This is a genomic window from Halalkalibacter alkalisediminis, from assembly GCF_028610705.1.
GTDB lineage: Bacteria > Bacillota > Bacilli > Bacillales > Bacillaceae_D > Halalkalibacter > Halalkalibacter alkalisediminis.
This window is the reverse complement of record NZ_JAQQWT010000001.1, coordinates 57672-173014: the sequence shown is the minus strand read 5'-3', so window position 1 is coordinate 173014 and position 115343 is coordinate 57672. Positions and strand designations below refer to the sequence as shown.

Below are 115343 nucleotides of genomic sequence, written 5' to 3'. Positions count from 1 at the left end.
TCCATTCGAGGAATCTGCAGGTAGGATTATTGCTGAATTCATTATGGTCTACCCTCCAGGCATTCCTATATTAATTCCAGGAGAGATTGTATCGGAAGATAACCTTTCATATATACAAGAAAACTTAAAAAGTGGTCTACCTGTACAGGGTCCTGAAGATGAAACATTTCAATCTCTTCGTGTCATTAAAGAGCATCGAGCTATTAGATAAAAAGTAGGACTGCTATACAAAAAAGAAGGACTCCAAAAGAGTCCTTTCACGCTGCCGAATTAGGCAGCTTTTTTTATTTTATTTTTTTGCTTGAGTGGTTTTACAATGTTCACAACTTGATCCCTTAGCATAAAGCGTTGTGACTTTTTCACCTTCAAACACATCGATAGTCTTATTACATGATTGGCAAATGATAGTTCCCATTTGAGTCATCCCCTTATGCTTTTTTGTAAGCGATTAATCTTTTCTTGTTTTTATAATAATACATACTAATTCAGACGTCAACAGTTAATTAGTATGTTACATTTAAAAATAATGTTTAAATAAAAAAAGGATAACCCTTAACTCGTATAACCTAATAAGGTATACGAGTAAGAGTCATCCTCTAAGAAATAGTTGGAAAAAAGGTATCATGCTGTACTTCAATAAATCTACCCACTTCTTTAATGAACACTAAATCGTCTTCTGTAATTGTATAACTTTCTTTTGGTATATGTCCCACAACAATCCCTAATAAATGATGGTTCTTATAAAAAGGTAAAAAGACCTTTTGCAAATGAACATCCTCTTCAATAATGATTTTTCCTCTAATAGCTACTGAACTAAGAATACTCTCTCCAAATGGGACTTTTCTTTCTATATAACATGGGCCAGCACAAACTTTCATAATAAAAGCATGTTCAGTTGTTTCATAAATCGCAATTGACGATAAGTTATTTTGCATTAAGTTTGCAAATTTACTCGTTATCCCTACATAAAAACTAGATAATGTTTGTACTTGATCACGCACTCGTCCAATCTCAAGGCGTAATTCATCAAGTAATTTCGATTTATCCATTGAAGCGACCTCCATCACCACAAAATCCTGAAAAAACCTTATATCTAGTTTAACATAAATCAGTGTGTCAAAAGTTGTATAGTTCCGACAAGTATTGTCGGAACACAGTGTGGATTAATCCCAAATACGAGTTAGTACTTCGAGTACTTCCTCTTGGCTCAGATATTTCCAGAATAATTCACCATATATTAAGAGATCTTGGTGAAGATGCAAGCCTGCCTCATAATCCTGAACGACCCCATCGCTCGTTCCAGAATTGCCAACAAATCCAATTATCGTATTGGCATCTACTCGATCCCCTACTTGAATGTCCGAGGGGATATCATGCAAATGAGCAAATCGATTCATTACGCCTCCTTGATATTGGACCCATACTTGTCTACCTCTTAAACGATCGAAAATATATTCTGGAGTCTCTCCAAATTCAGCTGTATAAGCTAAATCCTTACTTCTTTCTTCGACTGATTGATACTCTACATAGTCATGATCTACTCTAACAACGACCCCCTCTCCCATCGCATAGATTGGTGTGTCCGTAGAGATATCGCCACCTGAAGCAAAAGCATACCAATCTATTCCTTCATGATAGCCATTTCGGTATGTCCGAGGTGCACCAGGAAGATGACTAGGAATTTTACTTACCTCAGCTCCTCTTATAGGTTTTTCTAGAAAAGATAAGTATTGCACCATTTGCTCAACATCCCATTGTTCCATGTTAAAAGACTCAGAAGGCCCACCTACTCTTTGCGTTGGTTCCATTAGAAGAAATGAGATTTGTTCGTCCTCATATGCAACACTAGTGCCTAGAGCCAGTTCTATAAAATCTACAGGTAAAAAGAGTTCTTCTTGCCCCTGCTTTCCATGAACAATCAAATAAATATCTTCTGTTGCCAAATATTCTCCATTTCTCTCTAAAACAGGTACTCCATCAACTAGATAAAATTGATCTTCATTTACCGAGAACTGAAGAGTCCGATGGATGGGATCAAAATGATAATCTCCACCAACAAGCTCCATTAACTCGTCTAATTTAATCCTAGCCTCTTTCTCCGTTATCTCAATAGCTAGTTTGGCATAATTCGTATCCGGTTTATTTACCTCATCTAATGCTTGTCCCTGACAACCACTTATTACAACAAATAAAATTAGCATTAACATTACTCTCTTTTTTTGATTCATTTTCTGCAACCTTTCTTTCAATCCTATATCTTAACATCATACAAGCGAATTACGATCTCGTTAAGGTCTTTCACAAAAAAGACAACAATTTACCTAGAAGTAATTGTTGTCATTTAACATATTTTTTACACCTTTACCAATTATTTAGTCTTAATTTTTAAAGGATTGACTGGTTCATATCCCTTATCTCGAAGTCCTGTTACTATTTCATCTATAGCCTCCACTGTCCATTTACGATCATGCATAAGCAAATTTGCTCCATTTATTAATAATGGGGTATTTACCATTATTTCTGCTAGCGCTTCCGCGTTTTGATACTCTGTTTCCCAATCATAACCATATGTCCAATTCATTGATATCATACCTTCTTGTTCGACAATGGCTTTAGACTCTTCTGTGTTAACGCCAAAAGGAGCACGATAGAACTTCGGCCGTTCTCCAATGATTTCTTCAATTAAGTTATTTAACTCAATAATTTCTTTTTCTTGTTCTTCTTTTGAAAGATGACTCATATTTGGATGGTTCATCGTGTGATTGCCGATAACAAACCCAAGTTCATGAATATTTCTTAACTTATTCCGATCTTCCTCTGATTTTAGAAAATGCCCATTCACAAAAAATATAGCTCCTGCATCGAGTTTCTTTAATTTTTCTGCCAGTTCCACACTATATTGATCCGGAGCATCATCAATCGTTATAAGAACGATTTGCTCATTACTTTCCTTGAGATGTTTTACTCTCCAGCTAACTGAATCAATTTCATACTTTTTTTCTACATCCGTCTCTTCCTCTATGACAACTGTAACTTGATCAGATTCAACATCCTCTTGTAAATCTAGCTCTTTTTCACCGTCTTCTTTTAATTCGTCCATATTCTCAGCGAGCTCTTGTCTATCATTGGTTTCTGTCAGTACATCTAGTAGTTTTTCTTCTGTTTGGCAACCAACTAACAGTAGTAATGCGATCGCTATTGTAACTATTCGTTTCAAAAAGAACACCTCTTCCCATTTCATTCAAATGTCCATTGTATACGAAGTTTATTTTTACCCAATAATAAAAATGAATATATATAAAACCATTTTAACCTACAAGGAGTTTACATTATGAAGAGCTGGATTGGCAGACGAGTAATAAAAACAGGTGTTGCCGTTTTTATCACAGCACTTATTTGTCACTTGATTGGCCTGCCTCCAACATTTGCTGTTATTACCGCTATCGTGACAACTGAACCCACTGCTGCTGACTCTTTAAAAAAAGGGATGATTCGACTTCCAGCAGCAGCACTAGGAGCTAGCTTTGCCATAGCAGTCGATTTTTTGTTTGGTCAAAATGCCCTTACATATGCATTAGTAGCCATGTTAACTATCATAGTCTGTTCTAAATTGAAATTTGACACAGGTACACTTGTTGCTACATTAACTGCTGTTGCAATGATACCAGGAACAACGGATCATGCTATTTTTGATTTTAGCACTAGAATATCTGGAACGTCGATTGGGATCATTGTATCAACATTTGTTAATTTTCTTATTTTACCTCCTAGATTCGGTCCTATTCTCGTGAAAAAAGTAGATGAGCTTTTCAATAAATCGGCAACAAACTTCTCCCTCATTATGCGTTCGCATTTCTTAGATGATTCGATGGATCGAACTCAATACTACCGCCATTTGCATGAAGAGTTAACAACAGCTTATCAATTAACTCAATTTCAGCACGACGAATGGCAATATCGACGTTCAACCGAATTTGAACGTCGGTCATTTGGTTATCTACAAAAGAAATTAAGTTATTTACACCTAATTCTTTTTCACATAGGTAAGATTTGTCACTTAAGGCTAAATCAAACAATTAGTGAGCAGGATCAAAAAGTCATTCAGCAAGCAATTGAATCCTTTAATACCATTTATCAAGACCATTTTCACCAAATGACTACTAATCATTACATTAACATAGAAAAGATAAAGCAACTGCGTAACAAACAAACGAAGCAAGACACCTTTATATCTCAGATTTGTCATGAGCTCATTTCTCTTCATGACGTCACGGCAGAATTATCAGAAATAACAACAGATGAAAGAAGATTCTCTATGGAAGAAAACGACTATCCAACTTATATATTCAAAAAACAACTTATCTATGATTAGACTTGTTCCTAGATAGCAAACCATTTGCTCTTTATAAGTTAGTTATGATACGGTTAAATATGTTTTTACAAGAAAGGTAGTTGATTATGAGAAAAGTTACATCTGTTTTCACCATTTCCGTGGCAATTGCAGTTGCCTTTATTTTATGGGGTCTTATTGCACCTGCTAATCTAGAAACGGTTACAAATTCGATCCAAAGCTTTATTACAAATGAACTTGGTTGGTTTTATTTATTAGCAGCCACGGGCTTTCTAATTTTTTGTTTATATCTTATTATTAGTCCTTATGGAAAGATTAAATTAGGTAAACCCGAGGACGAACCTGAGTATACCTATTTAACTTGGTTTTCCTTTTTATTCACTGCGGGTATGGGAATTGGTCTCGTCTTTTGGGGAGTTGCCGAACCCCTTTATCACTTTTTCGATCCACCGACAGCCGAATCTGGTTCAAATCAAGCCGCTGGAGAAGCCATGCGTTATGCCTTTTTCCACTGGGGCTTACATCCATGGGCTATCTATTCTATCGTTGCTCTTGCTTTAGCTTATTTCAGATTTAGAAAGGGTTCACCAGCAGTCATGAGTGCCGTTTTACAACCTCTACTTGGAGAGAGATCCAATGGTGGACTAGGAATAACCATTAATGTCCTCGTTGTTTTTGCAACAATCTTTGGGGTTGCAACCTCTCTAGGCTTCGGTGCTGCTCAAATTTCAGCAGGATTAGCTTATTTAATCCCTGGTTTACAATCAATGAATGCGAGACTCCTTCAATTTCTTGTTATTATTATTGTGACGGTTTTATTTATGATATCAGCGCAAACAGGATTAGATAAAGGTATTCGTATTTTAAGTAAGACAAATGTTTACTTAGCTATTTTTCTTATGTTATTTGTTTTATTTCTTGGACCAACTAGCTATATTATGGGTGTATTCACACAGGGTGTAGGGAGTTATCTTCAAAATTTAGCCGGTATGAGTTTTCGATTGGATGTTTATAACCCCGAAACAACTTGGGTAGAAGGTTGGACAATCTTTTACTGGGCTTGGTGGATTTCCTGGGCTCCATTTGTCGGTACTTTTATCGCTCGTGTTTCTAAAGGGCGTACAATTCGGGAATTTATTATTGGGGTCCTTGCGGTTCCTTCACTTTTCGGTGCTTTTTGGTTTGCCGTTTTCGGAGGGACAGGAATCCAAATGCAACGTACAGGAGTTTCGGACATTATGGCAACCATGTCCGAAGCTGGAATGGAAGTGGCTCTATTTGCTGTACTTGAACAATATCCATTAGGGCTTTTGTTATCCATCTTAGCCGTATTTTTAATTTCTTCTTTCTTTGTCACTTCAGCTGATTCAGCCACTGTTGTATTAGGGATGCAGACAACAAATGGGAACCTAAACCCTCCTAACTCTGTTAAATTTGCCTGGGGATTAATTATTTCACTAACGGCTATTGTTTTATTAGTATTAACAGAGCAAGGACTTGGCTCGCTGCAAACAGCAGCTATTATTGCAGCTTTGCCATTTACTGTCATTATGATCGCAATGATTTTCTCTTTAATGAAGTCATTACAATCCGAGAAACCTACTTTAATTTCTGAAAAAGAAAGAATCATGCTCGAACGCTATGAACTTAAAAAGGAACGAGAAAAGTTAAAAGAAGAAAAAATAGCTTTCAAAAAAGAAAAAGCTGATCTGAGAAAGAAAGAATAGCAGAAAGGGATGTCCATTCAAGAACTGGACATCCTTTCTTTTATAAAACTCCTAAATATTTCTATTTCATTACATTTCGATTTCAAACATTCCATGTTGAAAAATGCATGTTAAAATGAAGTATCATTATGTAAAACAAGGAAGTGAAATCGTAATGGACAAGTATATCGAACTGATGATTGTAAGTTCCATTTTTCTATTAAGTTCTTGTTTTTCGACAACAGCATCGTCGATAGAAAATCCTTTGCTGCAACATGAAGAGGAAACCATTACAGTTCTTTTTTCCGATTCCTCCAAAATGCAAGATGAAAAAACATATTATGATGCTTTATTAGAACTAAAGCAAGATTACCCAAGTAATATACCGTCACTGTTAATCGTCGATGCTAATGAGCGCGATTTAATACGTTATTTTAATATTGAGCAATTTCCAACTATGTTAGTCCTAACAGGAGAACAAGAAGATTTAAGAATGGAAGGCACTTTTTCAAAAGACGAAATATTAGCACATTTAGTAGAAATCTTTCATCTTGAAAAAGAAACAAAGCTTTCGACCTCTCTTCTTTCCCATACCTTCTTGCAATTTTATACATACAGAGCACCAGCCTCTTATTAAAGGCTGGTGCTCTCATTAAAAATACAAAAACCTATGCACCCTTAATGCGTAGGTTGGATCCCAAATGGATACACTCGTAATAAATTTCTTCAGCCTTATCTTTCATTTCTAACCAGGAAGAAAACCCCGTTAATTCTCTAACCTCTTTTTGTGTCTCAAATAAATATTCAAATTTTTCTTCTGAAGCACTTTGAACTTGCAGTACATCTAAGAACATCTCCCAATTATCTAATCGAGTAAACGTTTGCATAAAATACTCAGAAAACAAGAATGGATATGGTATATCGTTCTAAGCTATAAAAATTTTCTTTAAAAACTTTACCATATTGTTTTACCACCCTTCAAAAGTGCTCATTTCAATTCCGACAATTCTTATATGTTATAATAATATTATCCTTATTATTCCTAATTGTCAACTGCGTTTTGATACTAACAAAAAAAGACACCCTTACGGATGTCTTTATTCTTATTTATTTTACAATATGAATCGGTGTTCCTAGAGCTACTTCCGCAGCTTCCATTGTAATCTCACCAAGAGATGGATGGGCGTGAATCGTTAAAGCGATATCTTCCGCCGTCATTCCTGTTTCAATAGCAAGACCAAGCTCAGCAATCATATCAGATGCGTTTGGACCAGCAATTTGAGCACCAACTACAAGACCATCATCTTTACGAGTAACAAGCTTCATAAAGCCGTCAGTCTCATTAAGAGATAATGCACGTCCATTTGCTGCAAATGGGAATTTAGAAGCAATTACATCAAAACCAGCTTCTTTAGCTTCTGCCTCTGTATAACCCACACTTGCAAGTTCTGGATCAGAGAATACAACTGCTGGAATCGCAAGATAATCTACTTCTGACTTTTCCCCAGCAATCGCTTCTGCAGCAATCTTACCTTCATAAGATGCTTTATGAGCGAGTGGAGGTCCTTCAACAACATCACCAATTGCATAGATGTTAGAGATATTTGTACGACATTGTTTATCAATTTTCACAACGCCACGTTCAGTAAGTTCAACACCGATTTGCTCAAGACCAAGCTCATCTGTATTTGGTTTACGGCCTACTGTTACTAGACAATAGTCAGCTTCAAAAACTTCTTCCTTGCCTTTCACTTCAGCAGTAACTTTTACACCTGTTTCCGACTCTTCTACACCTTTAGCAAGTGCTTCCATCTTGAATTCAACACCGTTTTTCTTTAAACGACGTTCAACAACCTTAGCCATTTGCTTTTCGAAACCACCAAGAATTTGCTTGCTTCCTTCAAGAACAACTACTTCTGCACCCATGTTAGCATAAGCACCAGCTAATTCAATTCCAATGTAACCACCACCGATGACAACTAGCTTTTTAGGAACTTCTTTAAGAGCTAGTGCACCAGTAGAGTTAATGACGCGATTTGTGTACTTGAAACCAGGGATTTCAATTGGACGTGATCCAGTGGCAATTATACAATTTTTGAAGTTGTATGTTTGAGCACTCTTTTCATCCATAATACGAACAGAATTCTCAGAAGCAAAATAAGCTTCACCACGAACGATCTCAACCTTATTTCCTTTAAGAAGTCCTTCAACTCCGCCTGTTAACTTTTTAACAACAGAGCCTTTCCATTCTTGAACTTTTTCAAAGTTAATCGAAACCTTTTCAGCTATGATTCCCATATCTTCAGAATGCTTAGCATTATGAAAACGGTGACCAGCAGCGATTAATGCTTTAGAAGGAATACATCCAACGTTTAAACAAACGCCACCCATTTCTCCTTTTTCAACAATTGTTACTTTTTGTCCTAGTTGTGCTGCACGAATTGCTGCAACATATCCTCCAGGACCTGAACCGATAACAAGCGTATCTACTTCATTTGCGAAATCTCCTACAACCATGTACTACCCCTCCATTAATAATAATTGCGGATCATTTAATAGACGTTTCACGTGGTTAAGTGCATTCTGAGCTGTAACGCCATCTATTAGACGGTGATCATAACTTAAAGATAAAGCCAATACAGGAGCAGCAACGATCTCACCATTCTTTACAACTGGCTTCTCTTCAATACGACCAATACCTAAAATAGCAACTTCTGGGTGATTAATAACTGGTGTAAACCAAAGTCCACGAGCAGAACCAACATTAGAAATGGTGGCTGACCCGCCCTTCATTTCTGCACCACTAAGTTTACCATCACGAGCTTTTGCTGCCAACTCATTAATTTCATCAGCAAGTACAAAGATCGATTTACGATCAGCATCTTTAACAACTGGTACAAAAAGACCATGCTCCGTATCAGCAGCAATTCCAATGTTAAAGTATTTTTTATATACAATCTCTTCATTCGCATCATCAATAGATGCATTTAGAGTAGGATATTTACGTAACGCTGCAGTAAGAGCTTTTACTACATACGGTAAGTACGTTAATTTTGTACCTTGCTCAGCAGCAATAGCCTTGTATTCTTTACGGTGTGCCACTAAGTTAGAAACTTCAATCTCATCCATGTGTGTAACGTGAGGTGCAGTATGCTTGGAATTAACCATCGCTTTTGCAATTGCCTTACGTACCCCTTTAAGTGGTACACGTTCCTCAAGATCACCAACAGGAATAGATACTGGTTCAACTTTTTTAGGAGCTGCAGCAGCTGTCGTTTCCTCTTTTGCTTCAGCTGGTACTGTAGTATCTGTTGTTGTAGCACCACCGCTTAAGAATGTATCTACATCTACTCTAAGCACTCGGCCATTCTTACCAGTAGCTGTTACTTTTTGAATAGCAACGCCTTTTTCACGTGCATACTTACGAACTGAAGGCATTGCAATTACACGAGCATCACTATCAATATCGTCATTCGCTGTGTCTGCAGCAGGTTCAGAAGACTTTGCTACTTCTTCGTTTTTAGGTTCTGCTTCTGCAACTGGTTCTGGAGCACTTTCCTCTTCAGCTGGGTTCGCATCACCTGCATCAATCGTTAAAAGAACATCACCAACAATACTAACTGTTCCTTCTTCTACTTTAATTTCAAGAACTTTTCCATCAACTGGAGAAGGAATTTCAACAACTGCTTTGTCATTTTGTACTTCAAGAAGGATATCATCTTCCTTGATCTCGTCACCTGGCTTAACAAACCATTTTACAATCTCACCTTCATGAATACCTTCACCAATATCAGGCAGTTTAAACTCATATGCCACTTGGAGTGCCTCCTTTTATTAAACAAATTTAATTCGTTAAGAAAAACGGCAAAAGCCGTCTTTCTTATCTTTTTAAAAAAGGAAAGACTAACATCTTTCCTTTCAATGCGCTTGTCTATAAATTAAAAATTAATCACTTTCTTTGCTGTTTCAATGATTCCTTTATAATCAGGTAACCATGCATCTTCTGCTGCTGCAAATGGATAGATCGTATCCGGAGATGCAACTCGAAGAACTGGTGCTTCAAGACTTAAAATCGCACGTTCTGTAATTTCTGCCACTACATTTGCAGCGATACCTGCTTGTTTTTGAGCTTCTTGAACAACAATTGCACGGTTAGTCTTTTCAACAGATGCAATAATTGTATCGATATCAAGTGGGCTGATGGTCATAAGGTCAATAACTTCTACATCAATGCCCTCTTTCTCTAACTCTTCAGCAGCCTTTAGGGAAGAGTGTACCATTGCTCCGTATGTAACAATAGTTAAATCTTTACCTTCACGTTTAATATCTGCTTTTCCTAATGGAATTGTATACTCTTCTTCTGGCACTTCTGCACGGAAAGAACGGTATAATTTCATGTGCTCAAGGAAAACAACCGGATCGTTATCACGAATAGACGAAATTAGAAGTCCTTTTGCATCATATGGAGTAGAAGGAATGACGACTTTCAAACCAGGAGTTTGTGCAACAAGACCTTCTAAACTATCTGCATGCATTTCAGGCGTTTTTACACCACCACCAAAAGGAGAACGCACTGTGATTGGAGATGTTAACTTTCCACCTGTACGATAACGCATACGGTTCATTTGACCCGCTAAAGAGTCAAATACTTCAAATAAAAATCCAAAGAATTGAATTTCCATAACTGGACGAAAACCAGTAAGTCCTAAACCAATCGCTAGACCACCAATACCCGACTCTGCAAGTGGTGTGTCAAATACACGATCTTCGCCAAATTCTTTTTGTAAGCCTTCAGTCGCACGGAATACTCCACCGTTTTGACCAACGTCTTCACCAAACACAAGAACATCTTCATTATTCTTAAGCTCATTACGCATAGCATCCGTAATTGCTTGAATCATAGTCATTTGTGCCATCGGTTACTTCGACTCCTTTGCTGTATATTCTTTCATTTGTTCTTGAAGATTGTATGGTAAATCTTCGAACATGAAACTGATTAAGTCCGTTACTTTTTGTTTAGGAGCCGCATCAGCTTTCTTCATTGCTTCTTTTATATCTTCTTTCGCTTGGTCTACAATTCCGTTCTCTTTTTCTTCTGTCCATAGACCTTTTTTCTCTAAGAACTTTCTGAAACGAACAAGTGGATCTTTTTTCGTCCACTCATCATCAAGATCAGAAGAACGGTAACGAGTTGGATCATCTCCTGCCATTGTATGAGGGCCATAACGATACGTCATCGTTTCGATCAATGTAGGACCTTCTCCAGCTAGCGCACGTTCACGAGCTTGCTTCGTTGCTGCATAAACAGCTAAGATGTCCATCCCATCAACTTGAACTCCTTCAATACCTGCAGCAACTGCTTTTTGAGCAATTGTTTTCGCTGCTGATTGCTTCTCAACCGGAACTGAAATCGCAAAGCGGTTATTTTGAACAATGAAAACAGCAGGAGCATTATAAGCACCAGCGAAGTTCATTCCTTCATAGAAATCACCTTGTGACGCACCGCCATCACCAGTGTACGTAATAGCAATGTTATTTTTCTTTTTACGCTTAAGACCAACAGCAACACCAGCTGCTTGGATAATCTGTGCACCAATAATAATTTGTGGATAAAGAATGTTTAACCCATCAGGAAATTGACTTCCAGCAAAGTGTCCACGTGACCATAAAAATGCTTGATGTAATGGTAATCCATGAAATACAATTTGAGGAATATCACGATATCCAGGCAAAATCCAATCTTCTTTATCTAAAGCAAAATGACTCCCTAACATTGAAGCTTCTTGACCAGCTACCGGTGCATAGAAACCAAGGCGTCCTTGACGGTTTAATGAAATAGCTCGTTGATCCCAAATACGTGTATAGACCATACGTCTCATCATTTCTTGTAAATCTTCATCACTCAATTCAGGCATTGCAGCTTCGTTAACGATTTCGCCTTCTTCGTTAAGAATTTGAAACGTTTCAAATTGCTCTTCAACTTGTGCTAACGTTTTTGTACTCACTACCTTCACCTCTTCCTTTCGAATAAAAAATACTTAATCGTCTTGTTTACCATAATCTCAAATGACTATGAGAATTTAGTTATTTGACAAATCTCACACATAGGATACCCAAACTATACTCATCCATAACCTCTCCACATTAAATTCAACGCTTATATTATTAAGAGAATGTTTGAGATTCACCCCACTAAGACAAAAAAAACATCTGTATTAGTCATCTTACCAACATAGTAATACAACAATGCTTACGAAATTAAGTCTACTCTATTTACACAAACTCCGTCAATCCTTTTGCTTAAGGTTTTTATCAAAAAAATTAGGTTATCAACATTCTTCTTTAAAACAATGTGTTATATTACAATTGCACACAATATTAGTACAGAGGTTCACTTTGCAGAAAAAAAAAAAAAGAGCTTAACGTACTATTCAAACTGTACGTTAAGCCCTGCAGCTTCATAAAATTCTCTTTTCAATTGATTGTAGTCGTCTGTCGAGCGATTGAATGCTTCTTTTCGTTTCTCTACTTCTACATATAAATCATTGACGACATCTATTTGAGCTTGAAGCTCTTCTAATTCCAACTCCTCCGACTTCAACATCTCAAAAAGAACTCGGTCCTCAACAGCCGTCTTCACATAAACTTCATGTAAATGATTATAATTTTCATAACGCGTTTTCATACTAGCTGCTAATGTGTTAACCATCGAAACTAATGCTTCGTCCTTAATATTTTCAATTTCTGTTTCAATTTTATTAAAAGTCATAAAACTTTCTTCAAGACTAGTCTTTTCTTTAGCTACCATGGCCTCACGTGCTTCGACTGAAACAATCGCCTCATTTGCAAGACGTGTTAGTTCATCTAAATCTCCGAGCCCTAAAGCAATCATTTCTTCAAATATTTCATTCTCTCTTAATTCCGCATTTTGCAATGGTTCTTGTTGCTGTCCGAATGGCTCTTCACGTTCAACAGCAGCCTCTAAATACTGATATATTGTCTCTGCCGGCTGTTCCCCGCACCCCGCAAGCGCTCCTATCATGAATAATAACATTGCCCATTTTTTAAAGATCAACATTTAATCCTCCTATCCCAGTTTCACTGTACCCCTAAACTCACATCACTACAGTAATCCAATAAGTTCCAAATGACAACTAATTTTTATTACTCTACCCTCTGATAGTATATGAGCCCAACAATTCTAATATGAGCCTGTCCACTAAATTATTTGAATTAAATAGATAAAAATGGGCATTCGTCCAACCACACCTTCTAAAAATGCATAATGTAATAGTGAATCGCAATCATTGCGGTGCAAAGACAAAGGAGGAATGCAAAATGTTTGGATATGGATACGGTGCAGGATATGGTGCAGGATACGGATGTACTGACCCTTGCGGATACGGTTACGGCGCCCCACAAGTAGCTGGCGCGTACGCTCCAGGTGCTGGAAGAGGATTCGCTTTAATCGTAGTACTTTTCATTCTGCTTATCATCGTTGGCGCTTCTAAATTTGGCCACTGCTAAGAGAATTGCAGAAGAAGTAAGGGGTTTCCCTTGCTTCTTCTTTTTACTTATTTCACGTAATTGTTCATGATTGGAATTAATACTACTTGATATTTTAAGTATTTCTTCATAAAGTAAACGTAAGTGCAAAAGGAGTGAATACATATGTTAACAATGAAGGATATAGTTAGAGAAGGTAACCCTGTACTTCGAGAAGTAGCAGAAGAAGTCTCTTTACCAGCAAGTGCTGAAGATAAAAAAATTCTCCAAGATATGCTAGACTTTGTCATCAATAGTCAAGATCCAGAACTTGCTGAAAAATATGAACTGCGAGCTGGAGTCGGTGTTGCCGCTCCACAAATCGGCATTTCTAAGCGAATGTTCGCAGTCCATGTAACAGATGAACAAGATCAACTTTATAGTATGGGGCTTTTTAATCCAAGAATCGTAAGTCATTCAATTGAAGAAACACACCTTGAAGGAGGAGAAGGTTGCCTTTCTGTTGACAGGGATGTACCTGGCTTAGTGCCTAGATATTCTCGGATTACTGTAAAAGGTACGACATTAGAAGGGGAAGAAGTCTCTTTAAGATTACGCGGCTTAGTAGCCATCGTTTTTCAACATGAATTAGATCACCTTAATGGTATTATGTTTTATGACCGAATTGAAGGCTTTAAAGATAAACTTAAAAAAGAACTTCCCCATTTGAAAGGTTGATTTGTAACCCAACTTAGATACTGATCCTTTACCTCCCTGGTCTCAACAATAAGTCTAGGCCCAGTATAGGTGTGGATCACTATACTAATTTGGTTTTTTTTATCCATTTATTACCTTGAACAGGAGAATCATATCCAACACATACTATACATATCAAACCTCCACCACCATTCATATATGTATAAGTACACCAAAAGGATGTGAAACCAATGTTACGTAAATGGAGAAAAAGAATCGTAAAAGGTTGTAAAAATTTACTTCCAAAAAACCGTTTGATTGAAGTTTAAATAGAATCGAAAACGTCAATAATTGGCGTTTAGAAATAGAAAATAACCACCTCATCTCCTGTGCGGAAAATAAAAACATGAAATACGGAGACATTTGCTTTATAATGAAAATATAACCAATGGTAAGGAGAGGTACAAAATGATTTTTAAAGTTTATTTTCAAAAGAATTTCAACCAGGTTCCTGTTCGTGAATTTACGGAATCGATTTACGTGGAAGGCGAAAGCGAAGCTGATGTGCGGAAAAAGCTAGCTCCTCGTAATTACAATATTGAATTTGTTACACCGATCTCTGGAGAACATCTCGAATATGAACAAGCAAAAGAATCCTATTCTGTGGAGACTTTATAATTTATGAAACAAGTAAAAAATAATCAAACCGCTGTTTTCGCATTAGGCGGCCTTGGTGAGATTGGAAAAAACACATATGCTGTTCAATTCCAAGATGAAATTATTTTAATTGATGCCGGAATTAAGTTTCCAGAGGACGAGCTTCTAGGTATTGATTATGTGATACCAGACTATACGTATTTAGTTAAAAACGAAGATAAAATTAAAGGTCTTTTTATCACTCATGGCCACGAAGATCATATCGGTGGTATTCCCTATTTATTAAGAGCTGTAAATGTTCCTATTTATGGCGGAAAACTTGCTCTAGGTTTACTTAAAGGTAAATTAGAAGAGCATGGTCTATTACGTAAGACAAAACTACATGAAATTCAGGAAGATCAAGTGGTTAAATTCACAAAAACATCTGTGACATTTTACCGTACAACTCACAGTATTCCTGATGCATATGGAATTGTAGTAAAGACGCCTCCTGGCAATATCGTGCATACCGGAGATTTTAAATTTGATTTTACCCCCGTCGGTGAACCTGCCAACTTAACTAAAATGGCAAAAATTGGGGATGAAGGGGTTTTATGTCTATTATCAGATAGTACAAATAGTGAGATTCCTGAATTTACAACGTCAGAGCGCAAGGTTGGAGAAAGCATCACAAGTATTTTCCGCAAAGTAGATGGACGGATTATTTTTGCGACCTTCGCTTCTAATATTCATCGCCTTCAGCAAGTTGTTGAAGCCGCGGTCCAAAACGGAAGAAAAGTTGCTGTTTTTGGACGAAGCATGGAAAATGCTTTAAATATCGGACAAGAACTCGGCTATATTACTGCTCCTAAAGGCACTTTTATTGAACCATCTCAAATTAACAAGTTGCCTGATAATCAGGTAACGATTTTATGCACGGGTAGTCAAGGTGAACCAATGGCAGCTCTATCTCGCATTGCGAATGGTACTCACCGCCAAATTCAGATTATTCCTGGAGATACAGTTGTTTTCTCTTCTTCACCAATCCCAGGGAATACATTAAGTGTTAGTAAAACCATTAACCAGTTGTACCGTGCTGGTGCTGACGTCATTCATGGGCCTTTGAGTGATATTCATACATCAGGACATGGTGGACAAGAAGAACAAAAACTAATGCTTCGTTTAATGAAACCCCAATATTTCATGCCAATTCATGGTGAATACCGCATGCTAAATATGCATGTTAAATTAGCTGAAGATTGCGGTGTTCCTAAAGGGAATAGCTTCATTATGGATAACGGAGACGTGTTAGCTCTTCATACGGATGAAGCTGGCGTTGTTGGGAAAGTCCCTTCTGGATCTGTTTATGTTGACGGAAATGGAATTGGGGACATTGGAAATATCGTCCTGAGAGATCGTCGCATACTATCTGAAGAAGGCCTTGTAGTTGTTGTGGTAAGTTTAAATATGAAAGAATTTAAAGTAACCGCCGGACCAGATTTAATTTCTCGTGGATTTGTGTATATGAGAGAATCAAGTGATTTAATTCACGAAGCACAAAGATTACTTGCTGGCCATTTAAATGAAGTAATGGAGCGCAAGACCACTCAATGGTCGGAGATTAAAAATGAAATTACAGATTTACTCGGTCCGTTCTTATATGAAAAGACAAAACGTAAACCTATGATCTTACCGATCATCATGGAAGTATAAAATGAAGGAATCACTGGTTTTTTAACCTTGTGGTTCCTTTTTTATGGACGTTAGGTTTTACCATACACTGATTTAATAAAAGAGACTAAATCTGCGATTCAGTCTCTAACGTAATGAAAGTTACTACTTTTCCTGCTCTTTCATTTCCTTTTCCAAATCAATTGAAAGCAAGTATTTTATTAAAGCGTCTTGCTCTTCTTGAGAATAACCATTTCTATCATCAACCCAAAATTCATGGCCTTCCCCTGTATTATGCGAGGCTTGCAATTTTTCTGAAGTTTGGTTAGCAGCTATCACTTCTGCTCTTAAATAACTGTCGATTAACGCTTTTAAACTATTATAAGGATCAGGATTCATTCCACTTTCCAGTGTCCCCACTAATCCAAGTTGCGATGTTTCATCAGGCCCAACTGCTACTCCTCCATCATGGAGATAGGGAGCCGAAAACTTTAAGCCAACTAATCCCTTTACTTTGTAACCACCATTAGAGTCATGAGCTAAAGCAAGATTCACTTGCTCTTTATCAAGGTGATTCGTTGGTATTTTAATTCTTTCTACACTTTCTGGGATTGGAATTGGTGTATCCAAAGGATAAAACCAAGGTTCCATCGTTAATTCCTGTGCATCTTCAAATGCTTTTGCTCTTGAAGGCTCTGTCCTTAATTCTTCAACAGGAATAATCCGATTGTTAGTTCTCGCTTTTCCTGCATGACAGCTTATACAACCAGCTCGATCAAACACTTCTCTTCCAACTAATTCAGTTTCTGTATAGGAAACAAATTCAGAAGGTGGTTTCAATGCATTTTGATAAGCGGATATTGCATTTAACTGCTCTAATACTGTATGCCCTTCTGTCCCAATAACGGTTCCATTCGGGGTAAATAGAGATACCTTGGGATAGGTAGGTGGACGATACATATCATTAAATCCAGGTACAGTCTCGTTATCATCTACCCTCGCTAGTAAATCTGAAGGTTTCTCTCCCGTAAGTGGCTCATATCGAAATTCAGGATTAGGTGCATTCTGTAAAATGGTTCCAATATATCTTTCTTTATCAATATCAAATAATGCTTCACTTTGATCTGCTTGAGCCAACAAATCTGAATTTTGAGCATGTACATTATTATTTAAGGCTGTTAACCCTTTAAATGGACCAACTGATGCAAATCCATCGTTGAATCGAAATTCCCTTTTGGCCACTGTAACAAGTTTCGATCAACAGCATCCTCTAGAGCTTGAACATTAGGTAAGGCCACATAGCCATTTCTTTCCTTTTCCTTCACCCACTCTTGTTCACTGATAAAAGACTTTAACTTTTCAGCATCAACGTCAGTATTGGTGAAGTACGCCGTTGAGTTAGATGCTAATGCAAGTATTAAACCAGCATCAAAATCTGCATTAGGCGCTCCTTCTATCACTTTTCCAGTTTCACGATCCACCGTAGCATGGCACGCAGCGCAAGTCACACCAGCTTTCAACCGACCTTCTTTAAATTTAATTGGCATTCCAAGCGGACCAAAAGCTCCTTTTGGCACATCAAGTCCCGTCTCCATCACTTCTCCTTTTTTAAATTCACGCCCCCCCTCTATCGCATCTTCAGCTAACTCTACTTTAAGATTATCAGTACCTTCCTTTCTAGCTTGAAGTACAGCCTTCCCAATATTCATAATTGATAAAGGTCCATCTAATACACCAAGAACGTCTGTAATATATACTTCATTATTAAACGTTTTCTCGTAAAATAAGTCTCTTCCTTTTTCAACAAATGCTGCATCTATTTTTACAGCACCATTATGTAACGAGAGCATACTTGGATCCATCTCTCCCTTCGCCTCTTTCTCAGAGACAGACAAACCCCATATATCATATCCCAATACATCGTTCATCTCATGTTCAATTGGATGATTAAAAGAAAGCTCAGCAGGAGGCTTAACAGCATATCCAGGTTCAAGTAAATTCAAACCAACATACAAAACAATGACTGCAACAAAAATATTAATTCCAATCCAATAACGACGTTTCATACAAAATCCTCCTTCTCACTTATGTGATTAGGATGAAGCAATTCATAGTACCCTATCCATAAAAATGTTCAATCTTAAAAATGCTTGTTAATGGCAAAACCTTTAAAACTACCTTTAGTTTCACACCATTTATTTTCAACTTTGAACAGACAGGTATGATCGCTTTCACAATCTAATAGAATCAAAAAATATAGAGAACTCAGCACCAACTGAATTCTCTATTTTGAAAATTATTCATTAAACAATCGTCTCCACGTTTGAGGACCAACGATTCCATCTACTGTAATAGCTTCACTTCTTTGGAAGTTACGGACAGCCCTTTCCGTTTGCGGTCCATATATCCCATCACCTGTTAGGTTTAGTGCTCTTTGAACCCTCTGAACATCTTGGCCCCTTAAATAAGGAGTTTGAACCGACAATAACCGCTGGTAACCTACACCCGTACTTCGTGCTCTATCTAACGCTCTCCACGTTTGCGGTCCAACAATTCCATCAACTGATATTCCTTCTCTTCTTTGAAATTCACGTACTCTCTCTTGAGTTTCAGGACCAAATATCCCATCTGTTGCCGCACCTACTTTTTGTTGCACTTCTTGCACATCCGCGCCTCTCATCATTGGAGAAATCAACCGTAACATTCGTCTCGTTTCACTTCGATACATTTCTTCGCGATGATCTGGCTCATCTGTTGGAGACCCATGTTCAGGTTGCTCCCCCGTCGGCTCAAAATCTCTGAGTGCTGCTCTCGTTTGCGGTCCCACGATCCCATCTACAGTTATAGACGCTGCTCTTTGGAAACGCATGACCGCATCCGCCGTTTGTGGTCCATAAATGCCATCAATTGGCCCAGGGAGAAATCCTAACTCATCCAGTCTCTCTTGTAGAGCACGTATGTCATCACCTTGATCGCCACGGTTAAGAATGTTTCTCTGTCTGGCTCCAGCAACATACGTAGCCGTCGGTGCCGGACGTCCAGTCAGTTCAGCGCCATCCTCTCTTAACCAATTCCTGAAACTTTGCATACTAATTGATGGACATGGTTTCCATGAGTATCCCGGAAATTCAATATGGCCCCAGACATTATCAACTGGAATATTTAAATCTCTCATTAAACTTCTTGTTAAATTGATCACTGATTGTCTTTGAGCATCAGGTAAAGACTGTGTTCTGAAATCACCAACCATGCAGATTCCAACTACAAAACTATTGCTATTACCCACATGGTAACTGACGACTTCTAAATCATGACACAAACTAATGGACCCATCTCTATCAACGACATAATGGTAACCAATTCCCGGCCACCCTAATTGATTAACATGATAGCGGGCAAAAGCTTCAGCACTTCCAGATGTTGTGGCACTATGATGAATAGCAATGTTTCTTATTGCACTCCTAGATCTTCTTCGATATGACCTAGAAGAACTTGAAGCAAGAGAATTTCGTTTATCAATAATGTTCACAATTCATCACCTCAAGATATATATATATGCAGAAGTTGTTATTGTTGATGTTTGGCCCAGAAAAATAAAAAAGGAACTGAGATTCTCAGTTCCTCTATAAACTATTCTTTAATTCCTAAAACGCGATTGACACGCTTAGTTAACATTTTCATTCCGCCGCCACCAGCTTGAAAATGTCGTAATTGTCCCTCTTCATCAAATACATAATAAGCAGGAACATACTCGTTTTCAAAAGCATCTGTAAGCTTATGATGATCATCAACAAAAATAGGTTGAGTGATCTCATGCTCTTCAGCTACTTTTTTAATTTCCTCCAAATTTAGATCTTTTTCCGATCTAGGCATATGAACAGCAATTACATTTAACTTGTCTTTGTACTGATCACGAAACTCATTTACATTTGGCATAGCTTCTTTACATAAGCCACAACTAATGGACCAGAAATGAATTAATGTTGGCTTATCGCCTACAAGATCCTTTTTTGCTACCTCTTTGTTTAACCAACTAGAAGCACCTTCTAATTCAGGCATCTGTGATCTTAATTTTAATGCCATATCAACCATCCTCTCTTTTCCATTATATCGGATGAAAAAAAGTCTAACATTGCTGCTAGACCTTTTTCCTATATCGCTCATCTATACATTAAAGTGTAGCTTGACCTGGCTTCCAGTTCGCTGGGCAAAGACCACCAGTTTGAAGAGCTTGAAGCACACGAAGTGTTTCCTCTACATCTCGGCCGATGTTGTTGTGGTTCACAACTGAATACATTAATTCCCCTTCAGGACTAATAATGAAAAGACCTCGAAGTGCAACACCTTCTTCTTCAATAAGAACACCATACTCACGAGATACAACATGGTTAGTATCAGCTGCAAGTGGGTACTTTAATTCGCCAAGACCATTGTCGTCACGAGAAGTGTTGATCCATGCTTTATGAGTGTGAACAGTATCAGTTGATACACCGATCACTTCAGCATCTAGGTCCTCAAACTCGTCATAACGATCACTTAAAGATGTGATTTCAGTTGGACATACGAAAGTGAAGTCCATTGGATAGAAATAAAGAACTGTCCATTTATCGTTCTTCATATTTTCCTCTAAGCTCACCTTTGCAAATTCTTTGTTTGGCATTACTGCATCCATTTCGAAACGTGGTGCTTGCTTCGCTACCATACGCTTGTCTGTCATATGTACAACCTCCTAATAAAATTTAAATCATATACGCCGTCATTATAAAGAAAGATTTATTACTAGTCAATATTAAATAAGAATTAAACTAAATAAAATATGAACTTCCTTCACATAAAGTATTATATCCACACTTTACCCTTCTAAACGGCTTATATAATTAAATTATAGCAATGTTTAAAAGGTAATGCGACAAATATGCTCAGCATTCTCCCTAAAAAGACAAGGTATCGAGAAAACCGTGAGAAAACAAACTACCTTTATATTTGAGCACCCGTTTTATTTATGCTAGGATAGATGTTTATACAGGGTCCTGCTGATTCAATGGTCAAAGAATATTATGTAAATTGATCGTAGGAAAAAGGATTTATATATTTAGGAGTGATTGGATGGAACAATGGTTGAATCAATATTCGGGAGGAGATTTTCTCATTGCAATCGCAACGAGTATTGGACAAATTGTACTGGCAATATTAGCCTTTTTAATTGCACGGTCAGTTGGGAAAAGACTTATTTCTGGTAGCTTCTCAAAAATGGAATCACAAAGAGGCATGTCGCCTGGAAGAGTAAAAACACTTGAGAAATTAACCATTAACGCTTTTTCTTATGTATTAATATTTGTTTTTATCACGATTATTATCAGCATTTTCGGATTGGATGCAACAGGCCTCATCGCTGGTGCTGGTGTAGTTGGTTTAGCGATTGGTTTTGGAGCACAGGGTTTAGTTAGTGATGTAGTAACGGGATTTTTTTTGTTACTCGAAAAACAAATCGATGTTGATGACTATGTTACAGCTGGTGGTGTAGACGGCATCGTAGAGCAAGTTGGACTTCGCAATACACAAATTCGGGGGTTCGATGGGACTCTCCACTTCATACCTAACCGAGCAATTGGTAATGTAAGTAACCATTCTCGCGGAAACATGCGAGCTCTTGTGGATATGAGCATTTCATACGATGATAACATTGATGACGCAATTGCTATACTTCAAGCAGCCTGCGACCGAATTGCAGCAGAAGATGAAACAATTAAAGAGGGTCCGAATGTAGTTGGAGTCCAAGGTTTAGGAGATTCTGATGTGATCATTCGAGTGATTGCCAAAACGGAAAATATGCAACAATGGGCAGTTGAGCGTAAACTTCGTAAAGTATTAAAAGAAGCACTTGATGCAAACAACATTGAAATTCCTTTTCCACATCAAGTCTATATTGAGAAGAAAGAACAATAAACAATAAGGAGGCTATAAATAGCCTCCTTCTCTATTTTACTGCCCTACTTTTTGTTCAACTTGCTTGCAAACCTCTTGCGCTGTCATCCCATGGGCATTAATAACAGATCCTCTAATGGCCGCATCTTGAACACCCATCACATTCTGATCTTGACCTGTAATGACGCAGCAGTCACACCCTTGAGCATCTTGCTCTTGTTTCAACTGAACGACTTCATACCCCATAGATTGTAACTCTTGTTGTACGTCTGACAATGATTGTTCAACACCGATTCTTGGCATGTTTGTACCTCCGCTAGAAAAAGTTAGTGTATTTCATTCCTTAAATTTCCCAAGTTAGTGGGATTTATTCATTGTGATTTAAAAATAGCCCATACCTCTTTTGCTTTCCTAACGAAGGTAAACGTTTATCTCATGGATAACTTAACATACACAAAAGAGAAAAAACCATCCGCAAAAAGCTGATGGCTACAAATCGTACAAATGATCATTTTAAATAGTCAACAAGGGTTTCTACCGCAAAGGAAATGGCTTCTTCATTTGGTTCCAAACGGGCATCATGTAATCCATACTTGCTATCCACACCAAGCCAGAACATAAAACCAGGAATTTCTTCTAGAAAATAACCGAAATCTTCCCCTGTCATTGCTTCCTCACAAATCAGCAGATTAACAGACTTTTTCGCTTCCGAAAAAGCAATAAAATCTGTTGTTACCGCTTCATGATTGTAGACTTGACAATAATTAGCTCCATAATCAATTGATAGAGTACAATCAAAACCAAATTCAATTCCTTTAACTAGAGCTTCAATTCGTTCTTTTATTTTTTTCATTGTTTCAATCGATCTTGTTCTAATGGTGCCTTCAATAACTGCTTTATCAGCAATAATGTTCTGTTTTGTCCCACCTCTAATAACACCAATGGTTACAACCCCTGCATCTAGAGGATTGACATTACGTGATACAATCGTTTGAAGTTGTGTTACGAGATGACTAGCTGCAACGACCATATCATTGGCAGTATGCGGGTACGCTGCATGTCCACCTTTTCCTTTTAACGTAATGAACAACTCCGATGTATTAGCGAACAGTAATCCCACTTTGGTCGCAATCGTTCCAACTGGGTGTTCTGGGGCAATGTGAAGGGCTATAATTTTATCAATCTTCCATTGTTTAAATTGAATTGATTCAAGAATAGGTTTCGCTCCTCCAGGACCCTCCTCAGCAGGTTGGAAGATAAATAAGCGATTGCTTGTAGGTTGATTATGTGCGAAATATGCTAAAACCCCTAAAGCAATAGTCATATGAAGGTCATGGCCACACGCATGCATATTTCCTTCGTGAACCGATCTGAATTCAGTATACGATGTCTCTTCCTCGATTGGTAAACCGTCCATGTCAGCACGATAAGCAATCGTTTCAGATACATTTATTCCTTTAACATGAACAAATATTCCTGTTTTCCATGTTTCAATAGTCAAAAATCTCTGAGGTAAACTTTCAATTATATCTAATAAATAACGTTGTGTTTTTATTTCTTGATAGCCAAGTTCAGGAATCTGGTGCAAATCACGCCTAATTTTAATTAGTTCATCTACTGTTAACATTCACAATCACCACGATTTATTATTCTTTCATTCAAAATCTAAGGAAAGAGCTTTGCTGATAGGAGAAAATCCCATACAACAAAGCTACTTGTCCAATTATAATTTAGTTATCTTCGTTTAAACGTCTAAGTTCATGCTTAATTTCTGTTTTTCCTTTTGTCTTTTCGTCAATTTCTTTAATGACGCGAGCTGGCGTACCAGCAACTACAGTATTAGGAGGAACGTCTTCAATCACAACTGCTCCAGCAGCAACAACTGAACCTTTACCAACTGTTACACCTTCTAATACTACACAATTTGCTCCGATCACAACATCATCTTCAACGACTACAGGTTTTGCAGAAGGAGGCTCAATTACGCCAGCTAATACCGAACCCGCTCCGATATGACAATTCTTCCCTACAGTGGCACGACCACCTAAAACAACATTCATATCAATCATTGTTCCTTCGCCGATTACTGCTCCAATGTTAATGCTAGCACCCATCATGATTACAGCATTATCACCAATTTCCACTTGATCACGAATGATTGCACCCGGCTCAATGCGAGCTTTGATGTTCTTCATGTCTAAAAGAGGAATAGCTGAGTTACGACGATCGTTTTCCACAACTACATCTTCAATTTTCGCTTCGTTTTCGTTTAAGATCGGCTCAATTACACTCCACTCACCAAAAAGTACTCCAACAGAACCTGTGATAAAAGCTTTTGTTCCAGCTCCGAAGTCTAATCCTTCTAAATCACCTTTAATATGTACTTTTACCGGTGTTTTCTTTTCACTCTTTGAGATAAATTGAATAATTTCATTTGCATCCATCATTTTCATTATTAAGTCCTCCTACTTTTTAAAACAATCTCTTCATTATGATAAAGATTTCAAAACAAAAATGCAATCAGAAAGAATAATTCTTTTAAATACCTAATGGACTTTAGCCAAGAATAATTAAAAGGCCCGTAATGGTAAAAATGCTAATGACGGTCGTAATTAACGTTGTGCTTGAAACTAACCTTGGTTGCGAGTCAAACTGAACAGCATACATCACTATAGTGGCAGCTGATGGCATCGCAGCAGACACAATTAAAACTTTGGCCATTAAAGGATCCATAGGTAACATAGTAATAATAACAACGGCTATAAGTGGAGAAACAAAAAGTCTGACAATGGTTCCATATATTACTTTTCCCCATTCGAAGTTGTCCCACTCGATTTTCGCTAATTGCATACCTAGTATAATCATTACTGTAGGGATAGCAGCCTCTGCAATGATATCAATGGTTAACATTACATTACTAGGTACAGGTAGTTGAAACAACTTCATGAAGAGTCCTATTAAAACGGCATACGTTGCCGGCATTTTACCGACCTCTTTAAGAGCAACACCAATTCCAGCTTTCCCTCTAGCAGCATAATAGACTCCAAAACAATTCATAATGATAGATTGCAAGACAAGAAACATGATTGAGTAAGCAAAAGCTTTCTCACCATAAGCAAATAATATGATAGGCGCTCCATAATTGCCTGCATTCATAAATGCTGTCGATAAAATAAGTCCACTCTCAGTTGATTGGTCAAATTTCATTATTATTGCGTACAGCTTATTAATTAGAATTAGACTCGTTAATAACCCCCCTGCGAAAACGACCATATAAAACGATTGAACGGTTAACTCCGTATGATAAAAGGTACGAAAAACTAAACAAGGTGTCATAATGTACACAGCTACCGTAGATATGGCTTTCACATCAACCCTTTTCCATTTCTGTACAACAAATCCAATCAAAAAGACAAATAAAACGGGTAAAACAACTTGTATAAAGATTTCCATATGTATCCTCTCCAACTCTAAAAAAACACAGACACGCATCTGTACATCCAGTATCTCTATAATTCTATTATAGACGTTACATAAAAGAGTGGGATAAAAAATCTTTCAAGTCCGAAATTTTAGCAGGTGATAAATCGATCACATACAATTGTTATACAGTAACCGACATATACACACGTGTAATATAACAACCTCTGCAAAAAAATATGCAGAGGCCGTCGATCCTTCTTATTGTTTTTGGAATTGAGCTTCTTCCGTTGAACCTTTTAAAGCGGTTGTAGATGAAGTTCCTCCTGATACTACTTGAGAAATCTCATCAAAGTAGCCTGTTCCCACTTCACGTTGATGACGAGTAGCTGTATAGCCTTTTGTTTCACTAGCAAATTCAGCTTGCTGTAATTCAGAATATGCTCCCATTCCTCTAGTTTTATAGCCATGAGCAAGTTCAAACATACTATGATTCAAAGCATGGAAACCTGCAAGTGTAACGAACTGGAACTTATAACCCATTTTCCCAAGTTCAACTTGGTACGTTTCAATCGTATCTTTATCAAGATTTGCTTCCCAGTTGAATGAAGGAGAACAATTATAAGCAAGCATCTTGCCAGGGAATTTCGCATGAATAGCATCCGCAAATTGTTGTGCTTCTTCAAGTGACGGCTTTGAAGTTTCGCACCATATTAGATCTGCATAAGGTGCATATGCAAGCCCTCTTGCGATTGCTTGATCAAGACCAGGATTCGTTCTATAGAAACCTTCGGGCGTACGCTCACCTGTAATAAATGGACGGTCTGCTGGGTCAATGTCACTCGTAATTAAATCTGCTGCATCCGCATCTGTACGAGCAATAATAAGAGTCGGAACTCCACTAACATCCGCTGCTAGTCTAGCTGCCGTAAGATTACGAACCGCTGTTTGTGTTGGAATAAGTACCTTTCCACCTAAATGTCCACACTTTTTCTCTGAAGCAAGTTGATCTTCAAAGTGTACACCTGATGCACCAGATTCAATCATTCCCTTCATCAACTCAAATACATTTAATTGACCACCGAAGCCAGCTTCTGCATCCGCTACAATTGGAGCAAAGTAATCGATATCTCCTTCCCCTTCCATATGTTGAATTTGATCCGCACGTTGAAGAGCTTGGTTAATTCTTTTTACAACACTTGGTACACTATTTGCCGGGTACAAGCTTTGGTCTGGATACATCTGTCCTGCTAGGTTTGCATCTGCGGCTACTTGCCATCCACTTAAATAAATCGCTTTCAAACCCGCCTTCACTTGTTGAACTGCTTGGTTACCAGTTAATGCGCCTAAAGCGTTAACAAAATCTTCTTCATTTATTAGGTTCCAAAGCTTTTCAGCACCGCGGCGAGCAAGTGTATGTTCAACTTGAAGTGACCCTCTTAGACGAACAACATCTTCTCCAGAATAGGGTCTTTCAATCCCACTCCATCTAGATTCATTAGCCCATTGTTCCTCTAATTGTCTTGCTTCTCTTTGTCTTGATTCGTTTATCATGTTCATCTCTCCTCAATAATTTTTTAGTTTACTAGTCTTGTAACCTTCCATTTCAAACAAAGAATAAAGCTGTAAAACAAAATAACGATGAGTGCCATTTGTCAGCAAGTACGACCTCATACACCTACCCTTCGAACCCCTACGATCATTTCTTACACTGTATTAATACAGTTTGTATCTTACGTTTTTATAATATAACAGAGTTGACCTTGTTGCAACCATAATTTTCATATTTTTTAATTTTTTTTTAGGTGGCTTGCATTCAATTATTTTATTGAGTTTATTTCTTCCATGAACACGAATCGACTAAAGCAAAAAAAGGCGACTTAACTCGCCTGTCTTTAATAATCACTATTTTATTTTTTCTCTTAACCAAGCGTGTGAAAGAACAGCATGTTCAGCTGGCGCTTCAAACATGAGTTCATATTCATCTAGTTCATAGACATACATCCAGAGCCCATCCATCTCATTAAACTCACTTTGATCGGGCGTACCTAATGTTCTTTTCAAATCTACTTCTGTAAGTTTTTTACTATTAATATCTAATGCAATGGCTACATTTCGTTTTGTTTTTGGATTAATAAAATAGGTCACATTTTCATACTGCAGAAAGAAACCACCCTCGTACTTCCCCTCACTAACTGGTTTCCCAACTACTTCTTTTATTTCTCTTTCAGTTTGTCCAAGTTTTTGATTGACAGGGACAAAGACCCCATTATAACCTTTCTCGATCCAAGAAAATGAAAGATATGCATTTTCTTGTGAAAGAACAGTGACAGCACCTTTTTCTGACTCTTTCTCTCTTTCTTCACTTTGTGTTTGACCACACCCAGCTAACATGATTAAAAGAATAAAGAGAACTAATCTTTTGATTTCCATCGATTCACCCACTCTCCATTCACCTTACTTTATAAAGACTTGACGATTTAACTAAGGTTTATTCAATTAAGTATATGATGTTTGTCCAAATTCATATCAAAAATAAAAAAACAAAAAAACGCTCGAACTATTTCGAACGTTTTACATTATTACCTATTCCTTTTTGTCTTAGCTACCTTAACTTCGCTTTTAAAGACTTTCACAATGGCTATACTCATAATAAGCAAAACAATCGTAAGTGGAAATGCACTAACAATAATAGCTGTTTGAAGTGCTTGTAAACCACCAGAAGCCATTAACACAATAGCCGAAGCTGATAAGATAAGCCCCCATGTGATTTTAATGAAATTAGAAGGGTTCATACTTCCTTCAGTGGTTTGCATACCTAAAACAAAGGTTGCTGAATCTGCTGATGTAATAAAAAACGTCGTAATAAGTAATACCGTTACAATAGAGAGAAGACCACCTAAAGGTAAATGTTCATAAACAAAAAACAACCCTGTTTCTAAACTCTGTCCGGCAACATCAACACCTTGCAATAGATCTAAGTGAATGCCTGTCCCTCCAAAAACACAAAACCAAAATGCGCATACCAAAGTAGGAACGACGAGAACAGCAATGGTAAATTCACGAACAGTTCTTCCTTTAGATACCCGTGCAATAAACATTCCAACAAAAGGAGACCAAGAAATCCACCACGCCCAATAAAAAATGGTCCACCCCTGGGTCCACTCTGCCCTTTTTTCATCAAATGGGAAAATTCTCAAACCCATTTGTGGGAGGTTTTGAACATATTCACCTAACGTGTGAGTAAATAGGTTTAATAAAAACAACGTAGGCCCAAGAATTAACATCGCTATAAGCAATATTGTAGCTAGGATCATATTCGTATTACTAAGATATTTAATTCCACGCTGTATTCCCGTACTTGCCGATAAAATAAATAGGACAGTTATGATTAAGATAATGGTAACTTGTACGGTAAAATTAACCGGTAGCCCTACTAAATAACTTAAACCTGCATTAATTTGTTGCGATCCTAATCCAAGAGAGGCACAGACGCCAAATACAGTGGCAAATACGGCTACAATATCAATTGTATAGCCTATAGGCCCGTTGACACGATCTCCTAATATTGGAGATAAAGTCGAACTAATTAAACCAGGTGCACCCTTTCGAAATTTAAAATAAGCTAGAGCCAGAGCTACGACCGCATATATGGCCCAAGCATGAAACCCCCAATGTAAATAAGTATAACGGAGTGCCAGTAGCGCAGATTCACGACTCCCTCCCTCACCTACAGGCGGTGCTGCATAGTGTGAAACTGGTTCAGATACGCCATAAAATAAAAGACCTATCCCCATTCCAGCACTAAAAAGCATGGCAAACCAAGTAGCACGACTAAATTCAGGCTTGTCCGTATCTTTTCCTAACTTGATCTTCCCAAATTTACTAAAAATCAGAAAAAGAGAAAAGAGTAAAAAGAAAGATGCGGCTAAATTATAGAACCAACCAAATGTATTTAAGAAGAAAGCCTGTGCGATTGACATGATGTTTCCTAAATACTCTGGAAAAAAAGCACCCCACAATACGAAAATTAGGGCGATTATCACTGAGATCTTAAACGTGATCGTTAAATTTCTCATCAGTTGACCATCTCCTCTTTCCTATAGATTGCAACAAAGAGGTCCTGAATATTTATTGAAAGTGAATTTTCTCATTGCCATCTAGATAGTCCTACTATATATGAGGGGTAAACTTTCAATAAGAATAAGACCAAATCAACTACGATTTGGCCTAAATAAAAAATTAGTTTTCCTGTACTAGTAGGTCATCTTTCTCTTTTCCTTCTAGCTTTTCCATATAAATACTTCGCGAAGGGAACGCAATTGAAACATTTTCTTCCTCAAGTATTTTCATGATTTCAAAATTAACATGTTCCTTAATTCTAAACCACTCTGTCCATGCAATTGTTTTAGTAAAAAAGTAGATGTATATATCAAGACTTGAATTATTAAATTCATTAAAACGAACCATAATCAATTCCTGATCTACCTCTTCATGTCCCCGTAATACTTCTTCAATCCTTCTTGCACAGCTTTCCACTTTCTCTTGTGGAGTGGAGTACGTTAGACCAATAGTAAACGAAACGCGACGTTTCCCCATCTCTGACCAATTCGTAATCGGTTCATTTGCTAATGTTGAATTCGGAATCGTAACAATAGAATCAGCAAATGTTCGAATTTGAGTACTTCTAAAGCTAATATCTTGAACGGTTCCTTCAACAGAAGGTGTCTGAATCCAATCTCCTTTTGAAAATGGTTTTTCCGTAATAATAATTATGCCACCAAAAAAATTTCCGATCGTATCTTGGGCAGCTAATGCAAAAGCCAAACCTCCAAGCCCCAGTCCTGCAATAAAACCACTTATTTCATACCCCCACTCACTCGCTATCACGACGACTGTAAGGGCAACAACGGCAAATCGTAACACTTTAGAGACAAATGGCACGAGCATACTCTCTTCACCTATGTCGCTATTGCGAGCAAAACGAAAAAAAGCCATCGAATGCTCAGATGTATAGTTGTATAAACCCCATCCAATTAAAATGATGATAATTGACCGATATATATGGTCGACAAATTCAATCGTAGTAAAATGAAAAGGAAGATATACAAGAGCCAGGTAAGTTCCTAAAACAATCCAAAATGCTCTCAGCGGTCGTTCAAATGATAACAAGATATTTGTAAACAATTCTGTAGGAGTTTTTCGGAGTGTAGCTAATATTATTTTGAAGATATATCTTGTAAAGATTTTTCTGAATAATAAAAACACCGAAAAGATAGCAATAGCTATCCCAATATGAGTCCATTCTAAGCGATTCAATGAGTGAACGAATGCATCCCATTTCCAAGTATTTAATTCCATCTTAATCCCACCTTTATCCTTATCCATTTTAACATAGGGTGGACAATCATGAATAGAAAAACGATCAGAATAATGACGCGCATTACATCATTCTGATCGTTTATATAGACAAACACTTAAAATGCTTCTGTCAAAGTAACGGTATTGTATATTCATGTCCTCAAATTTTTAGTAGAACGAGTTTTCACCTTGACCACATCACCAAATTCTGCCCAATCTTTACTTGTTTCACTTAGTGCATTTACAACACTTGCGCCATCAATTTGGTTGATTTTATAGACGAGTTCTTTTCTCCATTTTTTACCTTGTTCAGTTGTCACCATGAGCACTCCTGCTGCTCCTAAAACTCCGCCAAAAAGTGTACTCCACACATAACCATTTTTAACCACCATACTCACCTCATTTCAATTGAATGACAGATTTTTAATTGAATTATGTATGAAAAAGTGATTGAGATTTAATACATAACATGAAAAGTTATATGATAAACTATACCTAAAACGCAAGGGGACGCGAAGTGTCATGAGTTTAAAGTCGATCATCTATAAATTGGTAAGAATCTGGAATGATGTAGATGCTGTTCGTAAGGGACGCATAGGAAAAAGAATAGGTCGTCGTGTTGCCGGACGAGCATCTGGAAAAGCCATAAGAAAACTATTTAAATAACTGTAATGACAAAAAGCTGTTACTCTTCTTCAGCCTTTTGTCTAACTTAGCTAGTGTTTGTGCCTTCGCTTTCCATCCCATTTCGCTATGAAATTATTCTCTTCTAACTTTTGATAATGTTTATCAAACATTGCATTAATTTTTTCTGCTTTTTCAGGACTAAAATCACCAAACTCTACATATTTTGCTACAACTTCTCTCTTTTTTTCAAGAACTTCCATATGTAGCTTAGCCATTTCATTTTTCTGTCCCTCTGTTAACTCAGCTATAACTTCATCATTTCCTTCTTCAGCTTGGATATAGTTTGGCATCATCCCTTCTCACATTTATTCACTCTCCTTTTTCTATCCTGTAGTTTTAACGTAGTCTTTTAATTTATTCATATAATTACTGACAAATGGAAATATATATATAAATATAAGAGAGGATAGCTTAATGAGCTACCCTCTCTTTCGAATCAATGTTTTCAACTTTCTCCATCCGCTTTTCTATCAATCGTGCCATCTTCGTACATTTCGTTCACTTGTTCGTGCGTAGTAGCAAGCCCCTGCTCAACTTCATTGGAACTGCGACCATCCTCTGGCTGATAATTGTGCTCCGCCAACTCTTCCGTTTTCGGAAGTTTTTCATTTTTGTTATTTGTCATTTTACCCCTCCTTCACTGGAATTATTATTTTACTTTTCCAATGAATTTATGAGTGTTATTTTTATAGAACCTTAATGAATTTTCCGATTATCGACTGCATTCTCCGCCTTTTTCGATCTCTGAATTAACCATTTAATAAATAATCTTTCATTTTCATTTGTTTTTCGTGTTAAAATCTTCTCAAAAGAGCGCCGTAATCTCGGATAATTGATTTCTCCATTCATTGATACGTCCCCCTAAATGTTGTCGTTATTACCCTATTCCCGCTCAACATACATTTAAACATATTTCCCCTTATTTTTTTGGAAGGTACTCTCTAATTAAAGTCTAGCACTTACTTCTAATACTTTATTCGTTTGTTGAAAGTAGATTAAAAATGAAGTTCCCTTTTTACTTGTATGAATTTTTATATGAGCAGAGTGTCTTGCTGCAATGCTGTAACAAATCGCCAATCCTAAGCCTGTGCCTTTTTCTTTCGTCGTAAAAAAAGGAGTTCCTATATTTTCTAAGATTTCTTTCTTGATTCCAGGACCCTCATCCTTAATTTCTAATACAACCTGTTCATCTTCCATAAACGTTTTTATCACTAACATTCCACTCGAATGCATAGCTTCCAAACCATTCAAACCAATATTTAAAATTAATTGTCTGATTTCTTTCTCATCAAGAAAAAGGTAGGGACAATTAGATAATTCTAATTTAACTTCTTTATTGCTAAGTAGGGCTTCTGCTCTTAGTAAAGGATGCAATGTTTTAATAATTGAGTTAAGGTCCTTTTGCCTTCTATCATTTGCTTTATCTTTTGCTAACGTCAGAAACTCTGTGATAATCCCATTTGCTCGATTTAACTCATCAATCATTAGGTCTATATACTCCTTTGGTTGAGGTTCATTTTGATTTTTCGCTAACTGTAAAAATCCATGAACGGTTGTCATCGGGTTCCTAATTTCATGAGCAATACCTGCTGCCATTTCTCCAACCAAATTTAATCGATCTAAGCGTGAGATTTCCTTTTCAAATTGAACACGTTCCGTTACATCCGTAATCGTACTTATGATACAAGGTTCACCATTTAGCTGAGCCGTCTCGGTCGAAATTAGACCATTTCTGAGTTCTTTCTCTTTAGTGAGATATGTAATTTCTACATTAAACAAACCTACTCTTAAATCAATTAGTGTCTGATTCTGTACACAGATTGACTGATCGACTTCTTTTATCAGTATGAAGTCTCCATGACACCCTTTGACTTCCTTATTTTCATAACCTGTAAAATGAACCCAACTCTCGTTTACATCCAAATATTGTTTAGTTTTTAAAGAGCGAATCGCCATTAAGTTAGGACTATAACGAAAGATCTTTTTAAACCTTTCTTCAGAGACTTTTAATTCTTTATTTTTTTCAAGTAGTTCCATCGTTTTTTCGTTAATGATTGCCTCAAGGTTATCCTTCTTTTCCTTTAATTGTTCCGATTGAACTTCTAATTGTTGGTTTTTTAATTTTATTTCAATTTGTTTTTTATGTATTTGTACAAAAGCCTCTACCTTACTCCTTAAAATAAGTGGATTAAAAGGTTTGAAAATATAATCAACAGCACCTGTTAAATAACCTGCTGAAACATGCTCGTTGGCTTTACTCAAGGCGGTAACAAAAATAATTGGGATATGCCTTGATTGAACTCGTTGCTTTATGATTTCAGCTGTTTCAAAGCCATTTAAACCTGGCATTTGTACGTCTAATAGTATGACAGCAAAGTCATATTTCAAAACACATTTTAAGGCTTCTTCTCCTGACCTTGCTTCTACTAAATGATAATCATTTGAGTTTAGAACCGCCTCTAACGCCAGCAAATTTTCTGGTCGATCATCAACAATTAAAATGTTTACCTTATCCTCAGTTAACATGAAATCCCCTCTATCTCTTTCTTTATTGTTGTTGAAGCAATTGAGAATAAAGTCAGGTTGCTTATTTAACCTTCTTATAGAGTCTCTCAACCGTATCTATTTCTTCATATGTACTAGAAGATTTGTACATGTTAATGGATTCTTTACTACCTAACCCTAAAAACCCACCATCACTTAGACTATCATAAAAAAGGTCATATACCCGATTTGTTAGTTGTTTATTAAAGTATATAAGGACATTTCGACAAACAATCATGTGAAACTCGTTAAAAGAGTGATCGGTGACTAAGTTATGATGAGCAAAAATAAGATTCTTTTTTAAAAAAGGTTTTAACGTTACATAGTTATCTGTAACAGAATAGTATTCTGAAAATTCCTTCGTTCCACCAGCCTTTTGGTAATTTTTCGTATAAAGCTTCATATGATCCAGAGTTATCTTACCTTGTTTCGCTCTTTCAATAATTTTTTCATCCATATCTGTTGCGTAAATCTGGGCTTTCTCATAAAGTCCTTCTTCATGTAATACAATAGCCATTGAATATGCTTCTTCTCCTGATGAACAGCCCGCGTGCCATATTCTAATGTAAGGTAGCTCTCTTAAAATAGGAACGACCTTTAATCTAAACACCTTAAAAAAACCTGGGTCACGGAACATTTCCGTAACATTAATAGAAAAGTCACTTAAAAGTTTTCTCATTAAATCTGAATCATAAAGGACTTTAGCTTGAAATTCTGAGATAGAATGTACCTCTTCAATTTGAGCCCGATACCAAATTCTCCTTCTAATAGATGAAAAAGCATAATTCCTAAAATCATACCCATATCTCTGGTAGATTCCTTCTAACAATAACTTAATCTCAATTTTTTCAATCTCTTCTGCTAAGTGGTTAGGCTGATCTAGCAATATTACTCACCTACTATCTCCTTACTTGTGAAGCCATACCTTAATTAATGAAAGTAATTGCTCCATATTTACAGGCTTACTTATATAATCAGATGCTCCTGCTTTAATACACTTCTCTTTGTCACTTTTCATCGCCTTAGCAGTAAGAGCTATTATCGGTAAATCTTCCCATTTTTCATTTTTTCTTATTGCTTCCATTGCTTCGTATCCGTTCATTTCTGGCATCATGATATCCATTAGAACGAGATCAATGACCGGCTCTTTTTCTAATAGAGTAAGAGATTCTTTGCCGTTTTCAGCAAATACTACTTTCACCTTTTGCATTTCTAACGCCGTTGTAAGTGCAAAGACGTTTCTCATATCATCATCAACAACTAAAATACATTTATCTTGCAATTCGCTGTTAGATACATATTTAGGACAAACCACCTCATCCTTTACCTCATGATGTTGCTGTTCAAGTTTTATATGTTCTTCTTCTAAGGTAACTGCTACCTCATCGGTCAATTTTTGAACAACCGACATGCTATTTAAGTCTGGTAAATGTAACGTGAATTGACTACCTTGGTTCTCAATACTTTCAACCTCGATATACCCTCCAAGTAGTTCTGAAAGCTCTCTACTAATTGACAAACCTAACCCTGTGCCCCCAAATTTCCTTGTGATCGTTCCATCTTCCTGATAGAATGCCTCAAAAATCTGTTGCTGTTTTTCTTTTGTAATCCCAATACCTGTATCAACAACAGAGAAAGAAACCTTCATTCCCTCACTTTCTGGACCTTTTTTTACTTGTAGTTCAACGCTTCCTTTACTTGTGAACTTAAAAGCATTAGATAAGAGATTTTTTAAAATCTGTTTTAATCGTTGATCATCTGAAAAGATTATGGTTGGCGCTGATTCATCAATATTGATTTTAAAGTTTAGGTCTTTTTGATTCGAAACAGGCATGAATTGTCTTTCTACAAACGCCCTCACATCTGAAATAGGCACTTCTTCTGGGTAGACTTCCATCTTACCTGATTCAATTTTAGATAAATCCAAAATATCGTTGATAAGATTAAGTAAATCTGTTCCAGAAGTAAAAATCGTATTTGCATGCTCCACTTGAACATTCGTTAGATTTCCATTTTGGTTCTCTGCTAATAATTGCGATAATATAAGCATACTATTTAAAGGTGTACGTAATTCATGAGACATATTCGCAAGAAACTCAGACTTATATCTCGAGACCAGTTTAATACTTCTATTCTTATCCTCTAAATCCTCTTTGATCATTTCTAACTCTTTTTTACGACCATCTGATTGCTTATACTGTTCGTGTAGTTGTTCATTTATTAACCTTAATTCTTCTTGTTGCTGCTGAAGTTCTTCTGCTTGTGTTTGTAATTCCTCTGCCTGCGTTTGAGATTCTGCTAACAGCTCTTCAATTCTCACGTGATGTAAAATCCGTTTAATGCTTGATCCAGATGCTTGACAAACTTGTCTTAAAATACTGATTTCTGATTCTGTAAAGGATTCAAATTTAGCTAACTCAACAACTCCGAGTACATCACCTTCAAATACAATCGGGAGAAGAATTAATGAAGTAGGCGTTGATTCTCCTAATCCCGACTTAGTAGTAATATATCCCTTAGGCAGCGGGTCAATTTGCATTACTCTATTATCTGCCGCACATTGTCCAACTAAACCTTTACCAAGGTCAATAGATTCAACCATCTCACTTTCACGTTCTTCTGTGCCTGCATAAGAAGCTAACTTTTTTAATTTAGTCGATTCGTCTTTTATATAAATCACACCATGCGTTGCTCTTACAAACTGAGCTACATTCGTCATAAAGGTTTCTCCGAATTCATTTAACTCTTGTATTCCCTGTATTTTCATGGCGATTTCTGCATAACGAGATTTAATCCAATTTTCCTCTTTTAGCGTATGAGCCACTTGTTTTTCTTGCTTTGAAACCTTTTCAAGGGCTGCAGCCATTTCATTATAGGCATTTGAAATGTCTCCTATTTCATCAGTGGAGATGTTGTTAATCCTTGGTAAATTGTCAAGCGCGTGTGAAGGTACACTTGTGATGATTTTTCGAACATGGTTAATGCCTGTAGAGATATTTTTAATTATGATGTATGTAATAAAAACGACAATCCCAATAGAAGCCACAATGAAAATAGCTAGTATAGTCATTGCTCTTTCATACGCCTGATCAGATTCAACAAGAGCACTAAGTAATGTTTGTTCTTCGAGCTCGACTAAGGCGTCTATCTCTTTAAGCATTTCGAACCTAATGTTTTGTTCGAATAAGTAATTCCTTGCTAGCTCAGTACTTTCTGTTGTTGCCAGCATTATGACATTCTGTACCATTTCAGAATAAGCAAGATGTAAATCTTGAATAGAAACAATTCTGACGTTTTTCTCCCTATCGTTTGAGGAAACTTCATCTAAAGTGTTATACATACGAGTGATAGAATGAAGCGATTGATTAATAGTTGTGACTTTTTTACTTTGCTCAGATTCTGTGTCGATCAATAGCAACTCCCGTACTTCTCTCGCAACGATATTCATTTCATTTTTTAATTCTTGCGACAGCATGACTCTTGTATAATTGTCTAAAACGACTTCTCGCAACGACTCATTCTGACGATCTAATGTATTATAAACTGTCACACTTAGCAAGATAATAATCAAAATAATGGTACCTAAACCTAAAATAAGTTTTGTTTTCAGTTTCATTTTATTAAAACCCTCTTTTACTAATCATTTATTTCTAAGATCTAAATATTACTGTTCTATTACTAGTTTACTATATTAACTAGTATGTTGACATAGAGAATCTAGCAATTAAAGCTAGAAAACTTACCATACAAAAAAAGGTAATAAAAGGGTTATTCGTCCCTTTTTATTACCCTCTATTTAATGCCAGTTCAGCTAGTTCATTATGCTATGCCTTCTTTCGCGCACTTGCTTTTTCTGTCTTTTTTTCTGTTGTCGGTTGCGAAACATTTTTAGTTGCAACCGGTTTTCGTTTTCTTGTAGCAGGCTTTTTCGTTTTTGTCTTGTCGAGTGATGCCTGTAGTGCAGACATTAAATCCGTGACATTTGAAGGTGCAGCTGGTTGCTTTTCGGTTGCTGTCACTGTATCTTTTCCTGATTTCTTTTCTTCGATAAGTTCCATTAAAGCCGTTCGGTATTCATCACTATACTTTTCTGGATCAAAGGTAGTCGTTAATTGATCAACGAGCATTAACGCTGTATCCAGTTCTTTTTGAACAACTAATTGCTCAGAAGGAACATTTGGAACTTCCTCAACATTCCGAACCTCATCAGGAAAGTGAATCGTCTCCATTACTAGCGTTTCTTTATAGACACGTACAATTGCTAATTGCTCTTTGGAACGAATAATGATTTTTGCAACTCCAATTTTTCCCGATTCTAACAGGGCTTTTCTTAACAACGAATAAGCTTTCCCTCCGCCATTATCCGGAGCAATGAAGTAACTTTTTTCAAAGTAAATAGGGTCAATTTCTTCTAGCTTAACAAAGTCAATAATCTCAACTGCCTTATCTTCATTTTCTTTTTTTAGCTTCTCAAGCTCTTCTTCATCTAACACAACAAATTTATTTTTTGCATATTCATATGCTTTTACAATATCTTCGTTCTTCACTTCTTTCTCACAACCTGGACAGACCTTTTGATAACTAATTGGTGTGTGACACTCTTTGTGTAATTGCCTTAACTTGATATCCTTATTCTCCGTTGCGGTATGAAGCTTTATTGGAATATTTACAAGACCAAAGCTTATGCTGCCTTTCCAAACTGTATGCATCACAGATCACCTACTTTTTTTCTTAATGTGCAAAGTTTTAATGATAAATATGTATCGTTCATTAAAAAGTGTAAAAGGCTAATGACAAACACACCAGAAAGTAGGTAGAAATAGTGAAACCAATGCTGTTGTCACCTGCCATTGACATTCCGAAAGAAAAAGGATGGATGTACGAAACCAAGTTTGACGGGTTTCGCTGTCTTCTTCATTGGACGGAGGAAACTCCCCAACTAATTAGTCGGAATGGTAAATCGTTAAATGAGCAGTTCCCAGAAATTATTTCATTCTGCCGTTCTCTCTATTCCCAAATAAAAGAATTATTGCCGTTAATTCTTGATGGAGAAATTGTTTTTCTACTTAATAACTTTAAAAGTGAATTTAAACATGTGCAATTACGTGGGAGAATGAAAACAAAGAGTGTAATAAACAAGCATGCTAATAATTTCCCATGTCATCTTGTAGTTTTTGATTTGATCAGTATTAAAGGTGAAAATCTAAGTGACCAATCTCTTCCAAGAAGAAAAAAAACATTACAAACATTTTTTAAGCAGTATTCGTTACCTACGTGCGTTATGTATAAAAACTCGAAACGTCTACAAGCGGTTGACTCTTATGACAACAGTGAACATTTATGGAATAAAATCGTACTTTATAATGGAGAAGGTCTAGTTGCCAAGAGAAAAAAAAGTTTATGGGAAGCAGGTAAACGGACATCTAACTGGTTAAAAATTAAAAATTATCGTTTTATTTCTGTCTGTTTAACGAAATATGATAAAGCAAATGGGTATTTTCATGGGGCTGTTTATAAAGATGATCAGCTTTTAGAAATTGTTGTTTTCCGACATGGCTTATCAGAAGAAGAAGAGGATACATTATTCACTTTTTTTCAACAAAATGGTCAAAAAACTTCGACGAGTGTATGGGAAATTGAACCCTCTATTTGTGTAGAAATTGCCTGTATTGATTTTGATGGGAAACAATTGAGGGAACCGCGATTCCATGCTTTTAATTTTCAATTAGAACCAAGTGAATGCACTTGGAAATTAGTATTACGCCAACTCCATCCATTACCACCAAGCTTTAATGTGACAAGTCTTGAGAAACCACTCTGGCCGCAAATACATGTTGATAAGGATGATTACCTTCTGTACTTACAAAAAGTAGCTCCTTATCTTCTACCGTTCTTACAAGAACGGCTATTAACCGTCATTCGCTATCCTCATGGGTCCGCTGCAGAGCATTTTTATCAAAAACACTGTCCAGACTACGCTCCTAGTTTTGTTGAGACGGAACTTGTAGAGGACATTAACTACATTCTATGCAACAACCTTGAAACCCTGTTATGGCTAGGTAATCAACTTGCCTTAGAGTTTCATATTCCTTTTCAAACACGAGATACAAATAAGCCAACTGAGATTGTTTTTGATTTGGACCCACCATCAGTTGAAGAATTTTCATTAGCGATAGAAGCAACTTTACAAATGAAAGCCATTTTTGATCAATTTAAGCTAGAATCCTTTGTTAAGACGTCTGGTGGAAAGGGAATACAACTTTACATTCCTTTACCCGAACAACAATATTCTTACGAACAGACTCGAATATTCACGGAGTTCGTTTGTCAATTTTTGTGTGAACAACAACCAAAGTGGTTTACAACAGAACGTCTTAAGAAAAATAGAGGCAATAAATTATACCTTGATTACATTCAGCACGATCAAGGAAAAACAATTGTTGCCCCATACTCACCACGTGGAAGCGTATTTGGACAAGCGGCAACCCCTTTACTATGGCAAGAGGTAAACGCAGCGTTAAAACCATCTATGTTTACTCTTCCTGCTGTTATTGAACGCCTAGAGAAACAAGGAGATCCTTTTCTGCACTTACGACAAGTCAACGAACAACCTTCGTTTGGAAATGTGTTAAAACAACTAAATGAACTTATTAGATAAAGGAAAGGAGTCACCAAGGAAAAATCGTTCCTTGGTGACTCCTATATTTCTAGTTAATCCACTTAACAATATCACCCATCGGTTTCCTCGTTTTCGAACGTGGTTCAACTGCTCGATAACCAAATGCAACCATAACCGATATATCAAATGAACCATCTTCTAGCAGTCCCTTTTCTTTTAGAAAGGTATGAACAAGATTGTAGTTGAACCCTTCAATTGGACAGGAATCGACACCAATTTGAGCAGCTGCCGTCATCATATTTGCTAATGCAATATAGGTTTGTTTTGAGGACCAATCAAAAATGGTTCGCTCACTCTGCAATAAGCCAAATTTTTCTTGAAAATTTTTATATCTTTCCGGAATCTCCTTTAGAACATCTGCGGGGTACTTCTTTACTGTCCTTAAGTGCCGAGCGATATATTCCGAATCAAATTTTACATCTTTGATCGTTCGTGCAAGTATTATAACAAAATGACTAGCTGTTGGGAGCTGTCCTCCTGCTCCCCAAGCAATGTCTCTTAGCTTTTCTCTCCATTCCGTATTCTGAACAATAATAAACTTCCAAGGCTCTATCCCTATAGAGCTAGGTGATAAGCGTCCAGTCTCTAAAATAAACTTAAAATCTTCTTCGGAAATTTTCTTATCCGGATCAAATGTTTTTGTCGCATGTCTATAATGAAGCGCGTCTAGTACTTGTTTTTTTACATTTTCTTTATTCATCTTTCCCTCTCCATTTCTTATTTTAGGAAGGATGGTACCATACCTTAGAAAAGAAAACAAATGAGTTGTATTCCTTTACCCTTCACGGCTCATCACTGCCTGCGCTAACAACACTGCTGTAATTCCAGCGGTTAATTTGCCTACAATCATTGCAAAGACCATCTCTTTTTTCATTCCTGCTACAAACCCTAAGTGACCACCTAAAACAAATGCTCCACTAACGGCAAACGCAACGTTAATTACCTTCCCTTTTGGCTCCATATCTTTATATATAGCTAACATTGGAATAACGTGAGCCACGGAAGCAATTAAACCAGTAGTTGACATCTCATTTATTCCTAATCTTGAACCCATTTTCAGTAAATTTTTCTTAAATACGCTACTAATAAAAGTCACCATTGGAAAGGCGCCTGCAAGGATAATTACGATCATACCGACAATTTGAATTCCTTCATTGAGTGGGGTCATATTGGGAATAAGAACGAAACCTGTTAGAGTTTCAACAATGATGGCAGTTAAACCGATAATGGCTATAATTTCGATTGCCTTTCCAAGAATTTCAAACCCTCTTATCATTTTAACCGTTGCCTTCCATAGTCCAAGAGCAATAAATAAAGATAGCGCCATTGTTGGAATTAGATTGGCCATTACGACTTGCATATCAAGCTTGGCTACAAAACCACCTATTAAACAACCTATTGGAACGGTGATTATTCCAAGTAGTACACCTTTTGCAAAATAACCGTGATCTTTTTTATCAATTATTCCCAATGCGACTGGTATTGTAAAGACGATAGTAGGTCCCATCATGGTTCCTAAAAATACCCAAGAAAAAATTTCAGCATCAGGACTCCTAGCCATTTCAACAGCTAAGGCATACCCTCCCATATCTAATGCTAAAATCGTATTAGCAAATGCTGCAGGGTCCGCTCCCACCAGACCGTAAATAGGAGCAATAAAAGGCGTTACTAGCTTGGCAATCACAGGTGCTAAAGAAACGATTCCAACCATTGCCAGTGTTAATGGCCCCATTGCCATAAAACCATTTGTAAAACTTTCTCCTAACCCCCATCTATTTCCCAAACATTTATCGATCGCACCTAAAACTAAAAAGAAGACCATTATGTAAACAATGATATCGTTTATCCCCATGTTCTAGCTCCTAAAATGAATTCAGCATTTCACCAATCAAATTTCACATGAACAAAGATTGCTATTATTTAATCTAAACACATTTTTCGCGAAATTTCCACACTTACCCAGTCGCATTTGAGGACATTTGCATACTGTGTATTAACCCTCCTTTTGAAAGGTGGTATCGATATGGGTTACTACGGTCCTTGGTACGGAAGTTATGGATATTGTTGCCCTCCTACACCTAGGCGAGGTTCAGGTTTTGGCTTTGCTCTCATTGTAGTGCTTGTCATCCTGTTGATCATCCTTGGTGCAAGTTGGTTTAGGTAACGTCATAGAGCGCCTGTAAAAGGGCGCTTTTAGTACTGAATAACCAAACTTAATACAAGTTAATGCTAAGTGTACCTATCTAAGCTTGAGCTTTTATTTAGCTACTTCGAAAGATCAATCTTGTTCAACTCTTACAAATCCAATTCGTTTCTTAAATTGTAATAAAAAGAGTGTCACATCAAGGTCCTCACTAATTTGAGAAGTCAATTGGTTATGTTATAGTATGGATGGATGTAATCTATTCAAATACTATTTAGGAGGGCACTTAAATGAGCGTACATATTGGTGCAAAACAAGGTGAAATTGCTGAAACAATACTTCTTCCAGGAGACCCTTTACGAGCAAAATATATTGCAGAAACGTTTTTAGAGGATGCTGTTTGTTATAATGAAGTAAGAGGAATGTTAGGCTTTACTGGTACATATAAAGGAGAGAGAATTTCTGTTCAAGGAACAGGTATGGGTGTTCCTTCCATATCCATTTACATTAATGAATTAATGCAAGAATATAATGTTCAAAATTTAATCCGTGTTGGAACATGTGGTGCTATACAAAAGGATGTTAAAGTAAGAGACGTTATTTTAGCTATGAGTGCTTCAACTGATTCACAGATGAATCGTCTGACATTCGGTGGCGTCGACTATGCTCCAACGGCTAATTTTGATTTATTAAAGAAAGCTTATGATGTAGGAGTAGAAAAAGGGTTAAATTTAAAGGTGGGGAATGTATTTACCGCAGATATGTTCTATAACGACAATGGCGAACTTGAAAAATGGGCAAAGTACGGCATTTTAGCCGTTGAAATGGAAACAGCCGCTCTTTACACGATTGCAGCGAAATTCGGCCGAAACGCGCTATCAGTTCTGACTGTAAGTGATCATATTTTAACTGGTGAAGAAACCACTTCAGAAGAACGCCAAACGACATTTAGTGATATGATGGAAGTTGCTTTAGAAGCTGTCATCAAGAAATAAGAGAAATGAAAAAGACCGGTCACCGACTGAACAATGTTTCGGTGGCCGTTTTAATTTAGCATCTTACTACCTTTTGTTTAATAAATGTATATAATAAACGCCTCCCTGATATACTAACTTTGAAAACTTACAAAGAGGTGATTAGACATGACACAGAACACGAACAACAACAACCTTTTAGTAGCAGGAGTAGAAGAAGCATTAGATCAAATGAAATATGAAATTGCCACAGAGTTTGGGGTACAGCTTGGAGCTGATACGACTTCTCGTGCAAATGGTTCAGTTGGTGGAGAAATCACAAAACGTCTTGTTCAAATGGCTGAACAACAGTTAAACGGTTCAAGATTCTAAATAAAAATTAATTTTTCGCCCACACTCACTCCATTAAAAAAGCATCTTGGATTTTATAAATCCAAGATGCTTTTTCTATCTATCATACTAGCCTAATTTCTCCTGAGAAGCTGGTTTAATATGCAGTTCAGAACATGGGCCGGCTTGAAGCATGTAACTACCACCATCATGACCAAGGGTTTCTTTTACTCCTTTAGCGATATTGATAGCAGAGTTTAAGTCAATGCCTGTTTCCATTCCCATCTCATGAAATGAATGAACGAGATCCTCCGTAGCAATATTGCCAGATGCACCTGGTGCATATGGACAACCTCCTAATCCAGCAATAGAGCTATCAAAATGGATCACTCCTTGTTGAAGCGCTGCCACAGCATTTGCTAAAGCCATTCCTCGTGTGTTATGAAGATGCATTGAGAAGGTCATCGCAGGAAATTGTTCCTTAAGATTTCCTAATAAGTTGTACACTTGCACGGGATTCGCCATTCCAGTTGTATCAGCAAGCGAAACCTCATCTATTCCCATTTTAGTATATCGATCTAATATTGCTACAAGACGACTTAAAGGCACATTTCCCTCGTACGGGCAACCGAATGCTACTGAAATCGATCCTCCAACTTTTACTCCTCTTTTTGCAGCCACTTCAATGATTGGCTCTAATTTATTTTGAGCTTCTTCACTAGTACTGTTAGCATTAGAAAGACTATGAGCATCAGTTGCAGAAAGCATCAACTTTAACTTTGTAATTCCAGCATCAATGGCTCTTTCTGCTCCTTTTACATTAGGTACTAAAGCTCTAAACTTAATCCCTTTAAGGGCTTGAGATTTTCTTACTACTTCTTCTGCATCCTTTAATTGAGGAATTGCTTTAGGATGAACAAATGACGTAATCTCCATTGATTTAACACCTGTTGATGCAAGCTCTTTAATAATACGTAGCTTAGTTTCTGTTGGGATCCATTCCGTCTCTGCTTGGAATCCATCACGAGGAGCCACTTCACAAATTTCTACTTTTGAAGGTATTATAAGCTGTTTTAATTCATTCATTAGATAATCCCCTTTTCTTTTAAGTTTGCTAAGTCTTCAGCGGTTAATCCAAGACTTGTTAACACTTCTTCATTATGCTCTCCAAGTTCTGGTGCGCGGTGACGAATCGCCCCAGGTGTTTTGGAGAATTTAGGTACTACTCCTGGAACTTTAATCGTACCAAGTCGTGGATGTTCGACTTCAACAATATTCTCTCTTGCTTTATACTGCGGATCTTTAAAGATATCTTCAATCGTTAAAATGGGGCTTACTGGTACACCAAATGAATCTAATTTATCTGTTAATTCTTGTTGTGTTAATTGTTTAATCCAATCTGAGACAATTCCTTGAACGTCAGCATCATTCTTCAAGCGTTCTGAGTTGGTATAATAACGAGAATCCTCTAACATATCTGTGCGCTCCATCGCTTCAGCTAATCTGTTGAATGTTGAATCTGTGCTACACACTAGTACAACAAACTTGCCATCCTTTGTTTCGTATGTGCCCGCCGGACTTGAATGCCCCGCAAGTCCAGGACTTCTTTCTCTTACTTTTCCATTTTGATCGTACTCAGCTATTAAGAACTCTAACATACGGAAAATAGATTCATATAAGCCCATCTCGACTACTTGGCCTTCCTCATCATCATTTACCTCTTGGCCGTAAAGGGCACTCACTGTCGCAAACGCCACATAAATGCCTGTAATGTAATCAAGTAGTGAATAAGAAGGACTTACTGGTGGACGATCTGGATACCCTTGAATAGCTGTATGACCACTAAATGCTGTCCCTGGAGTTCCAAAACCAGCCTTTTCTTTGTAAGGACCTGTTTGACCATAACCAGACACTCTAGTCATAATTAGTTTAGGGTTAACCTTTTTTAATTCCTCATAACCTAGTCCCCATTTTTCTAAGGTTCCTGGTCTGAAATTTTCAATGAGTACATCCACTTTTGCTATTAACTTCAAAAAGATTTCTTTTCCCTCTTCAGAGCGAATGTCTAATGTAACAGATTTTTTATTACGAGCTAATCCAGGCCATCTTAATGGCTCCGTCCCTTTCCAAGGACCTACCGTCCGAAGGGTATCACCCTTACCAGGTAATTCAACCTTTGTAACTTCTGCACCTAAATCTGCTAGTAGTGTCGCACCAAACGGAGCTGCAATCATTGTAGAGATATCTAATATCTTCACACCTGTTAATGGTCCAAAACTCATTTTTTTCATTTGTTTGCACTTCCTTTTAATGTAAATTTAATTAGATTACTTTTCACGATCTCCTAAAACATGATCACGAATATGTTTTAAGTGATCAAGTGTAGCCTCAACTGCTTTTTCCGCGTCTCTTTGTTTTACCGCCTCTAAAATAGCTCTATGCTCACTTAACGATTTAAGATAACGAGATTCTGAATGCAGTGTCTGCTTTCGAACTTGACGAATCATATTTAAATTTGACTCCATCATCGAGACAAAAACAAAGTTTTGAGTAGCCTCTGCCAAAGCTAAGTGAAAACTGCTATCTGCTTCTACATGCTCCTCAGGGTACTTTAATTTTTCCTCCATTTTTGTCATCACATCTTCAAGCTTACTTATGTTTTCACTGGTTGCTCTTTGACTAGCTAATTCTGCCACCTTTGGTTCAAGTGCTTCTCTGGCTTCTAAGAAGTAAATAATGGCGGTTTTTTCTAACATATCAACTGTATTAAATTGATACTTTAAGGTCAAAGTTTGATCAACCCGTTGGATAAATCTCCCACCACCTGGTTTTGAAATTATAATTCCTTCTGACTCTAAAACTCTGCATGCTTCTCTTAACGAAGTTCGACTACACCCTAAACTTTCAGCTAATTTACGCTCTGCAGGTAGTCTATCACCCGGTTGTAATTTTCCTTCGTCAATTAACTCCAATAGCTGTTGGACGATTTTCTCATATAGTCTTTCACTTCGTACAGTTGAAAAATGTGAATGGGTCATAGTTATCCACTCCTAAAGAAGTATAATTGGACTATTGGGTAGTCCAATTCTTATTAAATAAATTATATAAAATAAAACGTCTGTAGTCAATCAAAACGAGGCCTTCGTTTAAAAGAATCTTTTCCTAATAAAAAAAGTTGTCCCCAGTATTTCCGGAAACAACTTTTTTATTATTTAGTTGATTTTTTAATAATATCAATAACTGTTCTCAATTCGTCTACCGGGATCTGACCTGGAGCAGAACTATTTTGCCCCATACCAAATGTAATCGTGGAACCAAAAACGAATCCAAACATTCTAGTAATTGCACCATATTTCCCCATCGAAATGGTCACTAATGGAAGGTCAACCATTTTTTGAGCATCTTGTGTTGTCTGTAATAAAAGTAAAACATCATCTAATTTTTTAGACATTACAGAAATTTTCACTAAATCGGCCTCAAATGTCTGTGCAGCAACACATTTCTCTAAAAGGACAGAAGATTCAGGCGTATATTCAAAATTGTGGTAAGATAATATAAATTTGACATTATGCTTATTAGAAATCGTTCTTAAATATCTTATATCCTCTTTATTATTAACTAACTCATAGTCAATAATATCGACTTGTTTCGTAGAACAAACATCCTCTATTAGTTTGATCTTTGCTGGTTCGGTTAAAAGAATTGGATTTCCACCTTCTTTTATCGAGCGAATGGTAAAGAGAATTGGAATATCCTCCACATGAGTACGAATAATGGAGAGCATTTCAACTACTTTTACAGTATCATCTAAATTTTCAAAAAAATCAGCACGCCATTCAACCAGATCAGGCTTCTTTCCTTTTGCAGCCTCTAATTCAATGAGGAGTTCACTTTTATTTTTACCGACTAAAGGAATACAAATTTGTGCATTGCCTTCCCCTAATTCTATACCTCTTACTTTAACATTCTTACTTTGAGCAACCTTCCCGTTCATGGCCTAACTCCCCCTCGTTTATCTGAATAAATTTCTTATGAGCAGCTTCTCTCTATCACATTTTAAAAATAGTTCCTCTAATAATAAAGGAACTTAGTCCTTTTTAGCAACCTAAAATTCTGTCATTTTATATTTTGCATTAACGATTACGCTTTCGCGCTTTTAAGCTTTTATGTACTAAAGTTTAATGCAAATATGAAAAATTAGCAACCTTTTATAAGGAAATCTTTCATTTATAATAAAAAAACTCTCCTATTAAATTAGGAGAGAATAATATATCCATGAAGAAAAATCAAGGGTTAACCGTACTAGTTCTTGGATGTGCCGCGAAATAATCTTTTGCAGTTTCTAAACAATGTCTTGCAAATTCTTCATAACCTAATTCTTGCGAGCGCTTCAAATTCGGAAGTTCTATCGCATAAGGCATCTCAGGTAAGCGATTAACGATACTAGCTACATCAATACCACCTTCACCAACATATAAGCGTTCCTCTCTCAAAATACGAACCATTTCGTCCGCCGAGGTTGGAATAGTTGAGGTGGCATCACAAAGATGAAAATAATGGAACCATTCACGCGGAATTGTGTCAAGCTCTTCTATTTTGTCTTTTGAACGATGAAAGTGATGCGCATCAATCATGAGACCGGCGTTCTCTTTTTTGGCAGCATGCAGGACTTCAAGCGCTCCTTTTAGATTTTTAACACTCGCTATTGGAACAAACTCTAAATCAATCGTAAGTCCAAAGGGTTCGGCTAAATCACATAGTTCTTGGAAACATTCAATTGCAAAGTTACGATCATCTGTCCAAATGCTACTAAGCACATGTTTTCCGCCAAGCTCAGCTGCAACTTCAAAAGCTGGGAGATACTTTTTGGGATCAAGACCTTCATAGATTCTTGCCAATTCTATATCTAGAACCTTCACTCCCGTCTCAGAAAGAGCCGCTTTCGTTTCCTTCATCATTTGCTTGTTTTCAGCTAGTGCATAATTAGGCTCACCTGGGAGTCCCATAAAAATAGGCCGCAAACTAACAAAATCATAACCTGCTCGCGCTGCAATATAAATTAACTCCGGCGGTGAACAACCAAGTGCAGTAAGATGAGCTAAAGAAAATTGCTTTGTCATTTCTTTGTTCCTCCAATCGTGTTAACCTCTACCATTGATGCAGAAACATCACACTTACAGGGATAAATGATTACCTAAAAGAGAGGGATGTTTTGTTTCTAGACAAATTCAAGAGTCCTAACCTAAGTCGCTAGGACTCTTGAAACATGTATCAAGTAGTTACGTGGTGTACTTTTTTGCCTGGTGAATAAATGTCCATGATATTCCAGTGACCCGAAGTAGGAGTTGGGTTATTAATCATAGCTACATCAATCACTACCGGCTTATTCATCGCAATGGCTTTTTCAAGAGCTGGCTTAAACTCTTCAGCAGAGTTCACTTTGATCCCTTCAATTCCATAAGCTTTAGCAATCGTTGCATAATCCGGTGAATAGTTTTCACCATCAATTTGGAAAAGCGTTCCTAGCGTTGTACCGAAATGGGCTTTTTGTAAGCCGGCGATTGTACCAAACGCAGAATTATTCATGATGACCCATACAACAGGAATGTTTTCTTCTTTAGCTGTCGCAAGAAGTGCTGGGTTTTGTCCAAATCCACCATCACCTACTAACGATACAACCACTCGATCTGGATTTGCTACTTTAGCTCCAAGTGCAGCTGGTGCTCCAAAGCCCATTGTTGCAAAACCACCAGGAGTTAACACTGAACCTGGTGTGTAAATTGGAAACTGCTGCCCAACACCATTTTTATTCCAACCAACATCAGTAGTGATGAAAGCATCTCTAGGAAGTACTTCACGAACTTCACTTAAAATACGTTGTGGTTGCATTGGAAAAGCATTGTCCGTAACGAATTGTTTATTGCTGTTAATAAACTCTGCACGTACTTTAGCAATTTCTTGCTCAAGTAATTCATTTTTTAACCCGTCTGGGTAAAGTTCTTTTGCTACACGATTAATGACTTTTAACGCTTGTTTTAAATCCGCAACAATTCCCATTTCAGCTGGATAATTTCTTCCGATCTCACTTGGGTCGATATCAATTTGAATCAGTTTAGTATTTGGAATATCAAACGTATATTCAGGTTCCCATGAACTACTGTCCGCTTCAGCAAAGCGCGTTCCTAGGCCAAGAATCCAATCTGCTGTTCTAGTTTTCTCGTTAATAAATTTAGTTCCCCAGAAACCAGTCATACCTAATGTCAATGGATGATCATCAGGAAGCACACCTTTCCCCATTAGAGAGTGAGCAACTGGAATACCTAAGTGATCCACTAATTCTTTTAATTCTTTCGCTGCATCAGCAAGGACGACTCCTCCACCAGCGTAAATTACAGGATTTTTCGCATCGACAAGTGCTTGAACAACTTTTTTCGCTGTAACATCATCAATAGATGGCTTTTCAAGTTGTTTTGTATGATGTTTCACACGGTCGAAGGTGCTTTCTTCAACTTCTTTCGAGAAGATATCCATTGGTACAGATACTAATACTGGTCCTGGGTTACCGCTCTCAGCCAATTGGAAGGCTTTTTCGAGAATCTCCGCAACATGCTCTGGACGCTCTACTCGCCAAGCACGTTTTACAAACGGCTTATAAACGTCAACTTGCGCAGCATCAGAATGTAAGTTAATTTCTTGGTGTGGATGCTTGCCATAGTAGTGACTAGGAATATCCCCTGCGATTACAACCATTGGAATGGAGTCAAGTGCTGCATTCGCAACACCTGTTGCTGCATTTGTAAGTCCTGGTCCAACATGGCTTAACACGACAGAAGCCTTTTTCGTTACACGTGCATAACCATCTGCAGCTGTTGATGCAATTTGTTCGTGACGCACATTAACAAAACGGATAGAACTTTTTTCAAGCTCCGTTAATACAGCAATATTTGTATGTCCACAAAGACCAAAGATATGTTCTACACCGCGATCTTCAAGGTATTTAACCATTAAATGCGAAACTAGTTTTTTCATTTTATTGTTCCTCCTTGAAATTTAAAATAATTTTTCCATATTTTCCAGACACTGCATCATCATACGCCTGTTCATACTCTTTGAAAGGCAAAATTTTAGAAATAACTGGTTCAGCATTAAAATTTTCCTGAGCTAAGTATTTGACACTTTTCTCGAAATCCATAGGGAAACTATAAATAATCGAACCATGAATCGTAATTTCCTTCCGAACAATGCGAACAATTGGCAAGTTAGCTTCAGGTGCCATTCCAACGAGAACAATGTCGCCACCAGGTTTTACGATGTCAATGGCTTGAATTACAGCAGGGCCAACTCCAGCGGCTTCAATGACAACTTCAAACTCGTTTTCAGAAACATCTGTAGGTAAAGCAGACTTTAAACCAGCGAAATGATTCTCTGCTTTAGCTAACTTTTCCTGATTAATGTCTATCGCCGTTATATTAGCACCTAAATAATGGGCTAATGAAATGGCTAGCATCCCTTCTGTTCCACAACCAATAATTGCGACAGAAGTCCCTTTTGAAATTTGGACTTTCTCAAGTGCATGAACAATGACGGAAAATGGTTCAATTAAAACAGCCTGTTCATCTGTAATATAATCTGGCACCGGCATAATGAATCTTGAGGAGATGACAAATTCTTCTGAGAATCCACCGTCCATATTTACACCGAGCGAACTTTTATTAACACAGATGTTTTTTTGGCCTTTCAAACAATATTCGCATTCGTCGCAAAACGTATTAGGTCCAACGACAACTCTCGTCCCGATCTCGTAACGGCATAATTCCCCTGTTTCAATGATCGTTCCAAGAAGTTCATGACCTGGGCGAACTGGATAAGTTGCATGAGGAATTTTCCCATTGTATACACCAACATCTGATCCACAAATTCCTGCATGGATTAATTTTATCTTTACTTCATCATCTTTCAGTGAATGGACAGATGGGAACTCTTTTAATTCGAGCTCTTTTGGATTTTTAAGATACAGTCCTAACATTTTCTTCACCACAGCCTTCTTTGACATCTCTCCCCTTTTAGTAAGGGGAGAGATGTCATCAATTATTCAGGTAGTCTAAGCACGATCATTTTCGTTTCAGTCATATCCTCAATCGCATAACGAGGGCCCTCACGACCAATTCCGCTATTCTTTACGCCGCCATACGGCCAATGATCTAAGCGGAAGTTAGAAGATCCATTAATCACAACTCCACCTACTTCAAGTGCATGTGCTACTTGGTAAGCAACATCCATTTTATTTGTAAAGATTCCAGCTTGAAGACCGAATGACGAATCATTCGTTTCTTCAATTGCTTCTTCAATAGTGTCATAAGGAATGATACCCACGATTGGTCCAAATACTTCTTGACAGACAACATTACTAGTTTTAGATGGATTTAAAAGTAACGTTGGTTCTACTGAAGCACCGTTTCTTTTTCCACCTGTTAATAGTGTTGCGCCTTCTTTAATAGCTTCCTCAATCCACTGCTCAATGCGAAGCGCAGAATTTTCGTGAACCAATGTACCTACATCTGTATCTGGTAGCAATGGATCGCCCACTTTAAGCTTTTGAACTTCCATTTTCAAGCGTTCTGCAAATTCATCTACAATGGATCTATGCACATAGATTCTTTGAACAGAAATACAACTTTGTCCTGAATTGCTAAAGCCTGTTTTCGCGCAAATGTCTGCAGCTCTTTCTAAATCAGCATCCTCATGAACAATCGTCGATGCGTTTCCTCCAAGCTCAAGTAACACTTTCTTCATTCCTGCAATTTTACAAATGTTCTTACTAGCAATCGTTCCACCTGTGAAAGAGATAATATTAACACGGTCATCTTTAACAATTTGTTGTCCTGCTTCAACGCCACCAAGTACCATATTTACAGCATTTTCTGGTAAACCAGCTTCTAATAATAATTTAAGTAATTCTGTAGCAATTAGTGCTGTCTGTGGTGCTGGCTTTAAAATCGTGCTATTACCTGCTGCAAAAGAAGGGCCTACTTTATGACAAACCAAGTTTAATGGCGCATTAAATGGTGTGATTGCTGCAACAACTCCTGCTGGCACACGGAAAGTCGTAGCAATCGCTTTAGCTCCTCTTTCTGAAGCATCACCTGGTAATGTTTCACCTGTTAAACGTTTAGCTTCTTCGCCAGAAAGCTCCAACGTTTCAATGGAACGAGCAACCTCATCTAAAGTATTTTTTAGAGGTTTACCTAGCTCAAGGGAAATCAATTTAGCAAAACGTTCTTTTTCTTGTTCTAAAAGAGCTGCTGCTTTTTTTAATATTTTTGCACGGTCATAAGAAGAGATTTTTGCAATTTCCTTTTTAGCCACATATGTTGCTGCCAATGCATCTTCTACATCTGCTGGTGTTGCAAGGAATTGTTTACCAATCACTTCTCCAGAATAAGGACTTTTCATTTCCATAACTTCGCGCTCAGAAGAGATCCACTCTCCATTAATGAAAGGTTTTGCTTCCATAATAGTCATAACTTATCACCTGCTTCTTAAAATTTGTGAAAACGAATCTAGTAGATCGATCTAATGATTATACAAAAAAATAAACACTTATGTTATAATTAGATCGATCTAAAATATAACATTATGTCTGTAAACGTTACCATGATTTTACGATAAATCTGATACTTTAGCAATACTTTTTTGAAAATAATCTTACATTTTAGATTAATTGCTTCTGGATATCATTTTGCTCAAATCCTATTTAGCTTCTTTTATTTATAGACCTATTTAAAATAGATTAAAGAAAGGATTCAACAGAATGCTCATATTTATTTACTCGTTACTTGTCCTCTTGTATATAATCTCAAGATTTATTAATGATCCATTTTTGTCATTTACAATTGGATTAGTCGCTGCATTGTCACTAGTAATCTCATTTTTATTTTCTAGAGGTCTTTACCGAAATTCCGGTCTTGTTTTCCTTATTGTTGGACTTATTTTATTTTCACAAAATGACCTACCCTGGTACCAGCTATTCTTTTATTTTGAAACGATGCTCGGTGTTCTTTCGTTATTCCTCGTTTTACCTTTTATCAATTCGCTTATTCGTGTCGGCAAATATGATAAAAATCTGAGTACATTTTTAGAACAAGGTGTAACTAAATTGAGCAAATTATACAAAAGAAGTTTTCTTGTGACTCATCTTCTAGGATTATTCCTAAATATTGCTACAATACCTTTATTAGCAAAGTCTTTAAAATCAACATTGCATCAAATTCCTACGAAAACTACAAACAAATTCTATTCACAAAATTTGTTACGAGCATATGCATTGTGTCTTACTTGGAGTCCAATGGAAGTCATGGTCAGCACTTCCCTCGACATTACGAATACAAGTTATTTACAAATTTTCCCGATCGTCATTTCCACTGCCCTTATTGCAATTGCAGCCGATTGGATTCTTTCGTCTCACAAATTCACAGAGGAATTATCAATCATTCCTCCTAGTCAAAGTATTTCAATGATAAAAATCAAAAAGAAGATTTATGAAATGCTCCTATTATTAGCTGTCTTAATTGTGCTCGTTTCTATACTGCAATCATCTCTTAATAAGGGTTATTTATTTTCAATTATTGTACTTATTATTCCTGTTTCAATCGGATGGTCTATCATAATAGGTAAATTCAAACGATATTTTCAGATCACGATCCCACATTGGAAGGAACGAACAAACGGCTTGTCTAATTACTTTTTTATGTTCCTAAGTGCAGGTTTATTTGTAGATATGTTGTCTTTATCAGGACATCTTATGTTTCTACAGTTAACTTTTATTCATTTAGCTGACAAAACCTTTCTGCTATACGTTGTGATTGCTTCTTTCTTTTTAATCACATCATTAATCGGATTTCATCCACTAGTTTCAATTACGCTTATTGCAGAACTATTAAGTCCAATCGTATTTGGAGTATCCAATGTAGGACTTACAGTTGTATTAATTGCGTGTAGCTTGGCCACTGTAATGTACAGTCCATACAATTTATCTGTCTCTATCTTGGCGGAGCAAATAAAAATGAACCCCTATAAACTAGGATTATGGAATTTACCTTTTGCTCTTTTCTATATTTTATTGAGTATAAGTGTGGCTTATTTTATAAGTTTATTTTTCTAAAATTCCAACTATTATTTTTACATGTCAACCAATCTATATTATACTGTTTATAATCCTAATAAATTGAAAGAGAGCTTTAAAATGACTAACACTAATTTATCTCCACGTGAAAAAAGTATTGTCTTTATTGGTTTTATGGGCGTTGGTAAGACGACAATTGGAAAACTTGTTGCACAAAAGCTTTATCGTACGTTTATAGATATAGATCAAGAGATTGAAAAAGAATACAACATGCCCGTTCCAGAAATTTTTAATTCGATTGGCGAAAAAGCTTTTCGCGAAAAAGAAAAAAGTATGGTTTCAACTTTTTGTAATCAAAGATTAAAAGTAATATCACTTGGTGGCGGTGCGTTCTTACAAAAAGAAATTCGCGAACTTTGTTTAGCAAATTGTATCGTGTTTGCTTTAGATATCTCTTGGGATAGCTGGAAAGAGCGGTTAAATATTATTATTGATAACCGTCCCGTATTACAAGGCCGCTCTATTGAAGAAATAGAGGAACTATTTTATAAAAGAAAAGAAATCTATGCGACTCATAACTCTAAACTAACAACAGATAATTTAGACGTTGAGGAAATTGCAGACTATATTACAGATTCTTTAAAATTAGCTTGGGATTTATATGATAATTAATTAAGCAAATCAAAAAAGCTGAACCAATTGGTCAGCTTTTTTGATCTCTTTAATTAGAAACTATTACGTACTTTGACGAACAACTAATTCTGGTTGTAAAATAATTCGCTTTTGCTCACGTTCTTGATCAGCAATTCGTTCATGGAGAAGTTTCGCAGCTTCAGTCCCAATTAGCCTTGGAAAAGATGAAACGGTTGTCAATGGTGGACTATAGATAACGGTTTCCTGAACATTATCAAAACCGACTACGGCCATATCTTCTCCAGGGACTAAACCTGCTTCTTTTAGCCCCTGCATCACACCTCTAGCAACAAAATCATTAAAACAAAAAGCGGCTGTTGGTGGGGTCTCTAAAAGTAGAGCTTTAGTAACAGCGTGAACTCCACCTTCTCTTGTAACCGTATTTTCTATTATTAATGATTCATCAATATCAATTCCTGCCTCTTCAAGAGCCATGTAATAGCCTATTTTGCGTTCTTTCCAGGCTGAAGATTCAGAGGACCCTCCTAAAAATGCAATACGACGGTGTCCCTTCTTAATTAAATGCTCGACAGCAAGCTTAGATCCCTCTCTATAATCAATTCCTACATAATCACACTGTAGCTCTTTTATCTCTCTAACTGCGAGTACAATAGGAATATTCAAGTGACTTATTCGTTCAATCGTCTCTTTTGAACTATCCGAAACTGGACACAGAATGACTCCACCTACTCTATGTTCAAGCATCGTCGAAAGCAGCTTTTCTTGCTTTTTATCGGAATCAAACGTCGTTCCTAAAAAAACAGTATAGCCATTTTCTTCAAGTGCATTATGAACACCAACTAGTAAATCAGAATAAAACGGATTGGCAATATCTGTGATAATTAAACCTACTGTTGTCGATTGCTGTGACCTTAGATTAGCAGCTACTCGGTCATAAACATAACCTAATTCTCGAATCGATTTTAACACTTTGTTACGAGTGCCCTCTGAGATATTTGGACTATTTCTAACAATTAAAGAAGCGGTCGCACGAGAAACACCTGCATGATTGGCGACATCTTGTAAAGTAACACGGGAGCCTTTTTTTCGTTTCATATACAAATCATCCACCAGTTTAAGGATTTTTTATTAACAATTAAACTCTTAAGTCTATTATAGGGGTCTTTCCTCCGACTGTCGAATCATTATCTCTAAACCGCTATCTTAAGACACTAATTAAATAAAGAGATAATTGCGGAACAAAAATAATAATGATTAAAGTCGTAAGCATTGCCACAAAGAACGGAATTATTGCTCTTGATATGGCCTCTATAGAAAGACCTGAAATTCCAGAACCTACAAACAAATTAACACCTAATGGTGGTGTGATGAAACCAATAGCTAAGTTAACAACCATGATTATCCCAAAATGGATTGGATCTATTCCAATATTCATTGCAATTGGTAATAAGATTGGTGTTAAGATAATAATTGCTGCTAAGGTATCCATAAAACAACCGACAATTAAAAGCAACAAAGTGATTAATAAGATAATGATAATTGGATTTTCTGAGATTGATAGCATTACATCTGTAACCATTTGCGGAATTTGCTCAATGGTTAATAACCTTCCGAAAGCTGTAGCTGTACCTATAATAATTAAAACCGTTGCTGTCGTTAATGCTGAATCGGCAAATATCTTCGGTAATTCAACTATCTTCAACTCTCGATATAGAAGCAATGATGCGACTAATCCGTATACTACCGCAATAACAGCAGCTTCTGTAGGTGTGAAGACTCCACCATATATACCACCTAGAATAATGACAGGAACTAGTAAAGCCCATTTTGCATCCCAAACTGACTTTAGGAAGCCTGACAAAGTACTTTTCTCTTCTGTTCCTTTATAACCCATTTTTTTTGAATAAAGATAAGCATAGATCATTAAACCAACAGCTACTAAAATGCCAGGAATAACGCCTGCAATAAATAAGTTACCGATTGAAACACTGCCAACTACACCATAAATAACCATAGGTATACTTGGAGGAATAATAACACCAAGCGAACCAGCCGCACATACGACTGCTGTTGCAAATTTCTTATCATAACCTTGGCGCACCATAGCAGGAATCATCATTCCACCGATGGCAGCTACCGTAGCCGGTCCTGAACCTGAAATCGCTGCAAAAAACATACATGTAATAATGGTAGCGATTGCAAATCCACCTGTTTTATTTCCTACAATTGTATTTGCCACACGGAAAAGGCGCTCAGTCAAACCACCTTTTGCCATAATTTCCCCTGCCAAAATAAAGAACGGAACAGCCATTAAAGGAAAAGAATCTATCGAAGTTACTAATCCTTGTGCGAGAAAATCTAACGGTATTTTACCGCTATACATGATGGCTAATAGGGTAGCTACCCCTAACGATATACCAATCGGCACACTTAACAGTAGTAACAGCGCAAAGCTTCCAAATAATACAGTTGCTGTCATCCTAATACCCCCTACTCTTTCATCCCTTTATCAGTAATGATGTCTTGATTTTCTAATAGACGTTCTTGTTCTGTTTTCACATCAAATTCTTCGTTACCTAATAACGTACGAATCAGCTGAATGAGCTGTTGAATTAAACGAAATGCTGTTAGACCCATTCCAATAGGAGTGGCTAAATACACAAGCCCCATTGGTAATTGAAGTGCTGGTGATGTCTGACCAAACGCAAGTAGTCTACTAGCAATACTGTAGCCGTATATAATAACAAACACCGCAAATCCTAAGAAAATTAAATTTGCAATGATATTTAGCACAACTTTCCACTTGTCTTTTAGTAAGATAAGTATCACATCGACTTTAATATGGCGTTGCTTTTTCACTCCATAACTAATTCCTACATAGACAAGCCAAATAAAACAATATCTGGCTAATTCCTCAGACCATGCAAGTGATGATCCTAGTACATATCTCATAAATACTTGCATGAAAATAGCCGTAACCATAACTACTGAAAAAACAACTAAAAACACTTCCTCAATATGCTTATCTAGCCATCTTAATACTTTCATACGAATACCTCTCTTCCAGTAAATATCTATTAAGTAAAGAAAAACAAAACTATATATCTTTGCCAATTATAGGGTTACCATCACACTTTTTCTTTTTAGAATGCCTTATTAGCTAACACAATGATCGCTTCACTTTTTAGGACATTGGCAGTTTTCAATCGTACTTAGATAAATACTTTTGTTCATCTTTAATGACCGTATAGTATGTTGCACATTATCGTTAGTTTCAAAGTATAAGAGTTTAGATCTCAAGAAGATTCCTCTTCTCGAGATCTCTTAATTTACTTATTGAACAGCATCCAATAGCTGATTTACAAGATCTTCACCAATCCTAGATGAATATTTTTCATATACAGGTTGAACTTTTTCAAAGATTTTTTGTTGTTCTTCAGCTGATAATTCAGTAATAGTCATTCCATTTTCTTCTAAGAAATCATAAGCCTCTAACTCTTCTTGTTGGTTTAATTCACGTTGATAATTTCTTGCTTCTTCTGCTGCCATTGTCATAATTGCTAGCTCATCTTCTGTAAGTGTATCCCAGAACGCTTTACTAATCATAAATAAACTAGCATTGTAAATGTGTCCAGTTTTCGTTAAAAATTCCTGAACTTCATAAAAGTTAGAGGTCGTTACATTTCCTACAGGATTCTCTTGTCCATCTACAACTCCTTGTTGTAAACCAGCAAAAAGCTCAGTGAAAGCCATCGGCGTTGGGTTTGCTCCTAGTTCACGCCACATATCAATATGCAAATCATTTTCTAGCGTTCTAATTTTCAGTCCTTTAATATCTTCCAACGAAGTGATTTCTCTTACATCATTCGTCATATGTCTGAATCCGTTTTCCCAATAATTCAGACCAATCAATCCTTGTTCAGGTAAATCATTTAATAAATCAACACCAATTGGACCATCTAATACTTCATAAGCTATGTCTGTATCAGAAAATAAAAATGGCAGATCAAACATGGCAAAGCGTGGTGCAAATTGAGCAACTGGTCCAGTTGAAACTGTTGTCCCCTCAATCGTTCCTAATTGAAGTCCTTCAAGAACTTCACGGTCTCCACCGAGTTGGCCATTAGGGTGTACTTCTACTTTAATAGAGCCATTGGTTTCACTTTCAACAATTTCTTGAAATTTGTATAAGCCTTTAGTTAAAGATCTCTCATCTGGTGTTACAACTGCTAGCTTCATAACTTTAGCTTCTCCTGTAGCTGCTTCTTCACCATTTTGGCCAGATGGCTCTGCACTTTGTCCACCACAGGCAGCAAGAGCTAACATACTTGCTAAAGATAACGTTGTCAATAATTTCTTCAAATTAACCCCCCCTTAATAGTATAAAAATTTCAACAAATACTAGATAGCGCTTTCAATCTAACCGAAATTTTTTTAATAAGGAAACATTTCCACTTATAAAGTTTCTGTTTTCTTATTATTGATAATCCCCCTTTAAGGTTTATATTAGATCGATCTATTTTTGTTTTTAGATCGATCTAAACTCTAAGGTAATTCTACTCAAAAACAAAAGAAATAGCAATAGTGAAATTTTCTAAACTCTTAAATTTTTATAATAATTATCATTTCTCTTCTTAAATTAATTATGTTAAGAACTCTACTACTTTACTTAGAGCTTCATTATAATCTGATCCGATCGTTCGGACTGTGATACGATCATTATTTTTCAGCTGTAAAGTAATTAACCCTAAAAAGCTTTTAAGATTTACTTCTATTACATTGCCATTCACAATTTTCTTTAAATAAATTTCTGCCTTAAAATGTTGAACTAATTTACTTAATTCTGTAATCGTTTGCTCTTCCGAAATATGAATGCTTATTTGCTTAGAAGCTGTTTCACTCATTTGGTTACCTCCTTATGATTTATCATCCTTTTAATCGTTACTATAATCGATTGCTCATAATAAAGTAAATCATTTTCCAAAAAAAGACGAAACATAAGTTAGTCTCGCCCTATTTGCCTACTAAATTATTTAGATTCTCTAGATAGATCTCTTCCTTCAGCACCTACTGATGTACCCGTAATAGTATTGTCGTTCTGATTTGCCCCCTCCTTTTTTACTCCATTTGCTCCTTTTAAATACCTCGATTTATGTTTTTGCTGGACATGGTTAAATTTATCTAAGTCCTGATTTATCATTGATTTTACACCTCCCTTATTTTTGTATACTCAATTAGTGTTCATCCTTCTGGATTAAGGTTATGTTGCATAAACTCTTGCACCTCTGCAACTTGCTTAGCAGTAGCTTGACTTGTTTTATACCAACCTTTTTCACTCATTACTTCAAATAGTTTATATTGATTATGACTTGCATTATCAAAACACTGTTGATAAATTTTACGAAGTTCTTTATGACTCGATTCTAAGAGTGTATGACTAATACTTTGGCATCTACCTTTTTCGAGTTGTAAACATAGTTGTAACATCTCTCGGTCGGTCAAACCTCGGCCTTCTATATTATTTGGCATTCTTATGTCCCTCCATTATTGAATAATTCCAGATCGGTTAAAGTATTGCGAAAGGTCTGCAATTTTTAATTGGTGCTTTTCAGCAAGCTGTTCAAGTAAATTTCTTAGTTCTTGATCCTCACATTGAGAAGCGCACCAATTCATTGTTTTTGCTGTAATTTCTTCTGCTCTAATCTCATCTTCAATAAAGGACAACTCTTTTGTTGTAAGTTTACTCATTTAGCCCACCTCCTAATGTTTAACTTATTCTCTTATAGTATTGATTACATTGCAGATATTATTATTCAATATATATAAATCTTATTGATTTTTCATAAGCAGTATTTAATATGGTATCCTTATTGTGTATCTCGTTGCTTTATTGTTCATTTTTATTAGAAAGGAATCTTTTATGTTAGATAAACTTAAACAACACTTTGGTGATAAAGTAGTTCTGTGGAGTGATCAATTGGCTCATGATGATTATTGCTGGTATAAAACACCGGACAATCTCACTATTGGTTTTCCTGTTGATCAATTAACAACTAACGAGCAATCATTGTTAACGATCTTTTTAACACCCATTAACATAACAAAAAATTATCAGAGTAAATCAAATGAAGAGAGATTTTGGGCAACGCTATTATTTGATTCAGAGAGCAGCATAAATACGGCTGAAAAAGAAAATTCCACTTTTCGTTTTATTCATATGAATATCAAAGGAGAGATTCCCGATCATAGTACGTTATCTGAAGCAATAGCTAGTTTATTCTCGACGAAAACCGCCATACTTTGGGAAACGGAAAGACAAGGTGTCATAGTTGATTTGCAACCAGATATAACGGATTCTATAGAAAACCTTTATGATTCCATTAAAGATACAATTACAAGTGATTTCTACATTGACATATCCCTATACATAGGCCTGAGAAAATTTACATTTTCCGAAGCGAAAACACACTTCCTTTGGGAAAAAATGTGTTTTTCAACAGTCAGTCAATTAATAAGAAAGAGCATTTATAATGGTGAAGCAGTAATCCCTTACCTACTATTACATGAGGCAAGTCCTTCAACTTTACATCAGATTTCCGAGCAATTATTATCTAATGTCCTAAAAGAAAAAGAGCTTATTAAAAGTATAAAAATGTATTTAGATTGCAATATGAATATCTCTTTAGCTGCAAAGAAACTCTATCTTCACCGCAATACCATGCAATACCGTGTTGAGAAATTCGTTGAAAAAACAGGGATAGACATCAGGCATTTCAGTCATGCAGTTTCTATTTATCTGGCTTTACTAATAAATGATTCTAGCAAATAATGCATGGTGCACAAAAACCATGCATTCTTTTTTATGCACTTTTACAATATGAGAAAACGCTTTCTTAAGGTAGACTAATAACATACTTAAGAAAAGAAAAGGGGCGAGTTGTTATGGGAGAAATTCGTTTAGAAAATGTATACAAAATTTATGATGGTGATGTAACAGCAGTTACTGACTTCAATTTAAAAATAGAAGATAAAGAATTCATCGTTTTTGTTGGTCCTTCTGGATGCGGGAAGTCCACAACATTACGTATGATCGCAGGACTTGAAGAGATTTCAAAAGGAGACCTCTACATTGGTGACCGCCGTGTGAATGACGTTGCTCCAAAAGACCGTGATATCGCAATGGTTTTCCAAAACTATGCACTTTATCCACATATGAATGTATATGATAATATGGCATTTGGTCTTAAACTACGTAAGTTTAAAAAAGAGGAAATTGATAGACGTGTAAAAGAAGCTGCGAAAATTCTAGGTTTAACTGAAATGCTAGATCGTAAGCCAAAAGCGATGTCGGGTGGACAACGTCAACGTGTTGCATTAGGACGTGCTATCGTTCGTGATCCACAAGTTTTCTTAATGGATGAGCCATTATCTAACCTTGATGCTAAACTTCGTGTTCAAATGCGTGCAGAGATAGGAAAATTACATCAGCGCCTTCAAACAACAACCATTTACGTAACACATGACCAAACTGAAGCAATGACAATGGCTACTCGTATCGTTATCATGAAAGATGGGTTCATCCAACAAGTAGGAACTCCTAAAGAAGTTTATGATAACCCTGATAATGTCTTTGTTGGTGGTTTCATCGGTTCACCTGCTATGAACTTCTTAAATGGGAAATTAGGAGATGGTGTCTTCACACTTGGAGACGTTAAAATTAAAATTCCAGAAGGGAAAATGAAGCTTTTAAAAGAAAGAGGCTATGCAGGTAAAGAAGTCATTTTAGGTGTTCGTCCTGAGGACATTCATGATGAACTATTATTCTTAGAAGCTTCTCCGGAAACTCAAATTGAAGCAACTATTGAAGTAGCTGAATTATTAGGTGCTGAATCTTACCTTTACTCGAAAGTGGCAGGTCAAGATTTCATCGCTCGCGTAGATGCTCGTTCAGACGTGAAAAATGGTGAAAAAGTCCAATTAGCATTTGATATGAATAAAGTACATTTCTTTGATACTGAAACAGAAAAAAGAATTTACTAATATACAAAAGGTACCTCAATCATATGATTGAGGTGCTTTTTTCATTATTAAAAAAACAGGTAAAAACAATTGATTTGTTTTTACCTGGCTCATTATTAATTGGCCTTTACTTTCTTTTCACAAAATGATTTCCTAATACACCTATTTCTTTTATTTCACATTCAATTACGGCACCATCCCCAACTAATTCTGCTCCAACTGGACTGCCTGTTAAAATGACATCTCCTGGCTTTAAGGTCATCACACGTGAAAGATAGGAAATCATCTTTTGGATTGAAACAATCATTAGATGAGTCGGACTATTTTGCTTCTCATTCCCGTTTACTTTTGCTTCAACAAAGACGTTTAATGGGTCAAGCTCCGTTTCAATACAAGGACCTAGTGGTGTAAAAGTATCAAATGATTTTCCAATCATCCAATGTCCATCCTCATGAAAGAATTGAGGTGCTGTAACATCGTTTGCGATCGTATAGCCAAACACATAATCAAAAACGTCTGGTTCCTCTACATCTTTTGCTTCTTTTCCAATGACGACCGCTAATTCAGACTCAAACTTAACTTGTTCGATTGCTTCTGGAATAACAATCTCTTCATCAGGACCAATCACAGATGATGTTGGCTTAAAGAAAAAGACAGGAAGCTCTGGAGATTTCTCTGGAAGTTCTTCCACACTCGTTACAAAGTTCGCACCAATTCCGATTACTTGATTAGGTTCAAGAGGCGCTAGGATTTGAACATCATGGTAGGAGAATAGTCTTCCTGTATAATCCCATTCTCCAAAGATATCACCACTCACCACTTGAATCTCCTCACTTGAAAGAACTCCAGTAAATACTTCTGATTCAACTGTAAATCGAACAAATTTCATAGTATCAATTTCCTCTCAATATTTTTCTGTCCATTGCTATAGCCAACTCTTATTATGCGTTTTGAGCAATTTTGGCTTTTGCTTCCTGACGACGTCGATGTAAGATTGGCTCCGTGTATCCGCTTGGTTGTTTACAACCTTCAAAAACTAGTTCGCATGCGGCTTGGAACGCAACAGACTGTTCAAAATCTTGAGACATTGGACGGTATTCGGGGTCATTTATATTTTGTTCATCAACAACTTTTGCCATCCGCTTTAATGTTTCATTCACTTGTTCTTTTGTACAAATTCCATGACGCAGCCAATTCGCAATATGTTGACTTGAGATTCGTAATGTAGCTCGGTCTTCCATTAAACCAATATTGTTAATATCGGGTACTTTTGAACAACCAACACCTTGCTCTACCCAACGAACCACATAGCCTAGGATTCCTTGAGCATTGTTGTCAAGCTCTTGTTGAATCTCTTCTGAACTCCAGTTTGTATTAGAAGCTAAAGGCAATGTTAATATATCGTCTAATAGTTCAATAGACTGTTTAGCTAATACATCTTGCACTTGCCAAACATCCGTTTGATGATAATGTAGCGCATGTAACGTTGCGGCCGTTGGCGAAGGAACCCAAGCGGTATTAGCTCCAGCTTTAAGTTGACTACCCTTTTGATTTAACATCTCTGCCATCAAATCTGGCATTGCCCACATTCCTTTCCCAATTTGAGCACGCCCTTGCAATCCACTAGCTAATCCCACTTTCACGTTAGACTTCTCATAAGCAACTAACCAATCGGCAGACTTCATTTCACTTTTTCGGATAACTGGACCTGCTTCCATCGATGTATGAATTTCGTCACCAGTCCGGTCCAAAAATCCAGTATTAATAAATACTACTCTATCTTTTACTTCACGGATACAAGCCTTTAAGTTTATGCTTGTTCTGCGTTCCTCATCCATCACACCAATTTTAAGTGTATTTCTCGTTAGACCAAGCATATCTTCGACTCGATTGAAAAGAAGATTAGCAAAGGCCACTTCTTTAGACCCATGCATCTTTGGCTTAACAATGTAAATAGAATCTTTTGTTGAATTCTTTTGGCAATTTCGCAAAAGGTCTTGTTTAGCAAGTAAACTCGTAACAACACTATCTAATATCCCTTCAGGTACTTCCTGACCAGATGCATCTAATACCGCGTTAGTCGTCATAAGATGGCCGACATTACGCACAAACATAAGGGAACGTCCTGATAATGTTATTTCTTCTCCTTCAAGTGACGTGTAAATCCGTTCTGGATTCAATGTTCGTGTTATCGATTTATTTCCTTTTTGGAATGTCGCAGATAATGTCCCATCCATTAGACCTAACCAGTTGCGATAAACCAACACTTTATCTTCAGCATCAACTGCAGCAACAGAGTCTTCACAGTCCATGATCGTTGTTAAAGCCGATTCCATTAAAATATCTTTCACACCGGCAACATCTGTTTTACCAATCGAATGATTACGATCAATCTGAATTTCAAAATGAAGACCATTGTTTCTGAATAAGATAACGGATGGATCTTCAGGTAACCCCCGATACCCAAGAAGCTTTTCTGGTGACTTAAGCTCTGTCGTTTCTCCAGTACTTAAAGTAATCGTCAACTTTCCATTTATAATTGCGTACTGTACAGCGTCAGCATGAGATTGGACAACTAATGGTGCGGCTTGATCTAGAAAATCTTTTGCAAAAGCAATGACTTTTTCACCACGAAGCGGGTTATAAGTTTTTTGACGCTCAGCTCCCTGTTCTTCACTAATAGCATCCGTTCCGTAAAGAGCATCATATAAGCTTCCCCAACGAGCATTAGCAGCGTTGATTGCATACCGAGCGTTATTAACTGGTACCACTAATTGTGGTCCAGCGTGCATCGAAATCTCATCATCTACTCCCTCCGTATTAACTTGATAATCTTCAACTTCTTGCTCTAAATAACCAATCTCCTTTAAAAAAGCCTTGTACGTAGGAAAATCAAAAGTCTCACTATTAGCTCTATGCCAAGCATCTATCTTCTGTTGTAGTTCCTCTCTTATTTCTAATAATGCTTTATTCTGAGGTGAGAGATCGTTAATTAACGTTTCTAAATCTCCCCAAAATGATTCACTAGCCACCTCACTCTTTGGTAGCGCTTCTTCATTAATAAATTGAAATAATGCGTGTGCCACTTGAAGGTTCCTAATTTTTACATACTTTGACAATTCGATTTCCCCCTTTTAGATACAAAACTTAATTAAATAATTACCTAGTTTCTTATCAGGAAACACCGTTTCCTTATTTAAATAAAGAGTAACATGAAGGCCTTTTCATTTCAATCATTTTTCTGAAATTTCCTTCAGTTTGTTTTCTATCTCTACTTTCTTTTTTCAATGAAAACAAGCTAGGATCTACTCTAGCTCGTTTAATAAAATCCAAGACGACGCGAAATTTTACTACCTACTTCAATAAGAATTGAACTTAGTCTCTCAATGCGTTCTTTCGTTAACCTAGTTGAAGGTCCAGAAATACTAACCGCTGCTACAATTTTTCCACGATTATCAAAAATAGGTGTCGCCATGCAAGAAATCCCAGCCTCATTCTCTTCAACTTCAACTCCAAAGCCTTTCCGTTTTATTTTTTGTAATTCAAGTAAGAACTGGTCTCGATCCGTTATCGTTTTTTCAGTATGTCTTGGCAACCCATATTTATCAATGATGGCTGAGACCTCATGTTCTGGTAAATGAGCAAGTATGACCTTTCCAACACTGGTGCAATGCATTGGAGCCCTCCTACCTACTTTAGAATGCGTCCGTAATGTTTCACTACCTTCTAACTTCTCAATATAAATCACTTCACCTTGGTCATAAACAACCAAATGGATCACTTCATTCGTCAGCGATTCCAATTCTTCAAGAAACGGTTTTGCTTCCGTTCTCAGATCAATTGATTCAAGTAATATCGAACTAAGTTCTAAATATTTATAACCAAGACGATACTTTTTCGTGTTTGGATCTTGTTCAATATATCCATGGCTCACAAGTGTACTTAGTAACTTGAAAATAGAACTTTTATTTAGATCTAGATGTGTAGCTAGCTCCGTTACTCCGCGTCCTTCTTTATTCTGACTTACTAAATGAATAAGCTGTAAAGCTCTATCTACAGATTTAACCATATAATAATCCTCCATAAAAATGACATCAACTACATTCATCATAACACCAGGCAACAAAAAATGCAGAAAAGAGTGTTAGATTATTTAAAATGAGAGAAATCAAAAATCATTAAAGGACATAACCTTATAGGGTTATGTCCTAGGATTACTATTAAATGTTCTCACTCGCACTTTATTTATATTTAAGGTGGTTAAGCCCACCACATATCAGAAGGTTTCTCTTCTATTAAGATCGAATTCAGGTTCTTTACGGCTCTAGTAAACCCTTCTTCAATTGACATGATTGGATCTTCATGTTCAATACTAACGACATAATCATACCCAAACGTACGCAGGGCACTGATCATATCTGACCACTCTTGAATGCTGTGACCACATCCAACTGAACGGAATGTCCAAGCTCTCGTTTGTACTTCTCCATAAGGCTGCATATCAATTAATCCATACATGTTAACATTGTCTTGGTCAATATACGTATCCTTCGCATGAAAATGATGAATCGCATTCGCTTTTCCTAAGATTTTAATCGCAGCTACAGGATCAATGCCTTGCCACCATAAGTGACTTGGATCAAGATTTGCACCAATGGCGTCACATGTTTCTTCTCTTAATTTTAGAAGGGTATAAGGTGTATGAACTAAGAATCCGCCATGAAGCTCTAAGCCAATTTTCACATTATGATCTTTGGCAAACTGGCCCCACTCCTGCCAATATGGAATTAACTTTTCTTCCCACTGCCATTTTAAAACGTCACCATATTCGTTCGGCCATGGTGTAACAGGCCAGTTCGGATATTTTGCCCCTTCATGATCACCAGCTGTCCCTGAAAAACAATTTACAACAGGTACTCTCATAAGACTTGCTAGTCTAATGGTCTTAACTAAAGCCTCATGTGAGTCTTTGGCAAATGAGGAATCTGGAGATATCGGGTTACCATGACAGCTGAATGCACTAATCTCTAGTCCTCGAGACGATACCTTTTCTAAGTATTCCTTACGTAACTCTTCACTTTCAAGAAGAGCATCTATGTCACAATGAGCGTTCCCAGGATAGCCACCTGTTCCGATTTCAACGGCCTTAACACCAGCAGCTTTAACATAATCTAGCATCTCATCAAACTTTTTTTCTGAAAACAATACAGTAAAGACGCCTAACTTCATTGTCATCCTCCTCTATGCTAACTTAATACTCTTGCCTGTCTCACTACTTAAGTAAATCGCATCTATAATTTTCGAGACTTGTAAAGCCTCTTCAGGTTTAACGACAAGCTCCTCTTTTCCTAAACACGTCTCAATAAAATTTCTAACTTGATCAAGCCCCGGATTTTCCTCACCTGGTATCCAGTTTGCCTGACTGTTCATGAGCATGCCATGTTTGGCTTGATTAAGTTCAAATGGAAACAAATCAACGCCTCCTGTTAGCCCAGAAATACTAACTCTCTCCACATCCTCTTTAATATTCGCTGCCCAAGACGTTTCAAACAGCATAGATGCTCCATTTTCGAATGTAATATAGGCTGTAACATGATCATCTACTTCAAATGTTTCATGGTTAAACGTTCCCCATTGATTCACTTGATTTGGCATCTTACTTAAGTGGTTATACGCCTTCCCCATAACTTCAACAGGTTTCGGATTTCCTAGTAACCAAAGAGACAAATCTAAGAAGTGACAACCCCAGTCAATAAGACTTCCTCCTCCTTGGAGTTCTTTATTCGTGAAAACGCCCCACCCCGGTACTTTTCTTCTTCTTAATGCCTGTGCTCTAGCTACAATCGGGTCCCCAATTTCATTTGCTAAAATCGCCTTTTTGGCTGCACGAGAATCTTTCATAAAACGATAATGATAGCCAATCGCCAATACATTACTTGATTGTTCAGCTGCCTCTATCATTGCTTCACACTCTTCTGTGTTTAAAGCCATTGGTTTCTCACAAAAAACATGGACACCCGCCTTTAAAGCTGCTATGGTAATTTCCGCATGGAACTTGTTTGGGGTACAAATGGTAACCGCATCAACTTCACTTAATAATTCCTTGTATTCGGTAAACACTTTGTTTATCCCAAATTTTCGAGCAACTGTATGCGCTGTTTCCATATTCACGTCACAAACTGCTTCGAGAGCGACAGAATCGGTTAATTGAAGGTACGCTGGAATGTGGCGATCCTGAGCAATTCCTCCAGCACCAATGATTCCCATTTTAATTTTACTCATGTGATTCTCCTTTTAAAAACTAACTATTTGTTTCGTTTCGTTAGATTGAAGAGCAGATAAAACAACTTGTAGAGATTTCATCCCTTCTTCCCCTGAAACAGCTGGTTCCACATCTTGAATAATTGCGTTAACAAATTGATCAATGACTTGTGTGTTTGTTTGACCACCAGAATCATTTGTTTGAATACCACCAAGCTCATATTTAACGACTTCTCCACTCTTATATTGAACAACAAGAGAATTAATTGGATCATCTTCTAAACGAAGAATCGCATTTTCACCGTAGATAATCGTTGAATTATCTTCTTTTGAAACATAAGACCAGCTAGCCGCCAATGTTCCAACAATCCCACTTTCTGTTTTTAATACACATACAGCCGTGTCATCCACATCTGCATTAGCCTTTGCACTCGTTTCAATAAACGCACCAACTTCAACAAATTCTTCACCTAAGATGAATCTTAACAAATCTGTTTTATGCACACCTAGGTCTCCCATAGCACCTATGAAAGCTTGTTCTTTTTTAAAGAACCAACTTTCGGCTCCGTCCGCACTCCAACCTTCAGGACCACCATGGCCAAACGCAGTACGGAAGCTGTATATTTTTCCAACTTCTCCGTTTTCAATTAATTGTCGAGCTTTTTGATGTGATGGCACAAAACGTTGATTATGGGCAATCATGATCTTTTTGTTGTTTTCTTGTGCTGCCTTAATCATGTTCTCTGCATCCAAGCGTGATGTTGCCATTGGCTTTTCACAAAGAACATGTTTGCCCGCTTGTAAAGCTGCAATTGAAATTGGTGCATGTAAATAGTTTGGTGTACAAACACTTACTGCATCAATCGAAGGACTTGCAAGTAACTCTTGATAACTTGTATAAGCTGTTGCTTGATACTGGTCTGCAAATTCCTTTACCCTTTCTTCAACAATATCGCAAACAGCCACAATTTCTACATCTTTATTATTTGCATACTCAGGTAAGTGACGGTGCTTAGCAATGCTCCCACAACCGATAACAGCTACTTTTAATTTATTCATGTTTAAATTCCCCCTAGTTATTAGTTTCTAATTAGATCTCTCATGTGTTTACTAAAAATAAGGCTATTACTCCTACTTAGCCTTAATCTCCTCAAGCGGCTTAGCATTACCATAAACAGGATAAGAACGATTAACCGGCTTTGCCCAATGAACTGCGTTTTTGATTACGTGTTGAATTTCTTTATTATGATACGTTGGGTACGTCTCATGCCCAGGACGAAAGTAAAAGATCTTTCCATTTCCTCGTTGGTACGTACAACCACTTCTGAACACTTCTCCTCCCTCAAACCAACTCATCATGATTAGTTCATCAGGTGCTGGAATATCAAAGTGCTCTCCATACATTTCTTCTTTTTCAAGCTCGATGTATTCACCAATTCCATCTACAATTGGATGACTTGGGTCTATGATCCAAATGCGTTCCTTATCATCTGCTTCGCGCCATTTTAAATCACAACTTGTTCCCATTAACGTTTTGAAAATTTTAGAAAAGTGACCTGAATGAAGAACAATTAACCCCATTCCTTCTAATACTCTTTTCTTCACTTTTTCAACAATGGCATCATCTACTTCATCGTGAGCAAGATGGCCCCACCATATTAGAACATCGGTATTAGTTAGAACTTCTGCCGTTAGTCCATGTTCAAGCTCATCTAGTGTTGCTGTTTTTACCTCAATCTGATCTTCTTTTAAGAAATTAGCAATAGCACCGTGTATTCCCTCTGGATAAATATCTCGTACGACCGGATTCTTTTGCTCATGGCGGTTTTCATTCCATACTGTTACGTTTAACATGTTTATTCCTCCTATATTTTAATCTTCATCTACTTTCTGGAATCGATCTCACACATGTGGGATCGTTCTCAGATTTCCAACTATGGGATCGTTCTCATAAATATGAAATCGTTCCCATAGATAGGTGCATTAAACCGATTCTCTACTAATTACTTGTATCGGTAATTCAATCACGTGTTTCTCGTGGATAATAGCTTGATTATTTAACATAGCAAGCATGAGCTCCATCGTTTTTTGACCCATCTCTTTAGTAGGTTGCCTAATTGTTGTCAATGTGGGTTCCATTAATTCCGCAATCGGTTGATCATCGAAACCAATTACTGCAATGTCTTCTGGAATGTTAACACCTAAATTTTTTGCTTCTTTAATAATTCCAGCTGCAATTTCATCACTACCTGTAAAGATGGCTGTAGGTCGGTCTTCCATTGCTCTGATTTCTCTTAAAACTCTTTTACCACATTCAATACTAAAAGGATCACGAAAGATCCAATCTTCTCTTACCTCAAGATCAAATTCCTTGACAGCCTTCCTAAATCCTTTTTCGCGATCAATTCCAAGTTCGCTTGTCGTTCCACCACAATAAGCAATCTTCTGATGGCCTTTCTCAATTAAATGACGAGTACCTAAATAACTTCCTTTAACCTGATTAAGCCTTACAACCGGAAAAGTAGCCTCCGATCTATATTCATTACAAAGGATAATTGGCCCACACTCTTTAAAGGAAGAAATCGTATCCCAATCGTTTTCAATTGAAGTGAAAATGAGACCATCTACTTGCTTTGTTTGTAGCAAATTTAAAAAACTAAGCTCTTTTTCTTTGTCTTGATGCGTTTGACAGATTAATAATTGAAAACCATGATCTACCGCTACCATTTCTAACCCCTCTATTAAAAAAGGAAAAAACGGATTCGTTAGACGAGGAACGAGTACAGCAATCGTATCTGTCTTTTGCGTTCTCAATCTTTGTGCCGATGAATTAGGATAATACTCTAATTCTCTCATAGCATCATAGACCAACTTTTTCTTTTCCTCTGTTACATAAGGATGACGGTTAATGACCCTTGAAACCGTTGACCTTGATAATCCAGCCTTCTTAGCCACATCTTCTATCGTTGCCATAGCTCCTCCTTTATCAAGGATGCACCACAATTGACAGCGCTTTCTGAAACAGAAAGCTTTTGCCCTTTTAGGATAATCTAAAACTCGTATAATAACAATAGTAAAAATGATTTTTTATTAAAAAATTCCATCCTCACAAACAAACTAGTGGCTTTGTAAGGATGATCTATATTCCTTAGGTGTTTGACCTTCTCGTTTCTTAAATACCTTTATAAAGTATTTATCGTTATGATATCCAACGGTTTCGGCAATTTCGTAGATCTTTAAAAAAGGATTTCCTAATAATTCCTTCGCTTTTTCTATCCTGATTTTCGTCACGTAATCGGTAATAGTTTCGTGATACTCTTGTTTAAATTTCCTCGAAATATACTCTCTACTCAGAAAAAAACGATCGGCTATTTCTTGCAACTTAATGTCTTTTTGATAATTTTGTCTAACGTATTCCTCAATCATCTGAACAGTGTTTTTCTCTGTTAAAAACTTACAATCATACACCAGTTTCATAAGTTCATAAAATTCTTTCTTCTTCTCTTCTTTGAAAAGAGAAAAAGAAAACTGACCGTTATGATCCCAATAGTGATTTCCCCTATAAACGGAATCAATAAGATTAATTTCATACTCTTTTAACCAATGGTCTTTTAAAATAGCAAATTGTGCTTCCCATATTTCTAACTGTCCAAAAGTAAAGTGACCTATGTTCTCGATCCTGCCAAAAATGTCATCTAAAATGCGTTCTAGTTGTTCAATACTTCCACTTTGAATAGACCATTTAACTTCTTCTGAGTAATCAAAAAGGTATACTAGATCAAGATGATCACCCTCGTTAGCTTGTACGGTTAAATGGCGTAAATCCAACGTCGCTAATGCGTTATTAGCGAATTCATAAGCATCCTTTAGCTGATCACTAGAACGTCCTACAACAACTGCACACGTTCTGTTGGTTTTATCTTTAACGTTTTGAACAACTAGATCGATCACTTTCCTTACATCATGACTCTCCCAAAACAACACAACCATTTCTTCATCCTTGTTCATGTTTTGAAAGGCTACCCCCTGGTGATTTCCTTTTGACAAGAAATCATTGCACGTCTCAATCACTGTCTCAAGTGCCTGCTCTGCATTACCTTCAAATGCTGCCTGCACGATCCCAGCCATAGGAAATAAGGCAATTATATAAGGCTTACAGGCTTGAACATTCAATTGTGAAGTGACACGATCCGGTAGGCTCGATTGGGTCAAACTATTCGTAAGGAGATGATCTAAAACAGCTCGGGTATTTTCTAATGTAGATAGTCTTGCGCTATTTTGTTGTCTCCATTCGACGACAGCACGTGAAAGTGTTTCGTTTAACTCAGTTGGATTTATAGGCTTTAAGATATAATCAAAACTCCCATACATAATCGCGTTCTTTGTGTACTTAAAATCATCATAACCACTTACAACTATGACTTTGGGGGATAGGTTACTTTCATAAATCCACCTTAGTAGATCGATGCCATCGCACCTTGGCATACTCATATCCGTAAAAATAATTTCAGGTTGATGCTCTGAAATTAAATTCATCGCCTCGTCCCCATCTGCTGCTTCTAGTACTGTCTTAATCCCTAATGCATCCCAATCCGCTAACAATAGAAGGCCTTCACGGACATGTTTTTCATCATCAACGATTATCGCCTTCATGTAATAACCCCATTTCTATCGGTAATCTGATTGTAATTAAGAATCCTCCTGAATCACGACTTCTTAGTTTGAACGAAACCTCTTCTGAATAATAGAGTTTTAGGCGCTCGTAAACATTTTTTAGTCCGATACTGTCTCCACCTAAGCTCTGATTCTTTTCTTCATATAAGTGTTGTCTTATCTCTTTGAGTCGTTGTTCCGATACACCTATTCCATTATCACTTATTGAGATAAACAAATATTGATCTTTCTTCTTACATTTTACAGTCAATTTCCCAATATGATTTCTCACTTCAAAACCATGTTTAAAATAATTTTCAATAATAGGCTGTAGAATCATCTTAGGTACTTTAACATGGGTAGCCAATTCATCTATGTCTAAATGATACTCTAAATCATCACCAAACCTTTGTTTCTGTAATAACATGTATGCTTTTGTGTAATTTATCTCTTTTTCTAATGGGACTATATCATGCTCCATATTCATGCTATACCTCATGATTTGAGAGAGATCGGTTAGAGATGTATAAACTTCTGGCACCTTATTTTTTAGTGCCATTGTCCCGATAGATTGCAAAGTATTATATAAGAAGTGAGGGTTGATTTGCGAATGAAGCACTTTTAGTTGATTTGTTTTATTTTCGAGTTCCAATTTATATTCCCTATTAATCAGTTGATTAATTTTTTCAATCATCGTCTTAAATCGATCTCCTAGCACTCCGATCTCATCTGTACCAAGAGTTTGAAACTGCACTTGCATATTCCCTTTTTCTACTTGTTTTATATTTTGTAATAAGACTCTGATGGGGGAAGTTATTTTAAATGATACTAGTAAAGTCGCTAATATAACTAGTGACAAACCAATTACACCAAAAAATATATTAATGATTGCCACACTATATGCACTCTCATAAAGTGTCATATTAGGAATTCTCTTAACTAAGATCCAACTGCCAGTTGCATCCGAGGTTGTTTCATAGATCATCACACCGTCAAAGTTCTCATCCTTCCATGCTACTGTACCATTTGATTCTGAGGCAGTTAATAACGTTTCCTTCCATTCTAGTTGTTCATTTACATTCGAATTTGCTTCAGAACTATAAATTAAATGTCCCTCTTGAGTTAGAATGTAAAATTCTTCAGCCTCTTCATGATATAGATATTTACTTAGTTCATTTATTTTATCCGGTCGGATCTCTAAAGACACATAGGCCAGAACATGGATTGCAGGAACATCTCTAAATGCTCGGTGAATCGTGAAACGATCCTGTGCATTTAGAGGTTCAATATATAGGTTCGCAGGATTTTCCCTTGCTTTTTTATAATAATCAATATCTTTTGCTTTTACTAACCTGGAATAGGCAATAGCAGATCTCCTTGAAACCGTTAGCAAATCTTCATGTTTGACGATTGCCATCGTGACTTTATTCACACTCTCATCACTATATAAGAGCGATTGAAGAACATTATGTGCGACACCTCTTGACACATAATCACCTATTTCATTTTTTCTTAAATAGTTCATAAAATCAGGATTATTATAAAAAGCGAAAGTGAAGTTATTGAGTTCCTTTAAATAACTCTCAATATTCACTTTCCCTTGGTAAAGCAGGTTAATGTTTTCTTGTATGGACTGATCCTTCAAGGACTCTTTTGTATATAAATACGTAACAATGATCGAACTACCAAAAGGGATAATCGTTATTAGTAGAAGTAGAACAATTAATTTATTTCTTATGCTAGTTTTTAACAACGAAGTACCTCCCTCATCATGCCATGTATTAAAGTATAAGACAGAAAGCACGTCTACGTATAGACATGCTTTCTGCTTTAGATTGTTTATTATTTTAAGTTATCCCAAGTTGCTTGGAATTTTTCTAGAACTTGCTCATATTCAATTTGGCCTGCAACGTATTCTTGAATAGCAGCTGCAAAATCTTGGTTTGCACCATCTGGCCACCTGAACCATGTCCAAGGAATCGTTTGCTCATTAACAGAATACTCAAGAATCGATTCTCCTAAATCACCTAAGCCCGCGGGTTCGATGTTATCAAACGCTGGAATGAATGCAAACTCTTCCGTCATGTAACGTTGACCAGTTTCAGAAGATACCATCCAATCTAGAAGAATTTTCGCTTCTTCAAGATTTTCTGAGTTTTTGTTAATAGCCCAGTTATTCGGAACTCCTACAGGAATACGATTAGCATCAGCTTCATCATTTAAAGGAATTGGTAAAAATGCCATGTTCATCTCAGGGTTAATTTGATAGATCATGTTTTCAGTCCAGTTTCCTTGCTGAAGAATTGCTGTTTCACCTGAAGCAAATAAAGTAACTTGAGTGTTATAGTCAGTTGTTAATGGATTTGCGTTACCGAAGTTAATTTCTGTATCAATCACGTGTTTGAAATCTTCAAAGTGCTTATTGCCTGCAAATGTTTCTGTTCCTGCATGTAATCCCTCAATAAAAGCTACAGGATCATCTTGTTGTGCAAATGGAATATTTAATAAATGTTGTCCAACTACCCACCACTCCGCGTATCCAGCAGCAAATGCTGTAATGCCATTTTCCTCTAACTTTTCAACTGCAGCTTGTAACTCAGACATCGTTGCTGGTGCTTCTGTAATTCCAGCTTGCTCGAATAACTCTTTGTTATAAACAAAGCCATACCCTTCAAGGTTAACTGGCATTCCATAAAGCTTCCCATCTTCATCCGTCATTGGAACTTTACCAATTGGTAGTAAATTCTCAACCCATGGTTCATTTGAAAGATCGGCTAAATGCTCTTTCCAAAGTTCTAATTCATTAAAACCACCATTGTTAAAAATATCAGGCTTTTCTCCAGAAGCAAATTTTGCTTTTAATGCAGCTCCATAGTCAGCACCGCCGCCGACTGTTTCAAGTTTCACCTTGATATTTGGATGTTCTGCTTCGAATTCTTTTAACATTTCTTGAAGTTGATCTGCAATCTCTACTTTAAATTGGAAGAAATTCAATGTAACTACTTCTTCACTACCACCTGCATTTGAATCTCCATCTGTTCCAGTATCTCCAGTAGCGTTATCTGTTTTGTCAGATGAACACCCTGCGATAATACCGACTGCTAACAACATTGACAAGCAAAGAAAAAATATACGCTTCATTTGCAATTGTCCTCCTCTAATCCCCTAATTTTTATCTTACTATTTTAATTTTTGTAGCGATAGCTACAAAATTTGTAAACATACGTTATTTGATTGATCCTGAAGCGATCCCCTTAATGATGTGCTTTTGCAAAAATAAGAAGAAAATAACAACTGGCGTGATCCCTAGCACAAGTGCTGCAAGCCCCATATCCCATTGCTTTGTATATTGAGCAAAGAATGAACTAGTAGCTAACGGAATCGTGCGTAAAGATGCATCCTGTAGAACAAGAAGTGGTAACAAGTAATCATTCCAAATCCACAATGTATTCAAGATCACAACCGTTACGGTTATTGGTTTTAAAAGCGGGAAGACTATCCTCCAAAAGACTCCAAATTGTGTACACCCATCAATGCGAGCAGATTCTTCAACTTCAACCGGTACCGTTTTAACAAAGCCGTGATAAAGAAATAAAGATAATGGAACTCCAAAACCAAAGTACATGATGATGATTCCAGGAATACTGTTCATGATTCCTAACATTCCTCCTAATTTCACTAGAGGAATCATGACCGTTTGGAATGGAATAACCATCGCTGCAACAAAGAATACAAACAAAATTTTACTGAATCTCCCTGGTGTTCGAACCATTTTCCAGGCAGCCATAGAACTAATAATGACAAGACCGATATTACTTGCAACTGTAATAACCAATGAATTCCAAAACGCTCTTGGAAAGTCAAGAATCTGCCATACCTTCACATAATTTGAAAATAACCACTCAGTTGGTAACGCAGCAGCATCTATTAATATTTCAGAAAAACCTTTTAAAGAATTTGCGATTACAAAGTAGAACGGCACTAAGAAGATGAGGGCTATCAGTATCGCAAAGATCTCTAGGACAAAGGTTCCTTTTGTATATTTCTTATTCATCACGCCTCAACCTCCCTCTTCTTAGTAATCATGACTTGCAACGTTGTAAAGATAGCAACAATGACGAAGAATAGAATCGATTTTGCTGACCCTAAGCCATAATTGTTGTTTGTAAACGCTTCTTGATAAATGTTAATTGCAACCGATTGAGTTGAGTTAAAAGGTCCCCCACCAGTCAATGATAGATTCAAATCAAAAATCTTAAACGCCATTGAAATGGTTAAGAAGAAACAAATTGTAAAAGCTGGCAATATTAACGGAATAATAATTTTAGTTAATGAGGTAAATGCGTTAGCCCCATCGATTTTTGCTGCTTCTAGTAACGAGGTGTCTACACCTTGTAGGGCAGCAATATAAATGACCATCATATATCCACTGATTTGCCAGGCAAATACAATGACAATTCCCCAAAAAGCTGTTTTTGCATCTCCTAACCAAGCTTGTTGAAAAAATGATAGATTTGTAAGTTCTCCGATTGCTGCGAAACCTCTTACAAAAATAAATTGCCAGATAAACCCTAGTAATAAGCCACCAATTACATTTGGAATAAAGAAGGCTGTTCTTAGAAGGTTCCTTGTTTTTAATGCTGAGTTTAAAAGTAAAGCAAAGGAAAAACCAATAATATTACTAATAGCTACTGCAGCAAACATGAATTTTGTCGTAAAAAGAAAGGAATCAAAGAATCTCTCATCATTTGTAAAAATTCGTTTATAATTTTCAAACCCTACCCATTCCGTAGCAGAACTAATTCCATTCCAAGATGTAAAAGAGTAATAGACACCCATTATAAAAGGAATAATTTGAATTACGATGAAAAATATAAGTGCTGGTCCAACAAATGCAGCATATGATAAAATCTTCTTCATCTTAGCTTTATTTTTAGTCACTCTTCTTACTTCTGTATCTACTTTTACTGGTCTTGTATCTACGTCCGTTTTCACTTTTATCTCACCGCCCTTTATGTAATCGCTTTCATATTTTCATTATAAAGTAAGCGGTTACCTATTGAATACTAACTAGATTGACTAAAAAGGTGCACTATTTTGACCACAAAAAAAAAGCACGAGTATCCACTCATGCCATCCTGTTACCTAATCTTCAGGTGTTACTTCCGAATCAAGAGCATTCAAAAAGGCTAGTATGAATCTGTAGCTACTACCAAAGTCTCCAAATGAACCTTGTTTCGCACAGTACACATCAATTGCTGATTTGATTGGATTAATTTTAAAAACGGTTACAACCATAATGGAAGAGCCTACACCTTGTTTCTTTAACGAGACTTCTCCACGTTCTGCATCTATTTGAGAAACCTCCCAATTAGGAAATTTGTTGCTGTTCACTAGTTTTGTCACATTCTCAATCATTGCTTCTCTACTTTTTTTATAATAGCGGGTTTTAAGACCAGGTAATTTCGGTTGTTCACTAGTTTCTTCATGATTTTTCCATAAACCTGTTATTGTTCGTAATGTTGACATAGTCCCTCCTGAAATTCGTTATTCTCAACGATTTTGACCTTACTTAAACGATACACGAACATCTTCAAGAATTCAATTCACTAATCATATTTTGAGAAAAACATTTGTACTCTGTTAATCTATTTTACAATTTATAAGAGCTAATTGACATTTACTCATAGAGACTTTAGGATTAATCCAGAGCTCAGGTAATCTTCCTTTGACAAGGGCATTTAATGACAGTCCGTTAGGTTTTTGAAAGGTGACAGAAATACATGAAAAAAAAGTTCTTCATTGGCACGATTATTTTTATATTCTTATTAATACTTGAATCTCAAATTAACCTAGAATCAAATATAAATAATAGAGGAAACATGACTATAGAGGATCATTCGATTCCAAGTTGCTATATTCCCATCTACAAAAAAGCTGCAGATGAATATTCAATACCTTGGAAGTTATTAGCTGCTGTCCACCGAGTTGAAACCATCTTTTCAACTATGGAACCATTAGTGAGCCATGCAGGGGCTATTGGACATTTTCAATTTATGCCAAGAACATGGATAGGCTGGCAATATCCAGGGACTTCATTAGGTGAAATTGAAGACGACATAGATATTACAGATGTTAACTTAATTCAAGAGTTTGGTGGCTACGGAATGGACGCTTCTGGAAACGGAATAGCAGATCCTTACAATATGATCGATGCTGCATTTTCAGCTGCAAAGTACTTAGCTGATCATGGCGCATCTGATAATGACCTTGAAGCCGCTTTATTCGCATACAATCATAGTCAGGAATATGTAGAGAAGGTGCAACACTTTCATCTTTTGTATGAGGAAGGGTTTGCTGTATTAGAGTTTACTACTCCTTGCTATGAGTGAAATTCAAAGTTAGCTTCTCTAGCACCTAACGATTATTGTAATTAGTCCACTAAAACATCTTTTTTCTACTGGAATATTGGACACCCCCATCTAACACTGCTACATGCTTCTTTAAGAAAAAATTACATATTAAGTAAAAACAGTTAGCCTGAAAGGCCAACTGTTTTAACCAACAAATGTTTCGATTAATTTATTTTGTAAACTCTAGCTTCATATGGTTTTAAAACAAGATACTTGTTATCTTCCTTTGACGTAACATCTGAATTACTCAAAAGTAGAGTCAAGGAAGAGTCTATCATATCGGTTGGCAAGACACATTCTGTTTCTTGCGAAAATAGATTGGTGATAATTAATATTTTCTCGTTATTAAGCGTCCTAGTATAAGCATAAATTTCAGTATGATCTGTCAATATAAGTTCATAGCTACCATAAATTAGTGCTGGTTGCTCTTTTCTTAGCTGAATCAAGTTTTTATAATAATGGTAGATAGAATCTGGGTCTTGAATCGATTGTTGAACATTAATTTCAGTGAAATTAGGATTCATTTTTAACCATGGTGTCCCACTTGTAAATCCAGCGTTCTCCAGGTCACTCCATTGCATTGGAGTTCGTGAATTATCACGTCCGTTTTTCCAAATGATTTCCATGATCTCCTCATGTGGTGTACCCTCTTCAATCTCATTTCGGTATAAATTCTTTATAGCAACATCATTGTAATCCTCAATCGAAGAAAATTGTACATTTGTCATGCCAATCTCTTGCCCTTGATAGATAAAAGGAGTGCCTTGCATGAGGAAATACATAGTCGCAAGTGCTTTAGCTGATTGATTTCGGTACTCTTGATCATTTCCCCAGGTGGAAACAGAACGAGGTTGATCATGATTTTCTAGGAATAAAGCATTCCATCCAATGCCATCAAGTCCCTCTTGCCATCTCGTTAATGTTTCTTTTAGTGCTTCCAGGTCTAATCCACCATCAATACTTTTTCCCCAAAGACCTAAATGTTCAAATTGGAAAATCATATTGAAGCAACCGTTCCTCTCACCAACCCATTCCTCTGCCTGTTCCACCTTAACGCCATTAGCTTCCCCAACAGTCATAATATCGTATTTATCAAAGGTCTCTCGCTTTAATTCATCTAAGAACACTTGAATTCCTTCTTGATTCATATGTCCATCTAAAGAGGAAACATATTTCTTCTTCTTTGGATTCGGTAAATCCGGGAATCCTTTTACCTTTTTAATATGAGAGATTGCATCTACACGAAAGCCATCGATTCCCTTATCTAGCCACCAGTTTACCATGTCGTAAAGGTCTTTTCTCACATCAGAATTTTCCCAGTTTAAATCAGGTTGCTTACGTGAGAATACATGCATGAAGTATTGTTTCGTTTTCTCATCATATTCCCAAGCCGAACCTCCAAAGATCGACTCCCAATTGTTCGGTTCTTGGCCATTCTTTCCATCATGCCAGATATAATAATCTCTATAAGGATTATCCTTAGACGAACGTGACTCTATGAACCACGGGTGTTCATCCGATGTATGATTTATCACTAGATCTAGGATAAGTTTCATGCCACGATTGTGTACTTCTTTTAAAAGCTGATCAAAATCAGTCATCGTCCCGAAATCTTCCATAATTCCTTTATAATCACTAATATCGTAACCGTTATCATCATTAGGTGAAGAGAAAATTGGGCAAATCCAAATTACATCAATTCCTAAATCCTTTAAGTAATCTAGCTTCGCAATAATTCCTTGAATATCACCAATTCCATCTCCATTCGAATCCATAAAGCTACGTGGATAAATTTGATAAGCTACTGCTTCTTTCCACCATTTATATTCCATATCTTCTTCCTCCTCGTCTAACCTTAAAATATCATATTTACATCATTAGCGCAATCGTTTGCGCAGTATTTGTATCACTTAATTTTATCCACTAATTTTCTAAATGTACGCTACATGTTAAGCTGTTAGAACAAAGCTATTTCAGACCTTTATCCGATGTAAACATCCTAAGTTCAGATTCGGTATATCCGTGCCTCATGTGGCCGGAAAGTGACTATTTTAATATCGGCATGATTTTATACATCGTTGTAGTTGCCGTAATAAAGCTGTTTATTGTTTATATCTACATGATCAGAATCGAAGACTTTCATGATTTGAATGATAAAGCACAATCAACCACTAACTCCCTTATAACTTCTTGTGCACACGTTTCATTCAAAGAGAAAAGAGGAGCAACTTTAAGCTCCTCTTCATTATTTACAAGATTCTCTTTTAACTAGTTTATGAGGAACAATCACCTTTTTCACACTGAAATTAGGCTCATTAATTTTACCGATTAAGCATTTAGTAGCTTCAAAGCCCAATTCATAAATGTGGATATCGACAGTTGTCATCGTTGGAGATGACAACTCAGATATCATTACATTATTAAAACTGACAATGGACATATCACCAGGCACTTTTACATTCATATCGGCAAGCATTTTTAAAACACCGAATGTCATAATATCATCCGCAACAATAAGAGCAGTTGGTCGCTGCTCAATTGACATCAATTCTATGACTGCGTCTTGTCCACCTTCCTGCAACTCTTCATGATGTACAATATAGTCTTTTCGTAAAGGGATATTAGCATTGCTTAACGCTTGCTCGTAGCCTTTCATATGATCAATTGTAACAACAAAATTTAAATTCCCACCTATAAATCCAATTCTCTCATGCCCTAGTAACATAAGATATTCTGTAACGGTCTTAGCCGCTTTGAAATTATCGTTATTTACATAGGTAACTTGGTCTTCATCTATATTATAAGGTCGACCAATCAATACAAAAGGAAAGTTCTGTTCAATTAAAAAAGGCATAACTTTATCATTCACTCTTGAGTATAGAAGTAAGATCCCATCTACTCTTCCACCGTACACCATCTGTTCTACTTCTTCTAAGATTTCTTCTTCAGTTTGTCCAGTAGATAAGTAAAGACCATATCCCTCTTGATAAGCCTTCATACTAATCCCGCGAATAACCTCTGGAAAAAACGGGTTTTGAAAAGCAATTTTAGCAGAGTTCGGCATGACAATTCCTAACGTTTTCGTGCTCTTATTCGCTAAACTTCTCGCATTAAAATTAGGGTGATAGCCTAATTCCTTCATTGCCTCTCTTACTCGTTCTTTTGTTTTTTCACTAATGCGTGAGCTATTTGCAATAACTCGAGATACCGTCGACGGTGCAACATTTGCCCGTTTAGCGACATCTTTAATAGTGACCGCCATCGGTATCACCTCCTGCCTGTATTTTCTATTCTCCTATTTTAGCGTTTACAAACTTTATAGACAATCAAATTTTTTACGAATATACGTCCAGTTTAATCGATTCAACACGAACGCATTTGAAAATAGAAAAAGAAGAAATGGGCTTTGCTCACTGCTAATTTGACTCTAGCCTTATATATTGGCTATTGCGAGGCAGCGCTGAGCCCATTGCTTCAAGTTAATCTATGTCGTTGTTACCATCCAAAGTAACAATGCAGAGTAGATAAACAAGCCAAAAGCAAGCACCATTAAAATAATTGACATTACTTTATACCTTTTAAACAACACTACCACCTACTTTAGATCTCCATTAGCCTTTTTCAGCACCCGCTGTCATTCCTTCAACAATGTAACGTTGGAAGACAAAGAATAAAACCATGAGTGGAATAGAAATTAGTACTGCTCCAGCAGCAAAGACAGTAAAGTTGTTATTCGCTTGCCCAGAAACTAATGTAAACAAGCCTTGAGCCAACGTCCAGTTGCTACTAGATCTAAGAATAACTTCAGCCATAATAAAGTCCATACTTGCTGCAATAAAACTATTAAATGCGATAAAAGTAATAATTGGCATCGCTAACGGAAGCATAATTTTAATAAAGATCTCTGTATTTGATGCTCCATCAATTCGAGCTGCTTCCATTAAGCTATTTGGTATCCCATCAAAGAAGCCTTTTACAATCCAAGTATTAAACGCAACACTTCCTGCAGCTAATACTAGAATATAACCAAGATGAGTATCTAGAAGACCAAAAGATCCTAATAAAGTATAGATGGCAATCATCCCCATAATAGTTGGGAACATTTGTAAAATAATGATCGCCATTAAGCCTTGTTTCTTTCCTTTAAACCTAAATTTTGAAAACGCGTAACCAGATAACACTCCAAATACAGTCGAAATAACCATATTAGAAACAGCGATAAACATTGTGTTTTTATACCAGGTTACATAATCATGTTTTTCGAATAATGCTCTGTAATGCCCCCAATTCCAATCAGCAGGACTGGGAAAAATTTGAGATGAATGCAATGACGACCCAGGGTTAACCGATCCAATGAAAATGAAATAAACTGGAAATAAACAAATGATCGCTAGGGCAATTAGAATACCATAAACAATAACATAATTAATGGCTCTTTTCATTTTTATACTAAACATGTTCTATCACACGTCTCCTTTCAAGGCTTTTGTATTTCGTAAATTGAAATACGCAAACCCAGCAATGATCAGGAAGACCACTAAAGCAACAGCCGAGGCAATCGCATATTGTCCATTATCTAATGTCATTTTAAAGATCCAGGATAACAAGATATCTGTATGACCAGCATAGTTATAGTTCGCGTTTGCTGGTCCACCCTCAGTCATTAAATAGATAAAAGTCAGCTGATTAAAATTAAAAGCGAAGGTGAAAACCATCAAAGGGACAGCAGCTACCATTACGATCGGAAATGTAATCTTACGGAACTGTTGAACAATGCTCGCTCCATCCACTTCAGCTGCTTCATAAAGCTCTTTACTAATAGTTGTTAAAACAGCTGTAAATAACGCCATCCAGAAAGGGAAACCTAACCAAAGGTTTGTCAATAATACGGCTACCTTTGCCCACATTGGATCTGACAACCAAGGAATTGGATTTAATCCAACCGTTCGTAACATTTCATTAATAACCCCAAACTGGCCATTATACATATTTCTAAAAATAAGGATACTTACAAACCCTGGAATTGCCCAAGGAATAATGTAAATGTTTCTCCAAAACTTTGTGTATTTCACTACCTTCTGCGATAATACAACGGCAACAAAAAGACCCGCAAAAACAACAAGTAGTGTAGATAATATAGCCCAAATAAACGTCCAAGAGAAAACGCCAAGAAATGTTCCTCTCCATGATTCCATTGTGAATAAGCGAATGAACTGCTCAAGCCCAACCCAATCAACTAAAGCCCTTGGAGGCAAATAATTAGGCGATGAAAAATTGGTAAAAGCTATCAAAGCTGTAAAAACAAGTGGAAAAACAGTTAACAATAGCATACATATTGCAGTTGGAATAATTAAGATATAAGCATATCCATTTTCCCAGACATTACGAACAGACTGTTTAAAGCCCATAATCGGTTGTCTTTGTTCACGCAGCTTTCCAACAAGATACGCATCACGAACACTAAAGTAATAAATGGCTAATACACCAATGAGAACGATCACCATCATAAGCCCTTCAGCCATTAACAAAATAGAATGGTCACCAGGATCAACGATACGTCCTCTTTGTCTAACTTGAGGTGTCTCGCCTAATGTGATTAATCCGTGCAACCCACTTACTATTGGCTTGACAAAGAAGATCAGTACAATGAGTTCAAACAACGCCCAAACTAAACCTTTCCAATATTGCTTGTTGTAAATCTGACCAAGTCCCATAAAGAAAACAGACAGCAACGCTGCTATTTTGCTATGGCTTTTGTCTTTATGGGACGCTTGCGTTTCTATATTATTTGACATAATTCCTTCCCCCTTCTACCTGTACATAAATGTCATGTACAATGGTTAATCAGTGAGGTGGCTTAGGGGGATGTTTCCGATAAACCACACTCACTGACCCATTATTATTAATTAACAACGCTAAAGCAAATTTAATATTATTGTTGTTGTTCTGCTATAGCTGTCTCAATTGTATTAACAGCACGATCTAAAGATTCTTGAACATCGGCATTGCGATTCCAAATCTCAGCAAATGCTGCTTCCATCGGTTCCCAAACAAGAGGCATTTCAGGAATATTTGGCATTGGAACAGCATGTGTAGCTTGCTCTAAGAAACCAACTGAAATGGGGTTGCTTTGAATATCTTCATGCTCCGTTAAGGCAAAGCGCGGAGGTAAAGCTCCTGTAATTTCATAAGATAACAATAGGTTTTCTTCATTCGTAATAAATTGAGCAAGTAATGATGCTGCTTCCGGGTATTCTGTATATGCATTTACATAAAATCCACGAGTACCAGAGAAACTTGTTGGATTTTCACCATTTGCTAGCACCGGAAGTGGTGCAACATTAAAGTTTACCCCTGCTTGCTCATAACCGCGAACAGCCCAAGGACCGTTAATATCAAATGCTAAATTACCTTCTTCAAATAAAGCAGTTCTAACATCATAAGTGATGTCTTCATTAGCCATTCCTGGTAAAATCTCATCACGCATTCTTACTAATACATCTTGTGTACCTTGAACAGCACCTTCATTATTTAGTCCGATATCTTCTGGATTTGTACCTTCGTCACCAAATACATAACCGCCATAACCACCAAGGAAACCATACAAGAAATACAGGTTTTGAGGTTCCATCATAATTCCATATTGTTTACCTTCAGTTAGATCGTTCGCAATCTCAAACAATTGATCCATTGTTTCAGGTGCTTCTTCAACTAAATCAGTGTTGTAGTATAGTGCATACGTTTCAATACCACTTGGATACCCGTAAAGCTCATCGTCAAATGAGGTTGCAGTAATTGCAGCTTCCATAAACTCTTCTTTGTATTGTTCTGGCCAGAAGTTCTCAAGTACTAACCCAGCAGAAATAGCACGTCCAATACGATCATGTGTAGAAGCAAAGACGTCACCTGCTAATCCTTGAGGTCCATCCGTCGCCAAACGCTCTGGTGCATCCTCTTGGTTTACTTCTTCTACTTGAACCGGAATTCCATATTCAGCTTCAAATTTCTCAGCCATAAGCTGAGCCCATTCTAGTTGCTGATCACCGTCACTCCAAAGTAATAGTTCGGCACCTTCTTCAGGAACAACTTCATAATCTACTGCTTCTTCACCAACACCATCTTCCGCTGGCGCTGTTTCTTCTGGAGTATCTTCAGCTGTTTTGCCACAAGCTACTAATAACAATGAAATTGATAGCAGTAAGACCAATGTTAACAAAAATGATTTTTTAAACATTCTACAAAACCCCCAAATTCTTATTTTAAATAGCTAACTTAATATGATTAAAAATTCTTTATAAGGTCGTCTGCCCACCTCCTCTTAATATTAGCGACTTAAATTTCCCTATTCGCTTAATATTAAAAAGCTACGAGTGCAAAGCACTGAAACTTTTTGTGCAAATAGCGCAATCGCTTGCATAAATATTTCTAAAAAAAAACACCCATTTTATACAGAAAGTGAAAACGGTTGCAACTCATGGCTTTATTATACGATTCCTGCTCTTTATTGACAATACCTTTTTGAAAAATAATTTTTATCTTTATCATGAACTTCTATTTTTATGTACCTAAATACAAATAAATACGCACTACTGCGCAAACGCTTGACAATATTTTGAAAAGTTAGTATCTTGGTTTACGACATCGATAAACTAGATACAACACTGCTGGTTAAATTTCGCCCATACTATTACCCAAAAAGGAGCCCCTTATAATGATAAAAGAAGCCATATATCATCGACCGAAAAATGAATTTGCTTACGCTATAGATGAAAGGACCATTCACCTAAGACTTAAAACGAAAATGAATGACGTTGATAAAGTAACCATCATTTTTGGAGATCCTTATGATTATAATCAGGAAGAAAAGTGCTGGATTTCCACACAAAAAGATATGATTTTTAACGGAAGCGATGGATTACACGATTATTGGCTCGTTTCTATTACACCTAGTCACAGGCGGCTACGGTACGGATTTTTGCTTAGAGATGAAAAAGAGACTCTCTATTTTACCGAAAAGGGGTTTTATCAAGAACAGCCAAAAGAATCCGGATTCTATTTCTGCTTTCCATTTTTAAATAGAATAGACGTTTTTACTCCTCCAGTATGGGTCAATCATACAACCTGGTATCAAATTTTCCCTGAGCGTTTCGCTAATGGAGATTCGACCATTAACCCAAATGGAACACTCCCTTGGGGAAGTACTGCCCCAACACCGACAAACTATTTTGGTGGAGATTTTCAGGGCGTAATCGATCACTTAGATTACCTAGAGCAACTCGGCATAAACGGTTTATATTTCACTCCCATTTTTAAAGCGCATTCAAACCATAAATACGATACGATTGACTATATGGAAATTGACCCGCAATTTGGCGATAAAACAACATTTAAGAAGCTCGTAAAAGAATGTCATAAAAAAGGCATTCGCGTTATGTTAGATGCAGTATTTAATCATAGCGGATTTTACTGGCGACCGTTTCAGGATGTGTTAGAGAAAGGAGAAAAGTCTCGCTATAAAGACTGGTTCCACTTACATCAATTTCCGATAAAACCCGAAGAGCCAGGTAATTATGATACTTTTGCATATGTACCTTCCATGCCTAAATTAAATACTGAAAATGAAGAAGTGAAAAAATACCTATTAAATGTAGCGCGTTATTGGATTGAGGAGTTTGATATTGATGGCTGGCGTTTAGACGTTGCAAATGAAGTTGACCACGCGTTTTGGAGAGAGTTTCGCAGAGCCGTTAAAAAAGTGAAATCCGATGCTTATATTCTAGGGGAGATCTGGCACGACTCTATGCCATGGTTACAAGGGGATCAATTTGATGCCGTGATGAATTACCCATTAACAACAGCAATCACGGAATACTTTGCTAAAGCAACCTTAAGTACTTCTCAGTTTGCCAATACGCTAACATCAATAAGGAATCTTTATCCTGAGACGGTTAACAACGTTCAGTTTAACTTACTAGGAAGTCATGATACCCCACGTATCTTAACAATAAGTCAGAATAATAAAGAAAAAGTACAATTGCAAATGCTTGTTCAATTTACAATGGCCGGAACACCCTGTATATATTACGGAGATGAAATTTCGATGACTGGAGACCAAGATCCCGGTTGTAGAAAGTGTATGATTTGGAACAAAGAAGAACAAGACTTAGAGATGTTCTCTTTCACCCAGAAGCTTATATCATTGCGTAATCAACAGAAATTACTGCGCTCCGATAAAAATTTCGCCTTTTTAGAAGCATCAAATGAAGAAAACACCATCATTTATCGTAAAAAGGATGATGATAATGAAATACTGATTTTTATAAATAACAATGACATCAATAAAGATGTAAACGTTCCTATAGCTTATCAACAGAAACAAGTCGTCAATTTATGGAATGATGAAAAAAAGTCGTTAGCTCATACAATCCGCATGAAAGCTTATGGTTTTTGTATCGTTAAGCTTTTAAATTAATGTAAAAGACTCCTAACTAGAGGAGTTTTAGTAGTCATAAGGGGATGAGCGTTATACATAATACAGAGAAACAATCAAAGCAAAAATTAACGCTTTTTGCCATTACTTGGCCCATTTTTATTGAGATCATGCTTCATATGATTATGGGAAATGCAGATACACTGATGTTAAGTCAATATTCCGATGATGCCGTAGCAGCTGTTGGCGTTTCTAACCAACTATTAATGGTCATTATTGTTATGTTTGGTTTTATCGCTACAGGTACGAGTATTCTTGTTGCCCAATATTTAGGTGCAGAAGATGAAGAGAAAGCCATCCGATTTGCTATTGTGTCTATTTTTGCCAACATTGCAATTGGACTTTTATTAAGTATCATCCTTCTTATTTTCAGTGAACCGCTTTTGCGAATGATGAATTTGCCTCCTGAACTCATGGCTGATGCGGTTATTTATTTACAAGTTGTCGGTGGATTTTCCTTTATTCAAGCGCTAATTATGACAATCGGTGCCGTGATCCGTAGCCACGGATTCACAAAAGATGCGATGTATGTCACGATCGGCATGAATATTTTTAATATTGTTGGTAATTACTTATTTATTTTTGGAGCATTTGGGTTTCCTACTTTAGGAGTAACCGGTGTTGCAATCGCAACAATTATAAGTCGCTCGATAGGCGTTATTGTCCTTCTTTATCTTCTTTATAAGCGATTAGATGGAAATTTACATTTCTCTTTTTTACGAACATTTCCTAAATATGAAGTGAAGTCTCTACTGAAAATTGGAATTCCAACAGCAGGTGAACACCTTTCTTATACCACGTCCCAACTGGTAATGACTTACTTTATTGCCTCTATTGGGACCGAGGCTTTAACGACAAAAGTGTATGCTCAAAATATTATGATGCTCGTACTCCTATTTTCCGTAGCAATCGGACAAGGCACACAAATATTAGTTGGACACCAAGTTGGGGCGAAAAAGTTAGAAGAAGCTTACAGTCGCTGTATTAGAAGTTTAAAAATAGCGATAACAGTCTCTTTGGCAATGGGTATAATCTTCTACCTGTTTAGCAATTTATTATTTTCGATTTTTACATCTAATCAAGAGATTATCGCTACAGGAAGTCTATTATTATTGCTTACCATTGTATTAGAACCAGGGCGAGCCTTTAACCTTGTTGTAATTAATTGTTTACGAGCAGCAGGGGATGTACGATTCCCCGTTTATTTGGGTATACTCTCGATGTGGGGTGTTGCGGTTACAGTCTCATACACTCTTGGTATCTATTTCGGCTTAGGTTTAGTAGGGATTTGGATTGCCTTTATTCTTGACGAGTGGCTCCGTGGTCTTATAATGCTATGGCGTTGGCGGAGTCGTAAATGGCAAAGTATGTCCTTTGTAAAAGAAAAAGAGAAGAAACAGCATGCCTGAACTTTTTTCGCTAATATAACTTCATCGTGATTAAATTTAGTACCAAATCCGAACCTCTGTTTCCTCTCTTTAGGTAAGCGCCTCCATGCATTAATATTAACAAAAAGAGGACTATATCATCATGATGTAGTCCTCTTTCCTTCATTTTCATGTAAAATAATGCTATTCAACTACATTTTATCTACTTTATCGCTCGTTTCAAATCCCACTTACTTAAACTCTCTATTTTCATTGATATATCGGTAAAAAACAAGATTTCTTTTGCCTGTTCAGACGGATAAATTCGTGCCGTCATTACTTTTTCACCTTCGTTAATGAACACTTCGACCGATGACTTATCGATAAACACGTGCAGATGAACTTTTCCCTTGGTCATATCCACTTCAGTTGTTCGTACACCACTAGGACCGTTCCCTGACTGGTTTCTATCAAGAGAAACAGTTCCCCCTTGTCGATCAAAACGTAATACCGTTTCTTGACCAGTAGCCTCATCTACTCTCAGCTTCAAGCCGAATTCAATTGCATCTTGAAATTCGATTACAATCTTTAGTTCAATGCAATCACCTTGAATGCCATCTAATCTCTTATCAGTTTCAACGATTTCACCTTTGTACTGAACCTCTTCCCCGCGAAGCTTCATTAACTCCGGAGCCGGGTTTGTAAATAACTGACCATCCTGCAATGTAACAACTCTTGGAATGGTCATTGCACCAGCGTAATTAAACTCTTGTGTAGGCATATCATTTTCCCACATATCCATCCATGCTATTAAAATACGTCTTCCTTTATCATCCAGCATGGTTTGGGGCGCGTAAAAATCAAAGCCATTATCAAGCAGGTGGAATGATTCATGCTTTAATTCTCCTGTTTGATAATCTAACTGTCCAACCACATAACCAGCCTGATGAAGATTATGATAGTTATTCGCTTCTGGATTCATCCCTTGAGGTGACATAACTAATACTTCATTGCCATCAAGTTCGAAGAGGTCAGGACACTCCCACATAAATCCAAAATTCCCTTCCCCTTTTGCCATAACAGAGATGAAATCCCAATTAATTAGATTTTCTGAACGGTACAATAATACTTGCCCTTTGTTCGCTTTTGTTTTCGAACCTAACACACAATAGTAATGGTCGTTATGCTTCCAAATTTTTGGGTCACGGAAATGAAACGTATTGACGTCTCCTTTTGGAGGTACTGAAATCACTGGATTTTCTTTTAATTTCTCAAAGTGAATTCCATCATCACTCACAGCTAAAGCTTGAACTTGTTTTAAGTCTTCATCTAATTTACCGTCAATCCAAACATTCCCTGTGTACATTAAATACAATTTTCCATCTTTTTCAATCGCGCTACCGGAAAAACAGCCATCTTTGTCGTAGTCTTCACTAGGTGCCAAAGCAATAGGTAAGTGTTCCCAATGAACAAGATCTTTACTTTTTACATGGCCCCAGTACATCGGACCCCATTTCGAATTAAAAGGATGATGTTGGTAAAACAAGTGATACTCACCTTTATAAAAAGAAAATCCATTCGGATCATTCATCCAATTAGCCTGTGGCATTACATGATAATGAAGATTCCACTGGTGCTGACTTACACGTTCTTTTAATTTATTGATTTCAATATTGGCTTTTTCAAGCTCAGTTTGATGAGTGATCATATACTTTCCTCCCTAGAAGTTTTGGTCTTTAATTTAGCTTAAAGAGGATGACTAGAAGGTGTTTTTCCCTTTTTAATCATCCTCTTAGCTATGAGCATGGCAGTTTCCTCTGAATTTTTGTTCCGATTTAGTTCCCCACATGTCTTTTGATCACCATATTACAAAGCGAGATCTACTTCCAAGCCAAAATGATCAGAGATAACGGGTTGATTTTCTCCATTAAATATGACGTTTGATTTCTTCACTAGTATCGTTGAATTAGTGAAGATATAATCAATCCGAAGATCTTCTTTGTTCTCGTCCCAACCGGTGATCTTTCCTTCAACCGTAGTTCCTATGTCTTTTTCAACGGCTAAATGATACGTATCGTAAAATCCTTTGCTCAGTAAATAATCATAACCTTCTTCTTTGACAGAGGCATCATTATTAAAATCACCCATTAAGAAAAACTTCTCATTTTCTTGAACATACGAGTATAACGTGTCTACCTGCTTGTCATATGGTTCGTCTTCATCTCCCCACCAACCGAGATGACATGAATAGAAAGAGATCGGTTTATTTTTATATTCAATCGTTATCCCAACAATTTTTCTCGTTTTCCAACTTTCCGGATCCGTCGATTGAGTAATGGAGAATGCATGTTTTTTTTCAATTTTACATTTCGTTAAAATAGCAAGCCCTTCTTCATAAACATCAAATCCAATATGAGCAAAATCCCAGAAATAGTTATAATCTTCCACACCAAGTTCTTTCAATTCCTTCAACAATATAACGAGGTAATTATCTTTTTTCATATTGCCAATAACCGTTTTTTCCATAATGGACTGACTTACTTCTTGAAGAGCAATCACATCATAGTCATTATCTTTTATAGTTTCCGCTAAACTTTTGATTTTGTCTAATTGGTTCGTTTCCTGCCAAGCGTGACAATTTAAAGTTAGTAGTTTCATCGATTACGCTCCTAAACGATCTTGAATATCTGATTTTAATACATCTGCCTTTGGCCCATAGATCGCTTGAACACCCTTATCTTTTAATATCAAACCAAGTGCACCATTTCTCTTCCATTCTTGCTCTGATGCAACAGCGTCTATGTCCTTAATTGTTACACGAAGACGAGTCATACACGCATCAACATCTTCAATATTTTCTTGACCACCTAATAACCCAATAATAGTCGTTGCTAATGAATCGTCATTTGAGTTCTTAGCTGATTTGCTGTCAGCCTGAGAACTTGTTTCTTCTTCAATATAGTTCCCTAAACGACCAGGTGTAGCAAATTTAAATTTCTTAATCATAAAATTAGCAACCGTAAAGTTTAAGACGAAGAATATTAAGCAAGCTATTATAAAATAAACAATATCCAACCATAAACCTGCTCTAATAATCATTGGTGTTCTAGTTATAAGCTCAAGAATCCCCATTGAGTGAACTCGAATATCAACTAGATCAACAATCGCAAAAGCAAATCCAGTCATAACTGCATAAGCCACATAAAGAACAGGGGCTACAAACATAAACATAAATTCTATTGGCTCTGTTACTCCTGTTAGAAATACGGCTAATCCAGCAGAGAAAAACATTGACTTATATTTTGTACGTTTGTCTTTATCCACATTACGATACATAGCCAATGCAATCCCAATTAAAGCTGCAGAAGAAAGAATCATTTGACCAACTTTAAAACGCGCAGGAGTCACCTCACCTAGTACTTGACTGTACCCAGCCATATCACCTGCTACTCTTAAGTTATTTAAATCAGAGATCCAAGCAAACCATAATGGATCTTGACCAGCAACAATTTGTCCGGCATTTGTTCCAGTAAGAATAGTATATGTACCACCTAGAGGCGTAAAGTTCATTGGAATGGTTAACATATGGTGCAAACCAAAAGGAAGCAATAGTCGTTCTACTGCACCAAAGATAAATGGTGCAAGAAACGGAGCTGTTTCTCTAGACGTTGCAACCCAACGTCCAAATTCATTTAAGTTTCCTTGTATAATAGGCCAAATTAAAGATAATACGATCGCAGTAACGACTGACCATAAAATAACGACAAAAGGAACAAAGCGCTTTCCATTAAAGAAGGCTAAAGCTTGAGGCAATTTACTGTAATTATAGTATTTATTAAAAAGGGTAGCTCCTAAGAAGCCTGAAATAATACCAATAAATACACCCATATTTAAAGCCGGAGCCCCAAGAACTCCTGTAAAATAGTCTTGAACGTTCAATTCACTGCCAAACAATGAAGTGGTCGATGCTTCAGAATCGTTTAACATACCATTATTGACTCCAAAAATTGCACCTGTAACACGGTTAATTAAAATAAAAGCAATTAAAGCAGCAAAAGCACCGCCAGCTCGTTCTTTTGCCCATGAACCTCCAATTGCCACTGCAAATAAAATATGCATATTTCCAATAATAGCCCATCCGAGCTCTTCTAAAATTACAGCTCCTGTTTGGACTAGGGCCATATCGATTTCAAACATTCCAATCATTTTACCGAGTGAAATCATAATCCCTGCCGCTGGCATAACAGCCACAACAACTATTAATGCTTTACCAAACTTTTGCCAAAAATCAAAAGAGGTAATTTTCATGTTTTATTCCTCCTAAATGTAAGTGTATTCATTAATCAAAGCAAACGTTTGCACGTTGTAAAAAAACAATTAGTACCATTTTAAAGCTCAAGTTATGTAAAGCTTTAAGACAACACCCTGAAGACTAAATCAACTTCACAGTAACGCTAAAGTTAAAGTTTTAAAGTTTCAATCAAAATAGATAGATAATAACTAAATAAGATTGTATTCAATCCCTTTTATGTCTTCCCGCTATTAAACTAAATATCAGCTTATTTTTCATAATCTTTAATCCCTGATATCCGTAACCGTTATCATTGTTAGGTGAACTAAAGATTGGACTATCAAGATGTCCCCAAACTCTAAATTTTGACTTGATCCATTGTATATCTCCATCTCTCATCTCCCTCTTACTCTAAAAATAAAATATCATAGTTTTTTAAAATGCGCAATCGTTTGCGCTAAATTCCACAAACTTTTTCTTTGCAATTGTTAAAATCTAAAAAAGGATTGGAGTTTAGCCCCAACCCTTTCTTCAATACTTAAATAGTTGTTGATACTTTTTTATTTTCTGAAGGTTCCGTCAAACCTGTCGACAATTTCACTATTCCATTTCCTTGAAAACGGCGACTGAAGTTAAGAGAAATCGTTCTTTTTATCAGTTGAGCCCAAATTTCGGCTTCGGTTAGCCGACGTTCAAACTCCTTCTCACTTTGCTCAATAATGAGTGCGACAGCCCCTGAAACATGGGGAGCAGCCATCGATGTCCCAGATAACACTGCGAATTCATTATTCAAGTAGGTTGAGAGAATCTCTTCACCTGGCGCCACGAGATCTATATGACAATTTGTGTTGCTGAACTTTGAAATTTCCCCTTGGAGATTGACTGACCCTACTTGAACCACTTCTGGGAAAGCTCCAGGATAAGCAAACTCATCTGTTTCATCCCTTCCATCTCCTTCATTACCAGCAGCACAAATAACAATGATCTCCTCTTTGATCGCTTTCTGTATCGCTTGATGGAGAGATTGATCTTTTACTTTCCCTCCAAGTGACATGGAAATCACTCTCACTCTTTCACCATTGGGGCCTCTCCAATTCATTGCAAAGCGAACCCCTTCAGTTACCCATTTTGTATCTCCAAATCCTTGTCCACCTAAAACTTTCAAGATTAGCAAGTTAGCTTTTGGAGCAACTCCAATGACTCCAGCATCATTTTGAGTAGCAGCTATCGTACCGCACACATGCGTTCCATGCCCATTGTAATCCTCAAAAATAGCAGGATCTCCGTTATCATCTGTGGTAAAGTTATAACCGTCCAAAATACGATCTTTTAATTCAAAGTGGTCGGAATCACATCCTGTATCAAGTACCGCAATAACCACCCCATCTCCATAGTACCCTTGCTCCCAAATCCTTGGGGCTTCAATTAACTCAATACCAGGTGGAACGACCTTTGTCTCTTTTACGACAGATTGAATGGTGTAAGGTATAAGGCTTACTTTACTCATGTGATCCCTCCTAAATAAGATGGTCGACATATATTCCACCCTTTTTTAGGTTATGGTTAAAAATATTTGTCAGAAACTTTCTTTTTTTTCGCATCATTTAGCGAAAACGTATTATACTTTATTCGTAGGCAATTTTTTGACGGTTCTTTAAGGGAATCGTCTTTTCTTTTTTTTTTTTTTTCTAAGTTCTTTTATATTTTTTAAGCCTAGTGTGATGGTAGAGAAGATTGTGGCAACAAGTACTAATAGTTGTAGGAACCACTCTAGCCACTCCAACACCAATATCACCTCCTATTTTAAAAAAAGCCTTACACAGTAAAATACTGGTAAGACTATTTCTCATAGATGATTGCTTAAAGAACGAGAAAACTAATGAACTTATTCGTTCTCCATTTATCTCTGCAATTTTTCAAAACCATGTAACCATAAGGATAAAATTGGAATATATGTCAATATGATTGTACCATGTCTTCTATACTTGTATCATTAATTTTGCGAATATTCGTTCGATTATACTGTATATCCTTTTGAACTAACTCGTTATCCCTTACTTAGTTCCTAGTTCCTAACAGAAAAGATGAATAAATGAGGGAATTAAGGATTAGTTTTTTTCTTTAAAACGAACAGTAACAAAAAGAACAATGTCCCATTCTTTTTCTACGTTATTGTTTCTACGACAAACTTTGTTTCATTTCTTCTACAGTTTCTACTTCAAATCCAAGATCAATTAACATCTTATGGTCGTCTGTTTCTTCTTGGCCTGCTGTCGTCAAATAATCACCGACAAAAATGGAGTTGGCTGCATATAAACCTAAAGGTTGTAATGAGCGAAGATTCACTTCTCTGCCTCCAGAAATCCTAATCTCCTTTGTAGGATTAATGAAGCGGAACAAAGCCAGAACCTTCAAACAGTAAAGGGGATTTAACTCATTAACACCTTCTAATGGAGTACCTTTAATTGCATGTAAAAAGTTCACAGGAATAGAATCTGCATCTAACACTTTTAAACTAAATGCCATAGTCACAACCTCTTCCATTGTTTCTTTCATTCCAATAATGACGCCTGAACATGGGGATAAACCCGAAAGTTTTGCTAACTCTACTGTATTAACTCGGTCATTGTATGTATGAGACGTTGTTATATTTGTGTGATTACTCTCTGATGTGTTGATATTATGGTTATAGCGATCAACACCAGCTTCTTTCAAACGTTTAGCTTGTTCAGGCTTTAATAAACCAAGACATGCGCAAATTTTTAATCCATATGTATCTTTTATTTCTTCGACCGCTTCAACTACATGATCAATCTCTTTATTAGAGGGCCCTCTCCCACTTGCGACAATACAATAGGTTCCGACATTTAAATCGTTAGCCCGCTTTGCCCCTTCCAATATTGTTTCTTTATTTACAAAACGATAAGACTCGATTGGGGCCTCTGAAATAGCAGATTGAGAGCAATATCCACAATTCTCAGGACACAATCCAGACTTGGCATTCATGATCATATTTAGTTTTACTTTCTTTCCATAATAGTGCTTTCGAATTTGAAAAGCCGCATGCATGACTAACAGAATTTCTTCGTCAGGGCAATTTAAAATAGAGAGCGCCTCCATTTCCGTTAAAACTTCTCCCTTTAAAACTTTTTCAGATAGATCCATCCATTGATTCATGTTTTATCCCCCCATAATTGATACCTACTCACTCGTTAACCCTAAATAAATATCGGTTTACATTATTCATAGTAAAATTGTAAACCACAACTGTCAATGAGGTTTACATAAAAACTTCAAATTAATTGTTACTAAATAACAAAAAAGAGGAGTTCCAAAGGATCCACCTCTCTTAAAGACATTCATTAAACACGTTTATTTACATTGAAGTTTGAATCAACAAGTAGCCAATTTTGAGGAAAATCCCAGCCTAATACCCAATAATAAAAGCCACGTAACCCAAATTCCTTAACAAGATCGAATTTGGCTTGAATGCTTCTTGCATCCTCAAACCATACTTCATGCTGAAGGCCAGCATCGTCTACATAATTAAAATAGGGTGATTGAGCACTTTCATCATATTCGATTACAGCATTATATGTTACTGCTAAACGAATGGCTTCTTGATGGTCAATCGCTCTAGCTCTTGTTTCTCCTTCTACGAACGGCAACGTCCAATCATAACCATATAAGGGAATTCCCATCATAATCTTGTCATTGGGCATAACTGAGGCTGCGTATTCAATGACTCGCCTTACCTGACTAATAGGTGCTACGGCCATTGGAGGTCCACCTGTCCAACCCCATTCGTATGTCATTAAAAAAACAAAATCAGCGATTTCTCCATGAGTCGCATAATCGTGTCCTTCATATAATACACCGACCATCCCAGGTTCCACTTGTGGCGCTAAAGCACTTGAGAGAAAATACCCTCGTTCATCAACTCTCGCTCGTGCTTTTCTCATCAATTCATTGTAAGCTTCTCGGTTTTCTGCACCTAAATATTCAAGATCAAAATCCAATCCAAGATACCCTTTTTCTTCCATAATAGCTAAAGCTTCATCAAGTAATCGATTTTGTAACTCCTCATTTTGTAAAACAGTTGTTACGAGCTCCGTATCAAAAGCCCCTTCAACCAGATTGGTTATAACCATGAGTGGAACAACGCGGTCTGCATAGGCTGCATTAATTATGGCCTGATCATTAATTGGATTTAACGTTCCATCTTCATTTAATTCATAACTGAATATTTGTAAATAGGTTAAAAACTCTCCTACCTGATTCACATATTGTGGTGATTCTTCCCCCGTAATCCCTATGTCTACATAGGCACCAACATCTATCGTTGTTTTTTGCCGGTAAAGGTGATTAGGGATATATAATTTTGATCCTTCTGGGAGATTTTCGACAGATCGAATTTGATTTGATTTTAGGATGTCTTGAACCGGTACTTGATACTTCTGACTCACCTGATGTACATTTTCCCCTTGAGAAACCCAGTGTAATCGACCTGCTATCGGAATCAAAATTGCTTGCCCGATTACTAGTTGGTCGGGATTAGGCAGCTGGTTCGCATCAATAATGCCTTGATAAGGTACTCCGTAAGTTTGAGCGATTCGCCACAGTGATTCCCCTTGTGTAACAACGTGAATTTGCAAAATTTCGTCCTCCTTATACTGACTTTTTATCCTTACAACAGTATTCAATAAAAGGGAAACGAGTGCCTGGCCCAACCGAGAAATTCTAATTTCCCTATTTATAACAATTGATTCTTTGAATGATTTAAAGAGAAAAGAAAAATAATAAGAAAAAATGTTATTAAAAAGGAGAATTAACCATGTCAAAAAAATATTTCACGTTTACGATCTTAACTTTATTATTACTATTAGTCGTTGGTTGTAACAATGATGAAAATGCCGTGGAAGGATTAAACGTTGGTGAAGGACAAATATCCAGTGATTACACTTCCACTTCTAGTGAAGAATTTCCTCACACCAAACCAATTACGGTTCAACATGCTAAATTTGATTTCGAGGTTGTACAATCTGCTCAATTATCACGAAATGAAATAGAACGATTATTACCACCGGAGATCGTTAATCATCTCCCTACAGGAATGAATCAATTTTCACCAGAAGAAATTTCTAGATTACTACCAGAAGGAGTAACTCAATTAACACCAGAAGAAATTTCACAAAGGCTTAGAGCTGGAACTCCAGGGCAACAACAACCAGGAACGCCAAAGGAAACACCTAGCCAACAACAACCTGAAGTAACACAGCCGCCGCAACAAGCTGCTCCTGAACAACAACAACCAGAACAACAACAACCGCGTGAAGAAGAAAAACCTGCGGAAGCTGAACAAGCAGCCGGAATAAGTGACATTGAGGCACAAGTAATTGAGTTAACAAATGTTGAAAGAAGAAATAATGGCTTATCTGATTTACAAGCAGATTCTGCTTTAAGTAATGTTGCCCGTAAAAAATCAAATGATATGCAACAAAACAATTACTTTTCACATACAAGCCCAACTTATGGATCTCCGTTTGATATGATCCGTGACTCTGGTATATCTTATAATTCGGCTGGAGAAAACATTGCACAAGGGCAACGCTCAGCACAAGAGGTTGTTCAAGCCTGGATGAATAGTGAAGGGCATCGCGCTAATATTCTAAATGGCGAATATACACATATTGGCGTCGGATACCAACAGAATGGTCATTACTGGACACAGATGTTTATCAGTAAATAATGACTATTGCTCAGGAAATATTTTGTCGACCTTAATCGAAAAAACAAGCCTAAAAAAGCCAGCTCCCCCCATGGGGGCTGACTTTTTCTCTTCAGAAGATAATCGTTATTCAGTTTCAATAACAGCATATTTCCCGTCATTTCTTTGATAAACAATGTTAGTTAAAGAAGTATCTGCATCGGTATAAACAAAAAACTGATGACCTAACATATTCATTTGTAAAATAGCTTCTTCAGCATCCATCGGTTTCAAGTTAAATCGTTTCGTTCTTACGATATGCTCCATATTTTCCGCTGTAGACATCTCTACTTCAGGCTCCATTAAAAGAACAGCGTTTGTGACGTCCTTTCTTACTGCTTTTTCTTGACGAGGCTTACGATTAACTTTAGTTTTATACTTTCGAACCTGGCGCTCTAATTTATCAACAATCAAGTCGATTGCTGCATACATATTTTCGTGCTGTTCTTCTGCACGAAGAAGCAACGTTTTTAACGGAATAGTAATTTCCACTTTCGTATTTCTCTCATATACCTTTAACTTCACTTGTACTTCTGTAGTAATAGATTGTTCAAAATACTTGTCTAGTTTTTCAACCTTTTTGATAATGTATTCTCTAATTGCTTCTGTAACTTGTAAATTTTCACCGCGAATGTTGAATCTCATAGAGATCTCCTCCTGAATCATTTATCAAACTTATCCGAACAGTTATTAAATACTCACTGTTCTTATATATAGAGTACTCATTAATTACAATTTATTCTGTGATCAAAATCACATACTGAGTGACTTTTTCATTTTTTAAAAAACTACATTTCAGAAAATAATCTTTCGATTTTAACGGTAGAAAAAAAGCCTCACGAATGAGACTTTTTTCTACCGTTAATTAATATTTTGAATTCTTTCAATATAATGACCAAAACGTTCATTATGTTTGTCATAAACTGGTTTCACTTTTTCACGGAAAGCTTCTAAATCAACTTCATCCATAGAAATAATCTCTACACCATTATCAAGTAGATTTTGTTTTTGTTCTGCTTCTAAACCTTGAGATATCTCACGTTGAACTTGTGCATATTCTCTTCCTAAGTCTACAACTACCTCTTTCACATCTTCAGGTAGTGACTCAAAGAGATCCTCATTAATAACTAGAGTAGCTGAAGAATAATACAGTCCTGCCTCAGTAAAGTACTTCGTTTGCTCATAGACATTTGTACTCCAAATCACTCCATAAGAAAAATCAGAGCCATCTATGACATTTTGTTGCAAAGCTCCATACACTTCTGGGAAAGCCATCGGTGTCCCGTTTGTCCCTAAAGCACTGTATGTATCTAACAAAACCTCACTCTCAATCGTTCTCATCTTAAGACCTTTTAAATCTTCTGGAGAATAAATAGGATGTTTGCTATTAGCAAAATGACGTTGTCCATTTTCCCAAAATGCAATACCCTTAAAGCCCACATCTGACATCTTATCCAATATTTCTTGTCCTACTTCTCCATCTAGTGTTTTATAAGCGTGATCTAAATCTCTAAACAAGAATGGAAATTCAATAGCTGTCACATCAGTCACAAAGTTGCTAACAACTCCAGTGGTAATGAGGCTCATATCTAATGTTCCTAATTGAACACCTTCTAATAATTCTCGTTCTCCACCTAATGATCCATTACCAAAAATCTCAAATTGAACTTGTCCATTAGTCGCTTCTTCGACCGCGGCAGCATATTCATCAAATCCTAATGCATAAGCTTCTCCATCTGGTGCGATATGACCAACTTTAATAGTAATGACTTCCTCACTCATTTTACCTACTGCATTTTCTTCCGTTTCCGCACTAATCTCCGATGTTATTTTTTCTTCTCCCCCACAAGCGCTTAGCATGAATAAGAAAACTAGTGTGGTAAGGACTGCTAGGAGTTTTCCTTTTCTCATCTTATTTCCCCCTAAAAGAATCTTCTTTAACTTTAACGCATAAAAGCGTTTAAGCATTAATGTATTATATAATAAAACTTTTAAATTTACATTAAAAGTTTGTTTTTTTTGAAAATTAATTTTTAAAGAATCATGTGAAGAACATACCAGTTTCAATCAATGTACTACGAAATAGTACTCAGATTCAACTTTTACACGATCAACCGTATTTTTTGTCAATTTATCGATTGCTTTTCATAGCTAGTTTGGTATATGTTATCTAAAAGATTGGTTATCCCTTTATTGATACTGTTGCACTTAAATCTTGAATTGGAGCGGAATAAATGAACAATGCTAAAGTGGATTTAAAAAAATTAAAACAGTTTAAAGACGAAGTAACACGATTTATGATGGCTTATAAGTTTGCATTGGATGAAGTCAATACAAAGATTGATATTCTAAAACAAGAATTCGAATATGTTCATGACTATAGTCCAATTGAGCATGTGTCCTCTCGCCTTAAGACTCCTGAGAGTATTTTGAACAAAGTTCATAGAAAGAATTATTCTCTTGCTCTTGATACGATTAAAGAAAATATAAAAGACATTGCGGGAATACGAATAACATGTCCTTTTATATCAGATATCTATAATTTGAGTTCAATGATCCAACGACAAAAGGATATTGAAGTTATTGAAGAAAAAGATTACATTAAAAACCCAAAGCCTAATGGTTATCAAAGTCTTCATCTCATAGTTAAGATTCCAATTTTTATGTCTGACCGAGAAGATCATGTCTATGTAGAAGTCCAAATCCGTACCATTGCCATGGACTTTTGGGCTAGCTTAGAACACAAGATTTTCTACAAATACAACAAAGAGATCCCTCAACGATTATTGTTAGAATTAAAAGAAGCTGCTGAATCTGCCGCTGCTCTTGATCGGAAAATGGAAAAGATTCACAAAGAAGTAAGCAACATTAAAAACGAGCAGACGTTAGAAGATGACGTTCAACAACTAAAGATTAGTCAGGATAAAATAGCGATTCCGATGTTATTTTTAGAATCCCTTTTAGAAAAATAAATTTCTCTAACTAGCTTTATAAAAAAGGCTGTTTCTGGGTAACCTTTAATTGAAGAGGTAGGAGCGCCCTACCATCTTCAACAAGAAATCCCAATGACAACATTGTTATTGGGATTTCCACAACTTAATGAATAACACTTAGCTAATAGTACTAAGGAAAGAAGGAATCTTATGGATAAACAATCAAAAAATAATGACATTCCTAATTTTACTTGGATCGGTACTATTGGTTTTTTAGTCATTATCGGTATTTTTTATTTATGTTATTTATTATCACAGTACATGGAAGGTTAAAAGAAATCCTGAGCCCTAGCTGTTCTTAATAAAAACAAAAAACCTCTCATGCTAGCAGAGAGATTTTATATATGCATCTTAAATTCGCACTGACTTACCTGATAGCTTCCACTGTTTCCTCCATCCCACTTGTGCAAAAATTAGAGTACCAAGAGCGACTAGAGCGACTAATGAAAAAGTGATGAATCCTGTTGCGTAAGTTCCAGTCATATCCTTTAATGTTCCTAAAACATTCGGCAAGAAAAATCCACCAATACCACCAGCTGCTCCAACTACACCTGTTACCATTCCGATTTCTTTTTGGAAACGTTGTGGGACCAATTGAAAGATTGCTCCATTTCCCATACCAAGACAACCCATTCCCACAAATAAAGCGACAGTAACCATGGCTAATGGTGGAAGTAAACTTACCGCAAACATACAAATCGATACTCCGATAAATAAAAATTGTAAAAGCCTGACTCCTCCAATCTTATCAGCAATCAATCCCCCTACTGGTCGCAAGAAACTTCCTGCCGCCACAACTAACGTAACAAAGTCTCCGGCTCTTACTCCTGAAACTCCATACTGCGAAGAAAAGAAGTAACTTAAAAAGCTTGCCAACCCTACAAATCCACCAAAAGTAACACTGTAAAGAATACAGAAGTACCATGTATCTCGTTCTTTAAAAACAGAGAAATATTCTTTGATTGGTTTCGGTGCGGGTTGATTTGGAGGTTCTTTTGCTAAAAAGATATAAGAAAACAGCACAAAAGCTAATGGAATTAACGCTACCCCAAAAACACCGTTCCAACCAATATACTCAGCAATCCTTGGACCAAATAAAGTGGCAAGTAAAGTTCCACTATTTCCCGCACCCGCAATTCCCATTGCTAATCCTTGCAAATGTGGAGGGTACCAACGACTTGCCATCGGAAGCGCCGCTGAGAAACTTGCTCCAGCTACCCCTAGTAAAATACCGATCAAATATAATTCAGCTATAGTAAATCCGAATAACCAACCCCATAATAGCGGAATCATCGTCACAAGCATTCCGCCAATCGCTGTCTTCTTTGGGCCAAATCGATCCGTTAATATCCCCATTACGATTCTAAATACCGAACCGGCTAATATTGGAATCGCCACGATTAAACCAACTTGAGAAGGTGATAATCCAAAGTCTGCGGTTAAATAGACACCTAATGCGCCAAGTAATACCCAAATCATAAAACTAATGTCAAAATATAAAAATGATGAAAACAACGACGGTGCATGCCCACTTTTTTTCAATTCAGATAATTTCATTACCTCAACCACCTCATATGTATTTGTTGAGTTCATTATTACAAAGAAATATATCAAATACCTCTTTCTTGTTAGTTTTACTTACATAGTTTTTGATGGACCAAAATATCATTAATCTTCAATTCATAAGATACGCCTGATGTTTATAAAAAAAAGACTTCTCCAAAAAAAAGTAAGGGAAGTCTTGAATCTGCTATTCATATATGTATAGGTATAGGTATAAGTGCCTTGACGTACGCTTTTCATTTAATCAGATTCAACGTGTTTTGTTGAAGTAATAGTACCTAACCATTCACTCAAAAGTTTATCAAGTTGTTCTTCTGAACTTTTAGGAAAATGACTAACAACCATTTTTTTCGTTTCTAAAATGGCATGTTCCCATTTTGGATACTCCTGATGAGCCTTTGCTGTCAATTCAACTATTTTCATTCTTTTATCATGGCCTGTAACTTGTCTAACATAGCCTTTTTTTACGAGCCTTTGAATGTTTCTCGTTAATGGAGGTGCTTCAACCGCTAAATACTCACACAATTCCGTTTGAGTTAACGTGCCTTTGTTTTTTAATGCATATATCACAGCCCACTGTGCACTATACAAATCTAATGGCTGTAGTGCTTTATTTGCATATTTTGTTAATAGACGTGAAAGCTGGTGCAGTGTGTGAAATAATTTAAGATCCTCAACTATATGAATCACCTCTCATAATGATAATGATCTAAATTAATAGTTTTTTACCCAGGTAATTATAACACAGGATAAATAAAACTTAAATAATACTATTCCATTTTTTGTCTATACCCTTAAACATATGAATTTTCCTCATAGAAAAAACACCCAGCTTCATTTATCGTTAACTGTAATGATTTTAATTAATTGAATCTTACACAAAATCCGTTAAGTTACATAATTCTATGATATAATTACCTTATGTAACCTCGATAGGAGGAGTGATCAATGGAATTTGTAGAGCCTATTCGCCAAGTTGAGAAAATACGTTTGATGAAACGCTACTTACGAAAGCGTTCAAAACGCGATTTTCTGTTATTTGTGCTTGGGATTAATACTGGTTTACGGATTAGTCAAATGTTAGAACTGCAATATAGTGATGTTATAAACGAGAATGTTCCCCGTGATTACCTAATCATTATCAACAAATCCCAAAAGGAAAACATACATCTAAATCATAAAGTGAAACAAGCTATTCTAAGTTATATAAGACAGGGTAAGTTTAAACAAGACGACTACTTGTTTCAATCTTCAAATAAAAAAGCCCCGATCACCAGGCAACAAGCTTATCGAATTATTAATCAGGCCGCAATAGAAGCAGGTATTTCTGATAAAATCGGCACTCATACATTACGAAAGACCTTTGGCTATCATGGCTACAAACAAGGTGTAGCTATTTCCCTTTTGCAACGTCGCTTTAATCATGAAACACGTGGGGCTACTCTACGCTATATTGGAATAAATGATGAGAAAATTGAGCCTCCTCATATCGACGTAAATTTATAAGGAGAGGATTGCCATATGCTAAACGGAATATTAAATACGGATTACTTTATCTTATTGGCTGCCCTCCTCCTCATTGCAGGCGTGGTAACAGCGAAATTTCCCACACGCCTTGGCGTTCCTGCTCTTGTTTTATTTATCCTCGTAGGAATGTTAGCTGGTAGTGATGGGATAGGTTTTATTTACTTTGATAATGCTAAATACGCTCAATTAATTGGGATTGTAGCTCTAGTAATTATTTTATTTGAGGGAGGATTGCAAACAAAGTGGTCCACCGTAAAACCTGTTATGGGACCATCGTTATCCCTTGCTACAATTGGTGTATTGATTACCTCTTCTGTTGTCGCAGCTGCGGCTAAATTCATCTTAGATGTCACTTGGTTGGAGGCCTTTTTATTTGGGGCTATTGTTGGTTCAACAGATGCTGCCGCTGTCTTTGCTGTCTTAAAAGGAGTTAACCTTCGTGAACGGCTAGGTTCCACTTTAGAGGCAGAATCCGGCACCAATGATCCAATGGCCGTCTTCTTAACGATTACGTTTATTCAATTATTAATGACAGATCAGCCTAATTATCTTCTCCTTTTTGGATCGTTTTTTTAGCAAATGGGAATGGGACTATTGATCGGGTTTGCACTTGGAAAAGTAGCTACTTTTGCTATTAATCGAATTAACCTAGATTCAAGTGGATTATACCCTGTTTTTGCTTTGGCTTTTGCATTATTAACTTATAGTGTGACTGCGTTAATCGGCGCTAGCGGACTTTTAGCTGTATACGTAGCAGCACTTGTATTAGGAAATGCCGATTTAACTTATCGTCATTCAATCTTTCGGTTTAACGAAGGGGTTGCCTGGATGATGCAAATCTTGATGTTTGTTATTCTTGGATTGCTTGTATTTCCTGGTCAGTTGTTTCAACTAGATATAATGGTAAAAGGCCTCATTCTTTCCTTTATCTTAATCTTAATTGCCAGACCGATTGCTGTGTTCCTATCTACGATTGGCTTGAAGTTTGACCTAAAAGAAAAAATCTTTCTTTCATGGGCTGGTTTAAGAGGCGCAGTACCAATTGTGTTAGCAACATTTCCGATGATCTCGGGGCTTACTAACAGCCAATTATTCTTTAACGTCGTTTTCTTCGTTGTGTTAACATCTGCGCTCATACAAGGTTCAACGATCACTTATATTGCAGAAAAGCTAAAATTAACCGGTTCTAAAAAAGAAACTCCGATCCATACATTAGAGCTAGTTTCCATTGGAAAAGCCAATGCAGAAGTCATTGAGGTCGAAATCAATGAGGAGAACGTGCTAATCAATCTATCCCTTGCTGAAATCACGTTTCCAAAAGATGTTCTTGTTAACGCCATTATTAAAGATGGAAATTTAATTACACCTTATGGAGAAACGAGAATTCAATCTGGTGACATCCTCTATATCCTTGTATCGAAACAAAGTAAAAAGGAACTAAAGCAAATGCTTGATCAAAAGAATGATAAGAATTGTCTAATAAAAGATATAGCAAAATAAAAATAAGCCCATACCGTCTGTGTATGGGCTTATCTACCTTAGGGACCATTCTCGACAAGTGACGAAACAAGATTTACATTTACCGTCCCCACGGAACACCGCCTTCCAATTGAACTTATAATGGATGGCGACATCGTTAAGGAAAATTCAGAAGAAAACGATCTTCAACTTTCTTGGCTACAAAATGAATTACAAAAAAGAAATTTCAGGATCAATGAGATTTATTATGCTGTGCTTGCTGTGAATGGAAATATTAATATAGATACTTACAAAGACCATATTTTATCCCCCATTGATCAAGAATAACTAAGCTTCAAATTTAGAAGTCATTAACGCCTCTGAATAGGAAATATGATTGGGAAATCGGCGACTAAAAGATCATTAAATTTTACGTTGGCATTTTTGTTTTTTATGAGCGTCTAAAAAATCCATACAAAATAAACAATTACTACAGTTACAACTAGATAGAGTATATTAAGCGGTATTCCTATTTTCAGATAGTCAGAGAATCTGTAACCTCCAGGACCATATACGATTAAATTTGCTTGGTAGCCAATTGGTGTAGCAAAACTAGCAGAAGCGGCAATGGCAATGGTCACGAAGAAAGCCATCGGATCTACTGACAATTGGTTAGCAATCGCAAGGGAAATCGGAAACATTAGAACAGCTGCAGCGTTATTCGTTATGATTTCCGTAAATAATGTAGTTAAGAAATAAACAACAATAATCGCTCCAACCACGCCTGCACCTTTTGTCATCAGAACAAAATAATTAGCCACTAACGCAGCGGCACCAGTTTGTTCCAATGCTATACCTATCCCGATCGCACAAGCAATTAATAGCAATACATCAAATTGGATATGCTTTCTAGCCCCTTCAAATGAAATGGTCTTTGTCACAAAAAGGGTAATGACTGCTAGTACTGCGGCCTTAAACATTGGTAAAATATTAAACGTTGCAAGAAGAATCATAATGATCAATGTTATAATCGCAATAATTGATTTTTTCGGATTCACAATTTCAGGATCTTCAATTTGAGACATCAAATAGAAATCTCTTGAATTAGACCATCTGTTTGCAAAGTCTTTATTCGCTAAAAGAAGTAACGTATCTCCAGCTTTTAACTTGATATCCCCAACTTTACTATTTATTCTTTCATCATTACGATGTACCGCAACAATTCCAGCATCGTATTTACTTCTAAAGCGACTTTCTTTTACCGTTTGTTGAATTAATGAGGATTGATGAGAAACGACTGCTTCGACTAATGATGCACTTCCGTTTTGTAGACTCTCTAGTTTTAACTTTGTCCCCGTTTCAACGCGTAATCCTTTTATGTTTTGCAGCTCTACGATCGTAGATAATACCCCTGTAAAAATTAGACGGTCATTTTCTTTTAATTTTAAAAATGAGGCCACTGGAGCCGTCCTATCACCGCTTCTTATTAGCTCTATTAAATAAAGCCCTTGTAAACTTCTTAATCCAGCTTCTTCAATTGTTTTTCCTATTAATGGAGAATTTGATTCCACATAGGCTTCTGATAAATACTCACGTGAGCTTTCATCAAAAGATTCTTCTGACGTTTTCCTAGTCGGTAGAAGCTTATACCCAATTGTCACCATATATAAAATCCCTAGAAGGCCTGCCGGAAGACTAACGATAGCAAGCTGAAACATTGAGAACCCATCCATCCCATTCTCCAGCATAAACCCATGTATCACTAAATTCGTGGAAGTACCTATTAGAGTTAGTGTGCCACCAAAAATGGTCGCGTAAGATAAAGGTATTAAAAATTTTGAAGGCGATATTTCCCTTTCTTTACACCATTTCCGAACTACAGGGGTAAACATGACAACAATCGGTGTGTTATTTAAAAAAGCAGATAACGTCGACAACGGAACCATCATTTGAAGAAGTGATCTTCTTTGATTTTTTCCAGACCCTAAAGATTTGGTTACAATCGGAGTTAAAAATCCGCTTTGTTTTACCGCACCAGCAACAATAAACAGAAGAGCTACTGTCAACATTCCTTCATTAGAAAAACCTCTTAATGCATCAGATGGTGATAATACCCCGGTCAACAATAAAACTGCCAATGCACAAAAGACAATAAAGTCAGGTCTTGCGATCTCTTTTATTAAGCAAACGAGCATCCCAATTACAACTAATAGTACGAATCCAATTTCAAAAGTCATTGTTCTTTACACCCCTAAACATAATACCGAGTAATCTTATTTGTTTTATTATATTTGAGAACCCAGTAAAATGTCTAGAATTATTTGAATTTCTGATCGTTAAGATAAGAAATATTTATTACGTCTCAGTTAGTATAAAAGATCGAGAAATTCCGTTATTTCTTTGGTCGATTCTTTACAGAAGAATATATCTTCTCAACATCAGTCAAAGTCAACTCAAATAAATGCTTTTCATTCTCTTTATATATGCCAGAACAAATAAGCTTTTCAATTAATTTATTTTTCCTATCTTCAACATGTTTTTTTAATTCACCCATGCAATCATCTCCAGCGAAAAAAGTTATTTAGAACCGAGCACTTTTAAGATCGAACTCCAAGTACGTTTTGCATAAACAATTGGTATGAGATTCTTAGGAGCTTTTCTTTTAATCTGATTTGACACATTGTGATTGATATAATCTGTTAAAATCAGAATCACGTTTGTTTTTGGGGAATGTTTGCTTTTACCATGTTTGTCTTTCTCCCATTGATATGAGTAATTTCATTAAAACCTTCATTAACTGGTCACCCTCAACAATAACAATGTTTTCTATTTCTCACCCTCCATTTAAATATGATTTTTCATAAATTCATTTAATTTTTTGCTTAATCCACCATGACCAAATTTAATTGATGACTTAGTTCCTTCTACTTTTACTATAACAGTATCAAGAAACGAGAGAATAAATAGTCTGCGAATCGTTACAACATTAATCCCCTCTTCATAAAACCAATGATCAATCGTATTATAGACTCCTCTGTTTACTCCATAATTAGTTTTACATAATTCCATAAACATAAGATCAGGAAGGTTTAAGTATTTGTTCTTTGCTAAATCTTTCTTTGAATGTTTAATAGATAAGGCTATACATGGATTAATATCTAACACTACATCTCACTCCTCTTAGTAGAAAATGAAACAAAAAAGACTCACACACAAAGGATAAACCTTTGGATGTGAGCCTCTAGTGAACTAGTGGGCATTATTAGAATTCATCTAATTAAACACATATTAATCCCATAATTCCAATAAGTCAAGTTGGTTTTTTATTTAAGTTACTATTATCCCTTCATCACTCCTTGCATAAAAATAGTTAAATGCAACCAAAATCACACTTAACACATAAAACCTAGTTGACATATAGGATTAATATGCATAATATAATGAAAACCAGTAATAATTGTCAATTTTAACGGAGGTGGTCACTATTATTTGTGATTGTATACTTACCGACCGGTCAACCGGAGGTCCATTTTTCTGATTTAAGAAAAGGGCTTTTTCAAATAAAAAACTTCCTTTTCTAAAACTATTAATCAATTATTTAAAAATAGGGAGATGACCAATAATGAGAAAAATCAAGACAAACGGTAAACAAAAGAAATGGATTGGTACACTAGTTTTAGCTACACTTATGCTTACTGCTTGCGGCGGAGAAAACACATCAACAGACCCAACAGATTCTACTGAGACAGCTCAAAAAGCCACTCCTGACAGTGTTGAATTATTAAATGTGTCATATGATCCAACACGCGAATTTTATCAGGAATTTAACAAAGAATTTGCAGACTATTGGAAACAAGAAAGTGGTCAAACCGTAACCATCCAACAATCACATGGAGGATCTGGGAAACAAGCAAGATCCGTCATTGACGGATTAGAAGCAGATGTGGTTACTCTCGCGTTAGCTTACGATGTCGATATGTTAAATGAAACTAGAACTCTTATTCCTGAGAATTGGCAAGAAAGATTGGATCATAACTCTGCACCATACACTTCCACCATTGTATTTCTAGTTAGAAAAGGTAATCCACATAATATACAGGATTGGGATGACTTAGTAAAAGAAGGTGTTTCTGTCATAACCCCTAACCCAAAAACATCTGGTGGAGCAAGATGGAATTACCTAGCTGCATGGGGATACGCTCTTGAAGAATATGGTCAAGACGAGGAAAAAGCGACAGAGTTCGTAACAAAATTATATAAAAATGTACCAGTTTTAGATTCTGGAGCGCGCGGATCAACTACAACATTTGTGGAACGAGGAATTGGTGATGTATTTCTTTCATGGGAAAACGAGGCTTTCTTAGCCCTTCACGAGTTAGGAGAGGATGAGTTCGAAATTGTTGTCCCATCAATCAGTATTTTAGCTGAACCACCAGTAACAGTAGTAGACGAAATTGTTGATAGAAAAGGAACTAGAGATGTGGCTGAAGCCTACCTTGAATTTTTATACACAGAAACAGGTCAAAAACTGGCTGCAGAACACTATTACAGACCTCGGAGTATAGAAGTTCTTAGTGATTATGCTGATTTCTTTCCTGACATTAATCTATTTACGATTGATGATGTATTTGGTGGTTGGAAAACTGCACAAGAAAAACATTTTAAAGATGGCGGAATCTTCGATCAAATCTATCAACCTTAATTTCTAGTGGGGAACTCAGGTAAGTTGAGTCCCCCCTTATTTCCCACCATTTCAGGAGGAAACACGATGGAGAAAACTTTAACTATTAAATGGAAGCAGCATAGCATCCTACCTGGTTTCGGCATCTCTTTAGGATTTACGATGATGTATCTCGGGTTTATTATTTTGCTGCCTTTATCAATGATTTTTATTAATACAATGGCAATGGACTGGGGCGATTTCTGGCACACCGTTACAGAGCCACGTGTGATGGCGTCCTATAAACTGAGCTTTGGCGCAGCGTTAGCAGCCGGATTAATTAATGCCGTTTTTGGGTTACTCATTGCATGGGTACTTGTGCGCTATGAATTTCCCGGCAAACGATTTATTGATGGACTAGTCGATTTACCTTTTGCCTTACCAACCGCAGTTGCAGGGATTGCTTTAACGAGCCTATATGCAACGAACGGCTGGGT

General features: G+C 36.7%; 108 protein-coding genes and 2 pseudogenes (2 of these 110 cut by a window edge). 28 read left to right on the top strand and 82 right to left on the bottom strand.

All coding sequences use genetic code 11. The features are described from left to right. Positions 1–211, top strand: the 3' end of a protein-coding gene (locus PQ474_RS00825) for an aminotransferase class I/II-fold pyridoxal phosphate-dependent enzyme (RefSeq protein WP_273839672.1). 1265 nt of this gene lie to the left of the window's left edge; the window shows 211 of its 1476 coding nt (coding positions 1266–1476); its start codon lies beyond the left edge, outside the window; its stop codon occupies positions 209–211. Positions 212–289: 78 nt separating this feature from the next. Here the strand turns inward: PQ474_RS00825 and PQ474_RS00820 are convergent, their stop codons facing one another. The 4 genes from PQ474_RS00820 to PQ474_RS00805 all read right to left on the bottom strand — a co-directional run bounded on the left by PQ474_RS00820 (position 290) and on the right by PQ474_RS00805 (position 3226). Next, positions 290–415, bottom strand: coding sequence for a GapA-binding peptide SR1P (locus PQ474_RS00820; RefSeq protein ID WP_273839670.1), 126 nt, complete (start codon positions 413–415; stop codon positions 290–292). 181 nt (positions 416–596) lie between these two features. After that, positions 597–1049, bottom strand: a complete 453-nt coding sequence (locus PQ474_RS00815; protein ID WP_273839669.1) for a hypothetical protein — start codon at positions 1047–1049, stop codon at positions 597–599. Between the two features lie 114 nt (positions 1050–1163). Then, positions 1164–2228, bottom strand: a complete 1065-nt coding sequence (locus tag PQ474_RS00810) for a M23 family metallopeptidase (protein WP_273839668.1) — start codon at positions 2226–2228, stop codon at positions 1164–1166. Positions 2229–2368: 140 nt separating this feature from the next. Next, on the bottom strand, positions 2369–3226 hold the full coding sequence (locus PQ474_RS00805; RefSeq protein ID WP_337956301.1) for a polysaccharide deacetylase family protein: 858 nt from the start codon (positions 3224–3226) through the stop codon (positions 2369–2371). Between the two features lie 105 nt (positions 3227–3331). Here PQ474_RS00805 and PQ474_RS00800 point away from each other — a divergent pair, with 105 nt between their 5' ends. The 3 genes from PQ474_RS00800 (at position 3332) to PQ474_RS00790 (ending at position 6694) form a co-directional block, all read left to right on the top strand. After that, a complete protein-coding gene (locus tag PQ474_RS00800) occupies positions 3332–4372 on the top strand; it encodes an FUSC family protein (RefSeq protein WP_273839666.1) in 1041 nt (346 codons plus the stop codon). A gap of 86 nt (positions 4373–4458) precedes the next feature. After that, positions 4459–6078 (top strand): glycine betaine uptake BCCT transporter, encoded by a 1620-nt coding sequence (locus PQ474_RS00795; RefSeq protein WP_273839664.1) that lies wholly within the window; start codon positions 4459–4461, stop codon positions 6076–6078. Between the two features lie 154 nt (positions 6079–6232). Further along, the gene (locus PQ474_RS00790) at positions 6233–6694 is read left to right on the top strand and encodes a thioredoxin domain-containing protein (RefSeq protein WP_273839662.1); all 462 of its coding nucleotides are present in this window, start codon (positions 6233–6235) and stop codon (positions 6692–6694) included. Between the two features lie 31 nt (positions 6695–6725). On the opposite strand, the gene PQ474_RS00785 is transcribed toward PQ474_RS00790, so the two are convergent. The 6 genes from PQ474_RS00785 to PQ474_RS00760 form a co-directional block, all read right to left on the bottom strand. Beyond that, positions 6726–6944, bottom strand: a complete 219-nt coding sequence (locus tag PQ474_RS00785; protein WP_273839661.1) for a hypothetical protein — start codon at positions 6942–6944, stop codon at positions 6726–6728. Positions 6945–7164: 220 nt separating this feature from the next. Then, positions 7165–8574 carry a dihydrolipoyl dehydrogenase gene (lpdA, locus tag PQ474_RS00780; protein WP_273839659.1) on the bottom strand — a complete coding sequence of 470 codons (1410 nt, stop codon included), beginning with the start codon at positions 8572–8574 and terminating at the stop codon, positions 7165–7167. Between the two features lie 3 nt (positions 8575–8577). Next, positions 8578–9873 carry a dihydrolipoamide acetyltransferase family protein gene (locus PQ474_RS00775; protein ID WP_273839657.1) on the bottom strand — a complete coding sequence of 432 codons (1296 nt, stop codon included), beginning with the start codon at positions 9871–9873 and terminating at the stop codon, positions 8578–8580. A gap of 122 nt (positions 9874–9995) precedes the next feature. Then, the gene (locus PQ474_RS00770) at positions 9996–10973 is read right to left on the bottom strand and encodes an alpha-ketoacid dehydrogenase subunit beta (RefSeq protein ID WP_273839656.1); all 978 of its coding nucleotides are present in this window, start codon (positions 10971–10973) and stop codon (positions 9996–9998) included. A gap of 3 nt (positions 10974–10976) precedes the next feature. After that, entirely contained in the window at positions 10977–12062 is a 1086-nt protein-coding gene (pdhA, locus tag PQ474_RS00765; protein ID WP_273839654.1) for a pyruvate dehydrogenase (acetyl-transferring) E1 component subunit alpha, read from the bottom strand. A gap of 422 nt (positions 12063–12484) precedes the next feature. After that, positions 12485–13135, bottom strand: a complete 651-nt coding sequence (locus tag PQ474_RS00760; RefSeq protein WP_273839653.1) for a YkyA family protein — start codon at positions 13133–13135, stop codon at positions 12485–12487. A gap of 371 nt (positions 13136–13506) precedes the next feature. Between PQ474_RS00760 and PQ474_RS00755 the strand changes: the two are divergent. The 4 genes and pseudogenes from PQ474_RS00755 to rnjA all read left to right on the top strand — a co-directional run. Then, a pseudogene (locus PQ474_RS00755) lies at positions 13507–13584 on the top strand (YjcZ family sporulation protein); the annotation flags it as partial. 144 nt (positions 13585–13728) lie between these two features. Next, on the top strand, positions 13729–14280 hold the full coding sequence (gene def, locus PQ474_RS00750; RefSeq protein ID WP_273839652.1) for a peptide deformylase: 552 nt from the start codon (positions 13729–13731) through the stop codon (positions 14278–14280). Positions 14281–14706: 426 nt separating this feature from the next. Further along, on the top strand, positions 14707–14916 hold the full coding sequence (locus tag PQ474_RS00745) for a DNA-dependent RNA polymerase subunit epsilon (RefSeq protein WP_273839650.1): 210 nt from the start codon (positions 14707–14709) through the stop codon (positions 14914–14916). A gap of 3 nt (positions 14917–14919) precedes the next feature. Then, a complete protein-coding gene (rnjA, locus tag PQ474_RS00740) occupies positions 14920–16587 on the top strand; it encodes a ribonuclease J1 (protein ID WP_273839648.1) in 1668 nt (555 codons plus the stop codon). Between the two features lie 123 nt (positions 16588–16710). Here the strand turns inward: rnjA and PQ474_RS00735 are convergent, their stop codons facing one another. The 5 genes from PQ474_RS00735 to PQ474_RS00715 all read right to left on the bottom strand — a co-directional run bounded on the left by PQ474_RS00735 (position 16711) and on the right by PQ474_RS00715 (position 21262). Beyond that, entirely contained in the window at positions 16711–17787 is a 1077-nt protein-coding gene (locus tag PQ474_RS00735) for a hypothetical protein (RefSeq protein WP_273839647.1), read from the bottom strand. After that, positions 17724–18611, bottom strand: a complete 888-nt coding sequence (locus tag PQ474_RS00730) for a hypothetical protein (protein WP_273839646.1) — start codon at positions 18609–18611, stop codon at positions 17724–17726. The genes PQ474_RS00735 and PQ474_RS00730 overlap by 64 nt, the downstream gene beginning before the upstream one ends. A gap of 230 nt (positions 18612–18841) precedes the next feature. Then, the gene (locus tag PQ474_RS00725) at positions 18842–20074 is read right to left on the bottom strand and encodes a peptidoglycan recognition protein family protein (RefSeq protein ID WP_273839644.1); all 1233 of its coding nucleotides are present in this window, start codon (positions 20072–20074) and stop codon (positions 18842–18844) included. A gap of 101 nt (positions 20075–20175) precedes the next feature. Next, positions 20176–20628: a TlpA disulfide reductase family protein gene (locus PQ474_RS00720; RefSeq protein ID WP_273839642.1), complete on the bottom strand. Its 453-nt coding sequence runs from the start codon at positions 20626–20628 to the stop codon at positions 20176–20178. Between the two features lie 88 nt (positions 20629–20716). Beyond that, positions 20717–21262 (bottom strand): peroxiredoxin, encoded by a 546-nt coding sequence (locus tag PQ474_RS00715; RefSeq protein ID WP_273839640.1) that lies wholly within the window; start codon positions 21260–21262, stop codon positions 20717–20719. A gap of 389 nt (positions 21263–21651) precedes the next feature. On the opposite strand from PQ474_RS00715, the gene PQ474_RS00710 reads away from it, so the two are divergent. Then, on the top strand, positions 21652–22491 hold the full coding sequence (locus PQ474_RS00710) for a mechanosensitive ion channel family protein (RefSeq protein WP_273839638.1): 840 nt from the start codon (positions 21652–21654) through the stop codon (positions 22489–22491). Between the two features lie 36 nt (positions 22492–22527). Here PQ474_RS00710 and PQ474_RS00705 read toward each other — a convergent pair whose 3' ends face one another. From PQ474_RS00705 to PQ474_RS00665, 9 genes are all read right to left on the bottom strand, one after another. Then, positions 22528–22773 (bottom strand): YkuS family protein, encoded by a 246-nt coding sequence (locus PQ474_RS00705; RefSeq protein ID WP_273839636.1) that lies wholly within the window; start codon positions 22771–22773, stop codon positions 22528–22530. Between the two features lie 205 nt (positions 22774–22978). Continuing rightward, positions 22979–24097 carry an N-acetyldiaminopimelate deacetylase gene (locus PQ474_RS00700; RefSeq protein ID WP_273839633.1) on the bottom strand — a complete coding sequence of 373 codons (1119 nt, stop codon included), beginning with the start codon at positions 24095–24097 and terminating at the stop codon, positions 22979–22981. A gap of 103 nt (positions 24098–24200) precedes the next feature. Then, a complete protein-coding gene (gene dapD, locus PQ474_RS00695) occupies positions 24201–24923 on the bottom strand; it encodes a 2,3,4,5-tetrahydropyridine-2,6-dicarboxylate N-acetyltransferase (protein WP_273839631.1) in 723 nt (240 codons plus the stop codon). Between the two features lie 103 nt (positions 24924–25026). After that, the gene (locus PQ474_RS00690) at positions 25027–25923 is read right to left on the bottom strand and encodes an AEC family transporter (protein ID WP_273839629.1); all 897 of its coding nucleotides are present in this window, start codon (positions 25921–25923) and stop codon (positions 25027–25029) included. Between the two features lie 228 nt (positions 25924–26151). Further along, entirely contained in the window at positions 26152–27444 is a 1293-nt protein-coding gene (gene aceA, locus PQ474_RS00685; protein ID WP_273839627.1) for an isocitrate lyase, read from the bottom strand. A 351-nt stretch (positions 27445–27795) separates the two neighbouring features. Next, the gene (locus PQ474_RS00680; protein WP_273839625.1) at positions 27796–28335 is read right to left on the bottom strand and encodes a DUF4309 domain-containing protein; all 540 of its coding nucleotides are present in this window, start codon (positions 28333–28335) and stop codon (positions 27796–27798) included. A gap of 137 nt (positions 28336–28472) precedes the next feature. After that, positions 28473–29969: a glycine betaine uptake BCCT transporter gene (locus PQ474_RS00675; RefSeq protein ID WP_273839623.1), complete on the bottom strand. Its 1497-nt coding sequence runs from the start codon at positions 29967–29969 to the stop codon at positions 28473–28475. Between the two features lie 163 nt (positions 29970–30132). Continuing rightward, positions 30133–31251 (bottom strand): mechanosensitive ion channel family protein, encoded by a 1119-nt coding sequence (locus PQ474_RS00670; protein ID WP_273839621.1) that lies wholly within the window; start codon positions 31249–31251, stop codon positions 30133–30135. A 152-nt stretch (positions 31252–31403) separates the two neighbouring features. Next, on the bottom strand, positions 31404–31643 hold the full coding sequence (locus tag PQ474_RS00665; protein ID WP_273839619.1) for a hypothetical protein: 240 nt from the start codon (positions 31641–31643) through the stop codon (positions 31404–31406). A 130-nt stretch (positions 31644–31773) separates the two neighbouring features. Between PQ474_RS00665 and PQ474_RS00660 the strand changes: the two genes are divergently transcribed. Continuing rightward, entirely contained in the window at positions 31774–31917 is a 144-nt protein-coding gene (locus PQ474_RS00660; protein WP_273839617.1) for a hypothetical protein, read from the top strand. Positions 31918–31967: 50 nt separating this feature from the next. Here PQ474_RS00660 and PQ474_RS00655 read toward each other — a convergent pair whose 3' ends face one another. From PQ474_RS00655 to ku, 7 genes are all read right to left on the bottom strand, one after another. Continuing rightward, the gene (locus tag PQ474_RS00655) at positions 31968–32228 is read right to left on the bottom strand and encodes a DUF2680 domain-containing protein (RefSeq protein ID WP_273839616.1); all 261 of its coding nucleotides are present in this window, start codon (positions 32226–32228) and stop codon (positions 31968–31970) included. 155 nt (positions 32229–32383) lie between these two features. After that, positions 32384–32563 (bottom strand): YozQ family protein, encoded by a 180-nt coding sequence (locus tag PQ474_RS00650; RefSeq protein WP_273839614.1) that lies wholly within the window; start codon positions 32561–32563, stop codon positions 32384–32386. Between the two features lie 71 nt (positions 32564–32634). After that, positions 32635–32787 (bottom strand): hypothetical protein, encoded by a 153-nt coding sequence (locus PQ474_RS00645; protein WP_273839613.1) that lies wholly within the window; start codon positions 32785–32787, stop codon positions 32635–32637. A 96-nt stretch (positions 32788–32883) separates the two neighbouring features. After that, positions 32884–34464, bottom strand: coding sequence for a response regulator (locus PQ474_RS00640; RefSeq protein ID WP_273839611.1), 1581 nt, complete (start codon positions 34462–34464; stop codon positions 32884–32886). Between the two features lie 61 nt (positions 34465–34525). Next, the gene (locus PQ474_RS00635) at positions 34526–35371 is read right to left on the bottom strand and encodes a CheR family methyltransferase (RefSeq protein WP_390186153.1); all 846 of its coding nucleotides are present in this window, start codon (positions 35369–35371) and stop codon (positions 34526–34528) included. 18 nt (positions 35372–35389) lie between these two features. Continuing rightward, entirely contained in the window at positions 35390–38098 is a 2709-nt protein-coding gene (locus PQ474_RS00630) for an ATP-binding protein (protein ID WP_273839608.1), read from the bottom strand. Between the two features lie 208 nt (positions 38099–38306). Continuing rightward, positions 38307–39191, bottom strand: a complete 885-nt coding sequence (ku, locus tag PQ474_RS00625) for a non-homologous end joining protein Ku (protein ID WP_273839605.1) — start codon at positions 39189–39191, stop codon at positions 38307–38309. A 113-nt stretch (positions 39192–39304) separates the two neighbouring features. On the opposite strand from ku, the gene PQ474_RS00620 reads away from it, so the two are divergent. Next, entirely contained in the window at positions 39305–41140 is a 1836-nt protein-coding gene (locus PQ474_RS00620) for a DNA ligase D (RefSeq protein WP_273839604.1), read from the top strand. Positions 41141–41189: 49 nt separating this feature from the next. Here PQ474_RS00620 and PQ474_RS00615 read toward each other — a convergent pair whose 3' ends face one another. Together PQ474_RS00615 and eutH are read right to left on the bottom strand one after the other, a co-directional pair. Continuing rightward, positions 41190–41861 carry an NAD(P)H-dependent oxidoreductase gene (locus PQ474_RS00615; protein ID WP_273839603.1) on the bottom strand — a complete coding sequence of 224 codons (672 nt, stop codon included), beginning with the start codon at positions 41859–41861 and terminating at the stop codon, positions 41190–41192. Between the two features lie 75 nt (positions 41862–41936). Beyond that, entirely contained in the window at positions 41937–43013 is a 1077-nt protein-coding gene (gene eutH, locus PQ474_RS00610; protein WP_273839602.1) for an ethanolamine utilization protein EutH, read from the bottom strand. Positions 43014–43184: 171 nt separating this feature from the next. On the opposite strand from eutH, the gene PQ474_RS00605 reads away from it, so the two are divergent. The 3 genes from PQ474_RS00605 to PQ474_RS00595 all read left to right on the top strand — a co-directional run bounded on the left by PQ474_RS00605 (position 43185) and on the right by PQ474_RS00595 (position 44650). Beyond that, a complete protein-coding gene (locus PQ474_RS00605) occupies positions 43185–43325 on the top strand; it encodes a YjcZ family sporulation protein (RefSeq protein ID WP_337956291.1) in 141 nt (46 codons plus the stop codon). A gap of 269 nt (positions 43326–43594) precedes the next feature. Further along, entirely contained in the window at positions 43595–44299 is a 705-nt protein-coding gene (gene deoD, locus PQ474_RS00600) for a purine-nucleoside phosphorylase (protein ID WP_273839601.1), read from the top strand. Positions 44300–44446: 147 nt separating this feature from the next. Continuing rightward, positions 44447–44650, top strand: a complete 204-nt coding sequence (locus PQ474_RS00595) for an alpha/beta-type small acid-soluble spore protein (RefSeq protein ID WP_273839600.1) — start codon at positions 44447–44449, stop codon at positions 44648–44650. Positions 44651–44737: 87 nt separating this feature from the next. Here the strand turns inward: PQ474_RS00595 and PQ474_RS00590 are convergent, their stop codons facing one another. The 8 genes from PQ474_RS00590 to PQ474_RS00555 form a co-directional block, all read right to left on the bottom strand. Further along, positions 44738–45694 (bottom strand): hydroxymethylglutaryl-CoA lyase, encoded by a 957-nt coding sequence (locus PQ474_RS00590; RefSeq protein WP_273839599.1) that lies wholly within the window; start codon positions 45692–45694, stop codon positions 44738–44740. Then, the gene (locus PQ474_RS00585; RefSeq protein WP_273839598.1) at positions 45694–46899 is read right to left on the bottom strand and encodes a CaiB/BaiF CoA transferase family protein; all 1206 of its coding nucleotides are present in this window, start codon (positions 46897–46899) and stop codon (positions 45694–45696) included. Before PQ474_RS00585 ends, PQ474_RS00590 begins: the two co-directional genes overlap by 1 nt. 36 nt (positions 46900–46935) lie before the next feature. Next, positions 46936–47646, bottom strand: coding sequence for a FadR/GntR family transcriptional regulator (locus PQ474_RS00580; RefSeq protein WP_273839596.1), 711 nt, complete (start codon positions 47644–47646; stop codon positions 46936–46938). A 170-nt stretch (positions 47647–47816) separates the two neighbouring features. After that, the gene (gene aroD, locus PQ474_RS00575; RefSeq protein ID WP_273839595.1) at positions 47817–48602 is read right to left on the bottom strand and encodes a type I 3-dehydroquinate dehydratase; all 786 of its coding nucleotides are present in this window, start codon (positions 48600–48602) and stop codon (positions 47817–47819) included. Positions 48603–48894: 292 nt separating this feature from the next. After that, on the bottom strand, positions 48895–49728 hold the full coding sequence (locus PQ474_RS00570; RefSeq protein WP_273839593.1) for a sugar phosphate isomerase/epimerase family protein: 834 nt from the start codon (positions 49726–49728) through the stop codon (positions 48895–48897). A gap of 151 nt (positions 49729–49879) precedes the next feature. Then, complete coding sequence (locus tag PQ474_RS00565) at positions 49880–51637, bottom strand: thiamine pyrophosphate-binding protein (RefSeq protein WP_273839591.1); 1758 nt, start codon at positions 51635–51637, stop codon at positions 49880–49882. A gap of 1 nt (position 51638) precedes the next feature. Then, positions 51639–52661 carry a zinc-dependent alcohol dehydrogenase gene (locus PQ474_RS00560; protein ID WP_337956289.1) on the bottom strand — a complete coding sequence of 341 codons (1023 nt, stop codon included), beginning with the start codon at positions 52659–52661 and terminating at the stop codon, positions 51639–51641. A gap of 35 nt (positions 52662–52696) precedes the next feature. Beyond that, on the bottom strand, positions 52697–54130 hold the full coding sequence (locus PQ474_RS00555; protein ID WP_273839589.1) for an aldehyde dehydrogenase family protein: 1434 nt from the start codon (positions 54128–54130) through the stop codon (positions 52697–52699). A 289-nt stretch (positions 54131–54419) separates the two neighbouring features. On the opposite strand from PQ474_RS00555, the gene PQ474_RS00550 reads away from it, so the two are divergent. Both PQ474_RS00550 and PQ474_RS00545 read left to right on the top strand, forming a co-directional pair. Beyond that, the gene (locus tag PQ474_RS00550; RefSeq protein WP_273839585.1) at positions 54420–55769 is read left to right on the top strand and encodes a hypothetical protein; all 1350 of its coding nucleotides are present in this window, start codon (positions 54420–54422) and stop codon (positions 55767–55769) included. An 81-nt stretch (positions 55770–55850) separates the two neighbouring features. After that, positions 55851–56402: a shikimate kinase gene (locus PQ474_RS00545; protein ID WP_273839583.1), complete on the top strand. Its 552-nt coding sequence runs from the start codon at positions 55851–55853 to the stop codon at positions 56400–56402. A 63-nt stretch (positions 56403–56465) separates the two neighbouring features. On the opposite strand, the gene PQ474_RS00540 is transcribed toward PQ474_RS00545, so the two are convergent. From PQ474_RS00540 to PQ474_RS00505, 8 genes are all read right to left on the bottom strand, one after another. Next, on the bottom strand, positions 56466–57479 hold the full coding sequence (locus PQ474_RS00540; RefSeq protein ID WP_273839581.1) for a LacI family DNA-binding transcriptional regulator: 1014 nt from the start codon (positions 57477–57479) through the stop codon (positions 56466–56468). Positions 57480–57582: 103 nt separating this feature from the next. After that, complete coding sequence (locus PQ474_RS00535; RefSeq protein WP_273839579.1) at positions 57583–58863, bottom strand: TRAP transporter large permease; 1281 nt, start codon at positions 58861–58863, stop codon at positions 57583–57585. An 11-nt stretch (positions 58864–58874) separates the two neighbouring features. Next, the gene (locus PQ474_RS00530) at positions 58875–59432 is read right to left on the bottom strand and encodes a TRAP transporter small permease (RefSeq protein ID WP_273839577.1); all 558 of its coding nucleotides are present in this window, start codon (positions 59430–59432) and stop codon (positions 58875–58877) included. A gap of 285 nt (positions 59433–59717) precedes the next feature. Further along, positions 59718–60746: a TRAP transporter substrate-binding protein gene (locus PQ474_RS00525; RefSeq protein WP_273839576.1), complete on the bottom strand. Its 1029-nt coding sequence runs from the start codon at positions 60744–60746 to the stop codon at positions 59718–59720. A gap of 281 nt (positions 60747–61027) precedes the next feature. Then, positions 61028–61288, bottom strand: a complete 261-nt coding sequence (locus PQ474_RS00520) for an HPr family phosphocarrier protein (protein ID WP_273839574.1) — start codon at positions 61286–61288, stop codon at positions 61028–61030. Positions 61289–61413: 125 nt separating this feature from the next. Then, on the bottom strand, positions 61414–61584 hold the full coding sequence (locus PQ474_RS00515; RefSeq protein WP_273839572.1) for a hypothetical protein: 171 nt from the start codon (positions 61582–61584) through the stop codon (positions 61414–61416). A 41-nt stretch (positions 61585–61625) separates the two neighbouring features. Then, on the bottom strand, positions 61626–61913 hold the full coding sequence (locus PQ474_RS00510) for a spore coat protein (protein WP_273839570.1): 288 nt from the start codon (positions 61911–61913) through the stop codon (positions 61626–61628). A gap of 15 nt (positions 61914–61928) precedes the next feature. Then, entirely contained in the window at positions 61929–62132 is a 204-nt protein-coding gene (locus PQ474_RS00505) for a hypothetical protein (protein WP_273839568.1), read from the bottom strand. Positions 62133–62304: 172 nt separating this feature from the next. Here PQ474_RS00505 and PQ474_RS00500 point away from each other — a divergent pair, with 172 nt between their 5' ends. Both PQ474_RS00500 and PQ474_RS00495 read left to right on the top strand, forming a co-directional pair. Beyond that, positions 62305–63213 (top strand): PucR family transcriptional regulator, encoded by a 909-nt coding sequence (locus PQ474_RS00500; protein ID WP_273839565.1) that lies wholly within the window; start codon positions 62305–62307, stop codon positions 63211–63213. A 113-nt stretch (positions 63214–63326) separates the two neighbouring features. Further along, a complete protein-coding gene (locus tag PQ474_RS00495; protein ID WP_273839564.1) occupies positions 63327–64424 on the top strand; it encodes an ABC transporter ATP-binding protein in 1098 nt (365 codons plus the stop codon). A gap of 106 nt (positions 64425–64530) precedes the next feature. On the opposite strand, the gene PQ474_RS00490 is transcribed toward PQ474_RS00495, so the two are convergent. The 14 genes from PQ474_RS00490 to PQ474_RS00425 form a co-directional block, all read right to left on the bottom strand. Then, entirely contained in the window at positions 64531–65292 is a 762-nt protein-coding gene (locus tag PQ474_RS00490) for a fumarylacetoacetate hydrolase family protein (protein ID WP_273839562.1), read from the bottom strand. Positions 65293–65344: 52 nt separating this feature from the next. Further along, on the bottom strand, positions 65345–67522 hold the full coding sequence (locus PQ474_RS00485) for a malate synthase G (RefSeq protein ID WP_273839560.1): 2178 nt from the start codon (positions 67520–67522) through the stop codon (positions 65345–65347). A 200-nt stretch (positions 67523–67722) separates the two neighbouring features. Beyond that, positions 67723–68487: an IclR family transcriptional regulator gene (locus PQ474_RS00480; RefSeq protein WP_273840269.1), complete on the bottom strand. Its 765-nt coding sequence runs from the start codon at positions 68485–68487 to the stop codon at positions 67723–67725. 176 nt (positions 68488–68663) lie between these two features. Beyond that, on the bottom strand, positions 68664–69632 hold the full coding sequence (locus PQ474_RS00475) for a sugar phosphate isomerase/epimerase family protein (RefSeq protein WP_273839557.1): 969 nt from the start codon (positions 69630–69632) through the stop codon (positions 68664–68666). Between the two features lie 12 nt (positions 69633–69644). Beyond that, on the bottom strand, positions 69645–70685 hold the full coding sequence (locus PQ474_RS00470; protein ID WP_273839555.1) for a Gfo/Idh/MocA family protein: 1041 nt from the start codon (positions 70683–70685) through the stop codon (positions 69645–69647). Positions 70686–70697: 12 nt separating this feature from the next. After that, positions 70698–71723 carry a Gfo/Idh/MocA family protein gene (locus PQ474_RS00465; protein WP_273839554.1) on the bottom strand — a complete coding sequence of 342 codons (1026 nt, stop codon included), beginning with the start codon at positions 71721–71723 and terminating at the stop codon, positions 70698–70700. Positions 71724–71795: 72 nt separating this feature from the next. After that, entirely contained in the window at positions 71796–72518 is a 723-nt protein-coding gene (locus PQ474_RS00460; RefSeq protein ID WP_273839552.1) for a ThuA domain-containing protein, read from the bottom strand. Positions 72519–72647: 129 nt separating this feature from the next. Continuing rightward, positions 72648–73637, bottom strand: a complete 990-nt coding sequence (locus tag PQ474_RS00455) for a LacI family DNA-binding transcriptional regulator (RefSeq protein ID WP_273839550.1) — start codon at positions 73635–73637, stop codon at positions 72648–72650. A 144-nt stretch (positions 73638–73781) separates the two neighbouring features. Then, positions 73782–75317 (bottom strand): response regulator transcription factor, encoded by a 1536-nt coding sequence (locus PQ474_RS00450; RefSeq protein WP_273839547.1) that lies wholly within the window; start codon positions 75315–75317, stop codon positions 73782–73784. Next, a complete protein-coding gene (locus PQ474_RS00445; protein WP_273839546.1) occupies positions 75298–77070 on the bottom strand; it encodes a sensor histidine kinase in 1773 nt (590 codons plus the stop codon). The genes PQ474_RS00450 and PQ474_RS00445 overlap by 20 nt, the downstream gene beginning before the upstream one ends. A gap of 89 nt (positions 77071–77159) precedes the next feature. After that, positions 77160–78458, bottom strand: coding sequence for an ABC transporter substrate-binding protein (locus PQ474_RS00440; RefSeq protein ID WP_273839544.1), 1299 nt, complete (start codon positions 78456–78458; stop codon positions 77160–77162). 85 nt (positions 78459–78543) lie between these two features. Next, entirely contained in the window at positions 78544–79371 is an 828-nt protein-coding gene (locus PQ474_RS00435) for a carbohydrate ABC transporter permease (protein ID WP_273839542.1), read from the bottom strand. Next, a complete protein-coding gene (locus tag PQ474_RS00430) occupies positions 79371–80237 on the bottom strand; it encodes a carbohydrate ABC transporter permease (RefSeq protein WP_273840268.1) in 867 nt (288 codons plus the stop codon). The genes PQ474_RS00435 and PQ474_RS00430 overlap by 1 nt, the downstream gene beginning before the upstream one ends. A 225-nt stretch (positions 80238–80462) precedes the next feature. Next, positions 80463–80846, bottom strand: coding sequence for a hypothetical protein (locus tag PQ474_RS00425; protein WP_273839540.1), 384 nt, complete (start codon positions 80844–80846; stop codon positions 80463–80465). Between the two features lie 254 nt (positions 80847–81100). On the opposite strand from PQ474_RS00425, the gene PQ474_RS00420 reads away from it, so the two are divergent. Then, entirely contained in the window at positions 81101–81709 is a 609-nt protein-coding gene (locus PQ474_RS00420; RefSeq protein WP_273839539.1) for a lytic transglycosylase domain-containing protein, read from the top strand. 185 nt (positions 81710–81894) lie between these two features. Here PQ474_RS00420 and PQ474_RS00415 read toward each other — a convergent pair whose 3' ends face one another. The 5 genes from PQ474_RS00415 to PQ474_RS00395 all read right to left on the bottom strand — a co-directional run bounded on the left by PQ474_RS00415 (position 81895) and on the right by PQ474_RS00395 (position 88964). Then, on the bottom strand, positions 81895–83562 hold the full coding sequence (locus PQ474_RS00415; RefSeq protein WP_273839537.1) for a glycoside hydrolase family 13 protein: 1668 nt from the start codon (positions 83560–83562) through the stop codon (positions 81895–81897). Positions 83563–83975: 413 nt separating this feature from the next. Next, a complete protein-coding gene (locus tag PQ474_RS00410) occupies positions 83976–84992 on the bottom strand; it encodes a LacI family DNA-binding transcriptional regulator (protein WP_273839535.1) in 1017 nt (338 codons plus the stop codon). A gap of 349 nt (positions 84993–85341) precedes the next feature. Then, on the bottom strand, positions 85342–86187 hold the full coding sequence (locus PQ474_RS00405) for a sugar ABC transporter permease (protein WP_273839533.1): 846 nt from the start codon (positions 86185–86187) through the stop codon (positions 85342–85344). 6 nt (positions 86188–86193) lie between these two features. Continuing rightward, the gene (locus PQ474_RS00400) at positions 86194–87525 is read right to left on the bottom strand and encodes a sugar ABC transporter permease (RefSeq protein ID WP_273839531.1); all 1332 of its coding nucleotides are present in this window, start codon (positions 87523–87525) and stop codon (positions 86194–86196) included. Between the two features lie 137 nt (positions 87526–87662). Further along, positions 87663–88964 (bottom strand): sugar ABC transporter substrate-binding protein, encoded by a 1302-nt coding sequence (locus PQ474_RS00395; protein ID WP_273839530.1) that lies wholly within the window; start codon positions 88962–88964, stop codon positions 87663–87665. A gap of 477 nt (positions 88965–89441) precedes the next feature. Here PQ474_RS00395 and PQ474_RS00390 point away from each other — a divergent pair, with 477 nt between their 5' ends. Further along, the gene (locus PQ474_RS00390) at positions 89442–91202 is read left to right on the top strand and encodes a glycoside hydrolase family 13 protein (RefSeq protein ID WP_273839528.1); all 1761 of its coding nucleotides are present in this window, start codon (positions 89442–89444) and stop codon (positions 91200–91202) included. A gap of 44 nt (positions 91203–91246) precedes the next feature. Further along, positions 91247–92629, top strand: a complete 1383-nt coding sequence (locus PQ474_RS00385; protein WP_273839526.1) for an MATE family efflux transporter — start codon at positions 91247–91249, stop codon at positions 92627–92629. A gap of 181 nt (positions 92630–92810) precedes the next feature. On the opposite strand, the gene PQ474_RS00380 is transcribed toward PQ474_RS00385, so the two are convergent. From PQ474_RS00380 to PQ474_RS00350, 7 genes are all read right to left on the bottom strand, one after another. Beyond that, complete coding sequence (locus PQ474_RS00380) at positions 92811–94295, bottom strand: glycoside hydrolase family 32 protein (RefSeq protein WP_273839524.1); 1485 nt, start codon at positions 94293–94295, stop codon at positions 92811–92813. Between the two features lie 158 nt (positions 94296–94453). Beyond that, a complete protein-coding gene (locus tag PQ474_RS00375; protein WP_273839522.1) occupies positions 94454–95245 on the bottom strand; it encodes an endonuclease/exonuclease/phosphatase family protein in 792 nt (263 codons plus the stop codon). 3 nt (positions 95246–95248) lie between these two features. Continuing rightward, positions 95249–96895, bottom strand: coding sequence for a PTS transporter subunit IIBC (locus PQ474_RS00370; RefSeq protein ID WP_273839520.1), 1647 nt, complete (start codon positions 96893–96895; stop codon positions 95249–95251). 521 nt (positions 96896–97416) lie between these two features. Then, positions 97417–98385 carry a S8 family peptidase gene (locus PQ474_RS00365; RefSeq protein WP_273839519.1) on the bottom strand — a complete coding sequence of 323 codons (969 nt, stop codon included), beginning with the start codon at positions 98383–98385 and terminating at the stop codon, positions 97417–97419. A 147-nt stretch (positions 98386–98532) separates the two neighbouring features. After that, complete coding sequence (locus PQ474_RS00360; protein WP_273839517.1) at positions 98533–98664, bottom strand: hypothetical protein; 132 nt, start codon at positions 98662–98664, stop codon at positions 98533–98535. 392 nt (positions 98665–99056) lie between these two features. Continuing rightward, positions 99057–100055: a biotin synthase BioB gene (gene bioB, locus PQ474_RS00355; RefSeq protein ID WP_273839515.1), complete on the bottom strand. Its 999-nt coding sequence runs from the start codon at positions 100053–100055 to the stop codon at positions 99057–99059. A gap of 185 nt (positions 100056–100240) precedes the next feature. Further along, complete coding sequence (locus PQ474_RS00350; RefSeq protein WP_273839513.1) at positions 100241–101533, bottom strand: glycosyl hydrolase family 18 protein; 1293 nt, start codon at positions 101531–101533, stop codon at positions 100241–100243. Between the two features lie 179 nt (positions 101534–101712). Between PQ474_RS00350 and PQ474_RS00345 the strand changes: the two genes are divergently transcribed. After that, positions 101713–102627 carry a CAP domain-containing protein gene (locus tag PQ474_RS00345; protein ID WP_273839511.1) on the top strand — a complete coding sequence of 305 codons (915 nt, stop codon included), beginning with the start codon at positions 101713–101715 and terminating at the stop codon, positions 102625–102627. Positions 102628–102732: 105 nt separating this feature from the next. Here PQ474_RS00345 and hpf read toward each other — a convergent pair whose 3' ends face one another. Further along, entirely contained in the window at positions 102733–103290 is a 558-nt protein-coding gene (gene hpf, locus PQ474_RS00340; RefSeq protein ID WP_273839510.1) for a ribosome hibernation-promoting factor, HPF/YfiA family, read from the bottom strand. A gap of 216 nt (positions 103291–103506) precedes the next feature. Beyond that, the gene (dctP, locus tag PQ474_RS00335) at positions 103507–104556 is read right to left on the bottom strand and encodes a TRAP transporter substrate-binding protein DctP (RefSeq protein WP_273839508.1); all 1050 of its coding nucleotides are present in this window, start codon (positions 104554–104556) and stop codon (positions 103507–103509) included. 323 nt (positions 104557–104879) lie between these two features. On the opposite strand from dctP, the gene PQ474_RS00330 reads away from it, so the two are divergent. After that, positions 104880–105617, top strand: coding sequence for a GTP pyrophosphokinase (locus PQ474_RS00330; protein WP_273839505.1), 738 nt, complete (start codon positions 104880–104882; stop codon positions 105615–105617). Between the two features lie 372 nt (positions 105618–105989). Here PQ474_RS00330 and PQ474_RS00325 read toward each other — a convergent pair whose 3' ends face one another. Together PQ474_RS00325 and PQ474_RS00320 are read right to left on the bottom strand one after the other, a co-directional pair. Beyond that, positions 105990–107195, bottom strand: coding sequence for a nitrate/nitrite transporter (locus PQ474_RS00325; RefSeq protein WP_273839503.1), 1206 nt, complete (start codon positions 107193–107195; stop codon positions 105990–105992). A gap of 246 nt (positions 107196–107441) precedes the next feature. Further along, positions 107442–107891 (bottom strand): MarR family winged helix-turn-helix transcriptional regulator, encoded by a 450-nt coding sequence (locus PQ474_RS00320; protein WP_273839501.1) that lies wholly within the window; start codon positions 107889–107891, stop codon positions 107442–107444. 258 nt (positions 107892–108149) lie between these two features. Between PQ474_RS00320 and PQ474_RS00315 the strand changes: the two genes are divergently transcribed. From PQ474_RS00315 to PQ474_RS00305, 3 genes and pseudogenes are all read left to right on the top strand, one after another. Further along, positions 108150–108707 (top strand): tyrosine-type recombinase/integrase, encoded by a 558-nt coding sequence (locus PQ474_RS00315; RefSeq protein ID WP_273839499.1) that lies wholly within the window; start codon positions 108150–108152, stop codon positions 108705–108707. Between the two features lie 15 nt (positions 108708–108722). Continuing rightward, positions 108723–110228: pseudogene (locus tag PQ474_RS00310) on the top strand (potassium/proton antiporter). Between the two features lie 120 nt (positions 110229–110348). Next, positions 110349–110534 carry a hypothetical protein gene (locus PQ474_RS00305; protein WP_273839498.1) on the top strand — a complete coding sequence of 62 codons (186 nt, stop codon included), beginning with the start codon at positions 110349–110351 and terminating at the stop codon, positions 110532–110534. A gap of 113 nt (positions 110535–110647) precedes the next feature. Here the strand turns inward: PQ474_RS00305 and PQ474_RS00300 are convergent, their stop codons facing one another. The 3 genes from PQ474_RS00300 to PQ474_RS00285 form a co-directional block, all read right to left on the bottom strand. Beyond that, positions 110648–112423: an SLC13 family permease gene (locus PQ474_RS00300; RefSeq protein WP_273839497.1), complete on the bottom strand. Its 1776-nt coding sequence runs from the start codon at positions 112421–112423 to the stop codon at positions 110648–110650. Positions 112424–112578: 155 nt separating this feature from the next. Further along, complete coding sequence (locus tag PQ474_RS00295) at positions 112579–112740, bottom strand: Fur-regulated basic protein FbpA (protein ID WP_273839495.1); 162 nt, start codon at positions 112738–112740, stop codon at positions 112579–112581. Between the two features lie 290 nt (positions 112741–113030). After that, a complete protein-coding gene (locus tag PQ474_RS00285; RefSeq protein WP_273839492.1) occupies positions 113031–113351 on the bottom strand; it encodes a hypothetical protein in 321 nt (106 codons plus the stop codon). Between the two features lie 457 nt (positions 113352–113808). Between PQ474_RS00285 and PQ474_RS00280 the strand changes: the two genes are divergently transcribed. Then, positions 113809–114888, top strand: a complete 1080-nt coding sequence (locus tag PQ474_RS00280) for a sulfate ABC transporter substrate-binding protein (protein ID WP_273839490.1) — start codon at positions 113809–113811, stop codon at positions 114886–114888. Positions 114889–114954: 66 nt separating this feature from the next. Next, a protein-coding gene (gene cysT / locus PQ474_RS00275; RefSeq protein ID WP_273839488.1) for a sulfate ABC transporter permease subunit CysT crosses the window boundary here: on the top strand, positions 114955–115343 show its beginning. Its footprint extends 460 nt past the window's final position; the window shows 389 of its 849 coding nt (coding positions 1–389); it begins with the start codon at positions 114955–114957; its stop codon lies off the right edge, out of view.

Coding starts and splice junctions, on each gene's coding strand:
- PQ474_RS00365 (WP_273839519.1), bottom strand. CDS start 98,385: ATGAGTAAAGTAAGCCTTATACCTTACACCATTCAATCTGTCGTAAAA.
- PQ474_RS00655 (WP_273839616.1), bottom strand. CDS start 32,228: ATGCCAAACTATATCCAAGCTGAAGAAGGAAATGATGAAGTTATAGCT.
- PQ474_RS00370 (WP_273839520.1), bottom strand. CDS start 96,895: ATGAAAATTACCTCTTTTGATTTTTGGCAAAAGTTTGGTAAAGCATTA.
- PQ474_RS00640 (WP_273839611.1), bottom strand. CDS start 34,464: ATGTTAACTGAGGATAAGGTAAACATTTTAATTGTTGATGATCGACCA.
- PQ474_RS00465 (WP_273839554.1), bottom strand. CDS start 71,723: ATGAATAAATTAAAAGTAGCTGTTATCGGTTGTGGGAGCATTGCTAAG.
- PQ474_RS00420 (WP_273839539.1), top strand. CDS start 81,101: ATGAAAAAAAAGTTCTTCATTGGCACGATTATTTTTATATTCTTATTA.
- PQ474_RS00495 (WP_273839564.1), top strand. CDS start 63,327: ATGGGAGAAATTCGTTTAGAAAATGTATACAAAATTTATGATGGTGAT.
- PQ474_RS00605 (WP_337956291.1), top strand. CDS start 43,185: ATGGGTTACTACGGTCCTTGGTACGGAAGTTATGGATATTGTTGCCCT.
- PQ474_RS00585 (WP_273839598.1), bottom strand. CDS start 46,899: ATGAAAAAAATGAGTTTTGGACCATTAACAGGTGTGAAGATATTAGAT.
- PQ474_RS00595 (WP_273839600.1), top strand. CDS start 44,447: ATGACACAGAACACGAACAACAACAACCTTTTAGTAGCAGGAGTAGAA.
- PQ474_RS00720 (WP_273839642.1), bottom strand. CDS start 20,628: ATGGCATTAAAATTAAGATCACAGATGCCTGAATTAGAAGGTGCTTCT.
- aroD (WP_273839595.1), bottom strand. CDS start 48,602: ATGAACGGGAAGGTTGCTCAAAGTAAGAATGTTAAAGTAAGAGGTATA.
- PQ474_RS00430 (WP_273840268.1), bottom strand. CDS start 80,237: ATGAAGAAGATTTTATCATATGCTGCATTTGTTGGACCAGCACTTATA.
- deoD (WP_273839601.1), top strand. CDS start 43,595: ATGAGCGTACATATTGGTGCAAAACAAGGTGAAATTGCTGAAACAATA.
- PQ474_RS00375 (WP_273839522.1), bottom strand. CDS start 95,245: ATGAAACTACTAACTTTAAATTGTCACGCTTGGCAGGAAACGAACCAA.
- PQ474_RS00790 (WP_273839662.1), top strand. CDS start 6,233: ATGGACAAGTATATCGAACTGATGATTGTAAGTTCCATTTTTCTATTA.
- PQ474_RS00760 (WP_273839653.1), bottom strand. CDS start 13,135: ATGTTGATCTTTAAAAAATGGGCAATGTTATTATTCATGATAGGAGCG.
- PQ474_RS00410 (WP_273839535.1), bottom strand. CDS start 84,992: ATGGCGGTCACTATTAAAGATGTCGCTAAACGGGCAAATGTTGCACCG.
- PQ474_RS00715 (WP_273839640.1), bottom strand. CDS start 21,262: ATGACAGACAAGCGTATGGTAGCGAAGCAAGCACCACGTTTCGAAATG.
- PQ474_RS00665 (WP_273839619.1), bottom strand. CDS start 31,643: ATGGTGGTTAAAAATGGTTATGTGTGGAGTACACTTTTTGGCGGAGTT.
- PQ474_RS00385 (WP_273839526.1), top strand. CDS start 91,247: ATGAGCGTTATACATAATACAGAGAAACAATCAAAGCAAAAATTAACG.
- PQ474_RS00435 (WP_273839542.1), bottom strand. CDS start 79,371: ATGAATAAGAAATATACAAAAGGAACCTTTGTCCTAGAGATCTTTGCG.
- PQ474_RS00800 (WP_273839666.1), top strand. CDS start 3,332: ATGAAGAGCTGGATTGGCAGACGAGTAATAAAAACAGGTGTTGCCGTT.
- PQ474_RS00700 (WP_273839633.1), bottom strand. CDS start 24,097: ATGTTAACAGTAGATGAACTAATTAAAATTAGGCGTGATTTGCACCAG.
- PQ474_RS00550 (WP_273839585.1), top strand. CDS start 54,420: ATGCTCATATTTATTTACTCGTTACTTGTCCTCTTGTATATAATCTCA.
- PQ474_RS00450 (WP_273839547.1), bottom strand. CDS start 75,317: ATGAAGGCGATAATCGTTGATGATGAAAAACATGTCCGTGAAGGCCTT.
- PQ474_RS00710 (WP_273839638.1), top strand. CDS start 21,652: ATGGAACAATGGTTGAATCAATATTCGGGAGGAGATTTTCTCATTGCA.
- PQ474_RS00570 (WP_273839593.1), bottom strand. CDS start 49,728: ATGACAAAGCAATTTTCTTTAGCTCATCTTACTGCACTTGGTTGTTCA.
- PQ474_RS00280 (WP_273839490.1), top strand. CDS start 113,809: ATGAGAAAAATCAAGACAAACGGTAAACAAAAGAAATGGATTGGTACA.
- dctP (WP_273839508.1), bottom strand. CDS start 104,556: ATGAGAAAAGGAAAACTCCTAGCAGTCCTTACCACACTAGTTTTCTTA.
- PQ474_RS00490 (WP_273839562.1), bottom strand. CDS start 65,292: ATGAAATTTGTTCGATTTACAGTTGAATCAGAAGTATTTACTGGAGTT.
- bioB (WP_273839515.1), bottom strand. CDS start 100,055: ATGAATCAATGGATGGATCTATCTGAAAAAGTTTTAAAGGGAGAAGTT.
- PQ474_RS00795 (WP_273839664.1), top strand. CDS start 4,459: ATGAGAAAAGTTACATCTGTTTTCACCATTTCCGTGGCAATTGCAGTT.
- PQ474_RS00660 (WP_273839617.1), top strand. CDS start 31,774: ATGAGTTTAAAGTCGATCATCTATAAATTGGTAAGAATCTGGAATGAT.
- PQ474_RS00670 (WP_273839621.1), bottom strand. CDS start 31,251: ATGGAATTAAATACTTGGAAATGGGATGCATTCGTTCACTCATTGAAT.
- PQ474_RS00560 (WP_337956289.1), bottom strand. CDS start 52,661: ATGTCAAAGAAGGCTGTGGTGAAGAAAATGTTAGGACTGTATCTTAAA.
- lpdA (WP_273839659.1), bottom strand. CDS start 8,574: ATGGTTGTAGGAGATTTCGCAAATGAAGTAGATACGCTTGTTATCGGT.
- PQ474_RS00745 (WP_273839650.1), top strand. CDS start 14,707: ATGATTTTTAAAGTTTATTTTCAAAAGAATTTCAACCAGGTTCCTGTT.
- PQ474_RS00455 (WP_273839550.1), bottom strand. CDS start 73,637: ATGGCAACGATAGAAGATGTGGCTAAGAAGGCTGGATTATCAAGGTCA.
- rnjA (WP_273839648.1), top strand. CDS start 14,920: ATGAAACAAGTAAAAAATAATCAAACCGCTGTTTTCGCATTAGGCGGC.
- PQ474_RS00460 (WP_273839552.1), bottom strand. CDS start 72,518: ATGTTAAACGTAACAGTATGGAATGAAAACCGCCATGAGCAAAAGAAT.
- PQ474_RS00380 (WP_273839524.1), bottom strand. CDS start 94,295: ATGATCACTCATCAAACTGAGCTTGAAAAAGCCAATATTGAAATCAAT.
- PQ474_RS00400 (WP_273839531.1), bottom strand. CDS start 87,525: ATGTCAAATAATATAGAAACGCAAGCGTCCCATAAAGACAAAAGCCAT.
- PQ474_RS00500 (WP_273839565.1), top strand. CDS start 62,305: ATGTTAGATAAACTTAAACAACACTTTGGTGATAAAGTAGTTCTGTGG.
- PQ474_RS00300 (WP_273839497.1), bottom strand. CDS start 112,423: ATGACTTTTGAAATTGGATTCGTACTATTAGTTGTAATTGGGATGCTC.
- PQ474_RS00530 (WP_273839577.1), bottom strand. CDS start 59,432: ATGAAAGTATTAAGATGGCTAGATAAGCATATTGAGGAAGTGTTTTTA.
- def (WP_273839652.1), top strand. CDS start 13,729: ATGTTAACAATGAAGGATATAGTTAGAGAAGGTAACCCTGTACTTCGA.
- PQ474_RS00470 (WP_273839555.1), bottom strand. CDS start 70,685: ATGAGTAAAATTAAAATGGGAATCATTGGTGCTGGAGGAATTGCTCAG.
- PQ474_RS00520 (WP_273839574.1), bottom strand. CDS start 61,288: ATGAGTGAAACAGCTTCTAAGCAAATAAGCATTCATATTTCGGAAGAG.
- PQ474_RS00545 (WP_273839583.1), top strand. CDS start 55,851: ATGACTAACACTAATTTATCTCCACGTGAAAAAAGTATTGTCTTTATT.
- ku (WP_273839605.1), bottom strand. CDS start 39,191: ATGCATACAGTTTGGAAAGGCAGCATAAGCTTTGGTCTTGTAAATATT.
- PQ474_RS00295 (WP_273839495.1), bottom strand. CDS start 112,740: ATGGGTGAATTAAAAAAACATGTTGAAGATAGGAAAAATAAATTAATT.
- PQ474_RS00345 (WP_273839511.1), top strand. CDS start 101,713: ATGTCAAAAAAATATTTCACGTTTACGATCTTAACTTTATTATTACTA.
- PQ474_RS00810 (WP_273839668.1), bottom strand. CDS start 2,228: ATGAATCAAAAAAAGAGAGTAATGTTAATGCTAATTTTATTTGTTGTA.
- PQ474_RS00650 (WP_273839614.1), bottom strand. CDS start 32,563: ATGACAAATAACAAAAATGAAAAACTTCCGAAAACGGAAGAGTTGGCG.
- PQ474_RS00590 (WP_273839599.1), bottom strand. CDS start 45,694: ATGAATGAATTAAAACAGCTTATAATACCTTCAAAAGTAGAAATTTGT.
- PQ474_RS00415 (WP_273839537.1), bottom strand. CDS start 83,562: ATGGAATATAAATGGTGGAAAGAAGCAGTAGCTTATCAAATTTATCCA.
- PQ474_RS00730 (WP_273839646.1), bottom strand. CDS start 18,611: ATGAAACGTCGTTATTGGATTGGAATTAATATTTTTGTTGCAGTCATT.
- PQ474_RS00580 (WP_273839596.1), bottom strand. CDS start 47,646: ATGACCCATTCACATTTTTCAACTGTACGAAGTGAAAGACTATATGAG.
- PQ474_RS00425 (WP_273839540.1), bottom strand. CDS start 80,846: ATGTCAACATTACGAACAATAACAGGTTTATGGAAAAATCATGAAGAA.
- hpf (WP_273839510.1), bottom strand. CDS start 103,290: ATGAGATTCAACATTCGCGGTGAAAATTTACAAGTTACAGAAGCAATT.
- PQ474_RS00510 (WP_273839570.1), bottom strand. CDS start 61,913: ATGCCAAATAATATAGAAGGCCGAGGTTTGACCGACCGAGAGATGTTA.
- PQ474_RS00475 (WP_273839557.1), bottom strand. CDS start 69,632: ATGAAGTTAGGCGTCTTTACTGTATTGTTTTCAGAAAAAAAGTTTGAT.
- PQ474_RS00815 (WP_273839669.1), bottom strand. CDS start 1,049: ATGGATAAATCGAAATTACTTGATGAATTACGCCTTGAGATTGGACGA.
- PQ474_RS00705 (WP_273839636.1), bottom strand. CDS start 22,773: ATGCCAAGAATCGGTGTTGAACAATCATTGTCAGACGTACAACAAGAG.
- PQ474_RS00515 (WP_273839572.1), bottom strand. CDS start 61,584: ATGATAAATCAGGACTTAGATAAATTTAACCATGTCCAGCAAAAACAT.
- PQ474_RS00675 (WP_273839623.1), bottom strand. CDS start 29,969: ATGAGAAATTTAACGATCACGTTTAAGATCTCAGTGATAATCGCCCTA.
- PQ474_RS00820 (WP_273839670.1), bottom strand. CDS start 415: ATGGGAACTATCATTTGCCAATCATGTAATAAGACTATCGATGTGTTT.
- PQ474_RS00690 (WP_273839629.1), bottom strand. CDS start 25,923: ATGGAAATCTTTATACAAGTTGTTTTACCCGTTTTATTTGTCTTTTTG.
- PQ474_RS00540 (WP_273839581.1), bottom strand. CDS start 57,479: ATGAAACGAAAAAAAGGCTCCCGTGTTACTTTACAAGATGTCGCCAAT.
- PQ474_RS00315 (WP_273839499.1), top strand. CDS start 108,150: ATGGAATTTGTAGAGCCTATTCGCCAAGTTGAGAAAATACGTTTGATG.
- PQ474_RS00390 (WP_273839528.1), top strand. CDS start 89,442: ATGATAAAAGAAGCCATATATCATCGACCGAAAAATGAATTTGCTTAC.
- PQ474_RS00615 (WP_273839603.1), bottom strand. CDS start 41,861: ATGAATAAAGAAAATGTAAAAAAACAAGTACTAGACGCGCTTCATTAT.
- PQ474_RS00630 (WP_273839608.1), bottom strand. CDS start 38,098: ATGAAACTGAAAACAAAACTTATTTTAGGTTTAGGTACCATTATTTTG.
- PQ474_RS00480 (WP_273840269.1), bottom strand. CDS start 68,487: ATGGAGGATTATTATATGGTTAAATCTGTAGATAGAGCTTTACAGCTT.
- dapD (WP_273839631.1), bottom strand. CDS start 24,923: ATGAAAATGATGGATGCAAATGAAATTATTCAATTTATCTCAAAGAGT.
- PQ474_RS00405 (WP_273839533.1), bottom strand. CDS start 86,187: ATGTTTAGTATAAAAATGAAAAGAGCCATTAATTATGTTATTGTTTAT.
- eutH (WP_273839602.1), bottom strand. CDS start 43,013: ATGGGGATAAACGATATCATTGTTTACATAATGGTCTTCTTTTTAGTT.
- PQ474_RS00565 (WP_273839591.1), bottom strand. CDS start 51,637: ATGAAAAAACTAGTTTCGCATTTAATGGTTAAATACCTTGAAGATCGC.
- PQ474_RS00440 (WP_273839544.1), bottom strand. CDS start 78,458: ATGAAGCGTATATTTTTTCTTTGCTTGTCAATGTTGTTAGCAGTCGGT.
- PQ474_RS00535 (WP_273839579.1), bottom strand. CDS start 58,863: ATGACAGCAACTGTATTATTTGGAAGCTTTGCGCTGTTACTACTGTTA.
- PQ474_RS00325 (WP_273839503.1), bottom strand. CDS start 107,195: ATGAAATTATCTGAATTGAAAAAAAGTGGGCATGCACCGTCGTTGTTT.
- PQ474_RS00505 (WP_273839568.1), bottom strand. CDS start 62,132: ATGAGTAAACTTACAACAAAAGAGTTGTCCTTTATTGAAGATGAGATT.
- aceA (WP_273839627.1), bottom strand. CDS start 27,444: ATGATAAACGAATCAAGACAAAGAGAAGCAAGACAATTAGAGGAACAA.
- PQ474_RS00305 (WP_273839498.1), top strand. CDS start 110,349: ATGGATGGCGACATCGTTAAGGAAAATTCAGAAGAAAACGATCTTCAA.
- PQ474_RS00645 (WP_273839613.1), bottom strand. CDS start 32,787: ATGAATGGAGAAATCAATTATCCGAGATTACGGCGCTCTTTTGAGAAG.
- PQ474_RS00555 (WP_273839589.1), bottom strand. CDS start 54,130: ATGACTATTATGGAAGCAAAACCTTTCATTAATGGAGAGTGGATCTCT.
- PQ474_RS00785 (WP_273839661.1), bottom strand. CDS start 6,944: ATGCAAACGTTTACTCGATTAGATAATTGGGAGATGTTCTTAGATGTA.
- PQ474_RS00330 (WP_273839505.1), top strand. CDS start 104,880: ATGAACAATGCTAAAGTGGATTTAAAAAAATTAAAACAGTTTAAAGAC.
- PQ474_RS00395 (WP_273839530.1), bottom strand. CDS start 88,964: ATGTTTAAAAAATCATTTTTGTTAACATTGGTCTTACTGCTATCAATT.
- PQ474_RS00770 (WP_273839656.1), bottom strand. CDS start 10,973: ATGGCACAAATGACTATGATTCAAGCAATTACGGATGCTATGCGTAAT.